This is a genomic window from Microcoleus sp. SVA1B4 (genome assembly GCF_036700545.1).
In the GTDB taxonomy this organism is placed as follows: Bacteria; Cyanobacteriota; Cyanobacteriia; order Cyanobacteriales; family Microcoleaceae; genus Microcoleus.
Genome location: NZ_JAUBPB010000002.1, coordinates 115344 through 214769 on the forward strand (window position 1 = coordinate 115344; position 99426 = coordinate 214769).

Annotated in this window: 85 protein-coding genes, 2 tRNA genes and 1 pseudogene (1 of these 88 cut by a window edge); 52 read left to right on the forward strand and 36 right to left on the reverse strand. The window is 44.7% G+C overall.

Annotation, left to right across the window (positions count from 1 at the left end; translation table 11 throughout):
* A protein-coding gene (locus QT987_RS01615; RefSeq protein WP_006631112.1) for a helix-turn-helix domain-containing protein crosses the window boundary here: on the reverse strand, positions 1 to 85 show its beginning. 128 nt of this gene lie to the left of the window's left edge; only the first 85 of its 213 coding nucleotides appear in the window; the start codon lies at positions 83 to 85; its stop codon lies beyond the left edge, outside the window.
* 54 nt (positions 86 to 139) lie between these two features.
* Positions 140 to 352, reverse strand: coding sequence for a helix-turn-helix transcriptional regulator (locus QT987_RS01620; protein ID WP_333102803.1), 213 nt, complete (start codon positions 350 to 352; stop codon positions 140 to 142).
* Positions 353 to 503: 151 nt separating this feature from the next.
* Between QT987_RS01620 and QT987_RS01625 the strand changes: the two genes are divergently transcribed.
* From QT987_RS01625 to QT987_RS01695, 15 genes are all read left to right on the forward strand, one after another.
* A complete protein-coding gene (locus QT987_RS01625; RefSeq protein ID WP_333236698.1) occupies positions 504 to 992 on the forward strand; it encodes a hypothetical protein in 489 nt (162 codons plus the stop codon).
* A 288-nt stretch (positions 993 to 1280) separates the two neighbouring features.
* A complete protein-coding gene (locus QT987_RS01630) occupies positions 1281 to 1511 on the forward strand; it encodes a hypothetical protein (RefSeq protein WP_333236701.1) in 231 nt (76 codons plus the stop codon).
* Positions 1504 to 3462 (forward strand): hypothetical protein, encoded by a 1959-nt coding sequence (locus QT987_RS01635; protein ID WP_333236703.1) that lies wholly within the window; start codon positions 1504 to 1506, stop codon positions 3460 to 3462. Before QT987_RS01630 ends, QT987_RS01635 begins: the two co-directional genes overlap by 8 nt.
* A 134-nt stretch (positions 3463 to 3596) precedes the next feature.
* Positions 3597 to 5663 carry an FtsK/SpoIIIE domain-containing protein gene (locus tag QT987_RS01640; protein ID WP_333236706.1) on the forward strand — a complete coding sequence of 689 codons (2067 nt, stop codon included), beginning with the start codon at positions 3597 to 3599 and terminating at the stop codon, positions 5661 to 5663.
* A 32-nt stretch (positions 5664 to 5695) separates the two neighbouring features.
* Complete coding sequence (locus QT987_RS01645; protein ID WP_333236708.1) at positions 5696 to 5938, forward strand: hypothetical protein; 243 nt, start codon at positions 5696 to 5698, stop codon at positions 5936 to 5938.
* A gap of 13 nt (positions 5939 to 5951) precedes the next feature.
* Positions 5952 to 6365, forward strand: coding sequence for a CdiA C-terminal domain-containing protein (locus QT987_RS01650; RefSeq protein WP_333236710.1), 414 nt, complete (start codon positions 5952 to 5954; stop codon positions 6363 to 6365).
* An 11-nt stretch (positions 6366 to 6376) separates the two neighbouring features.
* Complete coding sequence (locus QT987_RS01655) at positions 6377 to 6760, forward strand: hypothetical protein (protein WP_333236713.1); 384 nt, start codon at positions 6377 to 6379, stop codon at positions 6758 to 6760.
* A 55-nt stretch (positions 6761 to 6815) separates the two neighbouring features.
* Complete coding sequence (locus tag QT987_RS01660; protein WP_333236715.1) at positions 6816 to 7355, forward strand: Uma2 family endonuclease; 540 nt, start codon at positions 6816 to 6818, stop codon at positions 7353 to 7355.
* A gap of 189 nt (positions 7356 to 7544) precedes the next feature.
* A complete protein-coding gene (locus QT987_RS01665; RefSeq protein ID WP_333236717.1) occupies positions 7545 to 8042 on the forward strand; it encodes a DUF29 domain-containing protein in 498 nt (165 codons plus the stop codon).
* 162 nt (positions 8043 to 8204) lie between these two features.
* Complete coding sequence (locus QT987_RS01670; protein ID WP_333236720.1) at positions 8205 to 9386, forward strand: GTPase; 1182 nt, start codon at positions 8205 to 8207, stop codon at positions 9384 to 9386.
* A 284-nt stretch (positions 9387 to 9670) separates the two neighbouring features.
* The gene (locus QT987_RS01675) at positions 9671 to 10216 is read left to right on the forward strand and encodes a Uma2 family endonuclease (protein ID WP_333302361.1); all 546 of its coding nucleotides are present in this window, start codon (positions 9671 to 9673) and stop codon (positions 10214 to 10216) included.
* A gap of 244 nt (positions 10217 to 10460) precedes the next feature.
* Positions 10461 to 10778 (forward strand): 2Fe-2S iron-sulfur cluster-binding protein, encoded by a 318-nt coding sequence (locus QT987_RS01680; RefSeq protein WP_333069026.1) that lies wholly within the window; start codon positions 10461 to 10463, stop codon positions 10776 to 10778.
* Positions 10779 to 10835: 57 nt separating this feature from the next.
* On the forward strand, positions 10836 to 11027 hold the full coding sequence (locus QT987_RS01685; RefSeq protein ID WP_333145037.1) for a hypothetical protein: 192 nt from the start codon (positions 10836 to 10838) through the stop codon (positions 11025 to 11027).
* Positions 11024 to 12250, forward strand: a complete 1227-nt coding sequence (locus QT987_RS01690; RefSeq protein ID WP_333236723.1) for a DUF3326 domain-containing protein — start codon at positions 11024 to 11026, stop codon at positions 12248 to 12250. Before QT987_RS01685 ends, QT987_RS01690 begins: the two co-directional genes overlap by 4 nt.
* 46 nt (positions 12251 to 12296) lie before the next feature.
* Entirely contained in the window at positions 12297 to 12890 is a 594-nt protein-coding gene (locus QT987_RS01695) for a CPBP family intramembrane glutamic endopeptidase (protein ID WP_333236725.1), read from the forward strand.
* Positions 12891 to 13113: 223 nt separating this feature from the next.
* On the opposite strand, the gene QT987_RS01700 is transcribed toward QT987_RS01695, so the two are convergent.
* From QT987_RS01700 to radA, 7 genes are all read right to left on the reverse strand, one after another.
* Entirely contained in the window at positions 13114 to 13518 is a 405-nt protein-coding gene (locus tag QT987_RS01700; protein WP_333236727.1) for a TIGR02588 family protein, read from the reverse strand.
* A complete protein-coding gene (locus QT987_RS01705) occupies positions 13515 to 14372 on the reverse strand; it encodes a TIGR02587 family membrane protein (protein ID WP_333236729.1) in 858 nt (285 codons plus the stop codon). The genes QT987_RS01700 and QT987_RS01705 overlap by 4 nt, the downstream gene beginning before the upstream one ends.
* 46 nt (positions 14373 to 14418) lie before the next feature.
* Positions 14419 to 15372 (reverse strand): WD40 repeat domain-containing protein, encoded by a 954-nt coding sequence (locus tag QT987_RS01710; RefSeq protein WP_333236731.1) that lies wholly within the window; start codon positions 15370 to 15372, stop codon positions 14419 to 14421.
* A 60-nt stretch (positions 15373 to 15432) separates the two neighbouring features.
* Complete coding sequence (locus tag QT987_RS01715) at positions 15433 to 15672, reverse strand: DUF2283 domain-containing protein (protein WP_333236734.1); 240 nt, start codon at positions 15670 to 15672, stop codon at positions 15433 to 15435.
* Positions 15673 to 15684: 12 nt separating this feature from the next.
* Complete coding sequence (locus QT987_RS01720) at positions 15685 to 15936, reverse strand: hypothetical protein (RefSeq protein WP_333236736.1); 252 nt, start codon at positions 15934 to 15936, stop codon at positions 15685 to 15687.
* A 69-nt stretch (positions 15937 to 16005) separates the two neighbouring features.
* On the reverse strand, positions 16006 to 16275 hold the full coding sequence (locus tag QT987_RS01725) for a DUF2281 domain-containing protein (RefSeq protein WP_333236739.1): 270 nt from the start codon (positions 16273 to 16275) through the stop codon (positions 16006 to 16008).
* Between the two features lie 45 nt (positions 16276 to 16320).
* On the reverse strand, positions 16321 to 17877 hold the full coding sequence (gene radA / locus QT987_RS01730) for a DNA repair protein RadA (protein ID WP_333236741.1): 1557 nt from the start codon (positions 17875 to 17877) through the stop codon (positions 16321 to 16323).
* A 164-nt stretch (positions 17878 to 18041) separates the two neighbouring features.
* Here radA and rpaB point away from each other — a divergent pair, with 164 nt between their 5' ends.
* The gene (rpaB, locus tag QT987_RS01735; RefSeq protein ID WP_071587789.1) at positions 18042 to 18773 is read left to right on the forward strand and encodes a response regulator transcription factor RpaB; all 732 of its coding nucleotides are present in this window, start codon (positions 18042 to 18044) and stop codon (positions 18771 to 18773) included.
* A gap of 97 nt (positions 18774 to 18870) precedes the next feature.
* Positions 18871 to 19512, forward strand: coding sequence for a cofactor assembly of complex C subunit B (locus tag QT987_RS01740; protein ID WP_333154030.1), 642 nt, complete (start codon positions 18871 to 18873; stop codon positions 19510 to 19512).
* An 80-nt stretch (positions 19513 to 19592) separates the two neighbouring features.
* On the opposite strand, the gene QT987_RS01745 is transcribed toward QT987_RS01740, so the two are convergent.
* The 5 genes from QT987_RS01745 to rfbB form a co-directional block, all read right to left on the reverse strand.
* Positions 19593 to 20873, reverse strand: coding sequence for a transposase (locus QT987_RS01745; RefSeq protein WP_333236743.1), 1281 nt, complete (start codon positions 20871 to 20873; stop codon positions 19593 to 19595).
* Positions 20874 to 21268: 395 nt separating this feature from the next.
* Positions 21269 to 21946, reverse strand: a complete 678-nt coding sequence (hpsJ-A, locus tag QT987_RS01750) for an HpsJ-like protein, cyanoexosortase A-associated (RefSeq protein WP_333236745.1) — start codon at positions 21944 to 21946, stop codon at positions 21269 to 21271.
* A 178-nt stretch (positions 21947 to 22124) separates the two neighbouring features.
* Positions 22125 to 22793 (reverse strand): cyanoexosortase A system-associated protein, encoded by a 669-nt coding sequence (locus tag QT987_RS01755; protein WP_333058145.1) that lies wholly within the window; start codon positions 22791 to 22793, stop codon positions 22125 to 22127.
* Positions 22793 to 23644 carry a cyanoexosortase A gene (gene crtA / locus QT987_RS01760; RefSeq protein WP_333236747.1) on the reverse strand — a complete coding sequence of 284 codons (852 nt, stop codon included), beginning with the start codon at positions 23642 to 23644 and terminating at the stop codon, positions 22793 to 22795. The genes QT987_RS01755 and crtA overlap by 1 nt, the downstream gene beginning before the upstream one ends.
* A 387-nt stretch (positions 23645 to 24031) precedes the next feature.
* Entirely contained in the window at positions 24032 to 25138 is a 1107-nt protein-coding gene (rfbB, locus tag QT987_RS01765) for a dTDP-glucose 4,6-dehydratase (RefSeq protein WP_333236750.1), read from the reverse strand.
* Between the two features lie 357 nt (positions 25139 to 25495).
* Between rfbB and QT987_RS01770 the strand changes: the two genes are divergently transcribed.
* The 6 genes from QT987_RS01770 (at position 25496) to QT987_RS01795 (ending at position 31917) form a co-directional block, all read left to right on the forward strand.
* Positions 25496 to 26038: a hypothetical protein gene (locus QT987_RS01770; RefSeq protein WP_333236752.1), complete on the forward strand. Its 543-nt coding sequence runs from the start codon at positions 25496 to 25498 to the stop codon at positions 26036 to 26038.
* 464 nt (positions 26039 to 26502) lie between these two features.
* On the forward strand, positions 26503 to 27108 hold the full coding sequence (locus tag QT987_RS01775; protein WP_333058150.1) for a DUF1517 domain-containing protein: 606 nt from the start codon (positions 26503 to 26505) through the stop codon (positions 27106 to 27108).
* A 236-nt stretch (positions 27109 to 27344) separates the two neighbouring features.
* Positions 27345 to 28226 (forward strand): hypothetical protein, encoded by an 882-nt coding sequence (locus QT987_RS01780; protein ID WP_333236754.1) that lies wholly within the window; start codon positions 27345 to 27347, stop codon positions 28224 to 28226.
* Between the two features lie 307 nt (positions 28227 to 28533).
* On the forward strand, positions 28534 to 29553 hold the full coding sequence (locus QT987_RS01785; RefSeq protein ID WP_333236756.1) for an S-layer homology domain-containing protein: 1020 nt from the start codon (positions 28534 to 28536) through the stop codon (positions 29551 to 29553).
* A 230-nt stretch (positions 29554 to 29783) separates the two neighbouring features.
* A complete protein-coding gene (locus tag QT987_RS01790) occupies positions 29784 to 30491 on the forward strand; it encodes an alpha-ketoglutarate-dependent dioxygenase AlkB (RefSeq protein ID WP_333236758.1) in 708 nt (235 codons plus the stop codon).
* 52 nt (positions 30492 to 30543) lie between these two features.
* Entirely contained in the window at positions 30544 to 31917 is a 1374-nt protein-coding gene (locus QT987_RS01795; RefSeq protein WP_333236760.1) for a hypothetical protein, read from the forward strand.
* Between the two features lie 149 nt (positions 31918 to 32066).
* Here the strand turns inward: QT987_RS01795 and QT987_RS01800 are convergent, their stop codons facing one another.
* Entirely contained in the window at positions 32067 to 33569 is a 1503-nt protein-coding gene (locus tag QT987_RS01800; RefSeq protein WP_445300348.1) for a peptidoglycan-binding protein, read from the reverse strand.
* A gap of 439 nt (positions 33570 to 34008) precedes the next feature.
* On the opposite strand from QT987_RS01800, the gene alr reads away from it, so the two are divergent.
* From alr to QT987_RS01820, 4 genes are all read left to right on the forward strand, one after another.
* A complete protein-coding gene (gene alr / locus QT987_RS01805) occupies positions 34009 to 35211 on the forward strand; it encodes an alanine racemase (RefSeq protein WP_333236765.1) in 1203 nt (400 codons plus the stop codon).
* Between the two features lie 294 nt (positions 35212 to 35505).
* Positions 35506 to 36354 carry a mechanosensitive ion channel family protein gene (locus QT987_RS01810; protein WP_333058160.1) on the forward strand — a complete coding sequence of 283 codons (849 nt, stop codon included), beginning with the start codon at positions 35506 to 35508 and terminating at the stop codon, positions 36352 to 36354.
* A gap of 47 nt (positions 36355 to 36401) precedes the next feature.
* Entirely contained in the window at positions 36402 to 37541 is a 1140-nt protein-coding gene (locus QT987_RS01815) for a patatin-like phospholipase family protein (RefSeq protein ID WP_333056420.1), read from the forward strand.
* A 97-nt stretch (positions 37542 to 37638) separates the two neighbouring features.
* Positions 37639 to 37727: transfer RNA gene (locus QT987_RS01820), tRNA-Ser, on the forward strand.
* A gap of 154 nt (positions 37728 to 37881) precedes the next feature.
* Here the strand turns inward: QT987_RS01820 and QT987_RS01825 are convergent.
* On the reverse strand, positions 37882 to 38820 hold the full coding sequence (locus tag QT987_RS01825; protein WP_333236767.1) for a serine hydrolase: 939 nt from the start codon (positions 38818 to 38820) through the stop codon (positions 37882 to 37884).
* A 108-nt stretch (positions 38821 to 38928) separates the two neighbouring features.
* Between QT987_RS01825 and QT987_RS01830 the strand changes: the two genes are divergently transcribed.
* Both QT987_RS01830 and QT987_RS01835 read left to right on the forward strand, forming a co-directional pair.
* The gene (locus tag QT987_RS01830; protein WP_333236769.1) at positions 38929 to 39666 is read left to right on the forward strand and encodes a C40 family peptidase; all 738 of its coding nucleotides are present in this window, start codon (positions 38929 to 38931) and stop codon (positions 39664 to 39666) included.
* Between the two features lie 59 nt (positions 39667 to 39725).
* Positions 39726 to 40730, forward strand: coding sequence for a glycosyltransferase family 2 protein (locus QT987_RS01835; RefSeq protein WP_333236771.1), 1005 nt, complete (start codon positions 39726 to 39728; stop codon positions 40728 to 40730).
* A gap of 183 nt (positions 40731 to 40913) precedes the next feature.
* Here QT987_RS01835 and QT987_RS01840 read toward each other — a convergent pair whose 3' ends face one another.
* A complete protein-coding gene (locus QT987_RS01840) occupies positions 40914 to 42083 on the reverse strand; it encodes an IscS subfamily cysteine desulfurase (protein WP_333236773.1) in 1170 nt (389 codons plus the stop codon).
* A 96-nt stretch (positions 42084 to 42179) separates the two neighbouring features.
* Between QT987_RS01840 and QT987_RS01845 the strand changes: the two genes are divergently transcribed.
* From QT987_RS01845 to cheB, 10 genes are all read left to right on the forward strand, one after another.
* The gene (locus QT987_RS01845) at positions 42180 to 42830 is read left to right on the forward strand and encodes a hypothetical protein (protein WP_333236775.1); all 651 of its coding nucleotides are present in this window, start codon (positions 42180 to 42182) and stop codon (positions 42828 to 42830) included.
* 233 nt (positions 42831 to 43063) lie between these two features.
* On the forward strand, positions 43064 to 44386 hold the full coding sequence (locus QT987_RS01850; RefSeq protein ID WP_333236777.1) for a four-carbon acid sugar kinase family protein: 1323 nt from the start codon (positions 43064 to 43066) through the stop codon (positions 44384 to 44386).
* A 568-nt stretch (positions 44387 to 44954) separates the two neighbouring features.
* Positions 44955 to 46106 carry a circadian clock protein LdpA gene (gene ldpA / locus QT987_RS01855; RefSeq protein ID WP_333236779.1) on the forward strand — a complete coding sequence of 384 codons (1152 nt, stop codon included), beginning with the start codon at positions 44955 to 44957 and terminating at the stop codon, positions 46104 to 46106.
* 163 nt (positions 46107 to 46269) lie between these two features.
* Entirely contained in the window at positions 46270 to 48036 is a 1767-nt protein-coding gene (locus tag QT987_RS01860) for a R3H domain-containing nucleic acid-binding protein (RefSeq protein ID WP_333056412.1), read from the forward strand.
* Between the two features lie 389 nt (positions 48037 to 48425).
* Entirely contained in the window at positions 48426 to 50102 is a 1677-nt protein-coding gene (locus QT987_RS01865) for a CheR family methyltransferase (protein ID WP_333236781.1), read from the forward strand.
* A gap of 3 nt (positions 50103 to 50105) precedes the next feature.
* A complete protein-coding gene (locus tag QT987_RS01870) occupies positions 50106 to 51236 on the forward strand; it encodes a chemotaxis protein CheW (RefSeq protein ID WP_333236783.1) in 1131 nt (376 codons plus the stop codon).
* A gap of 446 nt (positions 51237 to 51682) precedes the next feature.
* Positions 51683 to 53143, forward strand: a complete 1461-nt coding sequence (locus QT987_RS01875) for a methyl-accepting chemotaxis protein (RefSeq protein ID WP_333236785.1) — start codon at positions 51683 to 51685, stop codon at positions 53141 to 53143.
* Between the two features lie 323 nt (positions 53144 to 53466).
* A complete protein-coding gene (locus tag QT987_RS01880) occupies positions 53467 to 55350 on the forward strand; it encodes a methyl-accepting chemotaxis protein (RefSeq protein ID WP_333236787.1) in 1884 nt (627 codons plus the stop codon).
* A gap of 119 nt (positions 55351 to 55469) precedes the next feature.
* Positions 55470 to 57965 carry a hybrid sensor histidine kinase/response regulator gene (locus QT987_RS01885; protein WP_333236849.1) on the forward strand — a complete coding sequence of 832 codons (2496 nt, stop codon included), beginning with the start codon at positions 55470 to 55472 and terminating at the stop codon, positions 57963 to 57965.
* 156 nt (positions 57966 to 58121) lie between these two features.
* Positions 58122 to 59207 carry a chemotaxis-specific protein-glutamate methyltransferase CheB gene (gene cheB, locus QT987_RS01890; protein ID WP_333236851.1) on the forward strand — a complete coding sequence of 362 codons (1086 nt, stop codon included), beginning with the start codon at positions 58122 to 58124 and terminating at the stop codon, positions 59205 to 59207.
* Positions 59208 to 59334: 127 nt separating this feature from the next.
* Here the strand turns inward: cheB and QT987_RS01895 are convergent, their stop codons facing one another.
* A complete protein-coding gene (locus QT987_RS01895; protein WP_015175702.1) occupies positions 59335 to 59721 on the reverse strand; it encodes a response regulator in 387 nt (128 codons plus the stop codon).
* 741 nt (positions 59722 to 60462) lie between these two features.
* Here QT987_RS01895 and QT987_RS01900 point away from each other — a divergent pair.
* Both QT987_RS01900 and QT987_RS01905 read left to right on the forward strand, forming a co-directional pair.
* Entirely contained in the window at positions 60463 to 63270 is a 2808-nt protein-coding gene (locus QT987_RS01900) for a GAF domain-containing protein (protein ID WP_333236789.1), read from the forward strand.
* 101 nt (positions 63271 to 63371) lie between these two features.
* A tRNA-Gln gene (locus QT987_RS01905) sits at positions 63372 to 63443 on the forward strand.
* A 596-nt stretch (positions 63444 to 64039) separates the two neighbouring features.
* On the opposite strand, the gene QT987_RS01910 is transcribed toward QT987_RS01905, so the two are convergent.
* Positions 64040 to 65317, reverse strand: a complete 1278-nt coding sequence (locus tag QT987_RS01910) for a serine hydrolase (RefSeq protein WP_333236791.1) — start codon at positions 65315 to 65317, stop codon at positions 64040 to 64042.
* Positions 65318 to 65496: 179 nt separating this feature from the next.
* Here QT987_RS01910 and QT987_RS01915 point away from each other — a divergent pair, with 179 nt between their 5' ends.
* A complete protein-coding gene (locus tag QT987_RS01915; RefSeq protein ID WP_333236793.1) occupies positions 65497 to 66603 on the forward strand; it encodes an N-acetylmuramoyl-L-alanine amidase-like domain-containing protein in 1107 nt (368 codons plus the stop codon).
* A 283-nt stretch (positions 66604 to 66886) separates the two neighbouring features.
* Here the strand turns inward: QT987_RS01915 and QT987_RS01920 are convergent, their stop codons facing one another.
* From QT987_RS01920 to QT987_RS01930, 3 genes are all read right to left on the reverse strand, one after another.
* Entirely contained in the window at positions 66887 to 68221 is a 1335-nt protein-coding gene (locus QT987_RS01920) for a D-alanyl-D-alanine carboxypeptidase (RefSeq protein WP_333236853.1), read from the reverse strand.
* A 519-nt stretch (positions 68222 to 68740) separates the two neighbouring features.
* Positions 68741 to 70009: a transposase gene (locus tag QT987_RS01925; RefSeq protein ID WP_333234358.1), complete on the reverse strand. Its 1269-nt coding sequence runs from the start codon at positions 70007 to 70009 to the stop codon at positions 68741 to 68743.
* A gap of 353 nt (positions 70010 to 70362) precedes the next feature.
* The gene (locus tag QT987_RS01930) at positions 70363 to 70698 is read right to left on the reverse strand and encodes a hypothetical protein (RefSeq protein WP_333106569.1); all 336 of its coding nucleotides are present in this window, start codon (positions 70696 to 70698) and stop codon (positions 70363 to 70365) included.
* 571 nt (positions 70699 to 71269) lie between these two features.
* Between QT987_RS01930 and QT987_RS01935 the strand changes: the two genes are divergently transcribed.
* Both QT987_RS01935 and QT987_RS01940 read left to right on the forward strand, forming a co-directional pair.
* The gene (locus QT987_RS01935) at positions 71270 to 71785 is read left to right on the forward strand and encodes an HNH endonuclease (protein WP_333056402.1); all 516 of its coding nucleotides are present in this window, start codon (positions 71270 to 71272) and stop codon (positions 71783 to 71785) included.
* Positions 71786 to 71945: 160 nt separating this feature from the next.
* Positions 71946 to 72344, forward strand: a complete 399-nt coding sequence (locus tag QT987_RS01940) for an alr0857 family protein (RefSeq protein ID WP_333207818.1) — start codon at positions 71946 to 71948, stop codon at positions 72342 to 72344.
* Positions 72345 to 72454: 110 nt separating this feature from the next.
* Here QT987_RS01940 and QT987_RS01945 read toward each other — a convergent pair whose 3' ends face one another.
* The 4 genes from QT987_RS01945 to QT987_RS01960 all read right to left on the reverse strand — a co-directional run bounded on the left by QT987_RS01945 (position 72455) and on the right by QT987_RS01960 (position 82204).
* Positions 72455 to 78271, reverse strand: a complete 5817-nt coding sequence (locus tag QT987_RS01945; RefSeq protein WP_333236796.1) for a CHAT domain-containing protein — start codon at positions 78269 to 78271, stop codon at positions 72455 to 72457.
* 447 nt (positions 78272 to 78718) lie between these two features.
* The gene (locus tag QT987_RS01950; RefSeq protein WP_333236798.1) at positions 78719 to 80878 is read right to left on the reverse strand and encodes a ShlB/FhaC/HecB family hemolysin secretion/activation protein; all 2160 of its coding nucleotides are present in this window, start codon (positions 80876 to 80878) and stop codon (positions 78719 to 78721) included.
* 24 nt (positions 80879 to 80902) lie between these two features.
* Entirely contained in the window at positions 80903 to 81079 is a 177-nt protein-coding gene (locus QT987_RS01955; protein ID WP_333236800.1) for a hypothetical protein, read from the reverse strand.
* A gap of 258 nt (positions 81080 to 81337) precedes the next feature.
* Positions 81338 to 82204: a DUF928 domain-containing protein gene (locus QT987_RS01960; RefSeq protein WP_333236802.1), complete on the reverse strand. Its 867-nt coding sequence runs from the start codon at positions 82202 to 82204 to the stop codon at positions 81338 to 81340.
* A 407-nt stretch (positions 82205 to 82611) separates the two neighbouring features.
* On the opposite strand from QT987_RS01960, the gene QT987_RS01965 reads away from it, so the two are divergent.
* Both QT987_RS01965 and QT987_RS01970 read left to right on the forward strand, forming a co-directional pair.
* A complete protein-coding gene (locus QT987_RS01965) occupies positions 82612 to 84303 on the forward strand; it encodes a transglutaminase domain-containing protein (RefSeq protein ID WP_333056422.1) in 1692 nt (563 codons plus the stop codon).
* 108 nt (positions 84304 to 84411) lie between these two features.
* A complete protein-coding gene (locus tag QT987_RS01970; protein ID WP_190736053.1) occupies positions 84412 to 84552 on the forward strand; it encodes a hypothetical protein in 141 nt (46 codons plus the stop codon).
* A gap of 172 nt (positions 84553 to 84724) precedes the next feature.
* Here the strand turns inward: QT987_RS01970 and QT987_RS01975 are convergent, their stop codons facing one another.
* The 4 genes from QT987_RS01975 to QT987_RS01990 form a co-directional block, all read right to left on the reverse strand.
* Positions 84725 to 85255, reverse strand: coding sequence for a hypothetical protein (locus QT987_RS01975; protein WP_333236804.1), 531 nt, complete (start codon positions 85253 to 85255; stop codon positions 84725 to 84727).
* A 10-nt stretch (positions 85256 to 85265) separates the two neighbouring features.
* Entirely contained in the window at positions 85266 to 86669 is a 1404-nt protein-coding gene (locus tag QT987_RS01980) for an AAA family ATPase (protein WP_333236806.1), read from the reverse strand.
* Positions 86670 to 86831: 162 nt separating this feature from the next.
* On the reverse strand, positions 86832 to 87818 hold the full coding sequence (locus QT987_RS01985; protein ID WP_333236808.1) for an aldo/keto reductase: 987 nt from the start codon (positions 87816 to 87818) through the stop codon (positions 86832 to 86834).
* Between the two features lie 202 nt (positions 87819 to 88020).
* A complete protein-coding gene (locus QT987_RS01990) occupies positions 88021 to 88932 on the reverse strand; it encodes an alpha/beta fold hydrolase (RefSeq protein ID WP_333236810.1) in 912 nt (303 codons plus the stop codon).
* A 696-nt stretch (positions 88933 to 89628) separates the two neighbouring features.
* Between QT987_RS01990 and QT987_RS01995 the strand changes: the two genes are divergently transcribed.
* The gene (locus tag QT987_RS01995) at positions 89629 to 90117 is read left to right on the forward strand and encodes an anti-sigma regulatory factor (protein WP_333056392.1); all 489 of its coding nucleotides are present in this window, start codon (positions 89629 to 89631) and stop codon (positions 90115 to 90117) included.
* A 246-nt stretch (positions 90118 to 90363) separates the two neighbouring features.
* Here the strand turns inward: QT987_RS01995 and QT987_RS02000 are convergent, their stop codons facing one another.
* Positions 90364 to 90639 (reverse strand): DUF6439 family protein, encoded by a 276-nt coding sequence (locus QT987_RS02000; RefSeq protein ID WP_333056391.1) that lies wholly within the window; start codon positions 90637 to 90639, stop codon positions 90364 to 90366.
* A gap of 118 nt (positions 90640 to 90757) precedes the next feature.
* Here QT987_RS02000 and QT987_RS02005 point away from each other — a divergent pair, with 118 nt between their 5' ends.
* Both QT987_RS02005 and asnS read left to right on the forward strand, forming a co-directional pair.
* On the forward strand, positions 90758 to 91123 hold the full coding sequence (locus tag QT987_RS02005; RefSeq protein ID WP_333236813.1) for a DUF2203 domain-containing protein: 366 nt from the start codon (positions 90758 to 90760) through the stop codon (positions 91121 to 91123).
* Between the two features lie 107 nt (positions 91124 to 91230).
* Positions 91231 to 92622, forward strand: coding sequence for an asparagine--tRNA ligase (gene asnS / locus QT987_RS02010; RefSeq protein ID WP_015175718.1), 1392 nt, complete (start codon positions 91231 to 91233; stop codon positions 92620 to 92622).
* 306 nt (positions 92623 to 92928) lie between these two features.
* Here the strand turns inward: asnS and QT987_RS02015 are convergent, their stop codons facing one another.
* Genes QT987_RS02015 through QT987_RS02025 form a run of 3 tightly spaced genes read right to left on the reverse strand, consistent with a single transcriptional unit; the run spans position 92929 to position 96185 of the window.
* Positions 92929 to 94410, reverse strand: a complete 1482-nt coding sequence (locus QT987_RS02015) for a pitrilysin family protein (RefSeq protein WP_333236816.1) — start codon at positions 94408 to 94410, stop codon at positions 92929 to 92931.
* Positions 94411 to 94423: 13 nt separating this feature from the next.
* A complete protein-coding gene (locus tag QT987_RS02020) occupies positions 94424 to 94612 on the reverse strand; it encodes a hypothetical protein (RefSeq protein ID WP_333236818.1) in 189 nt (62 codons plus the stop codon).
* Positions 94590 to 96185 (reverse strand): pitrilysin family protein, encoded by a 1596-nt coding sequence (locus tag QT987_RS02025; RefSeq protein WP_333236821.1) that lies wholly within the window; start codon positions 96183 to 96185, stop codon positions 94590 to 94592. The genes QT987_RS02020 and QT987_RS02025 overlap by 23 nt, the downstream gene beginning before the upstream one ends.
* A 311-nt stretch (positions 96186 to 96496) precedes the next feature.
* Between QT987_RS02025 and QT987_RS02030 the strand changes: the two genes are divergently transcribed.
* Positions 96497 to 97114, forward strand: coding sequence for a helix-turn-helix domain-containing protein (locus tag QT987_RS02030; RefSeq protein WP_333153396.1), 618 nt, complete (start codon positions 96497 to 96499; stop codon positions 97112 to 97114).
* A 348-nt stretch (positions 97115 to 97462) separates the two neighbouring features.
* Here QT987_RS02030 and QT987_RS02035 read toward each other — a convergent pair whose 3' ends face one another.
* On the reverse strand, positions 97463 to 97825 hold the full coding sequence (locus QT987_RS02035; protein ID WP_333236824.1) for a hypothetical protein: 363 nt from the start codon (positions 97823 to 97825) through the stop codon (positions 97463 to 97465).
* Positions 97826 to 97934: 109 nt separating this feature from the next.
* Between QT987_RS02035 and QT987_RS02040 the strand changes: the two are divergent.
* A pseudogene (locus QT987_RS02040) lies at positions 97935 to 98099 on the forward strand (TetR/AcrR family transcriptional regulator); the annotation flags it as partial.
* Between the two features lie 50 nt (positions 98100 to 98149).
* Here the strand turns inward: QT987_RS02040 and QT987_RS02045 are convergent.
* Positions 98150 to 98512: a hypothetical protein gene (locus tag QT987_RS02045; protein WP_333236826.1), complete on the reverse strand. Its 363-nt coding sequence runs from the start codon at positions 98510 to 98512 to the stop codon at positions 98150 to 98152.
* A 120-nt stretch (positions 98513 to 98632) separates the two neighbouring features.
* Between QT987_RS02045 and QT987_RS02050 the strand changes: the two genes are divergently transcribed.
* Positions 98633 to 99426, forward strand: a 794-nt coding sequence (locus QT987_RS02050) for a cobalamin biosynthesis protein (protein ID WP_333236828.1), incomplete at its 3' end; no start/stop codon positions are given.

Sequence of the window (99426 nt, forward strand, 5' to 3'; positions counted from 1 at the left end):
TGACTCCTGATCGCTCAGAAACCTCTTTGATCGTCCAGCCCTTCTCAGCAGCAAATTCTTTAACCCGCAATCTAATTAAACCCATTGACAGAAAACTAGATTTACTCTGGGATAAAATTTTATCGTAAAAAGTGATCGCTCACTCCTGCACAATCTCATACAAATCTTCGATCAACACATCAAAAGTCCTCGCCAACTTGTGCAAGGCTGTCACGTCAACTGTTGCTAATCCGGGCGATCGGGCATAGGTTCTCAGCGTGCTGTAGACTACGCCCGATCGCTCTGAAACCTCTTTGATCGTCCAGCCTTTCTCAGCAGCAAACTCTCGAACCCGCAATCTAATTAAACCCATAACCTCTTGACAGATGATTGATATAAGTCATACAATTATACTGTAAAAAGCGATCGCCCCTAGGCCTGGAAAACTCAAGGACGATCGCCTATCAAAGTTCAAATCCCATCAACTGGGATTTATTAACCATCTGAAATTCCCATCAAGTGGGATGTATCAACCATTGAAAATTCCCATCAAGTGGGATGTACCAACTATGTTAGCAAGCTTTCGACCAAAATCAACCCCCAGACACAGATTGAGCCGGTTTGTGACGAAAGAGGCGATCGCGCGACTGCTGAAAATCAAGGTAGAACAAATATATCGCTTCGAGTGCTGGGCGCATATCCTGTACGTGCACGCTAAAGGCATGAGTCGGTTTGTCAGTTATGCCGACTTTCCGCCTGTTTTGGGAGTGGAATCGCCCTCTGGTTTAGATTTTGGTTATTGGAAGCGCCGGATAGCGAGTCAGAAAGAGAGACACGCGCCGGATTTTTGGGTGGATTTTTATGCGGCGAGATTTCAGAAAGCTGTTTCTGTTTCTGAATTGTTCGAGTGGGGAAATTTGGTGGGGGTGATTAAATTGATGTTAAGTGCGATCGGGCTGGAGTCGCTGCGAAAGGTTTATGCACAAGAGAAATCTTTGCTGCAACATTTTTAAATTATGACTGAAACACGGGTGATTAGAAACCGGGTTTTTTTGCGAAAATACGGCATCCCGGCCTTTAACTAAGTGAAAAACCCGGTTTCTTTGCTGTGCGTAACTCTCATAAACTCCTGCCCCCCCTGTAGGGGCGGTGCCCCCGTGCCCGCCCGAAAGATCGGGGCAACCACGGGGGGATTGCCCCTACAGGAATTACTCGTGGCAAACATTCAAAAAATTGGTACAAGCTCGACTACAACAGTTATAATTTCTCCATGCGCTTCCCCCTCTATCTGAGTTAAGCCCATGAGTAACCTTTCAAACATCCCAGGCGGAGGCGATTTACCCGATCGCTATCGGAATGTAGGAGAACAAATCAAAGCATTCTTCGATTTTGCCGAAAACAATCCCGATCGCGCTGTTCCTTTTTTCGTCAATATCGGGGAAACTCAAGCATCACTAACCACGCGGGCTCTAGCGCTGCAAGGCTTAGGCGTGGCTGCAAAACACTATGATGTTGTAGAGAGTTATGAGTGATTTTTTAGGTATCCAACCACCGGGAAGTGGCGGTGGCAAATTCCCGCCCATCCAGAAGGGAAAAGACTTTTTTGACCAGTTTCCCCACTGTCGCGATGATGGGGAAAGAATCGAACTTTTTGTGAAGACAGCTAAAAGACAGGACGCACCTTTAAAAGCTCTCGAAGAATTGTTGAAGTACAGAGATCAATCTTGCTTGACGATGGGGCTTCAGAGCTTTGCGTATATTGGCAATCAAGCCATCAGAACAAAACTTGCCAATCTCGATTATATTGACGGACTTGACGAACCTTTAGATAAAATTTATCAGCTACCTAACCCGGACGATTATAAGTGTCATAGCCAAAGAATATTTGAAAAATTGTCCCAAGAGGCTCAATCAGGTAGCGAACTCACTCGTTTGTCAGCAGCTTGGACAATTCAGCAATTGAAATATCCTCAGATAGTTTCAGCTAGGTTCTTGTTCAAGTCTGCTGAGGATATTCAAAGGCAAATTATTAGTGAAAATCTCAAACGTCTTACTGATAGGTACTTATTGAGCGATCCTATCCGATATAAAGAATTTATTGATTTTTGGGTGTACGCACCGAAAAATCATTTGCTTCAGTTACTCCAATCAATTCCTGCTAATTCCCTAAAAATTGTTGACGATGTTCTAACTAGGTTAGGTGTTGCAGGTTTTGAATTGGTGACGCAGGCTTATGGTTTACAAAAGTTGGTTGTCGAAGCTGGTTTGCGTTCGGCAGACTCTCTTTTCAGAGATAGAAACTATCAGGATTCTGAAACAAGAGAAAGATTATCAAAAGCTCTGATACCTTTCTTGGATAATACTGATATTGACCTCCGGCGGCTTGCCGCTAAAACCATTAACGAAGCTGGATCGTGGTTAAAAGCTGAGGTTAGGGGTAAAGCTGCCGTTATTTCAAGGGACTGGTATGGTAATGTAGTCCGACTGGGTGAAGCATCAGTTCCATTTTTGATCCAAGCTCTCAGAGGTTCGCTGATATTAGATACTAAAGATCATCTAGGAGAGCAACTTGAAGCTATTCAGTGCATTGGTAAAATTTATGCTTTTAATATAGATAAAAAAATCCGCAATCTTATAGAGTTTCTCCAACACCGTGAATCAAGTGTGAGAGACGCAACTGTATCATTGCTTAAGCAGCATCAAGACAAGTTAGATCAGAATTCCCTTCATATACTCACAGCCCTAGATTTTCAGTTTCGCTTACCACGAAAATATTATAATTTTACTAGCATTGCACAGATTGAGGGAGAAATAACCTCTACTAGGCAATATCAGAAAGAGATTGAGAAAATATTTCAGAATGCTATATTGAGCTGTAATAAAGGCGCTACCGAAGTGTTGAATCTTTTGTCCTCCAAGCAAAAAGAGTACGACAGTTTATTGTCTAAGCATATTGAAAGCTTATACAATGAGAAATCATGGCTAAAAAGGAAGGCTGACGAGTCTTTAGAACAAGCAAAACAAGAAAAAAAGAGAGAGAAAATAAGATTTGTTAGAGATTTTATTATCCTGGCGACTTTCATGATAGTCTTCTTGATCTATCACCCGCTATTTTTATCTGCCCTTCAAAAATTTTATTCAATTATTCAAAATATTTATTCAAGGGTTTTAGATTTTCAAAATCAACCTCCTTTTATACAGGCAATGATACTTGGACCTTTTCCTTGGTTGGGTATAATACTTGTAGTTTACTTATTATGTACAATTACCGATTTTCTGGAACAAATTAAAGACAATAATCTTCTTATAGAAGCAATATTGTTTTATTTTTATGTTGGTTGGTTTGCACCCTTGGCTCTGGGCTTAGTTTTTCTACCGTTCGCATTTGTAGGAAGTGTAATAAATATATTTTTCCTAAAAAAAATTATGTTGAATCCTTGTATTTTTCAGGTTCAATATCCGGCATTATTCTTTATATACTGATATTTTTCGGGATATTTTTCCTACTTTTACTGTTTATATACACGCTAAACGAAATATTTTTTATGTACCAATTCATCAAAAAACTTAGGGATTAGAAAATAAAATAATTCAATAAAAAAAAATACTAAACATACATGGCGCACATTTTTCCTCTGTATTTTCTGATTCCAGAACTACCTAACCTCAACTCTCAAAAGTATATTGAGCCATACGGCAATCAAGTTCGTCAGTCAATCGCAGACTGTCAGCGCGGACTTTTGCAGCATTTTCTCAGCTTAGGCAACACAAATGGCTTAACGCTTTCTCTCCGTTACTTTTATGACCCAAACAACTCTCAACATGAACGGTTAAAAATTTACTTTATCTTCAATTATTTGTACAATGATTCTCAACAATTAAATCTAATCAGGGAAGAAATAATCAGTTTTATTCAAATTTCAAATTTAAGCATTTTTTACAATTTTGATCTATTGCCTGAGTTAAATCAATGTCAAGATTTGGGATGGGTCAACCATATTGGAGAAGCTCTGAAGCCGGAAGAATTCAACTCGCAAGGCTACTATGTACCTTATTTATTTGAAGCCAACAAAAATAACAATATGTTAAATATGTGTGATATCCTAAATCGATTAAATGAAAAATTTTTACTAGAAATCACGCTGCAAGTCTGTCAAAAATCAGAAGATAGGTCAGAGTTAGCTAAAGCACTCACTCAGATGATACCTCAACTGCAACAGGTCACAAGTCATCGCAGAGATATCTTTTTTGAGAGAGCATTAAGCATTTATCAGCACTATCAAACTACCTATCTGCACAGCAACTTATTTAAGTACAGTATTAAAGCACTAGCACAAACCAGAAGTAACATCCGCCCTGTTTTAATGGAATTAGTAAGAAGTGCAACATCAGTCCAAACTCACGGAGAACAAGACTGTGTTGAAATCGTGAGTCGTGATATGGATACTCAAAAGTTCTTGAAAAATTTAAAATCTACTGAAAATGTAGAGATTTGCACGGCTATCGAACGGAAAGGCTGGCAAGGTGACTTTGAGGATAAGTCGATCAGACAACCCGTAAAACCTAAGAGCAACAATAATGAATTAGGTGACGGATCTACCGATGTTTATCTGAAGCCATTTACTTCTTATCTCGCAGATTTTAATAACGCCGCTTTACCACCATCATCAAGAGGAGAAATTGTAAGATCGTCACCTTCCGGCATCACTCAATCTTTTAGTAGTTCTGGGAAAAGTCCTCTAGCCCAGATCAAAGACCTTAAACCCTTACACCGCTATGCAACGCTAGAAGAAATTAGCGGATTTTTCCGCATTGTTATTCCTGGTAAAACTCCAGTTCCGGGTATTCCTCAAGAACAACCTCCCGTGTTCAAGCCAACTGCTGAGGATATATTTAGACAATACGGTCACACAATCAAAGGAGATAAGTATATAGTTGGTCTTACTGATGATGGGAGTGTCGTGTATTCTGATTGGAGTTCGATTGCCCATCGTTTAGTTGCTGGTCTCACTGGTTCTGGCAAGACAATTTTTTTATTCTGGGTAATTTTTCAATTTCTCTATGCCGAACCTCAACGACAAGTTTATGTACTCGATCCCAAAAAGCAGTTCCTTTTATTAAAAAAAGCAGGAGTTAATATTCATGTAGAAACAGAACCAGATAATTATCCTGATTTTCTCAAGGAAATATACGACAAAGAATTTGATAGAAGGAAAATTTTAATCTATGAAGAAGTAGGAGTGGATGATATTAAAGAATTAAAAGAGTTTGGTTATGAAGAGCATCGAATTCTTGTGATTGTCGATGAAGCTGCTAGAATAGAGAATATAGATCGCGATCTGAGAGAAGATACTGAAAGATATTTACAGGAATATGCTACTCAAGGTCGCTCTCTGGGAATTCATTTAATCTACTGTACGCAAAGACCGATTAACTTAATTGACCCTCAAGTAATAGAACAACTCGATGAGAGAGTTATTTTCAGAGTTTCGGAAGGAACAAGTGAGCATCTTTTAGGTAATTTTATGGCTGCTAGAATTCCATCTGGAAACAGAGGTCAGGGAAGGGCTGTCATCCAGAATGAAAATGGTGTTAACTTTGTAAATACTCCTGAAATTAAAAGACCAAAACCTAACCTTCCTGTGTCTGATACACTTTGGGGTAGGCTAACAAACAAAAGATAAATAGTTGTAAACAACCCTTGGAGGTACAAGCCATGTCATCAGTTGAAGCCAGGATTGAGGAGTTTCAGAAAATGTTGGTCAAGTTGCGGGAGCAATTTGACCAAGTAGAGTCTTCAACCAAAAGTATAGATATGACTGCAAAGCGCGATCTAAGCATCAAATTCAAAGGTATCCAGCGAGAGCTTACAGAGTTATCTCGTCAAGTGCGTAAGAGCAGTACAGCAATGGATGAAATTGTCAAAAAATGGAACAAAGAATCTGGAGAATATCTTTAGCTATAAGCCATCTATGAGCAACTATTCTTCAGGCAATATTCCCGGTATTGATGAATCAGAAAGAGCTTTTGGTGAAACCGAAAGAGCGATCGCTGAATTTCTAGAAATAGAGGGAAAAAATGTTAAAGCCTTGGTGGAAAAAACCGATGGAGGTAGAAATCCCGATGCTGAGGTAGATGGAAAACGCACTGAATTCAAAAGTTTGGATGCCGGTGCTACAAGCGCGACAGTAAAAAATCAGATCAACAACTCGATTAGACGAGGGGGACAAGCTAGGGATATAATTATAGATGCTAGGGTGTCTGGGTTGATAGAGGCTGAGGCTGAACGAGGTTTGCAGAGGGCGAAAAATATTACACGCGGAAAAATTGATAGCGTCCGAATTATTGGCGATATCTATGACATCACTTTTACTGAGTTTCAATAAAGGAGGTTTTTATGTCTCGCACACTAGATATTTTTGTAGACTTTCCACAGGACATCGAACATTTAATCAAAGAATTAGAGTTTATATTGGCTCTTAAATTAGAGCTGGTTTCTGATGGCATTGACCACTGGTATGAGTTTCGTGACTCAACAATCACTCTTACAGTAGGAAAGCATGATTTTGAAAATGATAAAGAGCTCAACTTTGAAGAATACCCTTACAACCTATCAATCAGAGCGCTGAACATCTCGAATGAACTTGATAGAAAAAAGTGGCGAGATGAGTTTGCTAGTTATGTTCTCCACAAGTTGAAAACTACCGGCAGGTATCGTTTAATGCTGGTGGATGACTTACAAGTGAAGTTAGAGGAGTTTGCGCCATTGGTGAAGGTTTGATCGAACATCATACAGGCAAGTTCTGAAACCGATTTGTAAAAGCGAGGAAATAACTATGGTCACTGCTACTGCTGTACAGGAGAATTTTACTGTAAAAGAATTCATCACCGAGCCGCCCGACAACATGGAATTGGTAGACGGCCAACTTGTGGAGAAAAATGGAGCCACGCTCAAGCATGGTAAAATTCAATCAAGCCTGGGTTGTGCTTGGGCAAATTACATGATTTCTAGCGGACAAGGTGGAGAGGCTTATGTCGAGGTTCCTTGCCGCACTAACCAACAAATTCGCCGCCCAGATGTCGCTTATCTCACACCCGAATTAGTTGCACAATTTGGCAATCTTGCCACTTTACCCCAAAGTTTCCCTTTAGTTGCCGAAATAGTTTCACCCACCGATATCGCTGAAGATGTCTTTCTCAAAGCACAGGAATATTTAGAATCTAGCTGTCAGGAAGTTTGGCTAGTTTTTCCCGAAAGTCATTTAATATTTGTCATGACTCAAAATCAAATATTGACATTTAGATCCGGCGATACCGCCAGCACCCAACAAATCCTGATCGGTTTTAGCATTGATGTCGATGGATTGCTAGCTTAAACTAAAATTATGAAATCAGAAACTCAGTAGGTTGGGTTGAGTTTACGAAACCCAACACTTTCTGGGATTTGTTGGGCGGAGCATTTAGCGGAGAGTTCGCTGTCGCAGTTCCTGAGCGGAGTCGAAGGGCTACGCAACCTACTACTACAATATTCTTAGGTTGATGACCAAGAAATGGAGTCAAACAAAATGACAACTATCCAATCAATAACAACTGCAATAACATCTCTTTATGAACGTGATTTTTATCTGTGGTTACAGACAACAATCAACTTATTAAAAGAGGGAAAGTTTTCTGAAATAGATTTAGAGAACTTACTAGAGGAACTGGAAAGTATGGGGAGAAGCGATAAGAATGCTTTAAAAAGTAATTTAAGGGTACTTTTGATGCACTTACTTAAGTATAAACATCAGCCAGAAAAACGAACCAATAGTTGGGTATACACCATTCGCGAACATCGTAAACGCATCGGAGATACCTTCAGAACCAGTCCGAGTTTATATCGTTTTTTTGAAGAGATTTTTAATGAATCTTATCAAGATGCTAGGGAATTAGCCGCAGATGAAACAGGTTTATCTATTGCGATATTTCCCCCAGAGTCTCCATTTACTGGAGAAGAAGTTCTTAATCCTGATTTTTTACCGCCTGACAGTGAGCAGCCTGAAAATCCTGAAAATATTGAATAATTAAATCAGATATCCTTTCCAGTGCTTCTGAAATCAAATTGCTACAATATATTTAATACTCCCCTGTCCCCCTCAGCTCGGACTTCGTTTGTATAGCCCCGAATTCTATTCGGTGGTGTTTAATCCAGATTTAATATCCCACCCTTATCGGAGCAAACCGCCATGTCAGACGACTTTTCCTTAGACGAGCTTTTAAATAGAAGTTACTACGCCTTCAAAGACGCAGAAAACCAAGTGGGACAGTGCAATGTTTTAGTCATCGGCAAAACCGGAGTCGGCAAAAGTACCCTAATAAATTCCGTTTTTCGCCAACGCTTAGCAGAAACCGGAGTCGGCCGCCCCATCACTCAAGGCATCCGCCAATATACCAAACCGAATTGCCCAATTACAGTTTACGATACTCCCGGACTCGAACTCAACGCCGAACAAATTAAAGTTATTCAATTAAACGTTGCTAAACTAATTGAAGACCAAAGACTCCTGCACCCAAAAGAACACATTCACGTCATCTGGTACTGCATCAATCACAGCGCCAATAGAATAGAATCTGTGGAGGAAAGCTGGCTAAAAGAAATGGAAGTTAAAGATGTACCAGTGATTTTAGTTTTGACTCAAACTACATCTAAAAAGCCCAGCGAGTTTTTCAAGCAACTGGAACACATGAATTTGCCAGTCAGTCAAATTATCCCCGTCATGGCTGAGCCGGAAGAAATTGATGAGGATTATACAGTAAAATCTCACGGTTTAGACAAGTTGGTAGATGCAACTTTTCAACTGCTGCCGGAAGTAGCTAAAAAAGCTTTTGTTAAAGAACAAATTGCAAATATTGCGCTCAAATCCGATATGGCATTTAAGTATCTAAGTGCTTATGTAGCAGGTTCTGCCATTGTCGGTGCGACTCCTGTACCGTTTGCTGATGCGCCGATTTTGATGACGATGCAAACAGCAATGATTGCTAATATTACTGTAATTTTTGGAATGCCCTTTGATAAGGGATTTATTTCGGCGATGCTGTCGGCTATTAGCGGCGCTGGCGGGGTTACTGCTGTCGGCAGAAGTATTGTTACTAATTTGATTAAAATGATTCCTGGTGCGGGTACTGTTGTGGGCGGTGCTATCTCCGGTGCAACGGCAGCAACTCTCACGCTTGCCCTCGGTTTGGCTTACATTGAAGTGCTTAAAGCTTATATGAAATCTCAAATTAATGGGGAACAACTTTCTTTGCAGCAGTTAACAAAGATGTTTGTGGATTTTTATAAGGATTATGCTAGTTCTGGGCGTAAAACTTTGAAGGATGACAAACCGAATCAACCTAAGCCTCCCAATCAAATTAATATTGAGTAAATTGGGCATGGGGCATGGGGAATGGGCATAGGGCATTGGGTATGGGTTATTTTTTTACTCCAACTGGGATATTGCACCATTCTCAATAAGCCTTTTATGAACAGGCAAGATGCCTGTTCCACAAAGATATTGATTTTCTTGTGGAACAGGCATCTTGCCTGTTGCTGAAAATGGTGCAATATCTCAGTTCCAATCAACTCATTCCCAATTCCCAATTAGCAATTCCCAATTACCCATTACCAATTGATTGCTACAATATGAGTGAGTTCTGCAAAAGGGAGTAAATGGCTATGGTAATGACAGCCGTTTTATCAGAAAATGTTTCTCTAGAAGACTTTATAGCCTGTCCCGCCGATGATATGGAATGGGTGGACGGGCAAATCTCGGAGAAAAATGGTATGACAGTAAAACACAGTCGAATCCAATCAAGACTAGATTATTCTTGGAGAAGTTACAAGATATCTAGCGGACAAGGTGGCGAAGTCTATACAGAAGTTCCTTGTCGTACTGACAGGCGAGTGCGCCGCCCTGATGTAGCTTATCTGACTGCTGAACTTGTTGCTGAATATGGCGATGTTCCTACTTTGCCTCAAAGTCCGCCGTTAATTGCTGAAATAGTTTCTCCTACTGATATTGCGGAAGATATATTTTTGAAAGCACAAGAGTATTTAGATTCTGGTTGTCTGGAAGTTTGGATTGTTTTTCCAGAAAGTCGCTGGATATTGATAATGACTCAAACTCAAAAGTTAACTTTTAACCTGGGTTCTACAGTCAGCACTCAGCTAGTGCTGCCTGGTTTTAGTGTTGCGGTTGATGAGTTGTTGGCTTGAAGGCCAAAAAATAATTAGGTATAAGTGCTTTCTGGCAGAGTTCCGCCGTGAGGTGTGTAATAATTTGTGAAAAAGTCATTGACAAAATGCCGATCGCTCGCCCAGCCAATTAATAAAAAAAATTATTAATAAAAACAGCAGTTGTAAATTTGCACAAAAGCACAAACAGCGGTAAAATACTGATTGCTTTGTTTCCAAATCTAGCGTAAATTCCAATTGGGGAATTAAAACCAATAATTGAAATATGTCTAAGACTTACACTGTTGAATTGATCCACCAAGGCTCTACCTATACCGTAGAAGTACCCGAAGATAAACAAATTCTCCGCGCCGCTAACGACGCCGGCATTGAGTTGCCGAGTTCTTGCAATGCGGGGGTTTGTACTACCTGTGCTGGTAAAATTATTGAAGGTAAGGTCGATCAAGCTGATGGTATGGGCGTTAGTCCCGATCTTCAGGCAGAAGGTTATGTGTTGCTGTGTGTTGCTTATCCCCGATCGAACTTGAAGATAGAAACCGAAAAAGAAGACATTGTGTACGATCGCCAATTCGGTAAATCCTAGCACTAAGCTAAAATTGACCTAAGTACCGTTAGCGGTAAAACCACTATGGATCGCCCTATGACCACCCATTTCATTTCCGCAGAAGTTGACCTCCACGATACCGCCGAGCAACTGCACTCGGCTATTGAAATTGAACTGCAAAAGTACGGCGAACCCCTGCGGTGGGCAGTCACAGACGTGGATGTCGATCGGCAAAAGGCTGTGGTAGAAGGCTACGTGCTCGTGGAAGCATCCCCCGCAACACCGTGAACCCCCGCCCTTTGACAGTGGTTTTGATAGTCCCCACAGGCGTTGGAGCATCGATTGGTGGGTTTGCAGGAGATGCGCTGCCGGTGGCTAGGGCGATCGCCCAAATTTCAGACACCCTGATCACTCACCCCAACGTCCTCAACGGCGCTCAACTTTATTGGCCGATACCTAACGCTCTCTACGTTGAAGGTTACGCCCTTGACAAATTTGCTGCCGGATGCTGGGGACTGCAACCGGTACATCAAAATCGTATCGGCTTAATCCTCGATTCCGCGATCGAACCAGACTTGCAGTTGCGACACTTGCAAGCGGCTGATGCAGCGAGAGCTACATTGGGTTTGAATATAACTGATTGTGTTTTAACCGATCGCCCCCTGCAAGTAGAATTGCGTATTTCTGAATCAGGGGCATCCTGGGGGACGATCGGCAATCCCGACAGTTTATTGCGCGCCGCAGAAAAATTGATCAAACAAGCAAGAGTAGAGGCGATCGCAGTTGTAGCCAGATTTCCCGACGATGAAGGCAGCCTCGCCCTCGAAAACTACCGCCGCGGCAAAGGAGTTGACCCCCTCGCCGGCGCGGAAGCTGTGATCAGCCACCTCATCGTCAGGACGTTTAAAATCCCCTGCGCCCACGCCCCTGCGCTGTCTGCGCTTCCCCTCGATCCGCACCTGTCCCCGCGATCGGCTGCTGAGGAAATCGGCTATACTTTCCTACCTTGCGTCCTTGCCGGCCTGGGCAAAGCTCCCCAATTTGTCACTCCTACTGTGGGACAGGCATCTTGCCTGTCACAGTTTGTCACTCCTGCTGTGGGACAGGCATCTTGCCTGTCGCAGGTATTGGGCGGGCAAGATGCCCGCAGGCAGGTATTGGGCGGGCAAGATGCCCAACCCCTACTCCCCACAAGAGAGAAATTCTATGCAAACAGGCGAGATTTCGAGTCCCAGGGTTTGTGGGCAGATCGAGTCGATGCGGTGGTGATACCCGCCACAGCCTGCGGTGGCAGTGCTATTCTGAGTTTGAGCGGGCGATCGTCCGTACAAATCATCGCTGTCGGGGACAACAAAACCCAGATGCAGGCGACTCCAGAAAAACTCGGAATCAAAGCTTTGCAGGTAAACTCATATTTAGAGGCGATCGGAGTTTTGGTCGCTTTGCGAGCCGGCATCAGTCCAGCTTCCTTGGGTGCAGACATCTCCCCCCTGCGTTGTTTGTCTGACTAAACCCAACAAATCTCAAATCTCAAACCTCAAATCTAAAAGTGATTAAGTGGCAGAAAAAATTCCCGGAAATCCTGAAATTGAACCCTTGACGCGCACCCAAGTTTTAGTAGCAATGGGCGTGACAGCAATTATGTTGCTGGCGGTAGCTAAATTGTGGTTGCTATTTGGATCGGTATCGCTTTTGCCAGTCAAATTGATAGGAATGGACTTGCTCAAAGGAGTTGCGCTCGGACTGGCAATTACAGGCGGTAGTGCGATCGTTTATCACCTCTGGCCTGGTTATCGCCGGAGTGCGGATGTTTACTTGGAAGTAGTGCTCAAACCTTTGTTTTGGCCTGATTTAATTTGGCTGGGACTCCTGCCGGGACTTAGCGAAGAATTGCTATTTCGAGGCGTGATGCTGTCTGCTTTGGGATTGAATGTTACCAGTTTAGTTTTATCGAGTTTTTGTTTCGGCATTCTGCACTTGGGAACCCTGGATCAGTGGCCTTATGCTGTTTGGGCAACGGCTGTCGGATTGCTGTTGGGTTACAGCGTTTTAGCTACTGGGAATTTGTTAGTGCCAATTACGGCTCATATCTGCACGAATTTGATTTCTAGCTGTGTTTGGAAGTGGGAACACAATCTCGTGAAGCGTTAGCTCGATCGTAATTCCAAAGTGATTGAAATCGCGCCTGCGCGGAATATATAGCAATAAATGCCAACGCGCAAGGGGGTTTTGAGATTGAACGAACCGCGAAGACGCTTTCATGCGCGTTCGGCGAAGCCATTTCCGTTCCCCGCAGGGGTTCGGTGAAGGGTAGGGTAGGAAGAGGAAGAGTTCACAGATGTGAAAAGGTTTTAACCGCCGATTTTTATCTGTGTTAAGGCAGTTTGTAACTGCTCGATCGCACAATCAACTCACCTTGACTGGGGTTACGGCTGAAAATAAAAGCTCCTTCTTGAGTTTCGCCGCTTGACAAAAAATCAATTTGTTGATCGCCGGATTCTACAACTTCACCGTTGACGCGCAATTCTGCAATAATTTGCACTGATTCGGCTGTTTCGCCGCCCGTATTAGTTACTGCAAACGGCACGTAAAATTGCCCTTGAGTTTCGCGAACAGGCGTGTTCCGAGTGACAGAAATAACCGGAGGTTCCTGCTTTTTAGTCACCCAGTTGTAGAGTACGAGTCCGATGAGGATAGAAAGGATCGAACAGGCGATCGCAAATGTCACCCATTCAGCAGGAGTTCTTTTTTCATGCTGTTCGTTATTACTTTCACTCATACCGCCAACCTCCCCGCCGCGCCACCAACAGCCGCCGGCAATCCCAATACTAACGTATAGCTCAACCAAAGCGACCACGGGTCGTCAAAAGTGAGTTTTTGGAAGAAAAACATCATAAATGCAGAAGCCGCCAGCGACACTAAATAGGCCATGACAGTTTCGCTGAGGGGACGCTGAAAAATCCCTTGCTGCTGCTGCCGTTTTGCTTGATAAGTAAAGCCGGCTACAAATACAATACCGTAGGAAATTAGCAGCGAAGCGGCGATAATTGCTAATTGCCTAGGTGGCGAAATACCTGCCGCTAGCATGGGAATTTCGTCTGTTGGGGCGATGTTGAAAGCAATGATCATCGCGCCGATTAAAGTAGCGCCGATATCTGCTAAAGTTGGGTTAATATTAGGTTCGCTGTCGCTGTCGGAACTTTGATAGCGATCGCCACTCAAGAAACCGTTGGCCAGGGCTACTCCTAACGCAAACGGCAGGCCTTCAAAGATGATTTTCCCCAAAGTTTCTTGCAGCGGAGTCTCCGGAGTAATTTCCCTGAGCAAAAACAGGACAAAAGCCGCGCAGACAATGCCAATGGCGATCGCTTCTACGGTATCGATTGCAGCATCTAGCCAGCGGATGTCCTTAGTTTTGCGAAAACCTTCTGTGCGAGTCAGCAAGAAAACGACGATAAAGGTAGTTGCGATCGCGATCGACATTTCCGCTGGTTTAGTATACGAACCAATCCACCAAACCTCCATCGTATAAAGCAGCGGAATCCCGAACAAAAAGCCACCCGATGCACCTCGAATGATGTCGTTTAGTTCATTTAACCACTGATTTTTACGCTGTTTTTTTCTCTGGTTCATTTTTCAGTTAAAAGGCCAATTAAAAATTATACAAAATTTCCCGTGCTTATAAATCTCTTTGCCAAATCTTGATAGTATTTTCATCACTTCCACTAACCAGAGTCTGCCCATCCGGGCTAAAAGCCACAGAGTAAACTCCCCATGAATGCCCCAAGAGACTGCAAATTTTATCTCTGGTATCGAGATTCCAAAGTTCGATAATACCAGGTTCCGTACTATCCTCTTCGCTGCCAGAATCCCACCCGCCACTTGCTAAAATTTTCCCATCAGGGCTAAAAGCTAAGCAGAAGTCCCCCATTGAATTTTTCGCAAGAGTATAGATTTCTATTCCCGTGTAGAGATTCCACAGCTTAATAGTTCCCACACAGTGCAAAGTCGCAAAAGTTTCTCCATCGGGGCTAACAGCGATCGCATAAACAGTACCCATACCCTCCTGCCAATTCTTGGTCCAGATTTCATCTCCAGTGGTTAAATTAAAAGCTACTGCACTTAGAGAAACATAATCATCTGCACTGCTACTAAGTAGAATCTTTCCGTCAGGGCTGAATAAAATAGCCAAACTATAAAATACTTCTACTGGCCACTTTAAAGTCCGAATTTCTTCTCCATTTCTAAGGTTCCAAAGTTTGATAGTTGTGTCTTCACTGGCACTTGCCAGAGTCTTCCCGTCGGGGCTGATAACTACAGAAGTAATTATGTCTGAATGTCCGGTGATGGTGTAAATTTCCTCTTTAGTGCTGAGATTCCAAAGCTTGATAGTTTTGTCCTTACTGCCACTAGCAAGAGTTTGTCCATCAGGGGCGAGGGCAATGGATGTAACCCCTTGTGAATGTCCCGATAAAGTGTGAATTTCTTGCCCTGTGTTGAGGTTCCACAGCTTAATTGTGCTATCAGAACTTCCGCTAACTACAGTCTGTCCGTCTGGAGTGATGACAACAGAAGTTACCGAGCTTGAATGTCCGTGAAGGGTGTGTACGCATTGCCAGTTAGTTTGAAGCATTTGATATTACTCCTAGCATTCATCCAGCAACCACATTTTTACTGATTGTTTTCAATGCCATTAAAGTGCAAGCTGAATCTCGGAAGATTCTCCCCAAGCTTCGTTGACAACAATCAGTTTTCCTTGACTATCCGCCCCTAATTGTTGATTGGCATTAAGTAATTCAATTCCATAAATAGTACCGTCTGGGGCAATATCCACATTCATTTGCTCGCTAACCTGGATAGTTTTTACCTGTGCGGTTTTTTCTTGCAGGTATATATAAGCTACGTTGTATCTCGGATCGTAAGTCAGTTTCACGGGAACCTCCTGCTAAAAAAAATTGACAATTACAGCGCTCATCATCCAGTCTTCGTCTTCCTTAGCTGCGATCGCCTCTACTTTCTTCATAGCATAAACTTTTCCCTGCCACTCAGCATTGAAGGAAAAGTTACGCCTAAATCTGGTTCTGCCAAATTGAGCCGGAAAAGTTGTGCCACTTTCAACAGTAGCAATTACTTCTGCCTCAGTTGCACCTCGCTCAATCAATCGCGATCGAGCATGGGGATGTAATCTAACGCTCACGTTGCTATTACCTCCTTTTTGCCTCTTTATTTTTGCACTAACTTAATTCACCACAGCCGCGCATCAGCATCAAAATAAAGGCATGAGTGTCCAACAACAACCTGATTCCATGTACTCCTTAAACTCTTCTAGCGGTTCGTCAAAATCATCGGACATCCAAACCATTCCTTTAGCACTCCCAGCTTTGGATGACCAGCGCTTCTTATTAGCTGGCGGTATTCCTACCCATTTTACAACAGGCTGGTTATCTTGAGTAATCGCCACTTCTTCGCCTCTCATCGCCACTTCGATTAATTCCAGAAGTTTTTCTTTAGCCTCAATAATGTCTACTTGATACATATTTCGTGCCTCCTTACTATCAATTTATAACATCACAATTCTAACTCAATTAAACAAATCCTCTTCCTCCAAATCAACAGACTGTAATTCCATATCACCAGACTGCAACTGAGCCGGAGTAGCAGGAATCGCTGCAATTATTGCATCAATTACCTTCGCCACCGGAATAATCTCCATCCCCAACTCCGGCACCGGTTGATTCTTAGGAATAATCGCCCTTTTGAAACCCAATTTCGCCGCTTCCCTCAGCCGCAACTCTAATTGGGAAACCGGCCGCACCTGTCCCCCCAAACCCACTTCCCCAAGCAAAACAGTGCGCGCATCAACCACCCGATCGCGAAAACTGGCCACAACGGCGATCGCAACTGCCAAATCCGCCGCCGGTTCATCCACCTTCAACCCACCCACCGTCGCCAAAATCACATCTAATTTAGATAAAGGAATCCCCACCCTTTTCTCCAAAACAGCTAAAATTTGCTGCAATCTAGCATTGTCCACGCCAGTAGTAGTGCGGCGCGGCGAACCGAAACTTGCAGGGCTGACTAATGCTTGAATCTCCACTAAAATCGGTCGAGTTCCTTCGCAAGTAACAGTCGTCGAAGTACCCGGAGAAAATTCATCTCTATTGCCTAAAAATAACTCCGACGGATTATCTACTTCTCGCAAACCGTTGGCTACCATTTCAAAAACACCGATTTCGTGAGTCGCGCCAAAACGGTTTTTCATCGATCGCAAAAGTCGATGAGAAGCAAAGCGATCGCCCTCAAAATACAGTACAGTATCTACCAAATGTTCCAAAACCCTCGGCCCCGCCAAAGCTCCATCTTTCGTAACGTGACCGACAATAAATAAAGTAATATTTTCCCTTTTCGCCACCTGCATCAAAGCAGATGTACATTCCCGCACCTGAGCCACCGAACCGGGCGCCGATGTTAAACTAGCAAAATAAATAGTTTGGATGCTGTCAATCACCGCCACATTCGGTTTCAGCGCTTCCAACTCCCGCAAAACAACTTCTAAATCCGTCTCTGGAAGCAAATAGAAATTCTCCGCTGAATTGTCCTCCGAATCCTTTTTAGCTTCCCCGTTACTGCCAGATTTATGCCCGCCGTTGCTTGACAATTCAACCGGATTAGCCACCCCCAAACGCTGCGATCGCAACTTCACCTGCTGGCCGGACTCCTCCGCACTGACATACAGTATCCGATCCTTGCGGGCCAACATATTCGCCACCTGCAACAGCAGCGTCGATTTCCCGATTCCCGGTTCCCCCCCAATCAACACCAGCGAGCCCGGAACAATCCCGCCTCCCAAAACTCGATCGAGTTCCCCGTAACCAGAAGGCCAGCGAGACTGAGTTTGGTCAGCAATCTGCGATAATCTGAAAGATACCCTTGGTTGACCCTTCGACTTATCAGGGGGCGAACCGCCCACTGTCTTAGTTGTCACCCCAGTTAAACCAGCCCGCGGCACACCAGCAGTAGGTTGTTCTAACTGCTCGTCAAAAGAATCCCACTTCTGACAGCTAGGACATCTGCCAAAATATTGTGGTGAATCATACCCGCATTCCCGACAAATATATTGTATTCGAGGCTTAGGCATTGTTTACTATGATAAATAGTCACCCTAACATTTAGAAAAGTCTGATTTAAAGCAATTATCAAGCTTTCAGACCGATCGCCGCCCATGATTCAATTTGTGTCCTCTATGATAGGGTACAAAAAAATAACATTATCTGAAATGTAACTTAAGGAGTGCTCGGTAACTTGGAAAACCATAAAGAAAAAATTCTGGTAGTCGATGACGAAGCCAGTATCCGCCGCATTCTGGAGACTCGCCTTTCCATGATTGGCTACGATGTCGTCACCGCTGCTGACGGCGAAGAAGCTCTCGAAACATTCCGCAACACCGAACCCGACTTAGTGGTTTTGGACGTGATGATGCCGAAGCTAGACGGTTACGGCGTCTGTCAGGAGTTGCGAAAAGAGTCAGACGTACCCATCATCATGCTAACTGCTTTGGGAGACGTAGCCGATCGCATCACCGGTTTAGAATTGGGCGCCGACGATTACGTCGTCAAACCTTTCTCTCCCAAAGAACTAGAAGCCCGTATCCGTTCGGTATTGCGCCGGGTTGACAAAAACGGCGCATCGGGAATTCCCAGTTCTGGAGTCATCCACGTCACCAACATTAGGATTGACACCAACAAGCGCCAAGTTTACAAAGGCGACGAACGAATTCGCCTCACGGGCATGGAATTCAGCCTGTTAGAACTGCTTGTCAGCCGTTCTGGAGAGCCTTTTTCGCGATCGGAAATTTTGCAGGAAGTCTGGGGATACACGCCAGAACGCCACGTAGACACCCGCGTAGTGGACGTTCACATCTCGCGGCTGAGGGCAAAGTTGGAAGACGACCCCAGCAATCCCGAATTAATTCTCACCGCCCGCGGCACCGGCTATCTCTTCCAGCGAATTGTCGAAATTGGGGAAGTAGGATAAAGTCAGTTGGCAGTTGGCAGTTGGCATTACTTAAATTACCAACTACCAATTACCAATGACTAATGACTAATGACTAATGACTAATGACTAATGACTAATGACTAAATCTGATCCCAATAAAGTTTTGCGGCAATTGCCCTTAGTTGCAGGAGGGTTAGCAGGTACGCTGCTAATGGTAAACCGGTTGCTGACAGAGCAAATTACAGATTCTCAAGCTCGATCGGACGCTTTGGGAGTAATTATCAGCGCTTTGCTGATTTTAACAGGTTTGCTGTGGCAGCAGGTGCAAGCGCGATCGCCCGATTCCGTAAAACTTATCGGCGAAGAAGGTTTTGAATTTGCGCCGGATTTGCCGGAGGCTGTGAAAATAGAATTAGCCTGGGCGTCGCGTTTGCTGTTGACAAATACCGCCACAAGGTCGATCGTAATTGTGTATCAGGGAAAAGTCCTATTGCGGCGCGGTATTTTAGGCATCAATCCCGAAGTCAAACCGGGGCCGATTTTGCAGCGAGTGCTCGACAAAAATAAACCAGTTTATTTAGTAAATCTCAATATTTATCCCGGCAAAATTGAATTTGACTATTTGCCAGAAAATACTCAAGGAGTCATCTGTCAACCTATCGGCACCCAAGGCGTTTTAATCTTAGGTGCTAACGCGCCCCGCAGCTATACAAAACAAGATGAAAACTGGGTAGAAGGCATTGCCGACAAACTAGAAAATACCATCAATCGATTTTAGATTTTAGATTTTAGATTTTAGATTTTAGATTGTGGATTTTAGATTTTAGATTGTGGATTTTAGATTTTAGATTGTGGATTTTAGATTTTAGATTTTAGATTTGAGATTGTGGATTGCACAATGCCAGCACTTTGACACTCCTCGACTATCAGGTACGAGGATTCTTCCTTCACCGGGATTCCGACGAATTTACCCTCAGAAAGCATCTTGACCGTATGCCCTACGGCTGCAAGTCCTCTAATAAGAACTACTTGAGCTGCTGCAATATCCCTATCAGTTGTGTAGTTACAACTTGAGCAGGTGTGGGTGCGCTCTGACAATTCTTTTTTGCCCGTTTCTACACCACAACTAGGACAAATCTGACTTGTTTTATGAGCGCTTACTTTCTGGAAGTACACGCCATGCTTAAAACAGGTTTGCTCTAATATTGTTAAGAACTGACCCCAGCTTGCCTCTAAGCAATGTTTACCTAGTATTGCTCTAGACAATCCTACTAGGTTCAAGTCCTCAACAAATATCATCCCCACATCTTTACAGAGTTGGTGAGACAATTTCCAGTGCCAGTCTTGGCGACAGTTTGCAATGTCCTCGTGCAGTTGAGAAACTTTCTTCTGAGCCTTTTTCCAATTATTTGAGCCTAACTTTTTCCGACTGACGCGCTGTTGCAGCAATTTAAGCTTGCGTTCGGCCTCAACAAAAAACTTTTGGCGCTTGACTAAAAGACCGTTAGAAGTTGCTATGAAATTAGTTAAGCCAACATCAATCCCAATCCCCTCGCCGTGTGGCATAACCGACGGCACTGACACGTCCCATTGTAGGGTTAGCATTACATACCAACCGCTGGCTCTCTTGACGATTCTGGCTTGTTTGATAGTTGCCCCATCAGGAATAGGACGCGATTGGTGAAGTTTAACCAATCCAATCTTGGGTAATTTTACTTTTCCATTCTGAACCGGATCAACCCCCAATTGAGGGAAGACAAAAGACCGCATTGTTCCCGCTTTTTTAAAGCGAGGAAAACCGTGCTTTTGTTCCCACATACTGACAAACGCTTTTTCAAGCCGTCTCAATGTTTGTTGCAAAACGTGTACGGCAACGGCACCCAAAGCCGATATACTTGCCCTGGCTGCGGTTAAGTTCTTGCACTGACTAGCATAAGTTGGTCGTTTTGTTTCGGCCCCAATAATAAATTCAGAGCGGATAGAGCAAGCGTTAACCTGGCAACTACGAGAATGAAACCAATGCTTGCGCTCTGCCAGCGCGTAGTTATAAACGCGACGACACTGTTCCAGCCAATCTTCAAAAATGGCTGCTTGCGCTGGCGTTGGTCTTAATTTGTACTCGTAGGTTAAGTTAAACACTTGCTCTATCCTCCTACTCTGATTATACAGTCGTGAAGAAAGGCCGGAACGCTTATTCACAAGTTTTAACTAAAGTCGCCCTAAAAGGGCGAGGCTTGTACCCAGTTTCTTGGTCAAGGTGCGTTCCTCTTCGAGGGCTGCGCTAACAACCGATTTGCCTCATTCTCGGTGTTGGCTATCGGCAATAAACAAGATTTATTACCGATAATATCTTTTGAAAAGAAGAAGAGGGAGCGCTGCCCCCAACGAAATTTCCAGGGTTTGAGGGTCTTTTTAACCACCAAGACGCGGGCTGCATGTACAGGGCAGGGCGCACCTTAGTCCTCAACAAGTCTCTCCGGGTGCGCTAGGCGCACCTTACTAGCTCAAAACTCGCAACTCAAAACTCAAAACTACTACCGAGCCCAGTCAGTACCGCGCCACAGCGTAAAAAACAAAACACTAGAAATCAGCGCGCCCAGCAGCCACTTAACAGCATTTTTAAATAACCCCACGCGCTGACTTTGCTGAACCGCAGCACTTTGCGTCTGTAACCGTTCCCTAGCCGGAGTAATTCTCGAAAGAATTTGCTCTTTCAATTGCTGTGGGTTTTGCGTATCCGCTTGTACCCCCAAACGGGTAAGTTCCCCCGCTAAATTCCTTAAATCTTCAGGACTACCCTTATTCAGCCGTTCTTCCACCTGCTGCAACTGAGCTAATTGTTGGTTTGCTTGAGTAGTAATTTGCTGGTTGTTTTGATTGTTGACGTAGATAGTGCCAAAAATTCCCAAAGGTAGCATCAACAGAAAAACCAGACCTAGCAGCAGACAAACCCAAGACAAAACCTTCAAAAAAAGGTCTTCCAAACCTCTGCGGTCGTACCCTTCTCCAAAAAATATCAGCGCCATTGCCAGTAAAGGAACTGGCACCCGTTCCACTACAGCCCCAATCGTTTGCAATTCCCAGAGGCGATTGCCAAAATTGGCTGGTATAAGAACTGCAATCGTATCTAATACAGACAAAATTAATAGACCGTAGCCAATCCAACGCAGTCTGTAGATAGAAAAACCTTGTTCGCCTTGTAAGTCATTCATAAAATAATCAGAGTTGTTGTTAAGAAAAATCTCTCTTGACGCCGCCCAAGAACGGATACAAGCCCCCGACCAAAGTCGTGGATAGTCAAACATTTTAGACTTTTGTTCAAGCTTCCAGATTCACCTGTGGATTAAATCTAAAAGCTAAAAGCTAAAAGCTAAAATCGACTGAATCGAGTCAAGGTTCGGGGAATCGCGGCTGCCACCACTCATACCAAGAAACCCAAGCATTCTCTAGAATTTTTTTGGCATCTTCTGGATTTGTTTTATCCAAAGGCACAGACATCTGAGTCCACAAACAGCGCCGGTCTTGAATATTTCCCCTACCCAACAACCAAAACAGAATACGGTTTGGCTGCCAATCTCGAGTATTTCGATTATATCTAAACTGTTGGGAAGTTACTGTAGCACTGCCATTAGGATTGATACACGAACTCAAATACAGTCGATTTTGCTGTTGCAAAATTCCGTGAAACCCCGCGCCTTGAGTGTTTGCCAATGCTAGTTTACCAGGAGACGACTTGAGAACAGTATGTCCCCTCATCATACCTTCCACATCCCCAATGGTGTCTACTGCATAGCGCATCTCTATTTCTAGAGCCATGCTATTTTTTTGATATTCATATTTCCTGGCAGCTTTGAATTCTGAATTTTCCTTGATTTCCAGAAGCGCGCTCTTGTTTAGTTTCCAATCGGCTAGAGGCACCGACTCGGGAAACTCAAACGGGGTTGCCACATTCTTGCCGTCCGATGGATAGAAAACCAACTTTCCGGCAACCAACAAAACCCCTCCCAAAGTAACAGCCAACAGGGAAAGCCTAAGTGGTTTCCAAGAGGTAATAGCCATTAGCAATTCTGTCCTTCCTGATTTGGGGGTTGGTCTTTCAAAATTGCAAACCAGCAGAATAACCCGAAAATAAATACAGCAATCATCGAAAATATTACCGAACCATTTCCTTCGTGCCAGTATTTAAATGCTTCGGGTTGAGATAGCGATACCAGCACGGCCAGGAGACCAACTCGCGCGGCATTCACTACAAATGCAGTAATTATTGCCACGAATGGCAATACCATTTTCTGACCCGTAGTGGTAGGAAACATCAGTAAGAAAACCAGAGATAGTCCTAACAATTGTAGCATCGCATTCACCCCGGAACAGCCGTGATTCACTTCCACGCTTCCCTTTTCTAGGATTAGAAAAACCCCTTTCCGCACTACTTCAAATCCTACATAGTGCAGGATGAAAGCTGAAAATTTAGCTGTTAATTTTGGAACATCAACAAATACTCCGATCAATCCGGGAGGAATAGCTGTATACGCAAGAATTAGAAGTTCCTGCCAATATTGTTTCAGTCCTTTTGTGCCGGAAGCCAGCAAGGCGAGACTGATTCCAGACAAAAAAGGCGTTGCTCGGATAAAAAAGTCGTATCCCGATATCGACGAACTTTTGAGCAATATTAAAGCAATTAACGCTGTCCCAAAAAAGCTGGCGAAAATTCCGCTTTCAAAATTTAAAGACTCGTGCCTTTCCCAAATTAGAAATGCTACGACTCCCCAAAACAGTAACATTGTACCGAACAGGTCAGTGTCGTTTGTTCTGGAAGTCAGAGTTAGGTGTATGGCAATCAAACCGGAGGCGATGCCTAACAGCCAGTATTTAGGTTCTTGGATGTGCTTGAGCGAGTTTATTTCGGTCATTGCTGCTTTTTGTTTTTCCTAAAAGCTTCTAAAATGCTTAAGCTTGTAACTCTATTAAAATTATCAGCTACAAACACTTAAATTTATGCGTTTGGGATGATTTTTCACTAAATCTTCACAAAGATTGACAAGAGCAAATATGTGTGATATCTACCTTCACCTAATTAAATCTGAAGTTAGGAGCAAAGACAAAAGAAAACAGGTTTTTTAACTCAGATCGATCGCACTCAACTAAAAATTTTCCTTTCTCTAACCCGGTTTCTGCGGCGAGAGTTTAAATGTAAAGCTTGAAGGCAAGACAGAAACCTTTGTTGGACGCACTCTTGAGCTGGAAAACCAGTTTTTTACTGGTTCTGGTTTTTTGTAGCCGGTGCGTCCAGGAGGAGATTAGTTAGAGTAGACTTTCCGGTAGTAAGTTTGATATTCCTCCGAAAGCAGGGGTTCCCACCACTCCCGATGGGCTAAGTACCATTCTACAGTCTGTCGCAAACCTTCTTCAACGGTTACTGAGGGAGTCCAACCTAACTCTGTTTTAATTTTGGTGGCATCAATAGCATAACGCCGATCGTGCCCGGCTCTGTCTTTGACAAATGCGATCAATTGTTCGCAAGGACGGGCGGGTAAATCAGAAGCTAATTCGTCCATTAGCTGACACAGCATTTTCACTAAATCGAGATTTTTTACCTCGTTGTTGCCGCCAACATTGTAGGTTTCCCCAGGCTGACCACGGTGAATAACGACATCTAAAGCGCGGCAGTGGTCGAGAACGTAGAGCCAATCTCGCACGTTTTGACCGTCGCCGTATACTGGCAGCGGTTTGCCCAATAACATATTGATGCACATTAATGGAATGAGCTTTTCTGGGAAGTGATAGGGGCCGTAATTGTTGGAACAGTTGGTGATAATTGTCGGGACGCCGTAGGTGTGGAAATAGGCGCGGGCGAGGTGGTCGCTACCAGCTTTGGAGGCTGAGTAGGGACTGTTGGGCGAGTAGGCCGTTGTTTCTGTGAAGGCTGGGTCATCGGGGCTGAGACTGCCGTAAACTTCGTCGGTAGAAACGTGGAGGAAGCGCATTTGGGTTTTGAGAGATGCCTCATCAATGGCTTCAAAATGCTTGCGGAAGGCTTCTAAAAGTGTGAAGGTTCCGACAACGTTGGTTTGAACAAAGGCGGCAGGCCCGATAATTGACCTGTCAACGTGGGATTCTGCGGCAAAGTGCGCGACTGTGGTGATGTTTTCTTCTTTGAGCAAGGTATCGACTAAGGTACGATCGCAAATATCCCCCTGCACAAATCGAAAATTTTCGCCTCCTTCCAAAGTTGCCAGGGTTTGTCTGTTTCCGGCGTAGGTTAAAGCATCGAGTACGACTACTCGATCGCCCGGATAGCTGCTGCACCAGTGATGCACAAAATTCGAGCCGATAAATCCAGCCCCGCCCGTCACCAACAATCGGCGAGGAGCTCGGTCAATGCCTTGATTCGCGCTGTCTGTCATAAAAATAAGAGTTTTTCCAATAACTAAGCCTTTACAAAAGTAGCCTTAAAAGTAGTTTGTCACCAAGTGTTTGCCGCTCTGTAATTAAAATTTCTACTGTCTCACCTCAGATTTTCTAATTTGGGCGCGCTCCAAGTATGGGTTCACAAAACTTGAACTTCTACCGATCTGTTAGCCCAAACGCTTACATATCAAGCATTGCAGATTTTTAAGCAGGCAAGTTTAAATTTGAATTGCGTGAGGCTATAGCTGACTTTTGCGATCGATCCGCGATATGGACGGCGCGCAGAGTTGATAGATTTGTAAAGAGCTGTTACCATTAATTTTTTAATTATCCTTTACAATCTCCCAAGCATCATGAAGAAGTTTCAAGTGTTAGCTGGCATTGCTTCCGTCGTCGCGATCGCAAGCAGCATCGCCATAGGTGACGCCGCATCTGCTTTCCCCTGTTCCTACAGCAAATCTAGCGCGTCTAAATCTGGTTCTGCGACAACCCTCCTAGGTTCCGGCGGCTCGGAGCGCATTAATCCGTGGAAATCCTACAAAACAGCAGCTCTCGGTTTCCTCGGTTTGGCTGGAGTTTTGGGTGGCGGTGCTGCTTACATGAGCTACCGTGCCGGCAAGCGCGCTTCTGCTGCTTGCGCTGCGATGACCGATAATTTTGAAGTTTTTGAAGAGTCGGCTCCGATCGCAGATGCAGGTGTTTCTGGACACTTGGAAGTTCCGGCGTTGCTCGATTTGGCGGCGGCGGGTGCTGTAGCTGAGTCAGCAAATGCGGTTGCAGTCGTTCGCGAACACCCAGAAGCTCCAGGTGGCGAGCTGGATTTGCCGGTTTCGCCAGTTGCTGAGTTGAGTTCTGAAATTGCGATCGAACAAGTCCAAAGCGCGATCGTCAAATAGTTATCTCAAACCAACGTATTCGCTTAGCGCACCTCCAATCTTGCAAGATTGGAGGTTTTTTGATTTGAAATTATCTACCCCTACAATTTCCTGTCATTGCGATCGCGAAGCACTGCAAACAATAGACAGATGAATCGATCGCACCAATATCATATTCCGGCTCAGCAAACGAGCGCTGAATTAATATCAATTAAAAAAACTCTTGCTACCATCATCAATCTCATAGCAATTATTAAAAGTCGCTGCTCTCCGTCAGGACAAGGCTGTGCGGTTTTCCTACTGTATTTGAACTGTATTTGATCCGATTGAAAACTGCTATAAAATTAGATGAGTCAAAGCGAGACAGTACGCTGCCGAGGCGATCGCTAAAAATACTCTTCAGATCAATCTGAGGGTAGACGGCAAGAGTTCAAATCCCCTGCTATCGTTGGAAATATAGCCCTACAGATTACAACTATTAGGTTATGAATGCTTGGCGCGATCGATTCAATCAATTTACAGGTAAAACTCGATTGGCAGTTTGCCGGGTGTTCGTTCACCTAACAGGCGAAGATGTTGCACCGCTGTTAGGAGTTCTCAACCGCACCGCCAGACAAGCAATTGATGCCGATGGCGACATAGCAGTTTTAGGAGAAGGTCTTGTAGAAATTTGCAATCACCTGTTGCAGTACGACAACTACTGGCAAGCAGCCGCCAATGAAGGCGATGTTTTTTGGAATGAAGGCGAAGCGGGCGATTATGTGGATGAACTTTTCATTGATTCAGCCGATCGCTATCTCAGCGAGCCTCAATACAGTACATCTGTTTACGATAAAAATTCCCCCTTGTCTTTGCCGGTAACTAGAAATGTGGTGGTGATGCTGACAGTTGCCTATGAAGGCGAAGTTCCGGCCCTAGAAACTGACCTTGCGGACATCAGCGCGCTGAAAGTCGGTTTAAAAGCACTGATTAATTTACATTACCAAGAAAGGCTCCGAGCTGTGCAAGTTCACTTTTCTCCCGCACAGTTGGGAGACGAACTTACCAACGACCAAGTGTTGGTCAATTTCCCCGAACTTATTCCCATTTAAGGAAAGAAGAAGGAAGAGGGAGAAATTACCAATTACCAATTACTACAGCACATTCCATGTATATCTAGTACACGCAATTTTCTAGTAAGCATCGGTGCGTCGCCACCCGTCAATCTGCAAGTTTTATCCAAGAGATCGCAGCGACGCACCTTACAGATTAACATCACACAATATATCTGCTACTGTATTTGTTCAAGATGGAATAGGCCGTATTTACTCATTACCAATTACTATTTATGATGCTGCGAAAACTGACAATTTATTTAATGGCTTTAACTTTTTTGTGGACGGCAACCGGCTGCGGTTCACCTCGCACACAAACTTCTACAAATCCTGCGGGAAATCCGAATATTAACACTGTGCGCCCTGCACCAAACAATAACTTGGCTCAAGGCCAATATCCCGTACAGCAAGTTACCTACAACGATGCTGATGGCGAATACAGTTTGATGTTGCTGAATACTCCCCCCGGCAGTCCCCCAGTTTACCGCACTAGGGATTTGCAAATGGCTCGCTTAACAAATGAAGAAATATCGGCAGGCAAGAAAAGTTATCTAAATGTGGAGAACAATCAAGCGGTTTTGCATTTGACAGAAGATTTTAAAATTGAGTACGTTCACAACGTTACCCAAACTGTTCCTAATCCTCAAACAGGTCAGCCACAAACCGTAGTAGTGCGGCAGCAATCTGGCTTCTGGGCACCGTTTGCTGGAGCTGTGGCCGGTCAGGCGATCGGCAGTTTGTTATTTAGACCGCGATATTATATGCCGCCAGTCTATCAGCCGGGAATTATGACAGGATATGGCGGGTATGGTAATACTTACAACCAAGCTGTTCAGCAATATCAAACTCGGTATCGAACTCCGCCTCCGGCTGTGAGAAACCGTCAAGTTTTAAGGACGACCGGCCGCTTGCGATCGCCCACCTACAACCAGCCAGTAAGACCCTCAGTACGTCCAAATGGCAATCGATCGACCGGTTCGGGCTACGGTGGCAGCACTTTGAGGCGATCGCCACAGCCACGTCAAAATCCAAACAAGCGGCAGCCAAGTTTTGGTAGCGGCAGAAATTCTCGTCAACCGAGTCGGAATCGCTCTTTCGGGGGCAGAAGGCGCTGAGTTGAAGAGTACAAAAATTAGCAACTGACATCGGTAAAAGTTGATTTTATCTATAGCAATCCTCGCATCATTTGTGTAATTTTTGTAGGGGCCAACCCCCCGTGGTTGCCCCAGGAGGCTGGGGTAGGCACTTAGCACTACCCCTACATCTTTTTACAATTCATTTAAGATTGCTAGATCCTCCAGATGCTACGCCCCCGCAAGTATTGACAGTGAAAACTTTGGAATAATTGATTTAGCCTTCTCTGTTTCCCCCAGACCCAAAAAATATGTGATTTAATTTCTACAGTGATATGTAGGTGACAATATGTCTTCTTCACAACCCCCGTCAGGGGAAAGAAATCCTCTAGGATTGGATGAATTGATTGCTATCTTGGTTGCCTTCGGCACGATGGGAGCAATTTTATTTTGGGTAACAGGTAAAAATCCCGATCGATTGAATGCCAGAAATTGGCAATTTCCAGCCGTTTTCTCTCAGCCTGCTGTGACGCCCGCGACTCCGGGAATATTAACGCCAGAATCGCCAAGTTCGGATTTGCGATCGCCCGCGACAACCCCCCTTCCGTCAAAACCGGATGTCGCACCTGTGGCACCTTTAGGGCCGATTTTACCGGCAACTCCTCCGGTGGGTGTAATCGTTGTTCCTCCGAAGCCAATTGCGCGATCGACTCCCAATCCAGCAATTACCAAACCGAAAGGCGATAAACCCAAAGCCGCTAAACCCAAAGTTGGGCCTGTTATATTATCCGATGTTCCAGACAAATATTGGGCGCGTCCGTTCATTGTCGCTTTAGTCGATCGCAAAATCTTTACTGATTTCACCGACAGCAAATTTCGTCCCGACGAACCGATGACGCGAGCCGAACTAGCGCGCTTAATTCAGCGAATGTCCGACGACAAAAAGCCGATCCGAAAACCCATTGATTTTAAAGACGTAAAAGACAAAAGTCCTGTCGCTCCGGCGATCGACCACACCGTCACAACTGGATATCTTAAAGGATACCCAAACAATGAGTTCCGTCCCGACAAAAATATTCCCCGTGTCGAAGTCATCGCAGCTTTAGCCAGCGGTTTGAGCCTGAAATCATCAACAAAAACAACCAAAACTTTACAAGTTTATACAGACAGGAAAAAAGTGCCGAAATGGGCAGTTAACAAAGTAGCATCAGCCACAGAAGCTGGCATTGTTGTCAACCACCCGAAGCGCGCACTTTTGCAGCCTAATAGAACAGCAACTCGCGCTGAAGTAGCAGCCATGATTTACCAAGCTATGGCCAAAAAAGGCCAAGTACCTGCTAAGTCTTCTGAGTATGTTGTGCGGCTTTAATTAGAGGAATGAAGCCCTTCTTTTTTCTATGAGTCAGACTTGGGCTTGCGGGTAGTCAGAAACCGGGTTTTTTGCGACAATACTTCCTCATAGCTGACAGAATCAGCCAAAAACCCGGTTTCTTGGGCTTGCGAGCCGTCAGAAACCGGGTTTTTTGCGACAATACTTCCTCATAGCTGACAGAATCAGCCAAAAACCCGGTTTCTTGGGTTTGCGGGCAGTTGAGATCGATGTTAAAATCACAGGAATCATGTCAAATCATCATTCCACACTCATTGATTCGATTTGAGGCAATTATTATGTATCATCAGATAAGACTTGGGGATAATCAGCTCGATAGCAGCGATATTCAAGAAACAGTAGTTATTGATACTGATGGAGAAGTGATCTTTTATCCCAATTTTTTTAGTATCGAAGAAAGCGATCGTCTTTTTTCAGATTTATATTCTAGTATTAACTGGAAACAGGATATTATTCATTTTTATGGAAAAAAGATACCTTTACCCCGACTTACAGGTTGGTATGGAGATGAAGGCAAATCCTATACATATTCAGGCATCGAACAGCATCCCGATCCTTGGACTCCCACACTCAAATTAATTAAATCAAAAGCTGAAGAGATATCAGAAGTTACTTTTAATAGCGTGCTTCTCAATCTATATCGTGATGGTAAAGATAGCGTTTCATGGCATAGCGATGACGAGCCAGAATTAGGAAAAAATCCGATTATAGCCTCAATTAGCTTTGGGGCAACTCGCCGATTTTCATTAAAGCATAAAATATCAAAAAACTACAAAATTGATATTAATTTGCTCAATGGTAGTTTGCTGTTGATGAAAGGTGAAACCCAGCATTGCTGGCAACATCAAATCCCTAAAACTTCTAAATTTGTGGAACCGAGAATTAATCTAACTTTTAGAATTATCAAACCCGTTTAAAACAAAGAAAATAAAATTTTATCGCTGCTATCAAATCAGGGTTAATTGAGTTATGAAAAATCTACTTTTATTAGGAACCTTAAGCTTTAGTATTGCTTTTAGTTTGGGTATAGCAGTAGAAAAAAATATTCATAAAAGTGCTGCCATAGGTGGTATAGCGACAATTAGCACCCTTAGTAGTGCCTTCGTTTTAAGCAAAAAATCTGACCGAGAACTTGAAAATATCCGCAGCTATACCGAAAATTTAAAAAGCATTGAAAATCAGATTTTAAGCCTGAAAAATAAAAAAATAAAACTTGTACAGGCAATTGATAGCAAAACTCAATCAAAAACCACGATTGAAGCAGAATACAACTCAATTGTAATCGAAGTCGAGCGACTTAAAGAAGAAGTTAAAGCTCTCAATGTACAGCGAGAAAGTCTGCACAATGTAATTGCTAATCATAAAATTCAAGACCTAAAAATTAAACCTAAAATTCCTGTTAAAACTGAAGTAGCAAAACCAATCAAAAAGACAAGAAAGACAATATTGTACAATTGCATTTTAGATGGATTAGAAAATTCGACAGACTTTTATCACAAAAACAACCACGGAACCTTTGAAAACTATTTACAATCATTACAAAAACCCGCAGAAGCATTGTGGTATTCTTATAGATCGAATCAGGTTAAAGTAAATTATTCGGAGCCGTCAATTCAAGCAGTTTATTTGATGCGTTATTATCCCCATTATGCGTACATGAATTTTCAAATATTAGAAATGATACACGCTCAAAATTTATTAAATAATCTAACAAATGAAACGCTAGAAGTATGCTTATTTGGTGCAGGGCCATGTCCAGAAATCGTAGGCTTAAGTAAATACTTATCAGATAAGTATCAAAACATTAAAAAATTAACTGTTAATGTATATGATATTGCTTCTGAGGAATGGACTTTAAGCAGAAATATTACCGAAAAATTTGTGATACCGGAATACTGGTTCGGAGATTTAAAGCTAAATAGTAATTACCTAGATTTATGCGAATCTAATTCTCTTCACTCAATCAAAACAACAATTCAAAAAAGCCAAATGTTCATTTTTCAAAATTGTTTGAATGAAATTTATAATATATCTACAGTTCAAACAAATCTCAATTTTTTGCTTAATGAAATACCTGTAGGTGGTGTAATAATAATTATTGATTTATGTAACTATAACCAAAACACCACCATAATCGATCGATTGAAACAACAAGTAAGTAATCGAGATGATTTTGAAATTTATTGCCCTCAAGCTAAAGATACTAAAATTAAAGCTTGCTTTCCCATTCCACCACTAATCACACAACATCTCTTAACTGGAAAAGATAAGTTAGTACCTCGTAGTAAAGATATCGATTGTCTTTTTATAAGTTTGCACAAAATTAATCTAAAAGCTTCGTAATTGATATGAAATTCGGTTGCAAAGGCATCGTTACGTTTGCTACCGCCTTAATTCTGAGGACTAAAGTTCTCACTCCGAACCAGTTTGTAGTAAGGACTTTAGTCCTTCTTTCTTAGTCCACGCTTGAGTGAACATAGAAACAAGCTAAATTAATCTTGAAACACCATAATACTGCCCGAATAGCAAGCTACCCAAACCTGATTAGTTTCTGGATCGTAGGTAATGCCGATTGGGCTTGAATTAACCTTCACTGTTTGCAGCACTTTCATATCGCTCGTCCTAACTTTGCTAACAGTATTCGAGAAATAGTTAACTACATAAAGCAGTTTTCCCTGATCGGAAATTGTCATGCTGCGAGGTGCTCTTCCTGTCGAAACTTTGTCCACCACTTTACCAGTTTGTAGGTCAATTTTGGCCACATTTCCTTCACCATTTAAAGTGGCATAAAGATACTTTCCGTTGGGATCGATCGTCAAATGACGCGGCGCATTGCCAATATTTCTCAGCCATTCTACCGAAAAGTCGATGAGATTCACTTTCGCAATGTCGGAAGAACCCATGATGGCAACATAGGCATTTTTTGAGTCGGGAGTAACAACAATACCGCGAGGATATGCACCCAGTTTCACTCGCTCGATTTCGATATTTTTATTGATATCAACTATGCTCAAATCCCAACTGCACCAATTGCTAGCGAGGGCGAAGCGATTGTCAGGCGAAACAGCATTGAATTTCGGCACTGCACCTACAGGAATTACCTTTTCTATTTTCAAAGTTTTGGTATTGATGCGGTACAGAAAACTTTGGTCGTGTTTTGCGGCTGGAGAGCACCTGTCGGTTCCCGGATTGCTAAACCCCGAACCGTACATTTTGTAGTTGGAGACGTAGGCATATTTTCCATCGGTTGAAAAAGCAGCTTCTACGGGAGAGCCTTTATAATTGCCTTTGAATTTAGAAAAGCCGAACTTCGACAAGTTTACTGTATCGGGAATAGTCTTGACTAATTTAAAGTTCCTGTCGTAAACTGTGATTGTGTGACGGTACATCATGTTTTGAGCAAAAAACAAGCCGTCTCCCGAATAAACTATTGATTTTGGCGAGATGTTGCCGTAAATTGTTTTTTTCAAGGTCATTTTTCCTTGAGTGTTGTCGGGAGGATTTACTAGCCTTGTGGTTGGTGATTCACTTTTTTTATCCTCGGAATTTTCAGCTTTAAAAGGTGGCAAAGATGGTTCTTGAAATAGAGGTTCTGGGGGCTGAGTTTTAGTTTTATCTTCGAGTTCGTTTGTGTTTTCTGTGGCGGTAGGAGATGGCGAAGGTCGATCGACATTTGGCGCGATTTTTTCCGCAGCTTCAATACTCCCCTCTTCCGGCTTACCTTTCAGCGCTGACAAGGTTTTAGGGCCGACAATTCCGTCAACTTTCAGATTGTTCTCTGCTTGAAACTTTTTCACTGCCGCCAGGGTGATAGAACCGTAAAATCCTGTAGCCTTACCGCGAAAATAGCCTGCGTTTTGTAGAGTTTTCTGAAGTTGGGCTACTTCCGGGCCTGAATCACCTTTTTTGATGGCGAGTGCGGGATTGACTAAATTTAAAATTGTGAGAGCGATCGTAAAGAAAAGTAAAGGAGCAGAGGCTAACTTTAGGTGCATTTTTGAGTTAGTTCTTTGAAGCAGACATCTTGTACCATTTTCATGAACAGGCAAGATGCCTGTTCCACAAGAGTTTAAGTTGTTGTTTGTGGGGAGTAGGGGTTGGGCATCTTGCCCGCCCTTGAAAGCCTGATTTGTAGCCGTTTCCCAAGTTTTAGCTAAATGTAGGTAGGCTAGTCCGTCCATAGTTTTTACCGGGTATTTTTGGTGCTATGATACACCAGTTAATACCATTTTAGATTTTAGATTTTAGATTTTAGATTTTAGATGGGGAATGACTTATGGAATATGGGTTTGCAGCTTGCCGACCGTTGCATTCTTTTTTCAAACTTGTATAACATTGATTAAAGGAAAAATCTTATAATCAAACTTAGGGTAAAATATCCTAGCAGTTTTGAGAGCAGTTTTTAATGGTGTAAGCAAGTAGGAGCGATCGACAATGTGGAGTGGGGAACAAACAACCGCAGAATCAACGACAAAAGAATCCCGCCAGACGTTGCTGGGGGACGGTTACGGGGGACTATGCCAGCGGGCTTGGGTAGAAATCGATTTAGCAGCTTTAACTCACAATGTAAAACAGCTTAAAAAGCTCTTATCTCCTCACACACAACTGATGGCAGTTGTGAAAGCGGATGCTTACGGGCATGGTGCTGTTGCAGTCAGTCAAACAGCATTGCAAGCAGGTGCTAGTTGGCTGGGAGTGGCGACAATTCCCGAAGGAATAGAATTGCGAGAAGCTGGGATAGAAGCGCCGATTTTGTTGTTGGGGGCAACCCATACAGCCCCACAGGTAAAGGCGATCGCCCATTGGCACTTGCAGCCCACTATTTGTACTGTCAAACAAGCCCTAATTTTTTCGGAAGTTCTCGCTGGTCTTAACCAATCTTTGCCGGTTCACGCTAAGTTAGATACGGGAATGTCTCGCTTGGGTACGCCCTGGCAAGAAGCTACAGAATTTGTGCAATTAGTCAAGCGGTTGCCCAATTTAAAATTAGCCAGTATTTACTCTCACTTGGCGACTGCAGACAGTCCCGACCCCACAGTTATGAGAGAGCAACACCAGCGGTTTCAACAGGCGATCGAGCAAATTAAAATAGCAGGAATTAACCCCCCTCGCCTCCACTTGGCAAACTCTGCTGCCGCCCTCGCTGACCCGGATTTGCACTACGATTTAGTGCGAGTCGGTTTAGCTACCTACGGTCTTTATCCAGCTCCTCACTTGCAGTCGAGATCCAATTTGAAGCCCGCAATGCAGGTAAAAGCTAGAGTAACCCAGGTGAAAACAATTGAAGCAGGAACCGGAGTCAGTTACGGCTATCAATTTATAGCTGAGCGGCAGACACAGATTGCCGTAATTGGTATCGGCTATGCAGATGGTATTCCGCGCAATCTTTCTAATAAAATGCAGGTTTTAGTCAGGGGTCAGTTCGTGCGGCAAGTGGGCGCGGTGACGATGGATCAATTAATGCTGGATGTAACTGATATTCCCGATTTAGAAGTCGGTGAAGTGGTGACTATTTTGGGCAAAGATGGGGAATATCACATTAGTGCTGACGATTGGGCCGCGACTTTAGGAACTATTTCGTGGGAAATTCTCTGCGGTTTTAAACACCGATTGCCCCGCGTAGCGGTACACTATTAACAATAGTCCGGCAGGGGTTTAAACCCCTGCCTCATAGCAAAAGTCGGTTGAAACCGACTCAAGAGTTTGAAGGATAAAATTATCGACAGTCCGGCAGGGGTTTAAACCCCTGCCTCATAGCAAAAGTCGGTTGAAACCGACTCAAGAGTTTGAAGGATAAAATTATCGACTTTAGTCCTCTTCTAGAGGACTTCCGCTATGAGACAGGGGTTTTCAACCCCTGTCGGACTCTCCGACTTATGCAGAAGACTGAGACTGCAATTCTCAATTTCTAATTCCCAATTCCCAATTAACATGACAGTTATTCAGACGTTTTTACCAATAGCCCAAACCTTCTATTCTCAGCTAAATGCAGAAAGAACACAAGCCTTGGAAGTAGCCCAAGAATTCTCGAAAAGATTCGTGGAATTGGGGTTTAAAATTGTACCTCAACTGCTGTGGGCGATCGGCATTTTGTTAATTACGCGATTTGCGATCAACTTTGCGGGCCGCGTGACTCGCCGCGCACTGAGTCGCACCGAAGCCACGCTGCGGAAATTCTTAGTTCAAGCTGCTGAGATTACGATTTTGGTAGTGGGAGTAGTCGCCGCTTTGAGTCAGTTGGGAATTCAAACTACCAGTGTGGTTGCGGTGGTGGGTGCGGCGGGTTTGGCCATTGGTTTGGCGTGGCAAAATACTTTGTCGCACTTTGCTGCTGGGGTAATGTTGATTAGTTTGCGGCCCTTTGAAGTCGGGGATGGGATTGAAGCTGGTGATGTTAAGGGAGTGGTGGACAGCATCGGGATTTTTTCAACAACGGTGGTGACAGACGATCGCATAAAAATTATTGTCCCGAACAATCAGTTGTTTAACGGTACACTGAAAAATACAACGGCAATGGGAACGAGGCGAGTAGACTTGAAGATTGATATTGGCGATCGGCCAATTCGTCCAACTGTAGCTGAGTTATTAGAAATTGCCCACTCTCACCCGCTGGTGTTGGAGAATCCGCCCCCGACTTGTTTGGTGGTCGAGATTACTCCCGATACAACTATTTTATCTCTCCGACCTTGGTGCGCGTCGGTGGCCTACGAACAAGTGCGATCGCAAGTTCAACAATACGTCAAAGAGGCAATGGATGCCGACAAAAATCAAGAACAATAGATATAAATCTAAAATCTAAAACCCAACATTTATCCGAGGTATTTCCCATGAGCAAGTGGTATCCGCAGCAAATTTTGCAAGAACCCGGTGTCAGAATCACCGCAACCGAAAAACAAACAATTCTTAGCAAATTCCCGCCTCCCGACGACAACGGTCAAATCTATGCCGACGGCGTTTTTGAAGGCGGCGGCGTGCGCGGAGTTGCGTTTTTAGGAGCACTCAGGTGCTGTAGCGATTTGGGCATCCAGTGGCGAAAATTGGCAGGAACTTCGGCAGGTGCAATTACGGCAGCAGTATTGGCAACCGACTTGTCAATTGATGATTTAGAGGAAATTTTAGGACAGCTCGATTACAGCATATTTTTAACTCAAAAAAACAGTCCTCTAATTTTAAACGGCGACCCCGCCGACGACTTGCAATCTCCTGCTTGGACTCTACTTTTCTTAACAGTTAGCCGTCAGATGGGAGAATATTCGGCGCAACCGTTCCGGCAGTGGCTGGAAGCAATGCTCGGTCGAGGTAAATTGCACACTTTTGCGGATGTCAAACAAATCGTAAAAGAGCGGGAATTAAAAGTAGTAGTATCCAACCTCAGTCGCGGTGAAATGTTGGTGCTGCCCGACGACTTACACCGACGCGAATCTACCGATTCCGATCCTTTGTATGAGCAGTTGCGACTCAAAAGGGCTGAAGATTTTAGCGTTGCTGAAGCCGTTCGGTTGTCGATGAGTATTCCGCTATTTTTTGAACCGGGAAAACTCGGCGATGACTTAATTGTAGATGGCGGAATTTTGAGCAATTTCCCCCTGTGGATTTATGACAAACAATCCGTCGGTGCGACTCCTGCTATGCCGCGCTGGTTTACCTTTGGGTTTCGATTAGTTGATACTGGAATTGAGACTAAAGTTAAGATTGATACTCCGCTGTCGATGCTGGCGGCGATGTTCCGAACCATGATGAAAGCAAGAGACCGCTATCACCAGCGAGAAATGGATAAGGGCAGGGTGATTAATATTGATGTGACTGACGCTGGGGTGACGACGACGGACTTTAATCTCGATGGCGATCGCAAGGCTCACCTGTACCGCTTGGGGTATTTGTATACTAAGAGGTTCTTTTTGAGTTCCAATTTTAGTTGGGAAAAACACTTGAAGGCTAGGGGCTTTGGGGAAGAGGCTGGAGGTTGAGGTCGCGAAAAGTATACAGAGTAAGGGATTGAGGAATTTTTCAATTAGGGGTTGGCAAGAAGAAGATGTGTGTGCTATAGTTAGTTACTGTCATCTTGGAGAGGTGGCTGAGTGGTCGAAAGCGGCAGATTGCTAATCTGTTAAGGGTGTTAACATCCTTCGAGGGTTCAAATCCCTCCCTCTCCGTTTTAGAGCTTCTAGGAAAAAGTTCCTTTTAATCAAATTTTTGGACGGGCTAGAAGCCCATCCCACAAGAAAATTTTGTGGGATGGGCTTCTAGCCCGTCCCAATTATTTTTGCAGTTCAAGTCTAGTCTAGCCGCAATAATCAACTACTAAATCTAATTAAGAGCTTTCATCGCTTCGACAACTTGCCGCGAGATAAATGGCAAAATCTCTTCATTCTTGCTATTCTCTTTCCCCTCGGTAAATACAACCAACAAATACGGCCGCAAGCCCTCTATTTCAATATAAGCAGCATCGTGACGCACTTGACTTGTCAGTCCGGCTTTTGACCACAATTTTGCTGATTCTGGCAATCCCCCGCCTAAAAAACCTGTAACTTGATTTTCGGGATCTGCCTCTAATTCTGCTGGGTCTAAACTGCGTTTCATTAAACCCATCATTTCTTGCGATGCTTGGGCAGAAACAGCTACGCCGCCGATTATACTGTGCAGCAAACGCGCCGCTGCATTTGTGGTCAGCATATTTCTATTTTCCATTAATTCTCCCAGAAATGCTCGCTCGCGACCGTAGGGGCCGTCACACCAGGTTTTTTGATTGGCGTTAATATTTTGTAATTCCGGCCAATCTAATGATTGAAAGTAACGGTTGACGATGTTTCGCTGCTGTTTCCAAGTTTCAAAGGGGGCGGGTGATAATTCTGGGCCGCTGGTGGTGCCGGTGAGGGCGTCTACTACTAAACTGGTGGCGTCGTTGCTGGAATCAACTATCATATCTCGGACGGCGCGTTCTAATTCTGGCGATGTTTGAATCATGCCTTTTTGCGCCCATTCCCAGATGGCAACGAGGTAGAATAATTTGACGATGCTGGCGGGATAAATTCGTTCGGAAGCTCTAGCGCTAAAACCTCGCGGTTGATATTTCCAAAATTCTTCTGGACTCAGGGCGCCGCCTGTATTGACTCGCACCGGGGGATCGTAGACTATCCAGGTAATGGCTGTACGATCGCGACTTAATCCTGTAAATTCTGACAATGCGGAGTCTATAATGCTACTGCCGAGGTTTTCTAATTGTTCGTCTTTGTGGAAAAATGTCATGGTTAATGGCTGACGGTTAACGGTTAACGGCTAGCAGCTAATGGCAATCTATCGTTAAATGCGAACAATAAATGCGAACAATTAACAGCACACAATGAGCAATTAGCAATGGCCAATTATCAATTATCTGATGTTGTGGAGTACCGAACCCGATCGCACATAAATATTTACGATTCCCCAAAGTGCGATCGATTGGCAACTCAAGCAGCCTTGGGGCGGCATTTGCGAGTAGTTGACCCCCCCCAGCCCCCCCTTATCAAGGGGGGGAGAAATGCCATAGACTCGGTTGTTGAGGGGGATACAACGGCTGTGATGGTGCGACTGTGCGAAGATGATTATCCGGGATGGCTGGATCTTCGAGATGTTGAGTTGCTCGATGTGGCAGAAACAGTGTATAATCCTCTGGTGGTTTCTGAGGCAGAAATCAAGGAAAAATTACCAATTGTAATTACTTTCGCTCGCGAGGCTATGCACCAATCCAATTATTATCTTTGGGGCGGTACAGTCGGGCCAAATTATGATTGTTCCGGCTTGATGCAAGCTGCTTTTGTGGCTGCGGGCATCTGGTTGCCGAGGGATGCTTATCAGCAGGAAGCTTTTACTAAACCGATTAGTATCAGTGCTTTAGAACCGGGGGATTTAGTATTTTTTGGTAAGCCAGAAAAAGCCACTCATGTAGGATTATATCTCGGAGAGAATCGCTACATCCACAGTTCGGGAAAAGCACAAGGTCGCAACGGTATCGGTATCGATGTTTTGTCGGAGGAGGGCGATCGAGTCAGTCAAGCTTATTACCAGCAATTGCGGGGATATGGTAAAGTTGTGGCAAGTTATCAACCTAGTTAGTTGTTGACGGTTGACTGTTGACGGTTGACGGTTGACTGTTAATATTATCGAATAAAAAAATGGACGCTGCATTATTTTTGGAAAAATTGGCTGCACAGCAGGCTGGCGCGGAGGTTGTTCTCGACGTTTCAGTGGTGGTGCCGGTGTATAATGAGGTGGAAAGTTTGCCTCATTTGATTGAGGCGATCGCCTCTTCTATCCAACCATCTGGACTCAGCTATCAAATTATTTGTGTAGATGACGGTTCTAAGGACGGTTCGGGTGCACTTCTCCAGCAGTTAGCCAGCACTCGCGATGACCTTTGTGCTGTAATTTTGCGCCGCAATTACGGGCAAACTGCTGCCATGTCGGCAGGTTTCGATCGCGCTCGCGGTCGTGCTATTGTTACCCTAGACGGCGATTTGCAAAATGACCCGGCTGATATTCCGCTATTGTTGGAAAAGTTAGATGAAGGCTACGATTTAGTCAGTGGCTGGCGCAAAAATAGGCAAGACAATACTATTAGCCGGTTGATTCCTTCTAAAATTGCTAACTGGTTAATTGGTCGCGTTACAGGCGTAACTTTGCACGACTACGGCTGTTCTTTGAAAGCTTATAAATGCGAGTTGGTAGCAGACTTGAATCTCTACGGGGAATTGCACCGCTTTTTGCCAGCGTTGGCGTTTATTGAAGGGGCGAGAATTGCAGAACTGCCAGTGCGACACCACGCCCGCCGTTTCGGTCAAAGTAAGTACGGAATTTGGCGGACTTTTCGGGTGTTGATGGATTTGTTAACTATTTCTTTTATGAAAAAGTTCCTGACTCGACCGATGCACGTTTTTGGACTTTTGGGACTGGGTTCTATGACGTTGGGAACGGTTTTAGGGATTTATTTGACTTTCCTGAAATTTGGCCTCGGTCAAAGTATTGGCAATCGTCCTTTGCTGATTTTGGCTGTGGTTTTGCTGTTAACTGGCGTGCAGTTATTTTGTTTTGGTTTGCTGGCGGAAGTGATGATGCGGACTTATCATGAATCCCAGGGAAAACCGATTTATCGGGTACGTGAGGTGTTTGGTTCTAAGTAAACGATTAATACCAATTATACTCGGCGATTGAAATCGCTACTACACAAACAAAGTCCGCCTTCGCGGACTGAAGAAATAGGAAAGTTTTAATACCACATCCGGGTTTAAAACCCCCTTTATCTCTTAGTCCGCGGAGGCGGACTTCGTTTGTGTAGACGCGGTTTCAACCGCCGAATAATCTTTCTAACTCATGACTTTTTGTGCTTGTCGGAGAGATTGAATAGTTGCGATCGCGTGTTGGGAAACTGCATCTATTTCTGCTTCGGTATTGAACCGACCAATACCAAACCGAATTGAAGCATAAGCTAATTTGTCCGATCGCCCGATCGCTGCTAAAACATGAGATGGCGATATTTTCGCCGAAGTGCAAGCAGATCCAGAAGAAACTGCCGCCGCCGATTGCAAACCCAACATCAACGCTTGACCGTCAACGCCACCTACACTAATATTGAGATTCCCCGGTAATCTCTTCGTAGCGTGACCGTTGAGAACAACATCGCCCAATTCACTCAAATTTTCCCACAAACGCTGCCGCAAATTAACCACTCGTTCTGTTTCCGACGGCATTTCCGCAATTGCCAATTCTACTGCTTTAGCAAACCCAACTATTTGCGGTGGGTAGAGAGTTCCCGATCGCATTCCCCGTTCGTGGCCTCCTCCGTGCATTTGCGGCGCTAGCTGCACTCTCGGTTTGTTGCGGCGCACGTAGAGAGCACCGATGCCTTTTGGCCCGTAGATTTTGTGGGCTGTCAAGGACATTAGATCGATATTCATCTCCTCTACATCCAGGGGAATTTTGCCGATCGCCTGTGCCGCATCTGTGTGAAAAAGAATATCATTTCCCCGACAAATTGCAGCAATTTCTGCGATCGGCTGAATGACGCCAATCTCATTATTTGCCGTCATCACTGAAACCAAAATTGTCTCTGCCCGAATCGCTTTGATCAAATCGCCTATATCAATCAGCCCGTCGCTTTTCACTGGTAAAACAGTAATGTCAAACCCCAATTTTTGCAAATAGGTACAGGGGTCGAGAATTGCATTGTGTTCGGTTTTTACTGTGATAATGTGCTTTCCTTTGCTGAAATAAGCTTCGGCGATGCCTTTGATCGCTAAGTTATTTGCTTCGGTTGCACCGCTGGTAAAAACAATTTCTTCGGGGGAAGCATTGATCGCTTCTGCTATGATTTGTCGTGACTGTTTAACCGCTGCTTCTGCTTCCCAGCCGTAGACATGGTTGATACTGGCTGCGTTGCCGAATTGTTCGGTGAAATACGGCAGCATCGCCTCTAGTACCCGTTGGTCTACGGGGGTTGTGGCGTGGTTGTCGAGGTATATAGGACGTGCGGACATAGTGCAGTTTTGGTTGAAAAAAGTGTTAGGTTTATTGTAGACGAGCCCCTTGTTCTACTACAAAAATTTATAATTAAGAAATATTTGTGAAGATTTATGCGATCTGACATTCAGGGATTAGAAATTACTGTCGGTGAACTCAAGCACCTCACCGGCGCGGGGCCCGATCGCGTATACCGGCCGCCGACAGCGACTAAGTTTGCCCGCGAAGCTTTAAAAACAGTGGGTTTAATTGTTTTGGTTCTAATCAGTTGTTGGCTGCTAGTTGCGATATTTCCTAGAGCTTATTTGTTGTGGTTCGCCCTCCACTTCGCTGCGATCGTCGGTTTAATCTTTGAGGATGCGTGGAAAATTCAGTGCAGCCTCCAAAACCAACATTTAATCAATCTTTTTGATGATGTGGATCGCTATAATGGTATAATCAAAGCGATCGAAATTAACGATAGGATAGAAGATGCCGGCAATGGGGCAGTCAAAATCGGCGATCGAGCAAAAGTAATTCAAGCCTTGCAGCTCATCAGAGAGGATTTAGTTCGAGCTTTGAAAACCGAGAGGATTCTCAGGGAAAACAAAAAATTTGTAGCTACTAACTCCGAATTGTTTGCCAATAATTTGAAAAGTTTGAATTCCCTGCAAATTAGCGATCGAGCCAGCGAACAAGGACGATTGCTCAACGAAGCTTTGCAGGTAGCCGTGGGAGTTCAAGCAGAAATGAAAAAGTTGCAAGATCGAAACGCGGCTAATTAAAAAAATGGCAAAAGTTAGTAGCGTACACGGCGGAGGGCGCCTCTTACCCAGTAGCAATATGCAGCTTAATGAACCGCAACAGGCAGGATGCCTGTTCCACTCGAACTCAAAGGCATTTTTAAAATTATGAATGAGGAGAATTGTTAAAAAAATATCATAATTATTGTAAATTTTTTCCTGTTACGTAACAGGTAAGGATATCTTGGAAAGGTGACGTTAACAACCAGGTCAGTATGTCTTCTGCCAAACCCAAGATTATAGTTCTCGACGACGATCCCACTGGTTCTCAAACCGTGCACAGTTGCTTGCTGCTGACACGTTGGGACGAAGACACCCTGCGTTTGGGGCTGCGGGACAAGTGCCCGATTTTCTTCATACTGACAAATACTCGATCGCTAACTCCCGAAAAAGCAGCCTCCGTCACCCGCGAAGTGTGCCAAAATTTAAAAAAGGCGATCGCCACCGAAAAAATCGAAGACTTCCTAATAGTTAGCCGTTCCGATTCTACCCTGCGCGGTCACTATCCCATCGAAACCGACGCGATCGCCGAAGAACTCGGCCCCTTCGACGCCCATTTTCTAATTCCCGCCTTTTTTGAAGGAGGCCGAATTACCCGCCACAGCGTGCACTACCTAATAGTTAACAGTGTCCCGACACCAGTACACGAAACCGAATTTGCCAAAGATTCAGTCTTCGGGTACAGTCACAGTTACCTGCCAGACTATGTAGAAGAAAAAACAAAAGGTCGCATCCCCGCTGATGCAGTCGATCGCATTTTACTCGGAGACATTCGCTACGGAAGTTTAGATCGACTGATGGACATGACAGACAACCAATGTGCAGTTGTTGACGGCCAAAGCCAAGGTGATTTAGACAAATTTGCCACACACATTCTCAATGCAGTCAGTCAAGGCAAAAAGTTTTTATTCCGCAGCGCCGCGAGTATTTTAACATCCTTAGCTGACCTCGGCCCACAGCCAGTAGCAGCCGACGAAATGGCAAAATACGTCAGGGGCGGCAAACCCGGTGCCGTAATAGTTGGTTCCCACGTTAAGAAAACTACTGAACAATTGGAGCGCTTGTTAAAAGAACCCAATATAGTTAGCATTGAAATAGATGTCTCTCACTTGTTAGAAGATTCACCCGAGTATCGCACCCAAATGCTCGATGAAATTCTCGAACAAGTCCGCACTTCTCATGCCGATGGCAAAACGCCTGTAATTTATACCAGCCGCAAGGAACTCGAATTTGAAAATACCGAAGTCCGGTTAAAATTTGGAGAGGCGGTTTCTGCTTTATTGATGGATATCGTGCGGGGACTGCCTGCGGATATCGGGTTTTTGATTAGCAAGGGCGGCATTACTTCTAATGATGTTTTGAGTACAGGTTTGTCGCTGAAAAGTGTCAGGCAAATCGGTCAAATTATCGCAGGTTGTTCGGTGGTGAAAACCGAGGCTAATCATCCTCTGTTTCCCAATTTACCAGTTGTTTTGTTTCCGGGAAATGTGGGGGATAGCCATGCTTTGGCTACGGTTTACAAGCGGCTGAGCAAGTAGTAGAGCTCGTTGAATCTGAGATGTTGCACAATTCTCAATTACTTGTTTAGGAACAGGCTTTTCGGCCTGTTCCACAAGAAAATTCACTCTTTGTGGAACAGGCATCTTGCCTGTTCTTGAGAATGGTGCAAGATGTGAGTTGAATCGCCGATTAACCCAGATGAATGTAGCTTCTACTCAGGGAGGAGAATGTTCATCTGCGTTTCGTCGCTGGGTTTCCATGCTCGATCGAACTTTATGGCAATGACCACTGCACGGCCACTTCCACAAAAAATCTCTAGTCTACTTTTTCCTTGCCAAATCCACCCAAATATGATATCATAGAAAGTCTGTCTGTAAGTCAACGTGTCACTCAAGCCGATCGCCCCATCTCCAAATCCCCCCTCAGCAGTCGCTCTCAAAAAAATCAAATTTAGGAAAAAAAATTAAGGCAGAACTCTACATATAGAGCCAACAGCGCAACAGCTACTGCTATCAGTAGCGTTTCCAGCTTGTACCCGCCTAAATTTTAAAATTAAGTAGAAATTTCCACATAGTAATTTTCAGCTCAAAGGATTAGCATATAAGGGTGACAGAACATTATCATCCCCTAAACTCATTAAAAGATGGCCATTGGTTCAAGCTGATCTGTGGGGCGAGCTTTCAGCACCTACCGGCTGTACGGAATCTCACCTTGGCTTACACCCTAGCAGGCGCTGACTGTATCGATGTCGCGGCAGATCCCGCCGCCGTCGCCGCAGCGAAAGAAGCCCTACAAGTGGCCAGCGACTTACAGGCAAGAACTCAAAACCGCAGGTTTGGCGGCAAAGGGTTGCCGTTGCTGATGGTGAGTTTAAACGATGGGGAAGACCCGCATTTTCGCAAAGCCGAATTCAACCCAGCCGATTGTCCGGCGGACTGCTGGCGGCCGTGCGAAAAAATATGTCCAGCCGAAGCAATAGTTTTTCAGAGTGCTGGCAGTGGTTTTTCCGGGGTGATAGACCAGCAATGCTATGGCTGCGGTCGCTGTCTGCCGATTTGTCCGAGCCAACTGATTTATACTCGTTCTTACGTGTCTGCTTCCGCCGCGATCGCACCTTTAATCTTGCAATCCGGTGCCGACGCCCTAGAAATCCACACGCAAGTAGGCAGAGAGGCAGATTTTGCGCGACTTTGGTCGAGCATAGCTCCTTGGGTCGCTCAACTCAAGGTAATAGCAATTAGTTGCCCCGATGGAGACGGTTTGATTGATTATTTGCGGACACTCTATCAAATAATTTCCCCCCTTCCTTGTCCGCTAATTTGGCAAACCGACGGTAGGCCAATGAGCGGAGATATCGGAACAGGAACTACTAGAGCCGCGGTCAAACTCGGTCAAAAAGTTTTGGCTGCCCAGTTGCCGGGATACGTGCAACTTGCAGGCGGCACTAATGCTCACACTGTCAGCAAATTGAGAGCCGAGGGACTGATGAAGGATGCCGGGAAAAATTTGTCAGTTCCCCCTGTCCCATACATTGCAGGTGTAGCTTACGGCAGCTATGCCAGGGTTTTGCTATCGCCAATTTTAGAACAATTAGAAACAATGCAGAGCGATCGAGCCTATGCCGTTCCGGTGGCAGTCGCGCGGCCAGGAGCCGGAGTTCAAACATCTCGGCTACCTCAGCTCGAAGCCGTCCCAGAACTTCTCTCAGAGGCCGTGAGTTTAGCTAGTTCTCTAGTTTCCCCGCTCAAAGAATTTTAGTCAGTAGTCAGTAGTCATTAGTCATTAGTCATTAGTCATTAGTTAGTGGTTAGTAGTTAATTCCAAGAACAAATAACAACTGACAACTGACAACTGGCAACTGACAACTGACAACTGGCAACTGACTAAAAAGTTGAAAAAGTCACCGAACACATCGAGGCGAATGCAGATTACAGACGACCTCAACAAATTATTAGACATCGTGCCAGATGAGATCCGGCAGCCCTTAGAGCAGCACCCGCAGCGCAACAATCTCATTGAGATTGTCATGGATTTGGGCCGCCAACCTGAAGCTCGTTTTCCATCCTTGGCCGAACCTCTTTCCCAAACGCCGATTACCAAGGCACACCTCAACTATTGCATCGAGCGAGTCGGCCACTTCGGCGGCGACAACCGAGCCGGTATCGAGCAAACCCTGCACCGAATTAGCGCCCTACGCAACCGCAGCGGCGAGATTATCGGCTTGACTTTGAGGGTGGGCCGCGCTGTGTTCGGGACGATCGGCATTATCCGCGATTTGGTGGAAACCGGTCAGTCAATTTTGATGCTAGGCCGCCCTGGGGTTGGCAAAACCACGGCCCTGCGGGAAATTGCCCGCGTGCTCGCCGATGACTTGGAAAAACGGGTGGTAATTATCGACACCTCCAACGAAATTGCCGGAGATGGAGATATCCCGCACCCGGCGATCGGCAGAGCTCGCAGAATGCAAGTTTCCCGCCCCGAACTCCAGCACCAAGTCATGATCGAAGCAGTGGAAAACCATATGCCGCAAGTGATCGTGATTGACGAAATCGGCACGGAGCTCGAAGCTTTGGCGGCTCGGACGATCGCCGAAAGGGGCGTGCAGTTGGTAGGTACCGCCCACGGGAACCGGATCGAAAACTTGATGAAAAACCCGACTCTGGCAGATTTAATTGGGGGCATCCAAGCGGTGACGCTGGGAGATGACGAAGCAAGACGGCGCGGTTCTCAAAAGACGGTTTTGGAGCGCAAAGCACCGCCCACTTTTGAAATTGCCATCGAAATGCTGGAACGCCAGCGCTGGGTAATCCACGAGCGAGTTGCAGATTCGATCGACACTCTGCTGCGGGGACGCGAACCGAGCCAGCAAATCAGAAGCGTCAGCGAGACAGGAGAAGTAATTATCGAGCGCGAGTCAGCCGCTCCCCCCGCGCGGTTTCCGGGGATGGCCGCTTCCAGCAGCACGGCTGCGGTATCAGCAATCCGGCCCGTCACACCGCTCTCTGGCTGGCGGAGTGCTGGCAAAATGGTGCCGATGCCCGCTCCAGGCGAGAACTTGGCTCCTAAAAGCGCGCCGGTTTCTGAGACTCGGTATTTCGAGCAACTGCTCGAAGAATCCCTGTCCGTCGAGCCGGTACCTAAGCCCGGACGTTTTTCCCAGAATGTCGGCCCTAACGGCGAAGATTTGCCCCTCCACGTTTATCCTTACGGCATACCTCGTCACCAGCTCGAACAGGTGATTTCGACGCTGAACCTGCCGGTGCTGCTGACGAAGGATATTGAGAGTGCTGACGTGGTTTTGGCTTTGCGATCGAACGTTCGGAACCAGTCGAAATTGAGGCACTTGGCCAAAACTCGCCAAGTTCCCCTGCACACAATTAAGGCCGCCACTATTCCCCACGTAGCGAGAGCTTTGCGGCGCCTGTTGGACATGGATGACCCAGGTACCCCGGAAGTGGCAGACCTCGCCTTATTTGCCCGCAGCGGTTCTTCTGACGAGCTCGAAGCTCTCGAAGAAACGCGCTTAGCAGTCGAGCAAATTGTCATTCCCAAGGGACAGCCGGTGGAACTCCTGCCCCGTTCTCCCAACGTCCGCAAAATGCAGCACGAACTTGTGGAACACTATCACCTGAAATCCCACAGTTTTGGGGAAGAACCTAATCGCCGCCTGCGGATATATCCAGCTTAAAGTGGGAGATTAGTGCCTTTGAAGGCAGAAGGTGGAAGGCAGAAGGGATAATTTTTTCCTGGGTTCTGTCTTTGACCTTTTGCCTTTTTCCTTTAAGTATCTGGCAAGTTTCTGATATGATATGGTGTGACACTGTTCTTGTTCAGGCGATCGGCTAAATTCCAGATTTCTAATTCCAAATTCCCCAATTTCCAATTATCAATACTTCTACTACACGAGCTTACAAGTTACCCAATTCCCAATAGTTCAGCTACGCACTTCCCTTCGGCTCCCTGCGGCTTTGCGAACCGACGAGCCGCAGGCTAGCAGCTATGCTCAGCCCAAACTCAGCAGCAGCTCAGTAAAAGTTGCCACTACCCAAATTATTAAATTAATCTACCTCAGTGGACATGAATGATTCCATAATTCAGCTATTTATCAACTTAATTACTACTGAGATGGGTGTGCGAATTAGGTCTCAAGATAGAGCTGGTTTGTCTCATAAAATCATGAGTAGGATGAGAGAAAAAAAAATTGCAGACCCAGAAAAGTATTATAAACTTTTAACCGCCAAAACTTTTGAAAGTAAAAATGAATGGGCGAAATTAGTATTGCTATTAACAACAACTGAAAGTTATTTTATGCGAGATAAAGGACAGTTCGCTCTGTTGAAAAGAGTAATTTTTCCTGAATTGATAGAGCAGAAAAGAAACTTGCACAAGACCTTGGGAATGCAGCCGACACTGCGAATATGGAGTGCGGGCTGCTCCACCGGTGAAGAACCTTATTCTTTAGCTATTGTTTTAAAAGAATTGATTCCCGATTGGGAGCAATGGAAAATATTAATTTTAGGTACAGATATCAATGAAAAAGTAATCAAAAAAGCGCCCCAGGGAGTTTACAGTCATTGGTCGTTTCGCTTGGTTGACCCGCAGATACAAAAGCAGTATTTTCATCAGAGGCAAAATGATTGGGAAATTAATCTAGAATTGCGCGAAAGTGTCAACTTTAGTTGTGTAAATTTAATCACAGATGACTTTCCTAATATTTACCAAAATCTTTATAACATAGACTTAATTTTATGCAGAAACGTTTTTGTGTATTTTGAACATAAGTATATTTCACTGGTACTGAAAAAATTTTCCAATACCCTGAAACCTGGAGGATATTTAATGACCGGTCATGCTGAAGTTTACGGTCAAATTATGAACGAGTTTGAAGCCAAGATTTTCCCTGAGTCGGTGGTGTATCAGCGTCGGAATGCAGTACCGGAGGAAGGCTGTCAAATAGAGTCTAGGGTTGCGACTGTAGGAGAAGCCAACTCGGCATTTCGGGAATTCCCGAAAGCAGATATTATGGACGATGATAGTGGTGAGTTGCTAACAGGGGAAACTATGCCACCTAGTTTTACTACTAACAGCAATTTTTCAGAGATAGAGATGCCTCCGGTATTAAAAATAAGTAATCCGCTGGGGAATATGCTGCCCTATCGCTATCTGGAGGACGGCTTGCCGAACAATGCCGTGTCAGTTACAGAAAAAACAATAGCAGAAAATACTCAAAATCAAACGCATCAAATGCTAATTTTAGAGGCTAAAAAGTTATTTAAAAATCAAGATTATGCTGAGGCAATCAACAAGGCACAAGAGGCAATAGAGTTGCAGGGCCCTAATTTTGATGCTTATTTTTTAATCGCTCAAGTTCAGGCAAATGCCGGCAATTATTCTCAGGCAATAGATTACTGCAATAGAGCGAGAAAAGTAGAGCCTGGATCAGTATATACTGATTATTTACAAGCTCAAATTGCTGAAGAACAGGGGCAATTAGAAACAGCAAAAAATTTATTAAAGAGGACTATTTATATGTGTCCATCTTTTGTTTCAGCTTATATAGAACTAGGGAATATATACCATAAAGAAGGTCAAGTAAAAAGAGCTCTTAAAATGTACAATTCATCTTGTGAAATCCTGAAAGCACTACCGCCAAACACTTCCATAGATTCCCAGGGTAAAATGACAGCTAGTCAAGTGCTGATGAATGTTAAAAAAAAATTGTTAAAATTATACAGTAAAGAAACTGTACACTAAAATATGGAAACTAAACCGTATCTTATCTTTGAACAGAACGGTTTTCTCTGCGGTATAGAAGCCTGCTACGTTCGGGAAATTTTCTTTCTGCCGGAGTTGACAGCAATTGCAGAAGCACCTCAAGATATTGTTGGGGCGATCGACCTTCGGGGCGAAATTCTGCCCGTGATGGATCTGAATCTTCGTTTTGGATACGTTTGGCAGGATTATGCTGTGACAGATAGTACGATCGTCATAGAGTGGCAAGAATCGAAAATCGGTATAATTGTCAATCAAGTTCGCGAAGTTAAGCAACTCTCAGAAGAGGCCATCACTCCGCAGCTATCTTATGGGCGAGAGAATTCAGAAGCCTCTCATTATTTTGTAGCTGGACTAGCCCGCAGCGAAGCCGATATTATCATGCTGCTGAATCTCGATCAATTAATTCGATATTCTCCCGAAAAGTCAGAGGAAAGCTGGCCTGTTTCTCCAAGCCATGCAGGTAGTGAAGCAGCAGCAGGTGAGGCAGAGACGGAAAATTTTCACGGGCTAATAAGTGCAAAAATGTTAGGAAAAAATCCTAAAAATTTGAGCAACCGTCACGTTTTTTGCCCGCAGGCTACCCCGGAAGAAAAAGCAATTTTTCAATCGCGCGCTAATCATTTGAGGCGGCGAGGCGAGGGGGAAAATGATGCAGCCACTAATATGTCCCTGGCGGTGTTTGTTTTGAATAGCGAATACTTTGGTCTTCCTTTGGATCTAGTGCGCGAATTTACGGATATTAGCCAAATAACTCCGGTTCCTTGCACTCCCGATCGCATAGTGGGAAATATAAATTTACGGGGAGAAATTGTGACTTTAATTGATATTCGCAGTGTTTTAAATATGTCTTTAAATATGTCGGAGACTGCAAATTATCTCTCTAAGGCGATCGTTGTTGAAGTGACAGATTTGGTCGCTGGTATAGTTGTTGACGAAATATTAGATATTATATACTTAAATGTGTCGGAAATTGCGGCTGTTCCGGCAGCCCTGCATTCTGCCAACCGCGAATATCTACGGGGGACAGCTATTTACGGGGAAAAAATGATGGCTATTCTGAACTTGCAAAAACTGCTGACAAAAGGAGGAGTAGTTGTTGATGAAGAGGTTTGAATCCAGAACAGGACTTACGCAAAGTATATCTGTCATGAGTGCAGTGAAGCATCTAGCTGGATACTTCATTTCCTTCGCAATCCCGATCCAATGCAGAGATTAGGACTGGTAACGAGCGGGACTTAGCATGAGAGAATTATCTTGAAATGCGTCCAGCACTAAAGAAGTTAGTTATACCAAAATACGCTTGGGTTAAGCTCGATCACCCCGGCGCCAAGGGCGGGCACGGGGAGTAGGGGTCGCACCGCCCCTACAAAGGGGGAGTAGGGGGTGGACAAGAACTTACTCAAAGTCCTCGCAACGATGCGGGGGATGCTGCAAGGAATCTCTGAGGAATAAATAGTTTTAACCAAAGCGTATTCAGTTATACCAAATCTGCTTTTCAAGCCAGATTTGACGAAGCAATCTAATTCGTATATTCACGTGCTTAAATTAAGGAGAAAAATATGTTTTCTAAGTTAATAAAATTAAATATTAGAAATAGGATGCTGCTGGCATATGTAGCACCAGCAACTATATACTTGGGTTTTCCCGTCCTAGTTTATACAACTACTAATCAGGTTTTGAATAATTTTGCAGAAGTAGAAAGGATCGAAAATGTGATCAGACACACAAGTGATATGTCAGCAGGTGCTGAACAAATGGTACGGGGGATGCGCGGGTATTTAATTAATAAAAATCCGCAGTTTTTAAATGATTTTCAAACAGGTGCAGAATTAGCTCGCCAGTCGGGCAATAGTGCGGAGTTGAGGATGGAAAATCCTGAACAGAAAATTCGTTTAGAGAAGATGCTACAACTCTGCAACGAATATTATGAGGGTACTAATGAAATAGTTGCTTTATTACAAAAAAATAATAGAACTGCTGCCTTGGCTCTCTTTAACACCGGAAAACACACACAATTTGTGGATGAATTTGTGGAATTAAATAAGCAATTTCGCGAAGTAGAAGTAAAAGCGATTAAGCAAGCTACAGAAAAAACGAAGCAATCTTTAGTTTTTTTGATATCGGCATTGGTATTTGGTTCCGTGTTTTTATTGGTGTTAGGTGCGGTTATAGCTTGGCTGATTTCGTCAGGAATTGCCCAAACTATCGATCGCGCAATTAGCTCGATCGCCGCTTCTTCCACTGAGATTGCAGCCACCGTGGAAGAACAGGAACGGATGGCAAGTCAGCAAGCAGCTTCAGTAAATGAAACTACTACTACAATGGACGAATTGGGAGCATCTTCCAGGGCGACATCACAGCAGATAGAAACAGCCGTGGTTCAAGCAATGCAAGCTTTGAATTTAGCTGGAGGTGGCACAAAAGCTGTAGAACAAACTTTAGAAGCAATGGCCACTCTAAAAACTAAAGTTCAGGATATCCAAGGACAAATTATAGAGTTGAGCGAACAAACAGATCACATTGGTAATATCTCAACTGTAGTTAGCGATTTGGCAAATCAAACTAATATGTTAGCACTCAATGCTGCTGTGGAAGCCGTGCGGGCGGGAGAACATGGCAAGGGGTTTGGCGTGGTGGCGTCAGAAATTCGCAAACTTGCCGATCGCAGTAAAAAGTCAGGAACACAAATTAATCTCTTAGTTGCTGATATTCAAAAGGCAATTAACTCAACAGTAATGGTGACAGACGAAGGAACTAAAACAGTGGAATCGGGCGTGAATATTGCCTCAGAAACCGCTGCGGCATTTGCAGGAGTTGCCAATGCCATTAACAATGTGGTTTTGAGCTCTCAGCAAATTTCGCTGAATGCCAAACAGCAATCGATCGCGATCGAACAGGTAGTGCAAGCTATGAACTCCCTCAATCAAGCGGCAGCCCAAACCGCTTGCGGTATCAGTCAAACTAAAGTCGGCACTCAAAAATTGAATGAAGCAGCCTTAGATTTGAAGGCAGTTTTGTAGGAGAACGATGAATTATGAGTAGTTCCCCAAAAAGGCAAAATATATCCTTAAGAATTAAAGCAATTACTTGGGCGATCGATTTCCCTACCATTCCAGCCATATTAACCGGAGTAATAACTTGTTTATGGGCAAATGCAAATAAAAACCTAATATCAAATCAGCAGTGTAGTGAGTTGTGAGTTATTATTAGGGGGTTGTTATTTTTTCTTTACTACCACTTCCCAATTCCCAATACTTCGGCTACCAGATCCTACAGTTTTCCAATTCCCTATACTTAGACTATGCGAGCGTACAAGTTACCAGTAACCGATTCCCAGTAACCAATGATTAACAAATTTTTCCAAAAAATGCAGCACCGACTGTTGCTACTCCTAATTTTAAGTACCTTGATTCCAGTATCTATTGTTGGTTGGTATGGAATTTATTCTTCAACAGAAGCACTGCAAAAGTTAGCATTGATAACCCTTAGTGACAGTGTTAATTCTACCGCCAATCAAATGATTAACAAGTTTGAAAATCTGAGAGCAGATATTTTATTTCTCCGCAAAACTCCCCCTGTTCAGGGAATGATTAGAGCCAGGGCAGGAAATGGAGTAGACAAACAAACTAATTCAACTTATAAAGATTGGGTTTATCGAATGCAGCTCACATTCTTATCCATGATGGAAGCTAAGCCATATTATCTGCAATTGCGTTACATAGATAACAGCGGTAAGGAGATCGTGCGCGTAGATTCTGACGGCACAAATCTCCAAGTTATTCCAGATTCTCAACTACAAAATAAAGCAGACACAGATTACTTTTCGGCAACTATGAAGCTAAAACAAGGAGAAGTCTATGTGTCTTCCTTAAATCTGAATCAGGAAATGGGGAAAATAGAAATTCCTTACAAGCCAACAATTCGCTACGCAACTCCAATTTTTGATCCTAAAGGAGAAAGACAAGGCTTTATCATTACTAATGCTCTGGGTAACACTCTGCTCGATATGGTTAAAAAGTTCAATCCTGAACTATCAGACAAATCTTTTATCTTAAACCAAGATGGGTATTATCTGGCTCATCCCAATCCTAAAAAAGCCTGGGGACTTGAACTCAAAACTAAGGAAAATGTCAAAAATGATTATTCAGGAGACCTTGTTGCTAAAATACTCTCAGGTGGTCAGGGAAATATTGAAAATCGGGAGCTAGTGATTAGCTATAATACAGTTTTCCCCAGCAAACAAAATACCAATAATTTTTTAGTAATTGTGGATACTTCACCCAAAAAATTGTTATTTTATTCCATCGATTCTCTTCAAAAAATAGCAGCGACAATAGCTATTGTTTCCCTGGCTGTGGTGCTGGGATTTGGATGGTTTTTTCTGCAACAAATTGTTGCTCTCATTCGGGGGCTGATTTACCAAATCTCGTCATTTTCAATGCAAATAGAATCTAATATGAACAGGCAAGAACAAATAGCAGATAGGCAATTTGTTTCGGTTAACCAAACAACTATAACTCTCGAAAATTTGGGCCGCTCTTCTCAGCAAACAGCCGAGCAAGCTGAGTCTGTTGCCGTTGCTGCTCGCCAAGCTTTAAATCTAGCAGAAGAAGGTACTACAAAGGTAGATCAAACTCTCAATCAAATGCTGAATCTTAGAGAAGCTGTGGTGGCAATTTCTAAGCAAAATCATCGACTAGACGACAGCACGAGTCAGATTGGCAATATATCGACTCTCGCAAGTTTGGTTAGCGATTTAGCCAGCCAAACTAATATGCTGGCTCTCAACGCTGCTGTTGAAGCAGTCAGAGCCGGTGAGTACGGTAAAGGTTTTGCGGTGGTAGCAAGCGAAATTCGTAAGTTAGCAGATGAAAGCCAACAAGCAGCACAAAAGATTAATGGTATTATTCCAGAAATTAAGGGCGCGATCGACTCAACGGTGAAAGCAACTGAAGATAGTCGCAAAACGGTTGCAGAAGGGGTGAAAACAGCACAAGATACGGCAGAAGCTTTTACGGGTGTGAGGGAAGCTTGCAATCTGGTGTTTGCTAGCAACCAGCAAATTTCTTTTAATATTAAACAGCAGGCGATCGCGATTCAGCAAGTAGGTGATGCGATGAGTTCTATGAAGGAATCAGCGTCTCAAACAGTAAGCGGCATTACTCAAGTTAAAATCGGTACTCAACAACTGACAGAAGCTGCATTTAATCTTAAAGAAGTAGTGTAGTCATTAGTCATTAGTCATTAGTCATTAGTCCTTAGCAATCGACTGAGTATTCAACATAATTATCATTACCCATTACCCATGAGCAATGCTCAATTACTTATTACTAAAAAACATATATGATGATTGAAGATCAAGAACTTCGAGATGTATTTAAAGTTGCTAGTCAAGAACACTTACAAAAACTAGACGACGGATTGCTGTACTTAGAACAACATCCAAGCGACTTAGCTAAGTTAGAACAATTGTTGCGCGAAACCCATTCTCTTAAAGGTGATGCTGGGATGCTAGGCGTAAAAAATGTAGCATCTTTAGCTCATCAAATGGAGCATATTTTGGGTTCTGTCAAGCGGGGAGAAACTCAACTCAATTCCGATATTAGCGATCGACTTTCGCAAGGTTTAGACGCCATCCGCAAACTCGTTAACGAAGCCGTTACCGGCGAAGATTCCGGCGTTAATACTTTTTACATCCTCGCTAGCATGATGGGTGCTTCTAATCAGCCACAGCCACAGGCTGCCACCTCAATAGTAGAGCCATCATCTTCACAAGTACCAGAAAAACCGTTGGTAGAACCGCAATTTACTGAGCCTGCTACCCAAGAAGTAGAAACAAATGTTGAAACTTCTGAAGCCGTTAACTTAGAGAAAAATTCCTCTTTTTTACCCCTACAATCCCAGCCAGAATTTCCACTGCAAGCTCAAAACTTGCCTGCACCTTCTGAACCCGCCCCTGCGTCGGCGCCGCCTTCGGCAGTTACTGCATCATCAACCTCATCTTATCGCATTGAAACCATTCGCGTTGCTACTCAAAATTTAGACGATTTAATGACTCAAGCAGGGGAACTTACTGTCACAAAAACTCGACTAGGACACCGAGTTGCAGAGCTCGAACAAATTACAACTTTGTGGGAAGAGTGGAGCCGAGAATATTTTGTAACGAGCTTGACTCTTGATCGGATGCAAATAGATGAAAACGGTATTAAAGCCAACGGTAAATTTAGCCAATTGCAGGATTACTATCAACGTACAGAAGAACGTTTAGAACGTCTCGGAACTTTAGTCAACTGCTTGAGAAATCGAGTTTATGAAGATACTGCCAGACTCGAATTAATCGCTGAGGCATTAGAATCAGGAATTCGCACTCTGAGACTGTTGCCTTTGTCTACTATTTTTAATTTATTTCCTCGAACTGTTCGAGATTTAGCAAAACGGGAAGGTAAAGAAGTTGCATTAGTGATTGAAGGAGGCGAAACTACAGCAGACAAACGCATTTTAGAAGAAATGAAAGACCCTTTAATGCACATGATTAGAAATGCGATCGACCACGGTATTGAAACTGTTGAGGAGCGGGAAAAACTAGGTAAACCTCCCGTGGCTACTCTCCGAATTAAAGGCTATAATATTGCTAGCAATATTATTATTGAAGTTGCTGATGATGGCCGGGGACTAAATCTAGAGAGCATTAAACAAACGGCTGTAAAACGTAATCTTTGTACGCTTGAACAACTGGCAGAAATGACCGAAAATCAAGTACAATCTTTAATTTTTACTCCGGGTTTTTCGACCAAAAAATTTGTTACCGAAGTATCGGGGCGCGGGGTGGGTTTAGATGTAGTTCGCACTAATGTTGAAGCCCTTAAAGGTAGTATTAAAGTAGAGTCTTTACCGGGAAAAGGATGCACTTTGAGGCTGCAAATCAGCACGTCTTTAGCTACAGCAAATGTATTAATTGTCATAGTTGAAGACATTCCTTATGCTCTGCCAGTCGAGTTTGTAGACACGGCACAACAGGTGTCTCAGTCTGAGATATTTGCTATAGAAGGTAAGGAAACTATACTTTCAAAGGGTCAGCCTTTGTCAGTTGCTCATCTGACAGATTTACTAGAATTAAATAATAAAAAACTGTGGCAAAAAAATCGGTATTTGAGACAGGAAACCGGGAGAGAAAATCTGAAGGAGAATAAAAACTACTTCCGAAATTCAAGTTCTTCAAAAATGCCTTGTATTGTTTTAAAAGTTGGGGAGGAAAGATTGGGATTATTTGTAGATGCTTTGATAGACGAACAGGATGTGGTGATGAAACCTCAAAGTCAATTGCTGAAACGGGTGCGAAATGTTTCGGGTGCCACAATTCTCGCTACTGGGGAAGTTTGTATGGTACTCAATCCCCACGATTTGATAAAATCTGTACGCCAGCAAGTTTCGTCTCGTGGGGTTGGGAGTGCGCGATCGCAACTTGAGACTGCCAGCCGAAAACAAGTTATACTATTAGCAGAAGATTCGATCGCCACGCGCACTCAAGAAAAGCGCATACTGGAAGCTGCAGGTTACGAAGTTGTGACTGCGGTAGACGGATTGGATGCTTTCCATAAATTGAAAACTCGCGATTTTGATGCTGTGATTTCTGACATACAAATGCCAAATTTAGACGGTTTGGCCCTGACTATTAAGATTCGCGAGCAAAAAGAATACAGTGAGTTGCCGATAATTTTAGTGACATCTTTGGCATCGGATGAAGATAAAAAAAGAGGTGCTGATGCGGGTGCCAATGCTTATATTCCTAAAGGTACTTTCAATCAAGATGTGTTGGTAGAGACACTAAAAAGGTTAGTTTAGTCATTAGCTATTTGTTGTTAGCTATTTGTTATTAGCTATTTGTTATTTACTACCAATTAGCAAGGCCCAATGCCCTGTGTCTAGTGAAAAATTCCCCGTGCATGGATGCCGAATTTATCATTTCCCATTCCCCATTCCCCATTTCCGAGCAAACTGATGTTGTTGCCCATTAAACTATTGTTAGTTGAAGATTCTCCAGTAGTTACCATCGTTCTCAAACGAATTTTTGAGTCCTCGCCAGACATCCAAGTTGTAGGAACTGCTTGCAACGGATTAGAAGGACTAGAATTAATTCCCAAACTTCAGCCCCAAGTAATCTGTACGGATTTGAACATGGCACCAATGAACGGGTTAGAATTTACCGAAGAAGTAATGAAGAAATATCCGCTACCAATTTTAGTAATTAGTGCTTCAGTGCAAGCGAATGATACTCAGAATGTATTTCAAGTGTTAAAGGCTGGTGCATTGGATGTTTTTCCGAAACCGATGGGTGGGTTGGTATCTGATTACGATCGCCTAGCTAATCAATTAATAGCTAAGGTTAAAATCCTCTCAGGAGTTAAAGTATTTACACGGCATCCAAAAAAGATACCTACTGAAGATAAAAATCAAATTGTAAAACTCAACCAAGCACCAGTTCCTAATTACAAATTTTCTAACGAAAATGTTAAATCTCCAACTATTAAAATATTGGCGATAGGGGCTTCTACAGGCGGGCCGCAAGCACTGTACGCGATTATTTCTAAACTTCCAGCTAGTTTTCCCGTGCCTATAATTTGTGTCCAACACATCAGTGAAGGTTTTTTGCAAGGATTAGTTGATTGGCTGGGTTATGAATCGAAACTGCCTGTTAAGATAGCTGCTTTTGGGGAATTGCCACAAGCAGGGACTGTGTATTTTCCTCCAGAAAAACGTCATTTAGAATTGGATTCTCAAGGGCGATTTATTTATTCAGAAGCTGCTCATGCTGCGGGACACTGCCCTTCTGTAACGGTGACATTTAAGTCGGTAGCTAATTTTTATAGTCGGGCAGCAGCGGGGGTTTTGCTGACAGGAATGGGTAGAGATGGTGCTGACGGAATGTTGGAGATCGCTAGACAAGGGGGGTTGACAATCGCCCAAGACGAGGCTAGCTGCATTGTCTTCGGAATGCCCAAGGAGGCGATCGCCCTCGGTGCCGCCCAATATGTTCTACCTGTCAGTGCGATCGCTCCCCTACTCCTGGCAAAATTAAAAATTTAGGACTTACCTCGCAAATAGTGCAGAATGCCCCGCCCCTCGACTTGTTAAAGAAGTCGAGGATCAGAGAGCGCGATCGCAACTTTTTACTTCATTAATTACTCAAAACTGATTTTTGTCCTAAGTCCGATTATTTGATTTTGATAAACTTACCAATTACCTCGCGCAACTTATCAGCATCAAACGGCTTAGTTAAATACTCTGTTGCTCCCGCCAAACGCCCCTGTACCTTATCAAAGGCTCCATCTCGCGCTGTCAGCATTACGATCGGCAAATTCTGAAACTGAGGCAAGCTCCGCACCGTGCGGCAGAGTTCCAATCCGTCAATACCAGGCATCGAAACATCCAGCAACAAAACCGAAATTTGTTCGTGATAAATCGTTGACAAAGCATCCACTGCATTGTCGGTTACGAGAACTCGAAACTCTTTGCTTAAGGCCTGTTTAACAAGTCCTTGCATCACGACGCTATCATCAACTGCCAAAATAGTTGGTACTTGACTGCTACTTGCAGACATATTCTTCTCCCTGTTTATTTATAGTTCTTGAAAATACAAAACATACTTCGTTCAGTTATTTTTTGAGAGTTGCCTCTACCCAATAATTGTCAACTCCGTTGGAGCGTTAGTTGAAACTTTACCCCTGTTTTTTTACCTCAAACTCGAAAAAAGGGATTGGGAGAGTGGTCGATCGGCAATTACAACAGTTGCAAAATGTGCATCCGGGGCCAAAAACCCTAAAAGGTCGAGTTTGAACAACTATTGTTACAAAGTTTAACATCTTACCAATCTTTTGTAATTCATCTCCTAACTGTAGTTGAACTCCCGGCTAAGGCACAGCTCGGTAAAGGACACTGGTATTGTGGCACAAACCCCTGATTTAAATCTACCAGCAAGCCAGCTACCCACGATTAGAGAAGTCTGTTAAAATACAATTAAACTGATAAAAAAATTCTAGGTAAGCAATAGTCATATATTTTGGAAAGCTGCTTCCTCCCAACAGAGGCTCTTAGATTTAGAGAGTCCGAGGTATTAAAAAGCATAGTCAACTGGAAGTATAATTTATATAGTCTTAGATATGGGGTGCTCTAACTCCGATAACTCAAAAGTTTTCAGATCAGTCAAGAGGTTAGTCTGAATTCGGCGCAAGCAACCTGCGCCGAACTTGCGCCCCGAGTCTCCCAGCACAGAATTCATAGCTTGTTTTTCAAGGGAAGTATTGAGAAGGGCGGTTGCCAGCAACTAGACGGGCAGTTACACATGATGAAAGCACCCTTGCCTCTTGGTAAAAAAGTGTTCAAGCTCCATAACATTGATTTGTATCAGCTTCTTGGCTCTGATCCAGAGGCTTGCTTGGACAGTTTGGTCGGTTTGGCAGCTCAGATGGGCCGAACTCCTATTGCTTTCTTGAGCTTGATTGACGGTAATCGCCACTGGTTGAAGTCGCAGTTAGGTATCGATCGAACTTTGACCCAACGTTACCTGAATTTTTGCGCTCGCGCCCTAGACCCAACTCCCGAAGATTTCGCCCAGAGTTCAAACTCAAAGTCGGAATTTGACCGGGCAATTTCCCTGCAACAACCGCCAGTTGCTTCCGAATTTGCGATCGAACTTCCTATAAATTCTTTTAAAGAACTGCCTGCCGCCATTGTTCGAGACGCTTCCACAGATATGAGATTTGGCGATCATCCGCTGATCGTTTTCTACCCCTTCGTGAAATTTTACGCCGGAATCCCAGTTGTCAGCTCTGAGGGGCAGGTGCTGGGAGTGCTATCCGTCATGGACTCGGTGCCGCGAGACTTGACAAAAGAAACTATAGAAGCTATGCAAGCTTTAAGTCGGCAAGTTGCGAGTTTGGTGGAGCTGCGCTGGCAATTAGTCAAAGCCCAGAAACAGTTGCCAGAGGTAGAAGATATCACCTCGGACAGCCCGCAAATCTCGGAGTTAGTTTCTGGCTCGAACCGATCGAGCTTGTCTGCGGTACCTACGCCACAGAGTAGCAGGACAATATACGGCACAAAAAACCTCCCGACGCTGGGGGAAACAGGCACATCTCAATATGTGTGGGAAGCTTCAGCGGGCATCGGGCGCGCGGACGATACCCAACAAATCCGAGAAATCGTTGCCGGCCCGGGCGACACATCCGATCGCCAACTGACGGCAGCGTCCCTACAAGAGCGAGCTCGCTTGGGAACCCTGCAAGCTAAAGTCGGTGCAGCCCTCGGACAAGGCGGGAAAATATCGGTCATCCTCAATCGCTGCACCGAGGCAATGGTAGAGTACCTCGACGCCACAGGGGCGAGCATCTGGACTTTCAACCAGCAGACAGAGCGGTTAGAATTGCAGGCCAATTCAGGACTTAGGAGCCAAGATTGGGCAAAAGAAATAGAAGATTGGGTGCCAACAGAAGCGGGAAAACTCCAAACGGCTCCTGTGTGTCTAATGTCGAATCCGTCTCTGTGTACCATTACCTATCCGTTGATTGTCGAAGAGCGGCTGGTGGGAGTGATGGCTCTGTGCAGTAGCGCTTTGGCAAGCGAGGGAGCGCTAGAAGTTCTGGGTTGCATTGCTAACGCCATCGCCGTGGCGATCGATCGCCACGCAGCCCGAGAAGAATTGTTGAGCCGCCGGGAAGGCCTGCTCTTCGGCCTCGCCAGCCAGATGCGGAATTCCCTAGACCTCGACAAAATTTTAGATACGGCTGTGAACGAAATTCGCAGCTTGTTGCAGGTTGACCAGTGCTACTTTTTGTGGTACTCCATCTCGCGAGACGGTCAGCCCAGCTTTGCAATTACCCACGAGGCGGCAAATCCCGAACTCAAAGAGCGGCTCACAGAATACCCGATCGAACAAGTAACGCTGCTGGCCGAGAAAATTAGCCACCGCCAAACCCTCCGGATCGGCGACGCTGCCACAGCACTGTGCATCGAACCGGCCACGCGAGCTTTTTTGAGAAGTATCGGGATTGTTTCTAACCTGCTGCTGCCGCTCAAGACTCGCTCCGGTCAAATGGGTGCTGTAGTTTGCAACCATTACAGCAGCCACCGTTCCTGGGCGACGAGCGAAGTGGAATTGCTGCAAGCGGTGGTGGATCAACTGGCGATCGCGATCGACCAAGCCGAACTCTACGCCCAAACCCGCGCTGCCGCCTTAGCCGCCCAAACTCAAGCCCGCCAACTGACGGAAACTTTGCAGCAGTTGCAGCAGAAAGAAGCTCAGCTCATCCAAAACGAAAAAATGTCCTCTCTCGGTCAAATGGTCGCCGGCGTCGCCCATGAAATTAACAATCCGGTTAATTTTATTTACGGCAACTTGACTTATTGCAAGCAGTACATGAAAAATCTGCTGGATTTGCTGCACTTGTATCAAAAGCACTACCCCGAGCCTTGCCCCGAAATTCTCGACAAAAACGAAGAAATCGATGTTGAGTTCATAGTGCCGGATTTGCTGAAAATTCTGTCTTCAATAGAGATGGGAACTGAACGCATCCGCCAAATTGTCCTGTCTCTGCGGAACTTCGCGCGGCACGACGAAGCAGAGATGAAGCCGGTGGACATTCACGAAGGGATTGACAGCACGCTGCTGATTTTGCAGAGTCGCTTGAAGTCAAACGGGCTAGTGCCGGGAATTGAGGTAATTAAAGACTACGGCGACTTGCCGAAGGTAGAGTGCTATCCCGGACAGCTCAACCAAGTATTTATGAATATTTTGGCGAATGCGATCGACTCTTTGGAAAATCAGCCTCCACCCAAGACGATCAAAATCTCGACGGCGGTGGTGAACCCAGACTCGGAGGCTGATGAGTCAGGAAAGTCGAGGGGTCAAGTTGTGGTGATTCGGATTCAAGACAGCGGGCCCGGATTGCCCGAAAAAGCTAAATGCCACTTGTTTGACCCTTTCTTTACCACTAAACCTGTAGGCAAGGGTACGGGGCTCGGCTTGTCTATCAGCTACCAGATAGTGGTGGAAAAACACGGAGGAAGCTTGAACTGTATCTCGAAACCAGGACAGGGAGCAGATTTCAGGATTGAAATCCCGGTAGCTCGCCCCCGTGCGATCAAAGAATAAACCTGCGGGCGATCGGTCTCAAAAAGATTTTTAAAATTTTCTTGTCAAAATGCTTGACAGATTGCGGTGTTTGAATGCTAAGATAGTGAAGGTTAAGACGTTGGGGCGTCGCCAAGTGGTAAGGCAGCGGGTTTTGGTCCCGCCATTCAGAGGTTCGAATCCTTTCGCCCCAGTTAAATTGTGTCCGGTCAATCAATTGTTGAACTCATTGTTTCTATTCTGACCAAGGGCGACGAGCGATTAAAAGGGCGGGTTTTTGAGATTGTCAATTGTTGGCAGATATTTTTCGTGAACCCGCCCCTACCGTATTAGGGGTAATCGAGCGGAAATAATATCATAGGATATCAGAAACCGGGTTTATTCCTGCGGGTTTTACCTAAAATCCTAGATTTGTGGTCAAGAAATTGGTTTTTTTGGTGGCCATTGCCCATTTTTCGCAGAAACCGTTGTTTGTGCGTAATATCACTTCTGACTGCGCCGGAATTGTATAGCAGAAGGAAGAAGGAAGAAGGAATAAAATCAATCGTTTCACCCATTAACAACGTCCTAACCGTCTTGGCGGTTGCTATAAAATCGAGTTAACATTCAACACTCATATCAAATCCGGTTGCATTGCAATGATTAAACCGCTGTTGACGCCGAGAATACAGAGGAAGAGAACAGAGAGATGAATAATTCCGATGCTACCGGATTTGAGATAAACCATCATTCAGTTTTTCGACTAACAGTCAACACTCAACAGTCAACACTCAACAGGCCCTACTCCATATCACTGCAAAGTGCTGGGGCCACGAGCATTTAGCCGATCGAAAACGTATCGGGAAATTGCCGGAAATGTTGTTTCGTCCTTGGAATAAGCAGGATCGTCTGCGAAAACAACTAAGATATAAATCGCGCGATCGTCTAAAGTTCTGACAAATGCCGCTTCGCTGCGGGAACTAGAGGTATAGCCAACTTTGGAACCAAAATAAATATTAGTTGGTAAAGACTCGCCGAGAAATCCTTGTATCGAGTTGCTAGGATCATTTTTCCATGCCTTGGGGTCTAAGTCTCTCGTCAGCAAGTAAGCCATTTTGCGGCTGGCGACGCTGGAAACCGCTTGCCTAGTATAGATTTCATATATTAATCTGGCAGCTTGGTCGGTAGTTACTTGATTGCGAATCGGCTGGGAAGGATCGCCCCGCAATTGCAAGTCGCGACCGATTGGCCCTTCTTGTCTTAAATAGTATATGGGATAATTTTTGGTGCTTATACGAAGATCATTGTAGCCGGCAGACTGGAAAAATGTGTTAATTTGAGTGCGCTTTTTCAGCCAGCTTTGCAACTCTTCTCCTGCGAGCCGTCCGCCGGATTTTGTATCTGTGATTTTATCTAAAAGCCTGCTGGCTGCATCGTTGTTGGAGACGCGAATCATCTGTTCGAGGTCGTTTTTAAATGCAGATTCTCTTTGCGTAATGATGCCTTTTTCTATGGCTGAGTAAAAGGCTGCCATCCAAAATAACTTGGCAACGCTAGCGGGAAATCGGAGAGTTTGATTTTGATATCCGGCAAAGGTGTGAGCTGTGGAATTGCTGACATCAAATAAGCTAATTGATAGCCGTTCAGCAGGCAGTCCTTTGCTGGTTGCAATCTTCACAGCTTCATCAACAATCCCTTGCAATTCTTGAGAGTAAACTGGATTGGGAGGTGTTTTGATGTTGTAGCTAAAGGTAGGCTCGCTTTGACGATCGGCTAAATTTTCCGATGGTTCAATTGTCGGAGGCGAGAGTGTTTCTTGAGGCGAGATGGCCTGTTGAGCCAAGATGACTGGCGGTTCTGGGGCACGGCGAATTCTGAACGGTATTGTGACAATCCAACCGATCGCGATCGCCCCGGCAATTAAGCACAGGATGTTACGGTATTTTAAGCCAGAAAATTTCGTCCTGACTCGACGACGGGATTGGACAGGAGGCTGGCTGCTTTGGCGTCGCGGCCCGATTGGGCCTCGCGGATCGATTGGGCGTCGAGGTTGAATTGGGCGTGGGCGGCGTCGGCGTTCTACTTGCATTACAGTTTTGTGCTATCAAACTCGCATGATCAGTTTATAATAGGGCGGCATCTAAATGACAAGTGTATCGATCTAGTCCGCTGTTGCCAATTTTATCGGTCTACTAGGCTGATTGAGACTTCTAGTAATTGTAAAATTTTCAGGATAGCACTGAGTTGAAGCAAAATCCTTTGAAAAACATGAGAAATTTTTGGAGTCTGGCTGTTTTGGGATTTGGGATCGTCGGCGTGAATAATTCTTTGATACCTGATGTTTGGGCATTTCAGTCTCAATCTGCTACCGGATATGTTGTTGAGCGACAAACAGCAGCACAGGGCGCGGATCTAGCGTTTTCCTTGACGGGAGAAAGCGAAAATCTGGAGATAACAAACAAGCAAACTGTTTCCAGTTTTCCGAGTATGTTGTGGGACTTCAACAATTTAGCGGAAATTTCCTATTCCGAATTGCTGAAAGTGCTGGCGAGACGATCGGACTCCAATAATACCGAGAGAGAAACCGTTGCACAGCCTGAAGACATAGCACGTTTTGAACAGGTTGTACAGTATGCAAAACAACAAAATTTGCACGATCGCTCGATGGGAGAAATCGTCCAGGCGATCGCCGATAACTTCCTAGGGAAGCCCTACGCCGCTGGGTTGCTGGACAAATCCGGCGAAGAAAAGTTGATCGTAACTTTGAATAAATTTGATTGCGTTTTATTTGTAGAAACCGTTTTGGCGATCGCCAGGGGCGTAGCAGTACAAGATTACAACTATCAAAATTTTGTAAATCGCATAGAAGAACAGCGGTATTTAAACGGTAAAATGAACGGTTATTGCAGCAGATTGCACTATTTTTCCGACTGGATTAACGACAATCAAAAACGGCAAACTGTGGAAAATATTACCGCTGAATTAGGCGGCGTGCCCATGAATAAAACACTAAATTTCATGAGTCAGCACCGCAGCAGTTACCCGCAAATGCTCAAAGACGAAGCGACTTATCAGTGCATAGTCAGCCAAGAAACAGACTTAGCCAAAACTACTGTTAATTACATCCCGACAAATCGGATAAAAAGAGTTTATTCTCAGTTAAAACCGGGGGATATTGTAGCGGTAGCGACGGATGTTAAAGGATTGGATGTCACCCACACCGGTTTAGTCTACCGCAATGCTGACGGCAATATGGGTTTAATTCACGCTTCGCCGGCTGGGGAGGTGACAGTTGCTTACGACTTGCAGAGATATATTAGCAGAGTCGAAAGTGCGATCGGCATAGTAGTCGCTAGGGCAAAAACCCCTAATTAAATTAGTTGGTACTCCTAGGGTGAATCAGCTTGCATTATTTTAGCTGCCAATTCACAATTTCTGTACTGATATCAAATCCGGTAGCATCGTCCTGTATTCATCTCTGTATTCTCTCCCTCTGCATTCTCTGCGCCCTCTGCGGTTAAATCATTCCGATGCAACCGGAAACGATATGACGCACCCTACAAACTAAAGAAACCGGGTTTTTTGCCGAATTTGCGGATGGCAACCCGTCTTTTTGTAAAAAAACCCGGTTTCTGGGTGCCCATGCGTAAGCCTCAAATCAATTGACAATTTCGCTGCGAGATACCTTACTCTTTCTAGCAGGATTTGGCGTTAATTCCGGCGGCGAAACTTGAACACTTCCCCACTCATTCAAAAAGCTTTTCAGCAAAACCTCTTGCTGAGTGCGAAATGTCTCGACATTTGCCCCTCCATTCATAATCACAAACCACACAGTTTCTTGTTTTTTAGTTGGCAAAGCTCCGCCCAAAGCGCTAACATTATCCAACGTGCCAGATTTGACTACTGCTAATTGGGGTAGCGGCCGTTCTGATAGTATTCCTTCATCTTTCCCAACTACAGTTAAGACATCAGCAATTGTCATGCTGTAAGGTTCAAGATAGCGTTCTAAAGCGATAAACAACGCACAAGCAGCCCGGGGAGAAATGAGATTTTCTTCGCTCAATCCCGAACCGTTGACGAGTTGAATTTCTGCGGGAGGAACTCCGGTTGCTGCTGCTGCTTTTTGCGCGACTGTTTTAGCGCCACCGACAGTATCCGCTAGCATATCTGCCATGAGATTGTTGCTGTACTGATTCATTTTTTTGATGAGTTCAGCCAGGGGCAAAGAATAATGTTTGACTAAAGGCTGCACCTCGTTGGGAGATGCTGACAAAACTTGTACAGTACCCTCAATTGCTATTTGGGGTTTTGGCGTATTGGGAGGCAGTGTTTGATACTGGGCGGCGGCCTCGCTGGGCCAGATTTGACTGTTCAATCCTTGTTTGAGCAATTCTCCCGATTTTAGGGGATCGAGTTCAAAGTTCATGTAAAACTTATCGACAATTATCAAATTGCCACTGACTCGTTTGATGCCTTTTTGATTTAAGGCGTTACCGAGGGCGATCGCCTCTTCCCAGACAAACAACGGATCGGCGCTTCCCTGAACAATTAAAGATCCTTTTAATACGCCGTCTTCTATTTTTCCCGTTGTACCAATTAAGGTAATAAATTGATGTTCCGGCCCGAATTGTTGCAGCGCTACGAGAGATGTTGCTACTTTGGTAATAGAAGCGGCTGACAGAGGAACGGTACCTTGATGATTGGCTAGCAAAGTATTGCCCGATTGCATCCAGACGCCTTGGTTTTCTTTGGCAAAACCTTGGGCGGCCAACTCGTTGAGATATTGCTGGATTTTGGTATTTGTGGGGGTTTCGGGATTGGTAGCAGAGACTATTAAGGGCTGCTGAGGCTGACTTGGTTTAACTGGTGGCGGGGAGGATTCAGCTACAGGAGAGGGAGATGCAAGTTGAGGTGATTCAGTAGCTGCACATCCGGCAATAATTGTGAGAAGGGCGATCGAACTCGCAGCAGTCAAGTAGCGGTTTTTCAGCATTACCTTAATTTTTTTCATCAAATGTACGATCGTCTGTTCAGCACGCCCGATGGAAAGTTTAGCATTAGCCCGCGCGTTTTGGAGCATCCGCATCTGCGTTACCAGAATTGCGAACCCCTAACATTAGCTATCTACTTCTCCATCTTTCTTCGTGCTATACCCTAGGGGAACGGCTTCGCCGAACCCGCCTTCGTGGTTCGTTAAATAGATATTGTTTAAATACTGCGGGGTTTTATACCAATAGCCCGGACTGTTTTTAGTTCGTAATCTGAAACCCTGAATTTTCGTAGATCACATCTTGGATTATTCTCGCTTAACAGGCTGTCCGGCCTGTTCCACAACAAGTGCAATTTCTTGTGGGGATTAGGGGTTGGGCATTCTGCCCGGCCATAAAAAGCTTATTGAAAATGGTGCAAGATGTCAGTTGGTAGTTCGATTGCCGCAGATCCTTGCAACCCTGATTTTACGGTTGGTAATCAAAAACTGTTTAAAGTATGGTTATAGCTGGTAAAAGTATAGTCATTTATAGACATGGGAGGCTTCAAGTCCCTCCCCTTTCACTTTTACTTTGAGCGGATTAACCCGCATTGGCTGAACTACGCAGCTCCCTATCCCATCGCTGAACGCATTTGGGATTGCTTTTCTGAGAATATTGTAAGAAGCATTCACATCGGAATTAATTAACTGACCAGTTGATGTTTTGTACAAACCTCGTTTGATCCGTTTCCCAGTAAATACAGGCTCTTTTTCTGTTTTTCCGTAAACCGGAATTGGGTCTAAACCCAGAAAGCTACTTCTGGACGTGTAGGATTCTTCCTGCACAATCACCGTAATTCCCACTAACCGAGCTTTGTATTCCAACATTTCAATCAACCGAGAATGAGGAATGCTAACAAAGTTTTGATTAGTTTTCTTCCCTAACTCGATTTCAGTTTTCCACTGGGCATTCTTGCCAATTACTAGCGTCCCAATCTGCTTTGCCATCAAAATATCAATAATCACATGACTGGTATGATGCAAGTAATTATCAACTTTTTGATTGCGACAGCGTGTTAAGCGCTGAATCCGTAGTGAAGTTTTGCGACCTCCTTTTAACTGGGATTGCAACTTTCCTTTACGTTTGTTGTAGAACTGGTTGATCGATTTTAATGGTCGCCCGTTAATCAACAAAGGGATAAATCCCGGCTGATTTGAAGTTAACGCCACTAAATTATCCAGCCCCAAATCAATACTAGCTACAGAGTTGGCATTGCCAAGGGTGGACTCCAGTTCATCATAAATTACCTCAATTACATAGGAATCACATTTCGGAACCAGTCTAACTTGACAAATCTGATCGGGATTGAGTTGGGTTTTAATTGAAAGTTCAGTGCCGGAAAGCTTGATAATTCCTTTCTTCAACTGTTTGCTGCTAATCGCTTGAATCGTGTATACTAGAAGGTTTCGCCCTTTAACTTTATCTTTGTACTTGGGCAATTTTGGACGACCCGTGAACTTGGAAGAATCAGCTTTGTAAGCATTGAATGCCTCAAAAAACGATTTCCAATTCTTGTCTAGTACCATCAATATTTGCTGACTGACTTTAGCAGGTAAAGCTTTATACGCTTCCTGAGACTTCATCAAGCGGTTCATTTCGTTGTAGTTGACATAACCCCATCCATAAATAAAGCTCTGACGAATAACGTAATTGGCGGCATTGTAGAGGTTTTTGGATTTGAAGGCTAGTTCGTCAATCTGGGCGAAACGGTGTTCCGTCGATTTAATGATGTGTCTCTCTGTTAGCTGCATTCAGAGCCTCCATCTCTCGGATGTGGTAGTTTATTTGCCTTCCACCACCGCCACGCAGTTGTGTAACTTATGCCTATTGCTTTAGCGTAGTCAGGTAGTTTCATTGTTAACCTCCTGACTACATATTATCATTCTTGCTTACTACTGCTTATAAACTTAATGAAGTTTTATAATACCAGTTCCCAAAAACAATGCAACTCTAGCTAAGCTCCCAACCCTTATCTGATAAGCCATTCCCAAATCTAAAATCTAAAATCTAAAATCTAAAATCTAAAATCTAAAATAGTACGATTTTCAGCGCCTGGGGTGAAGGCCCCAGGCCGATCGCTCTGACAAATTTTCGATAAACTCGTTTATCCAGCCATACTCCCTATACTTAGCGGCACCATTTCGCCGTGCATTGTCAGGCCTAATAACATCGGCCCGCCCGCTCGAATCAACTCTCCTGTAAGCGCGCAGCGTTCCTCCTGCTGTGCTGTGGCATTAATGCTGGCTCGAATATCCGATCGAGAAAACATCTGCCGATACTCTCCAGACTTCTGCTGCACGTAATTCCAGAGCAAATCTCGAATCAAAGCTTGATAGCCTTGATTGCCCGCGAGCTCTTTAAGTCTCTCCTTGAGCTCTCTTTCGAGTCGAATGCTGGTGACTTCCATTTCGGTGGTTGAGGTTCTAGGTAGGGTATGCATAATTTTTTCTCCGTGACGGGTGGACATATGTGTAATATCAGTGTAGTATGTTTACAGCTAGATTGAAAGCCTCTTAACCACCTTCTGCCGACTTTGAAATTTCTCCCCACCTACTCTACCTATCAACTGAAGTGCGATCGCCCCACGGGTCGCTCAGAGTCGTCACGGGACGTCTTTAGCAATGGTTTTGCGACTGTTGCAGCGACTTCGTGGGCGGGCTTGGGCCTAATTAAACCTGGTTATAGTGGATTAGGACAAATTGCAGAAATTAATGACAACGAGGTAGACCGGGACGGTCTGCAAGTGGCACAGCCAGATCGAGAGAGGCGAAGCGGGAGGTACAGCTAAACAACTGTACCAAGACAGGATGAAAATTTGCATGAAAGCAGTTTTTCTAGCCCCCGCTTCTAAGTAAGAGAAGCGGGGGCATTTTGATTGGATATTTGAGAAATTCGATCGGCTTGGGGAACTGGGAAAAAACCAGATGTAGCCAATGCTGACGAAGCAAGCAAGATTCAAAATCTAAAATCTAAAATCTAAAATCCAAAATCCAAATGAGGAGGAGCAAGCCGTGACCGTAGTAACTGATGTATTGAGGCAATCTGTGGTGGTGTTTTCTCAGAATTACCTACCGATGAGCCGTGTCAACATCAAACGGGCGATCGTACTGTTGGTAACAGGCAAGGCTGAACCTCTTGATTTTAGCATTGGCAACGGCTGGCTGGTACGATCGCCCAGCACCAGCATCCACGTACCCGAACAAATCCGCTTGACTTTTGGTAACAGGGAACGCCTGTGGAAAGTGCCCCCGGTGAATCGCCGGGAAGTTCTGCGCCGCGACGCTCATTCTTGCCAATACTGTGGTAGCAATCGGCATTTGACGCTGGATCACGTGATGCCTCGATCCAAGGGAGGCCCGCATACTTGGGACAACGTGGTGACTGCTTGCGAACGGTGCAATTCTCGTAAGGGCGATCGAACTCCCGTAGAAGCTGGAATGTCTCTGCGAACTAAGCCGAAAGCCCCCATACACCCCACTGTTGCTTTTGCCGAACTGTTTTGGCACGAATACCAAATTGGGGAATAGGGCATGGGAAGAATTTTAGATTTTAGATTTTAGATTTTAGATTTTAAATTGATGCGTAATGCTCATCTAAAATCTGCCCTAAATCCCAATTCCCAATTCCCGATCGCCAATTTTCAATTACCAATTTTTAACTTTCAATTCCAAATTTAGGGCTGTCAATATGCTGAAGTTGACTTACACTGAAACGGGCTTTAACCTCGAGCGTTTGGCTCAATCTCCCGAACAGTTAGTGGCGCTGCGAGTTGTGCTGGCTATGCGAGTTGGTCAAAGCATCAGCGTCGAACCGAGCACTGCGGCATTTTTGCTGCCCGCGAATTTGCCAGCGCTGTCTCTGTTGGAATCTGAGGCGCGCCGAAACGACAATGATGCGATCGAGCTTTGTGTTGCTGATGCTGACTTTGTAGAAGTGACTCTGCGCGGTACGTGGATTTCTGATGCGTCTGAGGGGGCCCAGGGCGTGTTTGCGACTGTGTTGGGCGATCGGGCAGAACTATTGTTGCTCAAACTCTGGCTCGAAACTCAGGCTGCTGCGGAGGTTGTCGGGGAAGTCGGCGATTAATATCGGATGTGGAAGGAAGAGGGAAGAAGCAAGAGGGAAGAAGCAAGAAGGAAATATTTTCTTCATATCGCACTCCCCCACTTTCTCCCCCTCTCCCGCCAGAAGCGCACTCAATTCCATTCTCCTTGCAGCCCAAAAGCAGCCCAATAATAAGGAGATTGCCATTCTGGAAGCTGTAGCACTTCGATTTGCGCCGATCGCAGTGCCGCAGCAGGCGCTAATTTATCTTGGAGCATTTTTTTGTAAAATCGTGTCATCAACTCAGAAGTTACTTGATCCTCAACACTCCACAGAGAAACCACCACACGCGGCGCCCCCGCATACATAAACCCTCTCGTCAAACCCACCAACCCTTCTCCTTTAACGTCTTTTCCCAAACCCGTCTGACACGCACTCAGCACCACCAATTCGGCCGGTAAATTGAGATTAAAAATATCATTCAGTCGCAAGTAGCCATTTTGTAACGTACCTTTCTCATCAACCAAAGAAAGCACCAATCCCGATAATTCTGGATGTTTGCTATTAGCAAATCCGTGCGTAGCGAAATGAACAATGCGATATTGAGATAAATCGGGATCGGTTGCCGTGGTACGATTAGCCATAAAGTCAAACGCTTGTTTTTCCAAATCATCCGGTACCAAAGCCAAGATTTGCTCAGCTTCAGTTCGCGAGAAAGGTAGGCGAGTCCAATAAATGTTAGCCTCAGAGGCTGATCTCTGTAATTGTTGCGCTTCCACTGGCAGAGTTTCAACAGTTTGATTCTTGGTTACAGGCGATGTACTCGTGCCTTTGAGCCGTTCATCATCAGTGCTAAAAACTGGATCTGCAAACAAGGCGATCGCCTTTGGAGCCGGTTGACGAGTCGCCATATCCCGCCGCAGGATAGCCAAAGTTGAGGCAGAAGGCAGATTAACAACTTCATGCTTAACTATTAGCGGCGCTTCTGATTTTTCCAGAGTAAGTGCGCCAAAAGGAATGTATTGCAATGCTCCATCCGCAACAATTAGCAAGCGCTTGTTGCCCAACTCAGAAGCAACGGGAGCGAGGATCATTTGGCTCAGGAGTGCAGCAGATTCGGCAACCATTTGAAGAGAGGTTCTCGTGGTCTCTTTGGTTAAAGTATCGCGGAAATTCTTAGCCGTGGCTTCAATCTCGGTGCGAGAAGGAAGTTCGTAACTGGTGAAAGAAGTTTTCGTCACCGCCCACAAATAACTGCGCTCCTCACCCAAAGAATATTCTAAAAGTAGCGTTTTGTCATCGATTACCTGTTGTTGAATTTGTTGCAAGTTGAGAGGTTCGGGATATTTGAGAGCAGCGTAACGAGGACTGTTGGCGCGAATTTTAGCTTCTATTTGAGCGAGTTCATTGAGAACTGTGTCGATTTTTTGTTGAATTTCCTCCCGAGCTTCTTGCGTAGATTGAGCGATGACAATTTGGTATTTGCGAGTCTGAAAATCACTGAGTTGTTGTTGCAAATTTTGTTCTTGTGCTAGCAGTTGCGGGTCAACTCCTTGGCGAATATTTGCGCTGGCTTCGCTGAGGAGTTCAAGCAGACTGCGGGCACGGGCACGTTCGCTAGCATGAAAGGCTTGTGCGTCATAACCTTTATCGGGATTTTTCAGGTGCAGTTGCATCAAAAAATCGATGTAAAACTGGTAATAATCTTGGTTGCGGGCAAAGTAAGACTGCCGCAGTTCTTGGCTACCGATTTGAGTGCGGAGGTTTTCAATAATATTAATTGCGGTTTCGATTTCGGTTTGGGCAACTGTGAGGTTATTTTGTTGGCGGTTTAAGATGGCTTGATTGTAGATGATGTGCGCTTCTTCTGTTTTGTAACCGAGTTGTTGGGATAGAGATAAAGCTTGGTTATAGTTTTCAATGGCGGTAGAACTTTGCCCTAAAGCAGCTTGTATTTTCCCCATTTGATTGAGGACTGTGGTTTCTTTTACTTTGTCGTTTAGGTGTCGGGAGATGCTCAGGGCTTGGTTGTACGCATTCAGGGCAGTTGACCATTCTTTTGAAGCGATGTAGGTGCTACCAATGCCAGTTAAGGCAGTAGCTTCTACTGCTAAATTACCTGCGGGTCGAGAGATGACTAGGGCTTTGTTGTAGGAGTCTAGGGCATTTTTCCAGTTTCCTGTAGCAGCGTGAATATTACCAATGTTGTTGAGGGTGTTGGCGACTGTCGCTTGGTCATTTAATTGATAAAATAAGGGCAACGCTTGGTTATAGTAATCCAGGGCTGTTTTCGGGTCAGCTAAATCAGTGTAAAGTTGACCGAGACTGTTGAGTAGGGCTGCTTGTTCTGTTTTAGCACCTGCTTGTTTTGATAATGGCAACGCTTGATTGTACGAGTCTAAGGCAGATTGAAATTGTCCGAAATTGACGTAAATCTTACCAATGGATAAGAGAGTCTGTGCAGCTTGGGCGTAGTTTCGCTCTGCACGATAGAGTTCGAGGGCTTCTTCTAATTTTTGAAGGGCGAGTTTTCTTGATTCGGCGGTTTCTTGGCTAGACAGTTGATTTCCTCTGAAAAATGCGACTTCAGCCGCAGAAACTTTGATTCCTGTGGCAATATCCCAGACACGGGCGGTTCTATCCCGACTCGCCGTCAGAATTTGGCGACCATCTGGGCTAAATACGGCACTTTCGACACTATCCTCATGTCCCCGGAAGATTGCTAACAAATTGCCTTGGTTATCCCACAGGCGGGCGGTTTTATCCTCACTAGCGGTGAGAATTTGGCGACCATCAGGACTAAATACGGCGGTGTTGACAGAACTGTCATGATCTCGGAATATGGCTAACAGATTGCCTTTGATATCCCATAGCCGGGACAGTCTATCCCCACTGGTGATTAAAATTTGGCGACCATCCGGGCTAAATACAACGCTGCTGCTAGAACTAGAGCCTTTCTCTACATCCTTCTGTCCCCGAAACTCTGCTAGGAGATTGCCTTGGGTATCCCACAGACGGGCATACCCGTGGGAATCATTGCCGAGGGTAAGGATTTGCCGGCCATCGGGGGTAAAGATGGCATTATCAACCCACTCATGCCCCCGAAACTCTGCTAGGAGATTACCTTGGGTATCCCACAGACGGGCGGTTTTATCCGAACTGCTGGTCAGGATTTGAGTTCCATCTGGACTAAAGACTAGGGTGTTGACTTGATACTCATGCCCCCGAAACTCAGTCAGGAGATTTCCTTTGGTATCCCACAGACGGGCGGTACTATCTATACTAGCAGTGAGAATTTGATTCCCATCTGGGCTAAATACTGCCCTTGTAACAGAACCCTTGTGTCCTTGGAATTTTGCCAGGATATTACCTTTGATATCCCACAAGTAGGCAGTTTCATCACCCACTGCAAGGATATGTCCGCTATCGGGGCTAAATACAGGTCTGGAGAGTCTTTCTTGAGGGACTTGAAACTCGGTTAGAAGATTGCCTTTGGTATCCCACAGGTGAACCATTTTCTCGGTCGTGGTAAGAATATGGCGACCATCAGGGCTAAATACGGCACGCTGGACTTCGTTGTTCTCCTGTAACTCTGCCAGTTGAGCGTTATTTTTGGACAAGCTTTCCTGAAAAATTTGTAGGGCAGCCATTTGCTCGGCTTGGGCAGTAATTGCCACTGACACATCCCACAACCGGGCAGTGCCTTCATTACCAGCAGTGAGAATTTGCCGACCATCTGAGCTAAAGACTGCACTGTGAATGGCACCTTCATGTCCCCGAAACACAGCTAAGAGATTACCTTTGGTATCCCACAACCGGGCGATTCCAGGGCCGAAAGTCTCACTGCTAGTCGTGAGAATTTGCCGGCCATCGGGGCTAAAAATTGCACTTCCAAGATGTGTTTCATCTGCCCGAAACTCTGCTAAGAGATTGCCTTTGAGATCCCACAGACGAGCAGTATCATGTAAACTCTCAGTCAGAATTTGACTTCCATCAGGACTAAATACAGCACTTTCGAGTCTTTCCTTATGCCCTCGGAACTCGGCAAGGAGATTACCTTTAAGATCCCACAAACGGGCAGTTTCATCATCACTTGCTGTCAAAAATTGACGACCATCGGGGCTAAAAACGACACTTTTGACGGCCTTCTCATGTCCGAGTGGGAATTCGGCTAAGAGATTACCTTTGGTATCCCACAATCGGGCAATTTTATCCTCACTGGCGGTGAGAATTTGGCTACTATCGGGACTAAATGTTGCACTGTTAACCATCCACTGCCGTTCTTCTATGTCCTCAACTTTCCTGGGTACCCGCAACTCAGTGAGGAGATTACCTTGGCTATCCCACAAGCTAACCGGATAGCACTGACAATCGGTGGGGAGGATTTTGCTACCATCCGGGCTAAATACTGCATTGATGTGACTGCCCCCTTGCAATACAGAGAGAAGATTGCCTTTGTTATCCCACAAACGGATGTTCTCACCATTGGTGGTGAGGATTTGACTCCCATCGGGGCTAAATCTTGCTCGATAGACGCCTTCTTCATGTCCTTTAAACTCTGCCAGGAGATTGCCTTTAAGATCCCATAATCGTGCCGTTTCATCTCGACTGGCGGTGAGAATTTGCCGGCCATCGGGACTAAAGACAGCACTGCTAACCAAACTTTCATGTCCCCGAAATATTGCCAGTTGAGCATTATTTTCAGACACACTTTCTAGAAGGGTTTCCCTAGCCACTATTTGCTCAGATTCAGCAGCAATTGAGGCTGACACATCCCACAAACGAGGCACTTGATCCCAACCAAAGGTGAGGATTTGCTTACCGTCTGGACTAAATACTGCACTCACTGCACTCTCATGTCCCCGCAACTTTGCTTTGAGATTGCCTTTGGTATCCCAAATTTGAGCAGTTCCATCTCGACTACTGGTTAGAATATGCCGGCCATCGGGGCTAAATCCTTGTACACCCCAGCGATAAACTTTATGTCCCTGGAATTCTGCTAAAAGATTGGCTTTAGTATCCCAAACCCTGGCTGTATAGCTACTAGCGGTGAGGATTTGCCGACCATCGGGACTAAATTCTGCACTGTAAACCGACTCTTTATGCCCCTGAAACACGGCTAACCCATTACCTTGGGTATCCCACAGACGGGCAGTTTTATCTGCACTAGCCGTGAGGATTTGGCTACCATCGGGACTAAATTTTGCATTAATGACACTATCTTCATGTTCCTGAAACTCTTTGAGAAGATTACCTTTGCTATCCCATAAGTAAACAATTCCATGGGAATCGACAGAAAGGATTTGGCGACCATCCGGGCTAAATACAGCTTTTGAGGAGACTAATCCGCCACTTGTTATCTTTTGATGACCTTGGAACTCAGCGAGGAGATTGCCGTTGATATCCCACAAATGAAATTTATCCCTAAAACCGGCTCGCTCGGAAAACCGACTAATGGTGAGAATTTGCCGGCTATCTGGACTAAATACGGCATTTATGACTTTATCGCCATTCTCAACCCCTCGGAACTCTTTGAGGAGATTGCCTTTGAGATCCCACAGGCGGATGGCTTCATACTCAGTAATGGTCAGAATGTGCTGGCTATCGGGGCTAAAGATAGCACGTCTGACTTCTTTGTCATGACCTCGAAATACCGTTAAATGATTGCCATTAAGATCCCATAGACGGGCAGTTTCATCCTCACTCGCCGTCAAAATTTTACTGCCATCGGGGCTAAAGACAGCACTGGTGACATCCGCCTCATGTCCTAAAAACACGGCGAGTTGTCCAGCAAATGCTTGTACTGGTTGTTTTATTCCTGATGGGTTAAGGTTTTCTGTTGTTGATGACTCAGACACTCTGGTAGTTCTGGGTTGGCCGCTGATGGGGATGCTGTAGGTGGTAGCGAATACAACTCCTATCACCAGAGGGAGACAGCGATGCACTTTTCGGTATTTATCTGGCAGCATAATTGTTTTTTGGGAGAGTTAAGAATTGGGAGAGGGGGGTCAACTAAACCTTTCTCTAGCGAATCCGTAAAAGCCAAAAGCTATAGTTTCTTTTTGGATAGGCAAATCTGCTTAGCGTTGGCTCATTTTTTACCGAGGTGATTAAAATTAAGATTCGCTGGGCGTTAGTTGTCAAAAAAAAATATTTATGTTAAAGAGAAACTCTATCATTTTTTATAATCTTTGTCTGTCATTGGCTGCGTCAACGGTGAGGAAAAGACGTTAAGGGATGTAACTTGAATCGATCGGCGGGGCGTTGGCTCGTCGATGTTATTATCTTTTGACCCACATCTGCGGAATGTGGGTTTTATGAACAGGCAAGATGCCTGTTCCACAATAAAATTTATATTTTGTGGAACAGGCATCTTGCCTGTTGCTGACCATAGTGCGAGATAGCAGTAAGTCCCTTTAGGGCGTATAAATTATGTTGAAGTAAATGCCGTTATCTTGCAGATTGTCGCCTTTATCGCTAATCCTCACCAAAGGAAAAGCGTAATCTACGCGCAGGTTCACCCGCTGTATCGGTTCCCAGATTACCCCCAAACCCAGACCTGCTAAAAATGTCTGATTGGTTAATGTATTAGGATTGTTCGCAACGTTCCATACGGTACCCGCATCCAAAAAAGGAGCCAATTGAAGTTTGGGATTTCCCGAAGCATCGCGTTGTAAAGTAATCCGATCTTCGATGGAAACTCTGAAGCCGTTATCGCCAGAACGGACGTTTTGGCGGTAGCCGCGCAAAGATTGTCCACCACCAATTACAAATTGCTGGGAAGGCAACAAACTATTAGCTGACAACTGTAAGTCTGCCTGCAAAATTAATAAATGTTTGTCATTCAATCGCTGTACTCGCTGCACTTGACCCAGCCAACTCAAAAATTGTCCGTCGGGATCGGAACCTTCGTTTTGAGTAGCATCAAACAAGCTAGTGCCGATCGTAAATTGCGATCGCACGGCCCAAGCACCCTGCGGGTCGCGCCGAATGTAGTCCTGTCCCAGCTTAATTGCACTCGTAGTGCTGACACCATTGGAGTCCGGGCCGGTGCCAAAAGGAAACGGTTCGCCTTCGAGAAAAGTTCTGCCTGTCTGATAAGTAAAACCAGCAGATAAGGCAAATTCTTCGATCGGCGTTCTCCGCAGCGGCTGGCGGTAACTAACTTCAAATAAATGCGATTTTCCCGAAATGTCAAAACGGTTAAAAGGTGCTTGTACGATACTGTTGCGATTCGGTGCCGCCCTCAATTGCAAAGTGCCGTTCATCGCATTTAGCGGCACGCGATAGCTAAAATCAAACACGTCTGAATCGCCGAGCGAGCGATAATAAGCTGCTGCCAGTTCGTCGCCATTTCCTGTTATATTGCGGTGCCGCAAACTAACTCCCAATCTTTCGGAACCGACACTGGGAGGCGAGTAATTGTCAATGCTGAAAGTAGGTTGAAAGGGATTAGCTTCCGAAACTCGGACGATCAGAATGCTCTCGGCTTCATTATCCCCGGCCCGCAGACTGGCTTCTACATTGTCAAATAAAGGATCGACTCGCAGCAGCCGGAGTTGGTCTTCTAATAAAGCTGTGCTTAAAGGCCTTCCGGCACCGAGTCGAATCCGGCTGCGGATGTAACTTGGATTCAATCTTTTAGTTCCTTCTACCTCAATTCGGGCTAGCTTGCCTTCAATCACTTGAATTTGGACTACCCCTGCGGTGATAGTTTGGGGCGGCAAGACTGCTCTCGAAGTGATGTAGCCACGATTGAGGTAAATTTCGGTAATTTTGTCGGCGATTTGTTTGAGCTGTTCTAGGGTGGTAGAACGGCCTTCTAAGGGGTTGACTAAGGCATTAATTTCGTCTTGGCTTAAAATTGTGCTGCCAACTACTTGAATTTTCTGCACATCAATTGGTGTATTCGGCAGCGTTGGGGGAACTGGCGACGGAGACGGCGGCGCTACGGTGGGTGGTACTTGGGGAGGTTCTGGGGAAGGCTGCGGGGCCGGTTGCAGAAATCGATCGCGATTGGGATCTGGCTGAGTCGGCGGCGACGGTAACAGCGGATTTGGTACTAGATCGCGGTTTAAGTCGGGCGGGAGGTTTCCCGGTGGCGTCTGCGGGTTCTGGGCTAAAAAATTACAATCTAGCGGGTTCTGACATTGGCGATCGTTGTCAACGAGATTTTTTGCTACGGGCAAGATGCCCGTACCACAATCAATCAAACTGCTTGTGGAACAGGCTTCTTGGCTGTTCTGTGCCCGGTTCGATGGTGTTTCTGGTTCAGGGTTGGTCTCGATCGCATCGGGAAGCTGATTTAAGTTTGTTGCTGTTTCATCCTGCTTGATTTCTAGTTTTTGCAGTGCTAATACTTGATTGCCCGTATCTGCTGAGTTGTCAGCGGCGACGGGCAACTGAGAAATATCCTTTGTTTGGGATATAGCTTTATTGGCATACAAGCAAGCCATCGGCAGCGCAGTTAGAAGTGAAATCCCCAACCGAAATAGTGCAATATTTGCATTCGGGCGCATAATTAATAATTTCTCTAAAATAAGTTTGTCGCCTGCTTGACTATGCCAGTTTATCATTTAGTATTAGGCGAAATTTGACCATCAAAATTTCCACCGCCCGCCTTTCCAGATGCCAAAAGTCCGAACTGCCGATCCGTACAAAAATTTTAATTTATTTAGGACGATCGACCAAACAACCCGCAACAGGCAAAAATCATTTGGGGCGCTGCCAAATACCGCGATCGAAACCGAGTTTTTCGTACTTGCTGCACCCCTCATACTATTTTAGATTTTAGATTTTAGATTTTAGATTTTAGATTTTAGAATTGGCAATGACTCGCCCAAAAACGGATACCGTGCCCCGAATGTTCATCAGTGTAGATCCTAAAATTTTAGACTCCTGTTCCTGCTCCCAGATTCAATGCAGCAAGTAAATCTAAAATCTAAAATCTAAAATCTAAAATCGACTGACTTATGGGTATCAGGGTTTGGGGTACGGGCCTACCGCTGCATTCTTTGCGTGAAGCTGGTGTCGAATTATTTTCTTGTGATAGGTGTTAACTCACTTGCGACTAAGGGTTCTTGGGCTATTTTGCCGAGTTCGACTGAGTTGAGCACTGCTGACCACTGGCTCGCTAAACTGGCATCGCTGGGAGACTGGATACGCAATTGAGCTAGAGTTGCCAGGTACTCGTACCAGAGATTTTGTTGGGCGAAGATGCTGAGCTTGGTGAGATCGGACGATCGATCCAACTCTGTTTTCACGGTTGGGGGGAGTGCGGTGCGGTTGATCCACCCGGAAACGAGAACATCATCTGTTGTATTTTTGGGGTTGCATTTGATAGTAAAGTACCATTGATAGTTTTTGCCAACTTCCAAGGCTGGCGAGTTGTCGTCGGAGTCGAGGCTGACGCTAACTACACCTGCACGGCTAGTTACCATGCGAAAACTTTTTTTGTATAGTGTTTTGTCCCTTTCGTCTGCTAACTCAAACTGAACTGTTTTGTCTAGGGCTACGGGAAGGTAGTAGAAAAATGTTGGCTTTGCTGATATGGTTTGCCCCATAGTTGATTGGGGAATCAAGGCAGTTAAGGCAGTGGTGGCCGTGGGGCATTCTAAGCCGCGGGTTCCTCCCCCTTCCCGCCTTCCGGGTACTCCGTCCTGTGGCGGTTGAAAGCTATTCCAGGCGGATCCCAATTGCTCGCTGTTGGGTCTACTTCCGCTTGCTTGGGCGGGTTGAACTGTTTGCCAGTTGAGGGATAGCTGCGGTGGTGATGCGCGCTGGACAATGTTTGCGGGGCTGTTGAGAGCCTCTGCTGGTATTAAAAAACTACCGGCGGCCAGTGCCTTTAAAGACAGAATTAAGGAAAGAGCACCGATATTTAGAGCAGACTTCAAAGCCATGACGAACCTGCCTTCTGATGAACCTAGGAACTTTATCGCACGGTTTTATTCTATCCAAGGTTTTGACCGATATAGTAATCTGTTGTACTTAATTTATATCTTCAGGCAGATACGATTATTTGGGTCGCTCTGCTCAACATAGAATTCTCTGTCGCGTTTGTCAGTGGTAGCTTAGTAGTTATACTTACTTCCATTCACTGCAGCAGGTTGGGTTGAGCTTGTTAAACCCTAATATTCGGGGTGTTTTAACTCTAGCAAGAGGCTACAACGCGTCTTTTGGTAAAAACACCTGGTTGATGCGTCAGTCCTGGATATCAGGAAACTCGGCAATTTTGCTGGTGAACCTCAAGCGATCGGCTACAAGTTACAAATCAGTTTTTGTGTACAATACCGGCAAGAAATTTAGCATGAATCTCGATTCACCTGTTCTCTCGGACAAACAGCCTTCGGGGCTGCGGATGGTCAGACCCATCGGAGTCTTGGCACTGCACGGCATTGCTTTTTTAGGAAATAGGTTGTTCGCTGTCGATCGCGCCGAAGGGCTGCTATTGGAGATCGATCGAGAAAGTGACAACACTACGGTTTTGAATCCTTATCAAACGGCTAAGTTTGCCGGCGCAACGGGGCTGGCTATTTCGGAAGATACTCTCTGGTTTGCGCGGGATGAGGATATTTGTTGCTGTCGGGGCGCAATTCTGGACGGGGCGATCGCTGAACTCAAACCGGAACATTTTGTTTCGCTTTCTTATCCTGCTGACGGGATTGCTGTGTGGAAATCTACGCTTTATGTGACTTGCCAGAGATTGGGCTATATTCTGGTTTTTGACCTGAAAACTGGTCGGGAAATTACTCGGTTTTATGCTCCCGGTATTGGGGTAGAAAATATCACAGTCCGGGATGAGGAAATTTGGGTTTGTGACAAGACTGAGCAAACTGTTTACTGTTTGGAACGGGGAACTGGGGAGATTAAATTTAGCGTTTTGACTCCCTTTGAGTCGCCTTCGGGTTTGGCTTTTCACAAGGATTCCGAAACGGGGGAGGAGGTTCTGTACGTGGCTTATGCCGGGGATGAACTTTACATCCGGGATGACCCGAATTCGGAAGATCCTTTTCAGTTGACGAAGCGCGATCGCACTTTTATTCAGCCTTTGTCTTTTCACTACAATGAAGCCGATCGCTACGCTTTGTCAAACGGTTTTTTGATGGAAATGTCTTATGTGGAGGAACTGTCTCCTCTCGATGAGGTAGACATCGAAAATTTGGAGTGGCGGATTGCTTTGCCTTCGCAAACTCACCGGCAAAAGGTTAGGAAAATTACGCCGATTGGAATGCCTTTTACTGAGGAAATTCAGGAAGGGGAACGGGTGGCGGTGTTTAAGTTCGATCGGCTGCACCCTGGGGAACGCCGAATTTTTGGCTGGAAGGCTTTGTTAGAAGTTCGATCGATTAAGTATCAGTTGTCACCGAGGGATGTGGAAAAGATTCCGAAGCTGTCGCCGGAGTTTGCAGCTAAGTATTTGGTAGATAATGACAATTTGGCGATGGATACGGAAATTGTGCGATCGGCTGCTGTGGCTGCCATTGGCTCGGAAACTAACATTCTCAGGCAATTGCTGAGCATTCGTAATTTTGTTTACGATCAACTTTCTTACGGAATTAGGCCTCACATTGACACTCCCGATATTGTGCTGCGGCGTGGTATCGGTTCCTGTGGCGAATACGTGGGACTTTTGTTAGCTTTGGCTAGGTTAAACGGGATTGCTTGCCGCACGATCGGCCGCTACAAGTGCCCCGCTTTTGGTGACAGAAAAGGTGTGTCGCTGGAACCAGATTTCAATCACGTTTGGCTGGAATTTTACATTCCGGGTTTTGGCTGGGTGCCGATGGAATCTAATCCTGATGATATTCAAGACAGAGGCCCTTATCCGTTGCGATTTTTTATGGGTTTGGCTTGGTATCACGTAGAAATTGGCAAGGGAATTCGGTTTCAAAGTCTCACTAGCGGCGGTCTTCCTTTAAATAAGGAGGAGGTTTCCGTGGGAAGTCTGGCAATTAATCATGTTAGGTTTACCATTTTGTCAGAGTTGCCAGCAGTTTGAAGGGAGTGTTAACAGTTAACAGTTAGCCGTCTAAATTCAACTGTTAATTGTTAACATTTTTCATCTAAAATCGAAAGTAGAAAATGTAAAATCAGAGGAAGAGGGGTTGTGGAATTTTCGATTGCTAATTTTCTCGTTTTAGTGGCCTTTGTACTGCTAGTGACAGTGACTGGCGGGGTGGCTTATTTGACTTCTGTTGAGTGGCGCGATCGTAGGCGGTTAGATAAGGCTAAACGGAAAAAAAAGTAGCTCTTTGCTGTTGACAAAGTGCATTTATTATGATAAAAAACAAGGCGAGCGGGTTGGCTCGCCTTGTTTTTTGATTTGGGGAGTTTTCACCCGAGATGTGCAAGGAAAGAGATAACCTAGGTGTGGCGCTTCAAAAACATCTTATTGAATAGCCTTAATTGACCGATTTTTTCTACTTTTTATTTTTCCGCTTCCCTCCACCTGTTTTAGATGGGATTCCCCGCAACAAATCACCTAAAGCATCATTACTTCTGTTATTAAAATCAAAATTATTTTTCCCAAACTCCTTTAATAACTTTCTCTGATATTCCTCATGTTCGTAGGGTGAAGAACCGGCACACGCAGAAATAAATGCTTTCGCCGTATAACTTTTTTGCAGATGTACCTTGAAAGAATTGTATGTATTAATTACTTGCTCTGTGGCATGACCTAAATCACCGATATTATCTTTTAATTCTACAAAACAGATAACACGCTTGCTGTCTTTAGCGTAAAACACCATCAGGTCGCACATTTTTTGACCTTTTTCTGTGCCCCATAAAAATTGACGCAGCTTACAACCAGGATTTGATTGGTCATCTATGTTAAAAAAAAGTATTGTTTCGCCTTCTAGGGGTTCTACTTTTACTGAAGCTTTATGTTCCTTAAAATAAGTTTGACCTGGAAGTAAACAGGAGGATAAAAGCAAATTTTCAAAAGGCATTAACTGTCTCTCAATCTTGAATTTTCAGTAAATTAGCATAAATGCGAGAAACATCATCCGACACTTGACCAAAAGTTTCCCAATTTATTGTACCTTCTTCACTGATAATGTTTTTGGCTGTTCCATCCTCAAACAAATAGACTGAAACTTTTTCTTGAGAAATAAAAGCATCTGTTCGCTCTAAATAAAACATTTCTTTAATGCTATCTGGATCTTCATGCTTAGCTGCTTGCATGAGATTAGCAAGATGATCGACAATGTAGGGACTGTGGGTTGTAATTAAGACGTGCAATCCAGCATTGACTAACATTGCCAAAAATTCAGCTATCTCTACTTGAGCCGCTGGATGTAAATTCATTTCTGGCTCATCAATTATCAGTAACTCATTTGGTTCAACTAAATAGCGCAAACAGAGAACTAATGGAGCTAGTTCTTTTACCATTGAAGAAACAATAGGCATCTCCAACTTGGTACTTTCTTTAGGTTGAAAAAGTAGTTCTTTTCGCAATTCGGATGTTGTTTCAAAGCCGACCTCTCCTTGTAAAATCTCTTTTTCCAAAAAATCAGCTAATTTTACATATTTCCTTAACAAAGGATTTTCTTTTATTTCCTTTTCTCTGTCTTCTTTTTTTATAGAACTCAATATAATCATGTCCAAGAAACGCTTTACTGGTTCAACCAAAGACGTTTTTCTTGGTTCAAATTCGGATTTATTTGTTTCTGTTAAAGGTTCTTCGCCTCTAATTTCTCTAACTCTAAAAGAGCTAAATGGAAAAGTTATAAAAGTCGTTCTTTCAGTAGGGAATATATGTATATAAGCATAAAATGCTCTGTGGAGCATCAGAAAAATTTCCTGAATTATGAATTGCTTAATCGCTTTTCTGGGGAGCTTATTCAAATCTTTGCCTCCTCCTGAATAAAAGTATAATATTGTTTCGCCTGATTCTTTTACAGAATTTAGTAAGCCCAAAGAAATTTCTCTCTGGACAGAAACTGATTTTATCCTTTCCAGAAAGTCTAATTTTGTTTCTTCCAACTTAAAATCTACTTGCAAATTTTCAAAATCTGCTCGTTCTGTAGCCATAAAAGAGCGCATCCAGTTTGGAGCCAAACGAGCCACATCATTAATATAAATTTCGGCACAGTCATTAGCAAATTGAATCATATCAATTTGTGCATTACCTTCATCAAAAAGTTGCTGAAGTGCGCTATCTATGATTGGATATGTCTGTTGGGTTTTACCCTCAAGATAAGCTTTCAAGTAATTTTTGTATCCCTGCTGTCCGAGGATCGCTGATAAAGTGTATGCAGCCCATGTTTTCCCTTCACCATTACGACCAATAAAAACCGTTAAAGGCTTTAAATCAATTTCTGCTTTTTCAACAACACCTAAGTTTCTAATTTCTAATTTCATTAAAAAATGTCCTGTTGATAAACTATCAGATAGAGAGGAACTTGAAACCGTTAGTTTTATAGATTTTTCCTTCCTCAACCCATTATACCTGGATTGGTGATTCCTGTTCAATATTAACAGCAAGTAGAGCGGCGACGAGCGCCGCATTTCGCAACATCACATCTAAGTCCACTGTCTGAAAAATGTATTTTCTTGCCAAGCGGCGGCGGTGCGTTTTTCAAGTGCTGCCATTTCTGTTGGGTTCAGGGGTTTGAATGCTTGGGCGACTTTTAAGTTTTCTTCTAATTGCTTTACTGACTCGGCGGCGATGACGCAGCAGTGCACGCCGGGAAGTGAAAGCGTGTAGCCCATTGCTTGGTGCATTCCATCTAAAACACCGTTCTGAAATAATTTGCCGTAAGCTGGTATTTTCATGGCTATGACGCCGATGTTTTTGGCTTTGGCCACTGGTAAAGCGCTGGTAACAAAGGAGCGCGGGTGATGTTTTTCGGCGGCGTTGAGGCAGATTAATGTTGTGTCAAAAGGATAGCGTTCCAAGCCTGCAGCAATGATGGCTGGTTCGTGGTGTCCGGTGATGCCGGAAAAACGAATTATTTTTTGCTGTTTGGCTTCTTCGATCGCTTTTATTGCTCCTTTGGTACTGAAAATTTGGTCTAATTCGGCTTGGAATGAGACGTGGTGGAGTTGCCACAAGTCTAGCCGATCGGTTTTCAATCTTTTGAGCGATTGCTCTAAGTCTCTCCACGCACCGTCTCTGTCTCTGGCGGCGGTTTTTGAGGCTAGGAATAGGCGATCTCGATATGGTGGCAAAACTTTGCCTAAGTTTTCTTCGCTGGGCCCGTAGTCGGCCGCCGTGTCAAAATAGCGAATGCCTAGTTCGATCGCCCGTTCAATTTGCGCCGCTGCTTCTGCTTCTCTTCCCGGCTGCGACAGCGGTGTTTGTCCGGCCCCCCCCAAACCGAAAATCGGCACTTTCACGCCGGTGTTGCCTAAAAGTCGTTCTGGCATTTTTACTGTGGCGGCCGCCTGGTTATTGGGTGCGGCTATGATTTCCCGATCCTGCTGTTCGATCGCCTTAGCACCTGCAATGCCGCTGGCAACAGCTATACTGCTCAATATAAAATGGCGGCGAGTCTTTTTGCGGGTCATTGTTTCCGTCTCCTCAGAATATGTAAGTATAATTTAACCTGAAAGTTAAATGAAGTCATTAGTCATTAGTCATTAGTCATGAGTCATTGGTTATTTGTCCTATGTTTCTTGTTAGTTATTCGTTCTAATAACCAATAACCAGTAACCCATGCCCTATGCCCCATGCCCCATGCCCTATGCCCTATGCCCCATGCCCCATGCCCTATGCCCCATGCCCCATGCCCTTGTCAATTATCCATGCGCGAATCAGTTCGTTTATCTGTTCTGGTACTTCGTCGTGGGGACAGTGACCGGCTTTGATAAAGTGTTCTGTCAACTGCGGATAGTGTTTGCGAAATTTGGCGCTTCTTTCTGTGGAATTCATCCACGGATCGCCTTCTCCCCAAAGCATTAGCAACGGGCAGGTTAATTGACTAAGTAATACGTCAATTTTTTCGCCTTGGGGTGTTCGGAATACGGACGCGAATACTTTGGGGGCACCGGGATCGCAGGAGGGAAGGTATATTTCTTCTACTAATTGGTCTGTGACGGCGCTTTGGTCGAGATAAACTTTTTCTAGGGTTTTCCGAATTGTCGATCGCTGGCGCACGTACTGGAACAGCAGAAAACTTGCCCAATCTTGCTGAAATAAGGTTTTAGCTACTGCAGATATGGCTTTTTGCAAGGGCGGGGCTTCGGGTGCGGGCTGCGGTTCGCTGAAGGGGCCGGCGCTGTTGATTAATATGAGTCCGGCTGCTGATTCGGGGCGCTGGGCGGCTACACACAAGGCGGCGTAGCCTCCGAGGGAGTTGCCTGCTAGTACGGCGGGCCGGCCGATGATGTTGGTGATAAAGTCGTGGAGTTGGTCGCGCCAGAGGTCGCCGCTGTACTGTAATTCGGGTTTTGCCGATCGCCCGAATCCCAAAAGGTCGATCGCCCACACTTCAAAGTCTTTGCTCAGGCCGCTTATATTTTTGCGCCAGTGGTCTGTGGATGCTCCAAAACCGTGAATTAACAGCAGGGGAGGGCGTTCTGGATGCCGATCGCTGGATCGAACGTAGTATACTGAATGCCCTCGCCACTGCCAGTAAGTTCCAGCTATGGGGGCTGTGTTTATGGCTGGGGTTGCTTGCATAATGTAAAGAAATAATTATTTACTTTAACTATTGTATCGCGACATTCAGATTTATATAGTTTTACCAAGGAGCCGGAGTTGCGCCAGCAAAGGATTGGTCAATTTGGGCGAGTTGAGATATCGGGCTCTCACGCACTCATAATTAATAAGTTTTGTAACAAATATTGATTTTGTGAGGGGCGCAGCAATGGGAGATATTTGACCCGATCGCATTTTGGATAATAAATTGGGTTTTGGCTGCAACATACCTAGGTATGATGATTTTGCTGTTTGGTGGCAAAATCAAGTTCTGGACGATGGCGCTTGCCTAGGGGCTGCGAGGGTCGAACCTGATTGGCGAGGGTTAAGGGATCGACTTTTTTATAGTTATTGGAGAGCTTTTCTAGGTGGGGATCGTTTGTTCAAGAGGTGTTGACGGCTTCGAGGATGCAGCTAGTGGTTTGGTTGCTAGCTGGCAAAAGCTGAGCTCAAAATTTCGCTGCTGGGAGAACTTATAAGTAAAATTACTGATGGTTCTCTGCAGAAGTTTCTCAGAATCGCTGAATATTTTGTGACGTGGTTTGCTGTTCTTAATTGCTTGGATACTCTAAGATATAAGTAGAGCTGCGCCGCTCAATTAATTAGCATTTTGAATACTAGGGAGCCAACTATGCAGGGTGTGAACTTTATCCACCTGAAAGTTAGGGAGTTTTCTGAGTGATTGCTATTTCACCTCGTCCCGTCGGACGCAATTGGATTACTATTAGCTTCGCTTCTACTCTATACCTTTGTCCTATTTTGGATCTGCTCCTAGCAGAGGTGCCAGAAATCTGGCAAGCCCAATTGCGGTTGGGGCTTCAAGAAGCTTTGGTAAATGCTGCTAAGCATGGAAACAAATTAGATCCCGGTAAAACTGTTGGAGTCCGTTTTTCGATCGTCCAAAACCAATATTGGTGGGTGATATCGGATGAAGGTTCTGGCTTTAAGGCCCCTTGCAGTTGCAACCTTTATACCGATGATTGCGACAATCTCCTCGCAGAGGAGGTTGCAGATAACTCTGCACTACCCCATGTGGAACAGGAATGTGGTAGGGGGTTGTTTATTCTTTACCAAATATTCGATCGGGTAGAGTGGAATTCTCAAGGTACCGAGTTACGGCTGTGCAAAGAACTTCCCAGTCGCTATCGGCTGCCGGGGTTGCGCTAGCACCGCTATGAAAGCAGCAGTTTTCACCTCAGCTAGACCTGGAAATTTTTTCGTTCCCGGACTGAAGTTGGCAGTGAGAATTTGAACGCTATGGCTATTGATAGCTGATCATAATGCAAAATGTGAGTTTTGAGTTAAAAAAGTATAAATCTTTTGAACTCACAATCGCGCTGCTCGATCGAGCAGCGCGATTGTCTAAGTTTTGAGCAACTACTCAAGCCAAAACTCCAGAATCAAAACTCAAAATCATTTGCCGTGGGTGGGACAGGGAGGAGCAGATATCGATCGATCCAGCCATCCTGCTGCTTGGTTTAAGCGCGGGAGAGCTTCTTCGGGCTGTTTTTTGAGCAAAAAGACCAAAGCAGCCGCAGCTTGCTCGCAGGCGCGCGCGGAACGGTTGGCTTTGAGGCGATGCCAATCTTTTTCGGGGATGGCGAGGCGCGCGGCGAGAGCTTGGGCTAGTTCTACCGTACTCAGCTCGTTGAGGTTGACAGTTTGGGTTGTTTGTGTAGTTTCAAGCATAATTGGCAATTATACGGATTTGGCTGCCGTTTCAGAATTTTAAAAATATACTGCATATAATAACAACTTAATTGGAAATCGGTTTTTTTTATTATTATTGTCAGGTTTGCAGATCGAAATGCCTCAACAGCCGTCAGAGTTAAATCCCGAAGAGCAAGAAAGTGAGTTTGTTCAAGCGATCGCAGCAGTTGAGCGATCGCTCGCAGCAGTCAAAGAACGGTACACTCAAATTCAGGTCGATCGACAGCGCCAAGTCGAACTCGGTCATCGCCGCGAAGAAATCCGCCAGTCGGGGCGCCGAAATCCATTGCCGCAACTCAAAAAAGAATTGCGGGAAATTGAGCAAGAATTGGAAACTATCGAGTTGAATTTAGAAAGCAGCCTGTTTTCGTGGGGAAGCATAAAACAACCTTTTTGGCAAGCAGTTCGGTTTGGGGGGCTTGGCATTTTGATCGGTTGGATTTTGAAATCCTATGTCGGTTGAATTATGTTATGATTTTTGATTTTTTTTTACCGCAGAGGGCGCAGAGGGCGCAGAGGAAGAGAAAAGAGAGAAATATGGTGCAAAATATTAAATAAACAGGAGTGGATATGACAACTCAACGAATAGCAGCAATTTTGCGCGCTGGTGAACCCGACGAAACTGTAACTGTTCAAGGCTGGGTTCGCACTAAGCGCGAATTGAAAGAATTTGCCTTTGTCGAAGTCAACGATGGTTCGGCGATGGCTAACTTGCAAGTAGTCATAAATTCCGATTTGCCAGATTTTGAAAATGTACTGAAACAACTGAATACAGGTGCATCTCTAGAAGTGTCGGGTGTGCTGGTAGCGTCTCCGGCGAAGGGACAGCGAATTGAGTTGAAAGCTTCACAAGTACAAGTTTACGGCGATGCAGACCCGCAAACTTATCCCCTGCAAAAAAAGCGCCATTCCTTTGAATTTTTGCGGACAATCGCGCATTTGCGGCCGCGCACAAACACTCACGGTGCTGTCTTTCGAGTCCGCAATGCTTGTTCGGCGGCCGTACACCAATTTTTTCAAGAACGTGGTTTTTTGTGGGTTCATACTCCGATTATTGCTGCTAGCGACTGCGAAGGTGCGGGGGAAATGTTCGCCGTTACTAATTTTGATTTAAAGAATGTGCCGCGCACTGATTCGCAAGAGGTTGATTATGCTAAAGACTTTTTTGGAAAGCGCGCCTATTTAACAGTTAGCGGCCAGTTGGAAGCGGAAGTTATGGCGATGGCTTTTGGCAATGTTTACACTTTTGGCCCTACTTTTCGAGCGGAAAATTCTAATACTTCGCGACATTTGGCTGAGTTTTGGATGATTGAACCGGAGATGGCTTTCTGCGATTTGCAGGGAGATATGGATTTGGCTGAGGCGTTTTTAAAGTACATTTTTAAATACGTTTTGGAGCATTGCCCGGAAGATATGGAGTTTTTCAATGAGCGCATTGACAAAACGGTTTTGGCTACTGCTGAAAATATCATTAATAATCAGTTCGAGCGGATTACTTATACTGAGGCGATCGCACTTTTGGAAAAAGCCGACAAAAAGTTTGATTTTCCGGTAAGTTGGGGCTTGGATTTGCAGTCGGAACACGAGCGTTATTTGGCTGAGGACTTGTTTAAAAAGCCGACTATTGTCAGCGATTATCCCGTCGGAATTAAAGCATTTTATATGCGTTTAAATGAGGACGAGAAAACGGTGCGAGCAATGGATGTTTTGGCTCCTAATATTGGGGAAATTATCGGCGGTTCGCAGCGGGAAGAAAGGTTGGATGTGTTGGAGCGACGCATGGAAGCCCAGGGTATGAATAAGGAAGAATTGTGGTGGTATTTGGATTTGCGCCGCTACGGTACTGTGCCTCACGCTGGGTTTGGTTTGGGATTTGAACGGTTGGTGCAGTTTATGACGGGAATGGGGAATATTCGGGATGTGATTCCGTTTCCGAGAGCGCCTTTGAGTATTGATTTTTAGCTGAGGATTGTGCGGCAAAGAGGAGGGACACGGCATTGCCGTGTCCTTACCCAGATCGGCGACTCCTAATCACAAATAAATTAAGTCGCTGGGGGAATTGTGATATCAACAGATTGCACTTTTACCGAAGTTAGCCGTAGGGTGCGTCGGCATCGAAAATTTACAAATAAAAGCTAAAATCTTACAGCGACGCACCACACAATAGTCAGGTGCGTCGCCATCAAAAATCCCCAAAGAAAGAGCGAAGTTTGGGCAGCGACGCACCCTACAAAATACTTTCGCTCTGCCTGGGAACGAGTAAATAAATTAAGTCGCTGGGGGAATTGTGATATCAACAGATTGCACTTTTACCGAAGTTTCCAAACTCGATAACGGCGGTTGAATTGCTGCCGTATTTCCAACTACTAATGTTACCAGATTCTCCGGTTTCAAGTAAGTCTTGGCTACGCGCTGCACGTCGGCAACTGTTGCTGCTTCGATGCTGCGGCGGTAGCGAAAAATGAAATCTTCGGGATAACCGTAGTATTCGTAGCGCATTAATCGCGACAAAGTTTGACTGGGATTTTCAAATTTGAAGATGAAAGAATTCAGGGTGGAATCTTTAGCAAAAGCTAATTCTGCCGGGGTAATTGGTTCGGTGCGGATACGATCGATCTCGGCGCGAATTGCCTGGATAAACGGTACTGTGGCATCCGATCGCGTTTGGCCTCCAGCTACAAACACCCCCGGATAGTCAAACCTCGGACTCCAAGCTGCGTATACTGAATAAGCTAAACCTTGGCGCGATCGCACATTATTAAACAAACGACCACCGAAACCGTTGAGAACCCCATTCATTACGTCCAAAGCACCGTAATCTGGACTGCTGAGCATTCCGCCCAAATGTCCCATTTGCACGTAACTTTGGCTTAATTGCGGCTGATTTACCAAAAATATGCCGCCCCCATTTGCTGGCGATACCGTTGGTAGTGCAGGCACTTGTGCACTTTGAGTCGGTTGCCAGTTGCCGAATTTTTGCTCGACGAGCGATCGCATTTTAGCTGTATCAAAGTCGCCAGAAATACCCAAAATCATATTCTTGGGATGGAAATATTTCTGGTAGAAACTCACCAAATCGTCGCGGGAAATATTGGCGAGGGTTTTGTATTCTACCGTGCGCGCGTAAGGACTGCGATCGCCATAAATTAACTTTTGAAACTCGCGACCGGTAATATCGTCAGGATCGTCATTGCGGCGGGCGATCGCACCTTGAGTTTGGTTCTTCGCTAAATCCAACTTTTCCTTAGCAAATATTGGTTCCCGAATCACTTCTGCAAATAAGTCAAACACGGGTTCCAAATCTTCAGCTAAAGCACTAAAATTAGCGCTGCCCGAACTAACATCAATCCCCGTTTCTACCGAAGCTGCTCGCTGTTCTAGCAACTGATTTAATTCATCAGCCGTATGCCGACTTGTGCCGCCAGTTCGCATCACTTCTCCCGTCAAACCTCCCAGTCCAATTTTATCGGCAGGTTCAAAGCGCTCGCCCGTGCGAAATAGCGCCGTTCCCCCGACTAGCGGGAGTTCCCGGTCTTCCATAAGATACACGCGGATGCCATTTTTCAGCTCGAAGCGAGTGTATTTAGGCAATTTAATGTCTTCCAGCGGGGGAAATGTTAATTCGTCGTAGTGTTTGGGTGCCGCCGCGAAGGAAGGTAACAAATTAAACGTGCCCAGTGAAACAGTAAAAAAGCAAAGCGATAGCAGAAATAACTTTACTTTTTTCAGTCTCAATTTAGTCCTTTTCATTCTTTCTCCTAAGTTATACATTCTGACAAATGTTGACTGTTCGCTGTTGACTGTTCGCTGTTGGCTGTTCGCGGGAAAGCTCACCACTGACAACAGATAACTGACAATTGCCAACTGACAACTGCCAACTGCCAACTGACAACTGACAACTGACAACTGCCAACTGCCAACTGACTTCCTTAAAGCGGCAAAAGCTTACCAATCGTGCGATTTTCCGGGCGGAAAGTGGCCTGAGCGACACGCTGAATGTCAGCGGGAGTAACAGCCGCGATCGCCTCCAATTCCTTGAACAAATTTCGCCACGAACCGGTGTTTACTTGATAGTCCACCAGCGCAAATGCCATGCCCATATTAGAATTGAGCGATCGCAACAAATCGGCTCTCGCTTGAGTTTTCACGCGATCCAATTCCAAAGCAGAAACCGGCTCAGTTTTCAGGCGCTCAATTTCCTTGTTCAAAGCTGCTGCCACCTCATCAACCGTGCGGCCCGGAGCAGTTTGAGCGTAAAATAACATCAAATTCGGATACTTTTCCCCCGGATAACCGCTGAAACCTTGAGCAGCCAGCGCCAATTGCTGTTGTTCTACCAAAGATTTGTAAAGCCGAGAAGTGCGGCCATCGCTGAGCAAAGAACCAATCATTTCATAAACCGCATTGTCGGGATGATTCATCGCCGGTTTGTGGTATCCTTCCAAATACCAAGGTTGAGTTTTTAATTGCAGCGTGACTTCTTTAGTTTGCGTTTGGGGAGGTTCGACAATCTCCAATTCTGGAGGCGCTGGTGAGGCCTTGTAACGGCCGAAATAAATTTGAGCGAGTCGCTTCACCTCCGAAGCTTTCACGTCTCCTACCACCGCCACAGTCAGCTTGCTGGGGACGTAGTGAGTATCGAAAAACTTCTGCACGTCGCTGCGGGTGAGGTTTTTAATGTCTTCAGTGTAGCCAATTACGGGGCGACGGTAGGGATGAACAGAGAAAGCTTTGTTGGCAAAAGCTTCAACCATTTGTCCGATCGGAGAATTCTCGGTTCGTAGCCTGCGCTCTTCTAAAATTACCTGTTTTTCTTTGTAAAATTCCCGAAATACTGGTTCTAGAAATCGCTCGGATTCCAGCGACATCCACATTTCTAACTTATTAGCTGGAAGGCTGTAAAAATACATTGTGGCGTCGGTGGAAGTAGCGGCATTTAGTCCGACTCCGCCTGCTTGTTCCACTATTTTGCCCAGTTCATTGCGCTTGACAAATTGTGAAGCTTCGGCTTCAACTTTGTCAAATTCTGCTTTTAATTGGGCGACTTCTTCAGTTTTGCCGCTGGCCTTGGCTGCTTGCATTTGCTCGAAGAGTTGGTCTTGTTTTTCTAGCAGCGGCTTTTCGGCTTGGTAGTCGGTAGTGCCGATTTTTGGCGTGCCTTTGAAGGCTAAATGTTCGAGATAGTGAGCGACTCCGGTTTGGCCGTCGGGTTCGTTTGCGCCGCCGACATCGGCGTGAATCAGAAACGATGCTACGGGCGCTCTGGGCCTTTCGAGTACGATGAATTTCATGCCGTTGTCGAGCTTAAATTCGCTGACTTGGCTGATTACTCGATCGAGCGACGGTTGAACAGAGACTGCTTGGGAGCCGCTAGCGGGGTTGGGGCGGGCGAGGGCGATTTCGGGGGAAAGTCCCCACCACAGCAGTACAGCGGCTAGCAGGGAGGCGATGAATCGAGTTTGGCTCACGGGCGATTCTCTAGGGGATAGCTTCGCTTCACGGGGTTTTTGGAACTGCGGGGTCATTCGATTTTAGATTTTAGATTTTAGATTTTGGATTGTCAAACAAACAATGTTTGTGCTCGGTGGCCAGAGATTCTTTTCTCAGGATAAAGATTTTTTGAGGCATAAGCGATCTGTTGCGCCGCAGATGTTAGGCTGATACAGCAAATCTCAAAAAGGGTCATTCGATTTTAGATTTTAGATTTTGGATTTTGGATTGTCAAACAAAAAAATGTTTGCCCTCAATGCCAGAGATTCTTTTTAAAACTTAACATCAATTAGTCCCTCAGTCCAGCTCCCGTAGTTCCAAGTAGCAAATTACCCATTGCAAAGCCATGCGAATTTTTAATCAGTCTCCTCCTTCTGAAACAGAAACCAAGAAGCGGATTTTACAAGCCGCTCAGCGGTTGTTTGCCCGCAGCGGATACGACGGGACGACAACTCGCGATTTAGCAGCAGCGGCTGGGGTGGCCGAGGGTACGCTATTTCGGCATTTTGATAATAAAAAAGCGATTTTGATTGAGGTGGCGACGGAAGGATGGGTGGAGTTGCTGACGGATTTGCTGACAGAATTGAGCGAGATGGGCAGTTACAAAGCAGTGGCTCAGGTGATGCGGCGACGGATGCTGAATATCCGCGAGAATAGCGACATGATGCGGGTGTGTTTTTTGGAGGCACAATTTCACCCGGATTTGCGCGACAGAATTCAGTTGGAAGTCATCGGAAAAATGAGCGATGTGGCTGAGGCTTTTTTTGAAACGGCGATGGAAAAAGGAGTTTATCGGAAGATGAATCCGAAGATTGTCGCTCAGGTATTTTTGGGAATGTTTGCAGTCGCGGGTTTCAGTCAAAATACGATTATGGAGCCGAATGCTTCGCCCCAGGAAATGCAGGAAATGGCCGAAGGACTCGCAGATATTTTTCTGAATGGGGTTTTGCAGAAAGATCAATAATTAGTCATTAGTTATTAGTTATTGGTTATTTAAGCTGTGGAGCATTTAAACCAGTAACGAGGCTAGTAGGGTGCGTCAGCTAGAACCCTTACGCTGAAACGGAAAACCTTAGATGCTGACGCACCTTACGCAAGTCCTTTAAATGCCGAACAGCTTATTGGTTATTTATTGGTTATAACCGATATCTTGCAGCAATATCAATAAGAGGATTTTTCGTGGGGTCGGGCGGGTTTATAGAACCTATTTGCAAGCTTTAAGGCTGTTGGCGAACCCGCCCCTACGGCTAATTGAGAATGGTGCAATATCTCAGTTATAACCAATAACCCGTCACCCATCCCCAATCCCCAATTACTCTATAAATTCGTACATTTGCTGTACCCAATTCTCCCGGTTTTTCTGCCATTCATCCGTCACTACTTCCCAAGTTGTATTGCTTTCAAGTTCCAGCAATAGACTTGATACTTCTTCCAGCGTCGATGCTATATGACATTCTTCTACCCAACTTTCACGGATCATTTTCCAGAGACTTTGTACCGCTTCTCGCTGAAAATTTGATTCTAATTCAACTAGCAATTTCGCTAGGTGTTTTTCGTCACTTGCTGCTGATACCTCCCTCATCCAACAGTCGCGACGTTCTTTCCATTCTTCCGTCACTGCGTCCCAGTTTAGGTGGGCTTGAAACTCTAACAGTAATTGGTTTAGTTCTACCATATTAAATTTTGTCTTGTTTGCAGTTTGTGCTATTTTTGTACAAATTTTATTGATTGAGAGTGTTGGTTTTTTATAATGAGCTATGTGGCTGAGGCTTTTTTGGGAAACGGCTCAGGTATTTTTGGGAATGTTTGCAGTCGCGCCCTTCAGTCAAAATACGATTATGAAGCCGAATGCTTCTCGGCAGCAAATGCAGGAAATGGCTGAAGGACTCGCTGATATTTTTCTGAATGGAGTTTGGCAGAAAGATGAAGAATTAGTGATTAGTCATTAGGAAATGTTAGAGTCTGAAAACGCATATCTACAGGCTCTAAATCCTCGAAACTACTCCTTAAACTTGTGCATTTGCTGTACCCATTTCTCGCGATTCTGCTGCCATTCATCGGTCACCGCTTCCCAATTGGTATTGGTTTCAAGTTCCAGCAATAAACTTGATACTTCTTGAACAATCGATGCTGCCAGACATTCTTCTACCCAACGGTCTCGACGCTGTTGCCACTGAATATCCACCGATTCCCACTTCAAGTTAGATTCCAATTCAACTAGCAATTCTGCTAGATATGTCAGGTTAACTGATGCTGCCACATCGCTAACCCAACTTTCCCGGCGGTCTATCCATTCTTTTGTCACTCCTTCCCATTTGAGGTTGCTTTCAAACTCTAACAGTAACTGATTTAGTTCTACCATCTTAAATCTTGGGTTTTTTGTAGTTTGTGCTACAATTATACCAAAATTTTCACTAAACAGAGTGTTAAGTTTTTTTTAAGATTGCGGTCGCAGTGAAACTACAGAATAGATAACTGAATAATGAACGATGAATTTACTTTAGATATGCTAGAGATTCCCAGCGGTTGGAGGCGGGGCGAAGGTGACTGGACTGGAGTGGCGGCGGCTCTTGCTAGAGGGGAAACTGTCGAAGTAATTCAAGAAGTTGGTTCTACTTTGTGGCAAAACAGTCTGCCAGAAAAACATTCTTTGTATTGGGATGGGGAAAATCTATCAACTATCAAAGCCCGAATTTGGATTAGTTTCACCCAGAGAAGATTTTCGCCGGAATCTGTTTTGCCAAAGGTTCAGTGGCATCCGAGAGTGTTGTGGGTAGGGATAGGTTGTGAACGCGGAACAGGGCGAGAATTAATCGAAACTGCGATTAAACAAGTATGCCGTGCTTATCATTTAGCGGAAAGTGCGATCGCAGGTATTGCTACAATAGACACTAAAGCAGGTGAAGTCGGCTTGCTGGAACTTTGTCAAGCGCGAAATTGGCCGTTAAAAACCTTTGCTGCTGACATTTTAAGTTCCGTAAAAGTCCCTAATCCTTCCAATATTGTAGTCAAACAAGTCGGGACGCCTAGTGTAGCAGAAGCTGCGGCACTTTGTGCGATCGAACTAATATCTTGTACCATGCTCGATAACAGGCAAGATGCCTGTTCCACAATTCTCAACAACAGGCAAGATGCCTGTTCCACAAAGACTGAATCTGCTTGTGGGGAGGGCATCTTGCCCGCCCGTACCATTCTCAACAACAGGCAAGATGCCTGTTCCACAATTCTCAACAACAGGCAAGATGCCTGTTCCACAAAGACTGAATCTGCTTGTGG

Coding starts and splice junctions, on each gene's coding strand:
- QT987_RS01940 (WP_333207818.1), top strand. CDS start 71,946: ATGCTGAAGTTGACTTACACTGAAACGGGCTTTAACCTCGAGCGTTTG.
- QT987_RS01840 (WP_333236773.1), bottom strand. CDS start 42,083: ATGTCCGCACGTCCTATATACCTCGACAACCACGCCACAACCCCCGTA.
- QT987_RS01710 (WP_333236731.1), bottom strand. CDS start 15,372: ATGCTTCAAACTAACTGGCAATGCGTACACACCCTTCACGGACATTCA.
- QT987_RS01740 (WP_333154030.1), top strand. CDS start 18,871: ATGACTAAATCTGATCCCAATAAAGTTTTGCGGCAATTGCCCTTAGTT.
- QT987_RS01725 (WP_333236739.1), bottom strand. CDS start 16,275: ATGTATCAAGTAGACATTATTGAGGCTAAAGAAAAACTTCTGGAATTA.
- QT987_RS02045 (WP_333236826.1), bottom strand. CDS start 98,512: ATGGTAGAACTAAATCAGTTACTGTTAGAGTTTGAAAGCAACCTCAAA.
- QT987_RS01845 (WP_333236775.1), top strand. CDS start 42,180: ATGCGATCTGACATTCAGGGATTAGAAATTACTGTCGGTGAACTCAAG.
- QT987_RS01630 (WP_333236701.1), top strand. CDS start 1,281: ATGAGTAACCTTTCAAACATCCCAGGCGGAGGCGATTTACCCGATCGC.
- QT987_RS02030 (WP_333153396.1), top strand. CDS start 96,497: ATGCGAATTTTTAATCAGTCTCCTCCTTCTGAAACAGAAACCAAGAAG.
- QT987_RS01830 (WP_333236769.1), top strand. CDS start 38,929: ATGGCCAATTATCAATTATCTGATGTTGTGGAGTACCGAACCCGATCG.
- QT987_RS02005 (WP_333236813.1), top strand. CDS start 90,758: ATGCCTCAACAGCCGTCAGAGTTAAATCCCGAAGAGCAAGAAAGTGAG.
- QT987_RS01875 (WP_333236785.1), top strand. CDS start 51,683: ATGTTTTCTAAGTTAATAAAATTAAATATTAGAAATAGGATGCTGCTG.
- QT987_RS01660 (WP_333236715.1), top strand. CDS start 6,816: ATGGTCACTGCTACTGCTGTACAGGAGAATTTTACTGTAAAAGAATTC.
- QT987_RS01755 (WP_333058145.1), bottom strand. CDS start 22,793: ATGGCTATTACCTCTTGGAAACCACTTAGGCTTTCCCTGTTGGCTGTT.
- QT987_RS01900 (WP_333236789.1), top strand. CDS start 60,463: ATGATGAAAGCACCCTTGCCTCTTGGTAAAAAAGTGTTCAAGCTCCAT.
- QT987_RS01955 (WP_333236800.1), bottom strand. CDS start 81,079: ATGAGGGGTGCAGCAAGTACGAAAAACTCGGTTTCGATCGCGGTATTT.
- QT987_RS01950 (WP_333236798.1), bottom strand. CDS start 80,878: ATGATAAACTGGCATAGTCAAGCAGGCGACAAACTTATTTTAGAGAAA.
- QT987_RS01640 (WP_333236706.1), top strand. CDS start 3,597: ATGGCGCACATTTTTCCTCTGTATTTTCTGATTCCAGAACTACCTAAC.
- QT987_RS01835 (WP_333236771.1), top strand. CDS start 39,726: ATGGACGCTGCATTATTTTTGGAAAAATTGGCTGCACAGCAGGCTGGC.
- QT987_RS01650 (WP_333236710.1), top strand. CDS start 5,952: ATGAGCAACTATTCTTCAGGCAATATTCCCGGTATTGATGAATCAGAA.
- asnS (WP_015175718.1), top strand. CDS start 91,231: ATGACAACTCAACGAATAGCAGCAATTTTGCGCGCTGGTGAACCCGAC.
- QT987_RS01985 (WP_333236808.1), bottom strand. CDS start 87,818: ATGACCCGCAAAAAGACTCGCCGCCATTTTATATTGAGCAGTATAGCT.
- QT987_RS01645 (WP_333236708.1), top strand. CDS start 5,696: ATGTCATCAGTTGAAGCCAGGATTGAGGAGTTTCAGAAAATGTTGGTC.
- QT987_RS01960 (WP_333236802.1), bottom strand. CDS start 82,204: ATGGCTTTGAAGTCTGCTCTAAATATCGGTGCTCTTTCCTTAATTCTG.
- QT987_RS01810 (WP_333058160.1), top strand. CDS start 35,506: ATGACAGTTATTCAGACGTTTTTACCAATAGCCCAAACCTTCTATTCT.
- QT987_RS01945 (WP_333236796.1), bottom strand. CDS start 78,271: ATGCTGCCAGATAAATACCGAAAAGTGCATCGCTGTCTCCCTCTGGTG.
- QT987_RS01685 (WP_333145037.1), top strand. CDS start 10,836: ATGACCACCCATTTCATTTCCGCAGAAGTTGACCTCCACGATACCGCC.
- QT987_RS01930 (WP_333106569.1), bottom strand. CDS start 70,698: ATGCATACCCTACCTAGAACCTCAACCACCGAAATGGAAGTCACCAGC.
- QT987_RS01800 (WP_445300348.1), bottom strand. CDS start 33,569: ATGCACCTAAAGTTAGCCTCTGCTCCTTTACTTTTCTTTACGATCGCT.
- QT987_RS01825 (WP_333236767.1), bottom strand. CDS start 38,820: ATGACATTTTTCCACAAAGACGAACAATTAGAAAACCTCGGCAGTAGC.
- QT987_RS01705 (WP_333236729.1), bottom strand. CDS start 14,372: ATGAACCAGAGAAAAAAACAGCGTAAAAATCAGTGGTTAAATGAACTA.
- QT987_RS01795 (WP_333236760.1), top strand. CDS start 30,544: ATGAAAAATCTACTTTTATTAGGAACCTTAAGCTTTAGTATTGCTTTT.
- QT987_RS01925 (WP_333234358.1), bottom strand. CDS start 70,009: ATGCAGCTAACAGAGAGACACATCATTAAATCGACGGAACACCGTTTC.
- QT987_RS01975 (WP_333236804.1), bottom strand. CDS start 85,255: ATGCCTTTTGAAAATTTGCTTTTATCCTCCTGTTTACTTCCAGGTCAA.
- QT987_RS01780 (WP_333236754.1), top strand. CDS start 27,345: ATGATGCTGCGAAAACTGACAATTTATTTAATGGCTTTAACTTTTTTG.
- QT987_RS01990 (WP_333236810.1), bottom strand. CDS start 88,932: ATGCAAGCAACCCCAGCCATAAACACAGCCCCCATAGCTGGAACTTAC.
- QT987_RS01670 (WP_333236720.1), top strand. CDS start 8,205: ATGTCAGACGACTTTTCCTTAGACGAGCTTTTAAATAGAAGTTACTAC.
- QT987_RS01850 (WP_333236777.1), top strand. CDS start 43,064: ATGTCTTCTGCCAAACCCAAGATTATAGTTCTCGACGACGATCCCACT.
- QT987_RS01880 (WP_333236787.1), top strand. CDS start 53,467: ATGATTAACAAATTTTTCCAAAAAATGCAGCACCGACTGTTGCTACTC.
- QT987_RS01620 (WP_333102803.1), bottom strand. CDS start 352: ATGGGTTTAATTAGATTGCGGGTTCGAGAGTTTGCTGCTGAGAAAGGC.
- QT987_RS01920 (WP_333236853.1), bottom strand. CDS start 68,221: ATGCTGAAAAACCGCTACTTGACTGCTGCGAGTTCGATCGCCCTTCTC.
- QT987_RS01785 (WP_333236756.1), top strand. CDS start 28,534: ATGTCTTCTTCACAACCCCCGTCAGGGGAAAGAAATCCTCTAGGATTG.
- QT987_RS01635 (WP_333236703.1), top strand. CDS start 1,504: ATGAGTGATTTTTTAGGTATCCAACCACCGGGAAGTGGCGGTGGCAAA.
- QT987_RS01860 (WP_333056412.1), top strand. CDS start 46,270: ATGCAGATTACAGACGACCTCAACAAATTATTAGACATCGTGCCAGAT.
- QT987_RS01815 (WP_333056420.1), top strand. CDS start 36,402: ATGAGCAAGTGGTATCCGCAGCAAATTTTGCAAGAACCCGGTGTCAGA.
- QT987_RS01895 (WP_015175702.1), bottom strand. CDS start 59,721: ATGTCTGCAAGTAGCAGTCAAGTACCAACTATTTTGGCAGTTGATGAT.
- QT987_RS02000 (WP_333056391.1), bottom strand. CDS start 90,639: ATGCTTGAAACTACACAAACAACCCAAACTGTCAACCTCAACGAGCTG.
- QT987_RS01910 (WP_333236791.1), bottom strand. CDS start 65,317: ATGCAAGTAGAACGCCGACGCCGCCCACGCCCAATTCAACCTCGACGC.
- QT987_RS01775 (WP_333058150.1), top strand. CDS start 26,503: ATGAATGCTTGGCGCGATCGATTCAATCAATTTACAGGTAAAACTCGA.
- QT987_RS02025 (WP_333236821.1), bottom strand. CDS start 96,185: ATGACCCCGCAGTTCCAAAAACCCCGTGAAGCGAAGCTATCCCCTAGA.
- QT987_RS02015 (WP_333236816.1), bottom strand. CDS start 94,410: ATGAAAAGGACTAAATTGAGACTGAAAAAAGTAAAGTTATTTCTGCTA.
- QT987_RS01980 (WP_333236806.1), bottom strand. CDS start 86,669: ATGAAATTAGAAATTAGAAACTTAGGTGTTGTTGAAAAAGCAGAAATT.
- QT987_RS01680 (WP_333069026.1), top strand. CDS start 10,461: ATGTCTAAGACTTACACTGTTGAATTGATCCACCAAGGCTCTACCTAT.
- radA (WP_333236741.1), bottom strand. CDS start 17,877: ATGCCTAAGCCTCGAATACAATATATTTGTCGGGAATGCGGGTATGAT.
- QT987_RS01870 (WP_333236783.1), top strand. CDS start 50,106: ATGGAAACTAAACCGTATCTTATCTTTGAACAGAACGGTTTTCTCTGC.
- QT987_RS01915 (WP_333236793.1), top strand. CDS start 65,497: ATGAGAAATTTTTGGAGTCTGGCTGTTTTGGGATTTGGGATCGTCGGC.
- alr (WP_333236765.1), top strand. CDS start 34,009: ATGTGGAGTGGGGAACAAACAACCGCAGAATCAACGACAAAAGAATCC.
- QT987_RS02035 (WP_333236824.1), bottom strand. CDS start 97,825: ATGGTAGAACTAAACCAATTACTGTTAGAGTTTCAAGCCCACCTAAAC.
- QT987_RS01965 (WP_333056422.1), top strand. CDS start 82,612: ATGAATCTCGATTCACCTGTTCTCTCGGACAAACAGCCTTCGGGGCTG.
- hpsJ-A (WP_333236745.1), bottom strand. CDS start 21,946: ATGAATGACTTACAAGGCGAACAAGGTTTTTCTATCTACAGACTGCGT.
- QT987_RS01665 (WP_333236717.1), top strand. CDS start 7,545: ATGACAACTATCCAATCAATAACAACTGCAATAACATCTCTTTATGAA.
- QT987_RS01865 (WP_333236781.1), top strand. CDS start 48,426: ATGAATGATTCCATAATTCAGCTATTTATCAACTTAATTACTACTGAG.
- QT987_RS01625 (WP_333236698.1), top strand. CDS start 504: ATGTATCAACCATTGAAAATTCCCATCAAGTGGGATGTACCAACTATG.
- QT987_RS01885 (WP_333236849.1), top strand. CDS start 55,470: ATGATTGAAGATCAAGAACTTCGAGATGTATTTAAAGTTGCTAGTCAA.
- QT987_RS01770 (WP_333236752.1), top strand. CDS start 25,496: ATGAAGAAGTTTCAAGTGTTAGCTGGCATTGCTTCCGTCGTCGCGATC.
- crtA (WP_333236747.1), bottom strand. CDS start 23,644: ATGACCGAAATAAACTCGCTCAAGCACATCCAAGAACCTAAATACTGG.
- QT987_RS01700 (WP_333236727.1), bottom strand. CDS start 13,518: ATGAGTGAAAGTAATAACGAACAGCATGAAAAAAGAACTCCTGCTGAA.
- rfbB (WP_333236750.1), bottom strand. CDS start 25,138: ATGACAGACAGCGCGAATCAAGGCATTGACCGAGCTCCTCGCCGATTG.
- cheB (WP_333236851.1), top strand. CDS start 58,122: ATGTTGTTGCCCATTAAACTATTGTTAGTTGAAGATTCTCCAGTAGTT.
- QT987_RS01790 (WP_333236758.1), top strand. CDS start 29,784: ATGTTAAAATCACAGGAATCATGTCAAATCATCATTCCACACTCATTG.
- QT987_RS01675 (WP_333302361.1), top strand. CDS start 9,671: ATGGCTATGGTAATGACAGCCGTTTTATCAGAAAATGTTTCTCTAGAA.
- QT987_RS01655 (WP_333236713.1), top strand. CDS start 6,377: ATGTCTCGCACACTAGATATTTTTGTAGACTTTCCACAGGACATCGAA.